The following is a 115343-nucleotide window of genomic DNA, read 5'->3' as shown; positions in this document are numbered from 1 at the left end:
AACGAATCTGCGAATGCCCGATCAGCTTGATGCCTTCCGCAAGCATCGGACAGCTATTCTGAATCTCGGGGGAGTGCTCCACCATGTAATGACGGGTCAACCCTCCGATCACAATCTCGCTTTCGCCGACTTCAATTCCGGTCATTCCCTGAACCCCGTTAATATCAATCAGAACCGGCGGCCTGGCCAGCCGCATATTCATCATCGGAATCAGGCTTTGGCCTCCCGCCAGAACTTTGGCGTCATAGCCGAACTCGTCCAGAAGCGACAGGGCTTCATCCAATGTTTCCGGTTTATAATAATCGAACGCCGCAGGTTTCATTCTGATAGGCTCCTCCCTTCCCTACACTTCCTTCGCAAGCTTATTGAAGAAGTCTTTCACAATCAACTTGCCGATCCCGGACAGAATGCGCTGGCCCACTCCTGCAATCAGACCGCCCACCTGGGCCGTTCCGTCATATTTGATAATCGTTACCGAATCGCTCTCGGCCTGAAGCTCAACGCGGGCGTCGCCTTCAATGAATCCGGCCGGACTGTTCGCCTTCATAACAAGGCGGTAATTCTCCGGCTCATCCTTGTCGAGAATTTTAATCTCCGCTTCATAACTGCCGCGCACCGCCGCAATTCCGATCGTAATATCGGCCTTGTACGTATCCGGCTCCGTCTCAGTAATCGAATTGCAGCCCGGTGTGGCCTTTTTCAGAACATCCGGATCGTTAAGAGCTTTCCACACCGCTTCTTTACCGGCCTTTACCTTTACTTGACCCTGAACCTCCATAGTATCCTCCAATTCCGCTGCCCAAGATTTGTTGATTAAACGGCTGCTTGTCCTATTAAACGCTTAATGGTTTCAGTTCCGCGATTACTTCGGCTACCGGCACGACATCCGCATATTTCTGCTGCATATCGAAAAGATTGATCGCATGGGAGGCAATGCCGCGGTCAAACACGCATTCCTCTGGCACAATGACTTTAAAATTGTAAGAGAACGCATCAATGACGGAAGCGCGCACACAGCCGCTTGTTGTACAACCTGTCACAATGACTGAATCGACATGGCGCGCCGTCAAATACGACATCAGCGGCGTTCCGAAGAACGCGCTCGGCTTCTTTTTGGAGATGACGATTTCGCCGTATTGCGGTTCAAGCTCCTTGACCACTTGCGCTCCCTTTGCGCCTTCAAGAAGCTCGGGGTGATCGAAAATGTTGCCCTTAATGGCAATCCGGTCATTCGGAGCGGACTTGCTCCCTTCAATAATGGTGAAGAACACTGGAATCCCGGCTTGCCTTGAAGCCGCCAGCAATTCCTTGATGCGTGCAATCGCTGCCCAACTGCTCTCGCCGCAGCTTGTCGGATATTTCTGAATGGATGCCTCGATACTCTCCGGCGAATCGCCTGTGAATCCGTATTGCACATCCACAATGACCAGGGCCGGACGGCTGCCGATCCCCATCGTGTGGCCAAGACCGGCCTGCGCATATACCCTCTTGTCGCGTTCATCCAGATAGTTGTCCCAGATTCTTGCCATGAGCAATCCCTCCTTATCCGTAGGTAATAACCCGGTCATGATCGACGGTCAGACGCACCAACACGTTCGGTTCCGCAAGCTCGATCTGCTTGCCGCTTAGTTCCTTCTCCGTCATACCCCGCGCGCCGCAGGATATTCGGGAGAGATAAATAACCCCCCCGCCTCCGACAATCGCATCATAGGATTCGCGGACTTTCGTCACGCCGTCTCCCACTCCGATTACGCTGTCCAGGATGTCGTCGCGCAGAAGCTGTACGGCGCTCCCCGCAAGAAACATGGAGACGAAATGCCCTTCCTGAATGGCGGTTTTGGCGATAAGAAACGCGCGGTCGGCCTGAGTTGGCGCTTCAGGTCCATGAGTAAGATGAATTAAAATTTTGGCCATGCCATTTCCCTCCTTGTCGGTTTCAATGATGATCAACCTTTTGCCGGAACCAGCTTCCAGACGATCTGCTCGGTCTCGGCCTTCTCCATAACTTCATAGACTTCCTTATGTGAACGGTAGCGGGCATCGGGAATTTTGCGCCGCAGCACGGTCGTTTCTACCACCGAATCGAACGGGAACGGATCGACGGCAACGCTGCCGTCCCCCTGCCCCTGAACCGTAATCATTTCGCCTTCAGACCCAAGCGTCCGGCGAACCGGACCAATGGTCCACTGCTCCTTCGTGTCCGGCGTAAGCATGGATACATACTGGGACAAACGATCCATTACCTGCACAAGCTCATAGTTCATCCACAGGTTATCTTCAAACAGGCTTCTTTGCTCCGCCCGGTTCCATAGGGCCATCTTCAGATCGACCCATTCCTTCTGCTGTTTGATCGTATTCTCGTTAATAAACGGAGCCAGTTCGCCTGGAATTTTGAATGTAAACGACGGATCATACCCGAACCGGTTGGTGTACAGACCGATCCAGTGCATGCCTACAAGCAGTCCGGCATACAGGTCCTCATCCCTGACTTGCTCATATCCCTTGCCGTAAAACTCGACATGCTGCAACAGATTGACGCTTAGAAAAGGAACGGGTTGTCCCGTTTCCGAATTGAACAGCACCTTCGTATCCGATTCAACCCAGCCGATATCATGCTTCTCTACGGCCAGACACATCGACTCAAAATGATCCGGACGCCGGAAACTCTCATTTCCCCAGCGGCGCGCAACCTGTCCGGCCTGAACGGAGTGATCGTATTGATTGACAATGTGCAGATGCCCATCATATTTTGTAATGAACATAAATGACTCTCCCTTTCAGCGGTTAATCGGCAAATATAAACGATGGATCAATGTCGAGCGGCTTCTCTCGCGTATAAAGGCGCTTGTACGTGTCCGTGATGTCCGGGAGCTTGGTACAAATACTGAAAATATGAGGGGCCAGATCCTTCTTGAAAGGCTCCCGGGTCAGGAATCTTTCGAGGGTTACCTGAAGATTCTGGATCATCTTCACCTCATCCTTGCGTCTGGCCTGAACCTGCTTCAGCGTTTCAAGCGACAGATCGCCGGTACGGAACCCTTTATAAATAACATCCGCCGCAATAATTGCAGTCCCCATCGCTAGTGTGCTGCCAACCGCTCCCCAGGGAGTGACGCAGTGGGCGGCATCGCCGATCAGCAGGCAGCCGTCTTTGGCCCAATCCTTGACATACCGCATTTTGCATAACAACAGAACAAAGGACTTGAAGTCTTCCATCGGCTCGACATAAGGTTTAAGAATGGGCAGGTCTTCGAGAATCCGGCTTTTGAAGGCTTCGATTCCTTCCTCCTTGATTTTCTGAAACTCGCCCCTTGTGAGCGAAATTCCGCATTGGATGAGTCCGCCCAGCTTGGGCAGGAAGAGATAATTGTAGTTTTTCTGGAAGTAGAAGTGGTATATGTTATAGTCCCATGACTCCGGTTTCTCAAAAGAGAACCACAGCAGGTCATTCACATAATAGTCGAGGTCCAGTTCGAAGCCGGCGAGTTTTTCCATCGTTGAGTTCCGTCCGTCCACAGCTACCGTAACCGCCGCGCGGATATCGAAATCTCCTTCCTCTGCCAGCTCCTCCGCGTTTGTAGAATCCCCTGCTGTTCTCACCGCATGAACGCCGATGATTTTGTCGCCGTCTTTAATCAGGTCTTTCACTTTCGTATTGAACAGCAGCTTAAAATTCGGGTAGCGCCGGGCCTTCTCCAAAAGGGCTGCAAGCATCGTCGGCTGGGTCAGTCTGGCACAGTAGCTTTCCTCGTCAATTAAGGTATCAAAGGAAAGCTGCATGATTTCCTTATGATCATGGAATACAACCACTTCATTGATCTTTACATGGTCTTGGCTTTCGATATAGTCAAGCAGGTTGAGCTGCTTCATCATCTGGACAAAACGCGGCTGGGTAATTTCTCCGCGATATTCCCTGTGAAAGTCTGCATTCTTCTCCAGTACGATCACGTTAATTCCCTGTTTAGCAAGCAACAAGCCGAGCAGCATTCCGGCAGGGCCGGCTCCAACGATGCATACGTCTGTCTTCACTTCGTTCTTGGGCGTCTCCATAGATGCGTCACCTCTCCCTTCCGTACCATCCGTTTAACTTTTTCGAAGTTCTCCTGCCACTTGCAGCGTGCCTGGCGGCTCTATGATGAGTTTAATGGAATCCCAAACATGCTCCTGCATCCGGGAACGGGCCAGCTTCGGGTTCCGGGCCATCAATGCATCCAGAATGCCCTCGTGCTGATGGAAAGTGCTGAAATGCCGGTCCTTATTGCGGCTCCATGCCATGACTTGAATCCAGTTAATCCCCACTCTTAAATGCTGCAGCGTATTTCTTAATGAGAGATTTCCGCTGGCCTCCACGATGAGATCATGGAACTGGTTATTTAGCTCAATCGCTTCATCGGAGCGTTCCGTCTCAAATGTCCGGTGCTGGCGTAGAATCTCCTCCATCTTGCCGAACATAAGCCTACTTCCCCGCTCGGCCGCCATCTCCGCAGCCAGGCCCTCAAGCTCGGCGCGAAGCTCGTAATAATCCTGAATTTCTTTAGTAGAGTATTCTTTGATACGGACGCCGTGATGGGGGACCAATTCAAGCACCTGCTCCTGTACAAGCATTCTCAGCGCTTCCCTGATCGGTGTGCTGCTGACACCAAGCATCTCCTTGAGCTGGCGCTCCCTGATCCATATGCCCGGTTCAAACTGGCCGCTCATTACGTAGTCAAACAATCTTTTATAGACGGCCATGGTTGTTGTTTCTTTAACTAGCCTGTCGGGCTGCTGCGTCATTTGTATTCACTCCTTGCCTGTCCGGGTTCGGTTTCCTGTCCCTAAAAAAACTATATTATATATAATATATATTGTTAAATATCAATTGCTTATGTTCCGATAAAGTTGATGAATGTTAGATATACCGGGACTCCGGCGGTTCAGCCCTTTTCGCCTCCTGCGGTCAAACCATCCACCAGAAAGCGTTGCATGATCATAAACAAGAGCGTGATCGGTATGGCGATCAGTACGCATCCAGCAGCGAACACCGTAAAGTCGTTTGAGAAATTCGTGGTGATCATATCGTACAGCCCGACAGCAAGCGTCTTCGTCTCGGTTGAGCTTAATACCAGTCTCGCGAAAATAAAATCCGTGAATGTGCCTGTAAAACTGAGGAGCGCCATATACACGATCATTGGCGTTGACAGCGGTGCGACGATCCGGAAAAAAACGCCCAGATGATTCGCTCCGTCGATCCGGGCAGCTTCAACCAGCCCTTTAGGAATCGTATCGAAGTAGCTTTTGGCAAACAGGAAGAACACCGGCGAGCCTGCTACATAGACGATGATGACAGCCAGATGCGTGTCCAGCAGGTTCATCATGTTCAGCAAAATGTAAACGGCGATCATGCTCATAAAAGAGGGAAACAGCCCGAGAACCAGCAAGGTGCTCATCAAGGTTTTACGGCCGCCAAAACGGAAGGTGGAGAATATATATCCGGTCAGCAAAATCAGAATCGTCATAAAAATCGTGCTGATTACTGAAATTTTGAGCGAATTCAAATACCAGAGCCCGAAATCATATTTGGCAAACAGTTCCTTGTAGTGAATAAAAGTTGCCTGCCGTGGAATAAGCGACTCACTGAATAGCGAGCCTCCGACGCGCAATGAGGACATGATGACCCATATGGCGGGATAGATGGAGATGACGCCAACGATGATCAGAAAGGAATAAACAGATGTGATGCTGACGATTTTTTTCGGTTTTACACCACCCATTTATTTAACCTCCTCTTCCTTGAACGCTTTCGTGTTGCGTATGCTCCAGACGGCAAAGAACGACAATATAATGAAGATAAAAATTCCAATAACCGAGGCAAAATTGTATTGGCCCTGATCAATGGTCAGTTTATAGATCCAGGTAATCAAAATATCGGTATGGCCGGCGAATCTGAAATCCGAGCTTCCGGGCTTTCCTCCCGTGAGCAGAAAGATCAGGTTGAAATTGTTAATGTTGCCGACGAACTGCATGACGAGCAGCGGCGCCATCGAGAACATAACAGCCGGATACGTAATTAGCCGAAGCTTTTGGAAGCCGCTTGCTCCATCGATATCGGCCGCTTCATACATATCGCTTGGAATGGTGGACAGGATTCCGATAATCATCAGCATCATCACCGGGAAGCTCAGCCAGAAGTTCACGATAACCAGCGTTACTTTCGCAATCGTCGGGTCGGAAAGCCAGGGCACGACGGGAAGTCCCAACATTTTCAAATATTGATTGATCGGACCGAACTGACCGTTAAAAATGTTCTTCAGAATCAAGGTAGAAACAAACGCCGGAATGGCGTAGGGCAGAATGAAAAGAGTCCGCCAGAATGATTTCAAACGCACCTCTTTGCGCTGCACCACAAGAGCAACGGCAAATCCGCCGATAAAACTGGTCAGCGTCGTAAGCAGCGCCCATACAAATGTCCATAGCGCCACAGAATATAAGGTATGGCTCCACGATTTGATCACGAAAATATCCTTAAAGGTCTTGAAGCCCTGCCAATCGATCAAATGTGCGGGCGGCTGATTGTTGATCGTGTAATTCGTAAAAGCCAGCAATATCATGAATATAATAGGCATAATGGTGAAAAACAGAATGCCGAGCATAGGGATGGAGATTGCGATCTGCGGGAACCGGTAATCGGCAACGTATTGCAGGCTTTGCTTGAACGTGTTCGTTGCTCCGCCTTCTTCTCTTACTTTTCCGGTACGGTACGCATCTTTAATGTTCAAAAAATACATCCAAACAAACACAATCAACAAAAATATGGTAATCAGACCCTCGACCAGAAGGAAGATGGAATGATCGCCCATAACTTGCTTGTATATTTTACCTACCTTTTCCAGATGCCTTTCTTTTTCGCCCAGAGTGACAATGCCCCAAATTGCATCCGGAAGCCGGGTAACCGCCGTATAGATTCCCAGACAGGAGAAGATCAGGAGTACAATCCCTTTCCCGTACTGACGGTTGTACAATTGGCCAAGACCCATGAGAAGAACAGACAAGACTGCCGCAACCTTACGATGTTCGACAACCTTGTGAGGCTGATATACCCCTTCCAGCGTCTTGCGGTGCTCGTACATGTAGCCAACTCCTTTAAAATCTGTAATGGATACCCCCGGCAAAATCTTGCCGGGGGGCTTTACTGCTGTCAAGCCTATCGGCAATCCGTGTTAGTTACTGACTTCCGGCAATGGCATCCTTCAAGCCTTGTACAGCTTTATCCATCGTTAATTTGGCATCGGCGCCGTCCCAAATTTGTTCAACTGCCGGTGAAACAATCGTATCGTTATACGCCAAATACTTCATTTCTGGAATATTAGGCATAAACACCGACTGCTTCAATTGGCGAATGAAACCAAGAGTAACCGGATCGTCTTTATACAGCTCTTCATTTTGCAGATTTTTGGCCAGTGGAAGGAACCCCGTCACTTCATTGATTTTCATCTGCATTTCTTCCGACATTAAGAAGTTGGCAAACAGCTTGGCAGCGTTAGGATATTGCGTATACGACCCTACGAAGAATCCGCCTACGCCGGTCAATACAGGCGGAACTTTACCGTCCGGCATTTTGGGCAGCGGCATAGACTCCACTTTAAAAGGGAGTTTTTGGAATCGGCCTGCGTTCCATGCACCATCTATAATTATGCCAATTTTCCCTTGCTCCCAGAGGCTCGTTTTAATATCGCCCGTCGTATCAGCAGCTTTTAGCGGCAAAATTTCTTTCAGAGACTTGAAGTATTCCAGCCCTTTTAATGCACCCTCGTTATTAAGCCCAATGTCGCTTGCGTCTGTACCGTCTTTGCCGAAAATATAACCGCCTTCGGCCGCCATGAATGGAAAAGCATTTCCATAACCGTTAGCTTCCATGAAGAAGCCGTATTTGTTATTCGGAATATCATTAAACGATTTGGCAAACGCGATAATGTCATCCCACGTGTCCAGCTTGGCATCCTTCACCAAATCTTTATTGACAAACATCGCAGGCAAGTAAGCATAGCTTGGGTATCCGTAAAGAATACCGTCCCAAGAGAACGATTTAATTGCTTCGTCAAGCATCATGTTTTTCGTATCTTCTTCAAAGTAATCGTTCGGCAGCACACTTCCCGATTTTACCGCGTCCCCTAATTCAAGGTGACCTAGAACAAAAACGTCGGCGCCTTTACCGGCTGGGCCGTCGGCTTTATATTTATTCATGACGGCGTCGTAACCGACATCTTGAAGCGTTACCGGGATGTTGTATTTTTTCTCGAATTCTTGTACCGCATATTCGGAGAAAGGAGTCTTGGGGTGCCAGAATACAAGCTTGGCGCCGGGCTCGGGGGTAAGCTCGTCCGTTGCCGCTTCCGCTGGAGCGCTGCTGGAATTTGGGGTTTCGGATGGTTGAGCGGAATTCGTGGAGTTTCCGCCGCAAGCGGCCAAAGCAAACATCAGCATGAGAGACAATACTACCAATCCCATTTTCTTCGTCATTCCCGATCACTACTCCTTATTGTTCAATTAAGTTCGAAGCATTTTCTAATTCCTTCGGCAATTTCATCAAGACAATCTTCAGCTTGAGGGTACAGTCCGAGCTTATCCAGAAAACCGTGATTCGTGCCGTTGTACTGGATCAGCCTGGTTTTGACTCCGCATCTTGACAGCTCTCTGGCATAGGCTTCAGCTTCCAATCTTAAATAATCGTATTCGGCTGTCAGGATCAGAGCTTCCGGCAGATCGTTTAGCTGTTCAGCTAATAATGGAGAGATATAGGGTATGGATGCTTCTAAATTTTTCGCGTATACCTGCCTAATGATTTCAAGGTTGTCCTTTATTTCCTGAATACCCGGCATTATATACTCGTGATGTCTGTTAATGATATACTCGTCAATGCTCCAGCTGAAATCGTCCGTGACGGCTTCGGCATTATTGACGACGGGATAAATCAATGCCTGATACTTGATCATTCCCGTCCCCGATTCCTTATCTTTCAGGGCGCAGGCGGCTGCTAGGTTTGCGCCGGCGCTGTCGCCCGCAACCGTAATTTGATTCCTGTTGATGCCAAGTTGTTCGGCACTCCGCCAGGTCCAATTCACCGCATCGAGACAATCGACAAATCCCGCCGGAAAAGGGTGCTCGGGTGCAAGCCTGTAATCCACGGAGATAACAACGGCGTCAGCCTTCTCCGATAAAGCTTTACAAACATTCTCCGCGCCATCCACCGTTCCGCCGATAAATGCCCCTCCATGAAAAAATACAACTACAGGCAGTTTCTCTCCGTTCCCGGGTCTATATATACGGATGGGGATAGTGCCGTTCGTTCCGTTAATGACAAGCTTGGAGGTTACAATTTCCGTATCCGTAATATCCTTGCTGCCCGAGACCTGCATGCCGGATCTCATCCGGAGGGCAATCTTTTCAAATGCCGTAAGATCCGCAGGCTCCGGCTGACCCTCATCGGCCGAATTTTTACTCTGACGCTGCTGCTGTTGTACACTTAACACTCTCGGATCAAGTTCGCCTGCGTTATCCGAATCCGGAATTTTTTTAACGACAAAGTCGTATCCGTCTTTAAATTGCTTGACTGTTTGTTCTTTGACAAGCGACAGCAGTTCCGCATACTCATTCTTCTTTTTTTGGTAATTCAAATTCCTTGCCCATCCCCCTTCTGCACTTGTGAAATTAAGTTTTGAAAAGTTAGTATAGTCGGATTATAAAATGCATTATATATAATGTTAAATATGAATCCCTTATTTCCATATAAACATTATGCATGTTATGTACAATTCCCTGACAAAAAGCTGTGATAAATGTCACTTTATATTACGCAATAACTATTTTATCAGGCTGAATTGTTAATAAACCGTGGACTAAATATTATATATGATATATATTGTTACATAGAATAAGGTTTCGAGGCTGTCGTGAAGGATTTGCAGGTTGTAACTCATATTACTAATATTTCCACATTGTGTTATCAGGGGGGAATTCTTGACCATGAACATCGTGCATCTGGAGACTTTCATCATCGTGTGTAAATACGGTAATTTTACAGAGGCGGCCAAGCATCTTTACGTTCCTCAACCAACCGTAACCAACCGCATCAATCAGTTGGAGGATGAGCTCGGTCAAGAGCTTTTTGCCAGAGGAAAGTCAGGAAAGCGAAATGTTCAGCTTACGCGTGCCGGAGAAAGATTCCTGCCTCATGCCCAATCCGTCATTGATACGCTCAAGATGGCCAAGCAGGAAATTACCCATACCACCTCGTTGTCGATCGGAAGCTCGGTTCCCCTCAGCCACCCTCTCATCTATAATGTCATTCAGGATCTTACCAATCTGAACGAGCATTTAAATATCCATTTGATCTTCCTGGAATCTTCCAGCATTTTGAAAGCACTGGTTGATAATGTAGTGGACGTCGCCTTTACAACCGATTTAATGATGAACACCTGCTATCAGAGCTATCCGCTTGGCTCTGAGGAGTTCAACCTGATCCTCCCCACTGAGCACCCGTTATCGAATCAGCCCTTGCTGGAGAACTTCACATGCATGAAAGAAGAGAATATCATCTTCTATGAACCCTACAAGAACAACATTGCGGATTTAACGGATCTGGATTTTAAAAAGAAGCTTTATTCCAACCAGGTCGAAGTGATCAAAAGCCTGATCCATGAACAGCACGGAGTCTGCTTTCTTCCCCCTATGATTCTTGAGAAGGAAATAAAAAATAACGAAATGGTCAGCATTCCGTTATCGGAGAATATTCAATTGAATAAAATCAACTACTATTTAACCTGCAATAAAGAGAATCTGTTGAAAAAAGGAATTCGTTTGAATCAGGACAACTGGACCTTCGAAGAGGTTGTCTAGCTGTCAAGATATACTTAACGAAAGGTATTATAAAAGACCATGTTTCTACAAAGTAGAAACATGGCCTTTTGTGTGGAAGCTTATAGCGCATGATCTAGAGATGTCTCTCCTTCGTCCATGTCCAATGCATCAGGGCGAGTCTCTTTGCCCAGAAGAAGTACACTGAGAGCACCGATGACAATAAAGCCGCAAAATATAGCAAAGATAATACCGAAGGTTACCTCTGCCGCTACAAGATACCCAAGCAGCAACGGCCCCAAAATCCCTCCTATGCGTCCAATAGCTGAAGCCATTCCAGTACCGGTTGAACGAATTTTAGACTCATATTGCTCCGGGGTATAGGCCCAAATGGTGCCTATTGCTCCTACATTGAAGAAGGAAAGGAGAATTCCACATATCATAAGCATAGCCAGCGAATCCGCATTGCCGAAGAAATAGCCGCAAATGGCTGCCATGATTAAATAGGTTATAATAACGAACTTGCGTCCCACTTTATCAATCAACCAGGCAGCACTTAGCAAGCCAGGTAATTGAGCCAGCGTCATAATAAGAACGTATCCAAAGCTTTTGACCAGAGCAAAGCCTTTCAGAACCATCACTGACGGCAGCCAGAGAAACATGCCATAGTAGGCGAAGAAGACACAGAACCATAAGAGCCAAAGCATTATCGTGGATTTGGCATATTTACTCGACCAGATGGCTTTCATATTTTCTTTAATGGAAGGCTTCTTTTTCCTTGGTTGCCGAAACGATGGTGAATCCGGAATTTCCCGCCTTAAATATACGGTATAGAGGGCTGGTAACGCGCAAATCAGCAAAGCCGATTGCCACCCAAATTTAGGTATTACAAAATAGGATATAACCGCCGCCAGAATCCATCCGGCAACCCAAAAGGTATCTAACAAAACGATCGTTCGACCGGAATGCTTCTCAGGAATACTTTCGGATACTAACGTGCTTGATACGGGAAGCTCTCCTCCTAGTCCCAGACCGATGAAAAAACGGAGAGTAAGAAATGCCGCGAATGTAGTTGTTAACGCGGAGAAGCCACTCGCCAGAGAAAACAATAACACAGTAGCCAATAATATCGGCTTACGTCCAACACGATCGGCAAATATTCCTGCTAACAGAGCGCCGACCATCATTCCTAGAGAGTTGACGCTCCCGATCCATCCTACTTGCTGGGGCAACAAATTCCAATCTTTCATTAGAGCCGCACCAATGAATGCGATAATGCCCACATCCATTGCATCAAAGAGCCAGCCAAGTCCTGCAACGAACAACAGTTTCTTTTTAGCCACCGGTTTGATTATGGTAGTGCCCATGTCATTCCTCCTCGTTGGTTAGGGACCCGATTCGTCTCGGTATACCTTCTTTTTCGCAACGATGAATGGCCATCGTATACTTATTTAAATTTTAAAATATATTATATATAATGTTAAATATCAATTACTTATCTCCAGATAAAGAATCTGAATGTCAACAACAAAAAAACATGTACACGTGGACCATAAGCTTTAAACTTCTGGTCTTGGTACATGTCTAACTTCGTTCAATCGGCTTGATCCGATTCTCCCGCTTGCTCGCTTGCTTCTTCTTGCCGGGAATTTAGCATTAAGCTGATCGTATCCCATACATGCTCGTGCATTCTGGTCTGGGCAAGCTGAGGGTCCCTGTTCACCAGCGCCTCCCAAATCCCGCGGTGCTGGTGGTCGGTAAGTGCATGGCGTTCTTTATTCCGGTTCCATGCCATCACCTGTATCCAGCTAATTCCCGCACGCAAATGATGCAGGGTGCTCTTTAGCGCAAGATTCCCGCCAGCCTCCACCACCAAATCATGAAACCGATTATTTAATTCCATGGCATCCGCGGTATTCCCGCGATGAGCCTGCTCAAGGTTCAGAAGATTCTCCATCTGCTTGAAATGCGAGCTGCTCCCCCGCTCGGCGGCAAGCCGGGCCGCCATTCCCTCCAGTTCGGCGCGAAGCTCATATAAATCCTTCAGCTCTTTCACTGACAGCTCCTTGACCCGAACACCGTGATGGGGAACAGATTCCAGAATACGTTCCTGCACCAGCATGCGCATCGCTTCACGAATCGGCGTGCTGCTTACACCCAGCATCTCCTTTAGCTCGCGTTCCCTGATCCATTCACCCGGCTGAAATCTCCCGCTCAGCACCAGATCATATAACCGTCTGTATACAGCCATGGTTGTCGTTTCTTTAATAAGCTTATTAGCTAAGTCCATAGAGTCTTCCCTCCAGGCGATAAGAACAGCTTTACCCGCCCTTATTCATAAGAGCGGGATCGGCTTCTGCGCGAATATTAGACAATCATTGAAACACTCTGCCTTTATCATAGCAGATTATGGTTTTTTCGTAAAAGCTCGGGATTCATCGGCCAAGTCTATCCTCCGATATAAGACATTTCAATCTTCTGTTTGCCGCTCGCTTCATTCGTATCCCGCCCCCGCTTCGCGCTGTACTGATTGTCCCGGTTATTCCAGACGGACGCTATCTTGCCCGCCAGTACATCGTCCGACAGACCGGACCGCAAAAGTTCCCGGAGGTCGGTTCCTTCAGTGGCAAAGAGACAAGTATACAAGGAGCCGCTCGCTGAAATTCTCGCTCTTGTGCATGTTCCGCAGAAGGCGTCCGAAACCGCCGAAATAATGCCGACTTCCTGCTCCGTTCCTTTATACCGGTAACGGGAAGCCACTTCTCCGAAGTATTGGCCGGGAACAGCCTCAAGCGGCATCACATGACGGTCAATCCTGTCAATGATCTCTTGCTTGGTTACGACCTTGTCAAGATTCCATCCGTTGGTGTTTCCCACGTCCATATATTCGATGAAGCGGATCGTATGTCCAGCGTCCTTGAAATACTTCGCCATCGGAACAATATCCTGATCGTTGGCGCCTTTTTGAACAACCATGTTGATCTTCACTTTCAACCCGGCCCGTGAAGCCGCTTCAATTCCCTGAAGAACCGGTTCGACTCCGACCCCTCTGCCGTTAATATGACCGAATCGCTCGTCCGATAACGAGTCGAGGCTTACCGATACGCGTTTCAGTCCCGCAGCCTGCAAGCTCGCGGCATATTTAGGGAGCAGCACGCCGTTTGTTGTCAGCGCGATGTCCTTAATACCCTGGATGGAAGTAAGCTTGTCCAATAACAGCGGAAGATCGGTTCGCAGCAGCGGTTCGCCTCCAGTGAGACGTATCTTGGTCACACCGAGAGCCGCAAATATATGCGCAAGCTTCGCTATTTCTTCAAAATTGAGCAATTCCTGTTTGGGAAGAAAGGGATAATCCGCGCCGAAAATTTCCTTCGGCATACAATATATACAACGAAAATTGCAACGATCCGTGACGGAAATTCTCAAATCTTTGAGCGGACGTTGAAGTAGGTCATCGATCATAGGTTCCTCCCGAATCTGCATATATAGATAAAGATCATATTGTGATTCTATACTATACAGCAATATGTATAACTTTTAAAATACCAATTGCTTATGGCTAAATAAAAATACTTAATGCTTATCAAGACTTTTCCGACAGACTAAAAGCTCTGTTTTGCAGAGCTTTGTATGTTCCCCATTCATTTCCCCGTCCAATTGCCGAACCTTCCCCCGTCTAAGGTCGAGATTGCAAAACCGTCTCCGGCCCGTTTTGCGGCGTGCGCGAAGACACTAGAATAAAGGCATAGACAACGGATATTACGAAGGGAAGAGATTAATTATGAAAAAGCTTTACCGTTCCGAAAGAGACAAGAAATTCAGCGGCTTGTGCGGGGGCTTGGCCCAGTGGCTGGGCATCGACTCCACGATTATTCGCTTGGTTGCCGTAATCGTCGCTTTGGGCAGCTTCGGGTCGTTCATTCTTTTTTATCTGATCGCCAGCCTGATTATTCCAAGCGAACCGACAGGAAGCTTCATGGACGGACACCACTATTACTAAGCTAGAGACTATGTAAAATGCTGAATACAACAAAAGGAGAGATACCGATGAGTATTTTGGAAAGAATTGCAACGTTGACGAAAGCCGCCATGCACGAAGGGTTGAACCGCCTGGAGAACCCGGTCATTATGACCGGACAATATTTGCGCGATCTGGATGACCGGATCGAGGAAGCCGAGCAGCGAAGCCGCGATTTGCAAGCTGCAGCCAAGCTCCTGGAGCGGCGGCTGAAAGAATACACGATGCTTGCTGAGCTTAGCGAAGGCGACGCCTTGAAGGCGCTGGAGCGAGGCGACGAAGAACAGGCCAAGCTGGCCATTGAGGCGAAGCTGGCGTACAAGGAGAACGAGCGGGAATGCGCCGCCGGGCTGGAAGAGACCCGGCAGGTTCTGGCGGGGCTCGGCTATGAGATTGCCGCCGCCAAGGAAGAGCGCGTCCGGCTGAAAGCCAAAAAAGCCGAGCTTGCCGAACGGGCCGAGCGTCTCCGCCAAGCGCCGGGAAGCCCCGCTTCCGCTCCGGCTCCACGCCGCAATGCCTTCTCCGGCCTGAATACGCATGCCGCCGCGCGGGGGTTCGAGCGGATGGAAGAGAAAATTCAGGAATGGGAAGCCAGACGGGATTTCCCGGTCCACGGTGCTTCTCCGGCGGGTGACGCCAGCAGCAATCCTGCGGATGCCCGGGTAAAAGATCAGGCAGCCGCCGAGCTGGAACGTCTTCGCGGACAGATTCAGAGCAGCGGGAAGTAAGATCATACAGTTATACAAACAGGCACTCTCCTTGCCGAGCGGGGAGAGTGCCTGTTTTTGTTGTAAGATTCTGTAACTAATCAGGTGATTTAGCGTCTACATAGGGAGGGATTTTTTACATGGAGGAATACGCCAATGAATAAGCTCGCAAGTCTGGTCTGTGCTTCAATTCTTACTTTAGCCGTAGTTTCGGAGGATACAACCTTTGCAGCCGGCGGAATTGAGGTTATCGTGAACAACGCGGCCGTTCAGGGAACATCCGCCTATTTGGCTGACGGAACGACGATGGTCCCTTTAAACGTTGTGCAGCACATTCCGGGGATATCGGTAAGCTGGAATAACGAGACCAAGACGGTAACGGTTATGAGCGGCAGTGAGGTGATCAGGTTGACCGCCGGCCAGAAAACGGCCTCTACCGGTTCCGGTACAGTGGCGCTCTCGACGCCGGCGATCCTGCAAAAAGGGCACATCATGGTTCCGCTGCGTTTTATCGCCGAAGTGTCGGGCGCTTACGTAATCTGGAATCCGGGTTCCCGCACGGTGTACGTGTCAAAAGCCGACAGCAGATTGAAAGAACGCCTTACGTCCGGCAATCTGACCGAAGCGCGCAGAGCGGCCCTTCAGCTGCCCTGTGTTAGCATGATTCGGGACCTTGAACCGACCCCGTCTTCTCTCGAAGGCCAGAGCTTTACCTATTATTTTCCGGAGGGTGAATATAGCCGGTTCCTGATCTGGAGCGGGGATGTCGTGTCATACTATGAAGCGGCAAACGCCCCGTACTGAACAGCCGTTTCGTTTACTTTCGAGCAATGCCCCACATCGGCGCCGTTTCTTACGGCTTTATCGTCCCGGACGGAACCGTGACGGAGCTTGGCAGCCAGGACGTCAGCATGAACGGGGAAGTTGTGGATATTCCGGGAGAGGAGTAAACCCGCTCTTTTTTCAGAGCCGGCCTCTGCTATACTTATAGAATAAGAAACTGATGAATCTATCAACAAGGAAAGACAGGAGCTAGCACTATGGATTTTGTCGCAATCGATTTTGAGACGGCAAATGCCGGCCGGGCCAGCGCATGCGCACTGGGACTGGTGGAAGTGAAGGCCGGGAAGATCGTGTCCGAGCAGGAATGGCTGATTAATCCCGAGCGGTCGTTCGACCGCAGAAATATCGCCATCCACGGAATAACGCCCGAAATGGTCGCCGGGCAGCCGACATTCCGCGAGCTGTGGCCCTACATTGAACCGCTTATTCATGGAAAAAATATTGTAGCGCATAACGCATCCTTCGATATGAGCGTACTCCGCTATGGACTGGATCAGTGCTCTCTGCCCTATCCATCCTTTCAATATTGGTGCACTTATTTGCTCGCAAAAAAAATGCTGGCCGGCCTTGGCTCTTACCGTCTCAATATACTTGCCGACTATTTCGGCATCCCGCTGCGGCATCATGACGCGCTGGAGGATGCCCGCACCTCGGCGGTCATCCTGCTGAAGCTATCGGAGCGGGCGGGGTATTCGGGCCTAACGGCGCTGGCGGAAGACTTAGGCTGCAAGATCGGGACGCTGTATACCGGAGGCTACACGCCGTTCTCGATTCCGGCACGCAAGCCGTCCGGCAAGAAGTCGAAAGCCGCCGGGAAAGGGCGCAGGATCAAGTCAGCGTCCGCCCCTACGGAATCCTTCCAGTCACTTCTCCAGCATAGCGAGACGGCAGCTTCCATGGAGTCGCAAGACAAAGAATAAGGAAGAGGAGGCCGCCCCTGTTCAGGACATGCCTCCCCCTCATTCACGGCCGGTCTTCGCCAATAACTCCCTTTCCACCCGTTATCTGGTATCGATCAGTGCTTTGCTCGAAGCCGTTCTTGCACTCGTTCTGCTGCTGATGCTGATCAGGCTTGCCCGCCATCCGCATTTTGCAGAAAGCTTGCCCGCTTGGGCATTAGTCCGCACGAGCAAGCCGGAGCTTCGACTTCTGGAAACTCAGGCGCTGATGAATCAGGTTCAGGCCGTTATGGCTCCTCAATTGAGGGAACAAGCCGTCATGCTCCATATCCTTACCCCGCTCAGCCATCTAACGGGAGATTTCCACTCTTCGGGAATCACTGCTGGTTAATTTGGTCGACAATGCGGTTAAGGCATCGCCCGCCTGGGCTGTTTACAAAATGTCCCGAACGGGTATGACGGAAGTCTGGATCCTTCACCGGTTGCCAAGGAAGCGGTGGGCTGAATGTTGATGTGGGTTCTTGTCCTTCATGCTCCCCGATCTCTCGGCCGTTTGCCGCTGCGTTCCCACTCCATATATATCTAGAGATTACAACCCGATCATAAACGGCCCGCTCAGCTTCTGCAGGTTATGGATCACGCTCATCGCTACTATGTAGCCCGTCTTCGGGTTAGCCGCCGAGGGCGTATTGCCTACCTCCAGCTGAAGCTCTCCGAATTTGCCGCGTGCCACGACCTGATGCCGGTTGGAGGTAATGCCTGGGTCCACGAACACTTTAACGGTGGTTCGGTCGAAGCCGATTCCGGCCAGACTGAGCGCCGCTGAGACGTTGACGCTTTCCGGGAACAGCTTCGCCGACTCCCTGGCCGGCCCCTCGAAGACGCACACCGGCTCCGTCAGTCCCTCCAGATTAAGCTTGTCCTCAACGAACGTGCCGATCCAGGCCTTCGGCGGTTTGCGCGTGATGAGCGAGACCTCGTCCATGTGACCGACGCTTGCGGCCGCGATCCGGTCCAGCCCGGCAATGGCGGCCGAAGGCACGACCAGCCGATGTCCGTTCTCCCGGGCCGTTATCAAGAGCCGGCCATAAAGATCTTCATCCGCCAATGCCCCTGCGCTGACCACCATGAAATCCGCAGTCCGCAGCACCCGTTCTCCATAAGCGGCTACAGCCGCATGTCCGGCGCATTCCACAACAAGATCAGGCACCTGCTCCATAAATTCGTTAAAGCTTGCGGTGAACAGCGGCTTGCCGCTTCTACCCGCAAGGCTGCTTTCGCAGGTTGGACCCTTGCGAACCAGCACAGCTGCCAGAGAAGCTTCTCCCGCTTCACCCCGCTGTATGAAGCCTGCCACGTCCGTTCCAATCGTTCCGTACCCGATAATTCCGACTCTCAAATCCGTTCCTCCTGTCTTCTAATCTTTCGGTATCCTGTACAAATAAAGACTTTATTTTCTTGCTATTCATCATAACAAAAAAACGGTATTTGGTATACCATATACCAAATATTTATGGTATACTTGTCTTACTATCACAGGGAGGGATGCTGACATGCCGGTAATTAAATATGATACCTCTGGAAAAACGATTGAAGTGGCTGAGAACGCCAATCTGCTGCGGACCTCGATTCGTTACGAAGGCTCGGTCCCCTACAAATGCGGCGGAGGTCTGTGCGGAACATGCCGGGTGAGGGTCGTCGACGGGCAGGAGCATCTCAGCAAAGTGATGAAAAAAGAAATCGACAGACTCGGCCAGGATAATATCGATCAGGGCTACCGGCTGGCATGTCAAACCTTCATTACCGGAGATGTAACGATCGCTTGGGGAGACAAGGACCTTGAACGTCTCGACAAGATCGCCAAACGCCGGATTAACGCAGCCAGCTCCTAAAGAGTTCCAGGAATAACCTTTCATCAATAAAAAAACAGAAGGTGCCTACCGCATACAGCGAAAGGCGCCTTTTGTCCGTTATTCCCTTCCTGTACAACCGTTTGGCCCTATATCTCTGCCCTGATCCGATCCGCCTGTTCCGAAGCTGGCCGGCAAACAGAATGCCTAAGGACAGACATAAAGCCCAAAGAATGAAAAAAACACAGAGGACTTCTCCTCTGCGCTTTTTTCAATAAATCCCGATCAAACCGGCTGCGCCTGGGCTTCCGTTTTGACAACCCGGCTGTCCTTATCGATATCGAGCTCGTAGATTTCCCTCTCGATTTCTTCGGTCGTTTCGAACTTGGGGAACACCTTCAGCGGAATGCTGTTGTCCGGAAAAACTTCACCAACCCCTTGAATAAGTATGCGGGTATTCTGACTTTTGATTTTGCAGATGGAGAACGTCGTCTTCTTCTTCCCGAAAAAGTAGTAATCGTAATTCGCCACCATTTCCAGATTCGGGTTGTCCGTTACCGTCCGGTAGCGTTCTGTCGTCGACAGCATCACATATTGGCTCATTTCCGGTTCCTCCGTTCCTCTTCTTTATTTAAGTCTTATCCGTTTATTCTCGATTGCCTTAAAAGTTCGGCTCTCTTTAAGAGCTCCCGGCCCGGGAACGGACAGCACTCTCCTGAGCAAGCTCAAGATCCTCGTGAACATAGATTTGGCAGGCCAGCCGGTAACCGTCCCGGATTTTGTCCCCAAGCATTTTGTTCTCTTTCCAGTTGGGCTCGGGCAGCGTCTCCCCGCCGCTCAGCACCTTCACCATGCAGCGTGTGCATTTCCCCATTCCGCAGCCGTAGGACAGACCGTCGAACTTCCTCGTTCCGGCGAGTACAACCAGATTGCTCCCCGGCGCTACCTCCTGCTGAAGCAGCCGGCCGTTCTGATGAAGCTTCACGATGGGCATAAGCGATCGTCCTCCCTATTCCCGCAGCCATGCCCCAGGAATGTCAGGAAGACAGGCTGCTGTGTTATTGATGGTTTAAAGCTTGCAGATAAGCTTGTTTGGCATTCTCCAGATGAATCCGAGTCAGGCGACCGGCCAATTCAGCCTCACCGTCACGGACCGCTTTGGCAATCTCCAGATGTTCTTCAGTTGCCTGACGTCCACGTCCCGGAAGTTCATATCCGAGCTCCACGAAAGCCCGGATATAATCGGACAAGCCGTCCAGCATCTGGGTAAGACGTGGACTCTGCGCCGCACGGAAGATCACATCGTTGATTTCAAAATGGAACTTCCAGCGCTCATCCGATCCATCCTGCTCGGCGAGCACAGTCTCCATCTTCTTGATAATCTCAGATAACTCGGCGTGTTCTTCAGGGCTTGCTTTCTCGGCGGCCAGATTCATCGCCAGTCCTTCCAGCGCCGATAGAATCATAAAGATCTCGACCACTTCCTCCGGCGTCAGCTTGGAAACAATTACGCCTTTACGAGGAAGCGTCTTGACGAAACCCTGGGATTCGAGCCGGAAGAGCGCTTCGCGAATCGGTGTCCGGCTGACATTCAGCTGATCGGCCAGCTCCCGTTCGATGATACGGTCGCCGGATTTGTATTGGCCCTGCACGATCGCCTGTTTGATATATTCATAAACTTTGTCACGGATCGGCGTGATTTCTGCACTGTTCCAAACGACTGGCATATGGTATACCCCCGAGTAGATTTTCCTATAATATTATAGATTACAGACTCGGTTTTCAACCCTGCTGCCAGACTCTTCCATTCTCCTCCTTCAGCGAAGCGGCTACTTCTTGATATCCGCATCGGTCAGCACTTCATAAGCAGAGCCGAGGTGCTCCTGCAGCGCGGCAAGCGCAGCCGTTCCGACTGCAGTGTCCTGTTCGCCATTGCCTCCGCTGATGCCGATGCCGCCAACCACTTCCCCGTTGACCACAACCGGAAAGCCGCCGACGAAGATGGCGAATTTGCCCGGCAGCATCACATGGATGCCGAAAGCCTCGCCTGTCGGACTTGCGGGACCGCCCGGCTGATTGAACAGATGCGTCGACCGCTTGTGGCCGGCTGCCGTGAACGCTTTGGCAATCGCGATTTCAGGACCTGTGATGCGTCCGCCGTTCATCCGCTCCAGCGCGACCACATACCCGCCGTCATCGACCACACAGATCGATTCAAGGGCATTGACCCGCTGGGAGGCTTCCTTCGCCGCCTCGATCATCACCCTGGCTTCCTCCAGTTCCAGCTTCAGTACCGATCTCATCGCACTATCCTCCGTCTATTTTTGGAATCATAATCTTCTGTTCAGAGCAGCATTTGTTGGCAGACGAATCCGGAATTACCGTTCCTTCGCTAATCCTACAGCGAACAGCAGAATTTGATAGGACGCGCCTGCTGGTATACCGTCTTCTCCCGAAGGTAGAAATCAAGCGCCGCCCTTCCCGCTTCGCGGTAAGTGCCGGTTCCCGACATTTTCAATCCGCCAAACGGCGCATTGACCGCATTGCCGGTTGTTGGCGCATTGACCTTCACCAGTCCGGAATCCATATGGTCGATAAAATATTGGATGCGCTCCGGACTTGCCGTACAGATCGATGCTGACAATCCGTATTGTACCCCGTTCGCCACCTTCAGCGCCTTGTTAAAGCACTTGACCTTGATGACGGAAATGACCGGTCCGAAAATTTCCTCCTGCGCGATCCGCATCTTGGGATTGACGCCGGTAAAGACTGCGGGGCGGACATAATAGCCCCTGTCATAATCCCCTCCCGTCAGGCGTTCTCCGCCTGCCGCCAGATCCGCTCCCTCGTCCTGGCCTACCCGGATATAGGACAGCACATTGTCGAGCTGGCTGCGGTTGGCGAGAGGCCCGATTTCAGAAGCGCTGTCGAAGCCGCTTCCTACCGTCATCGTGCGCGTCCGTTCTATCAGCTTCTCGACAAAAGCGTCGTGCACAGCTTCCATGACGATTACCCTGCTTGTCCCGGTACAGGCTTGACCGGTCAGCTCGAAGCCTCCTTTCACGGCCAGCTCAACCGCAAAATCGATGTCCGCGTCGTCAAGGACGATCAACGGATTTTTGCCCCCAAGCTCAAACTGGGTCCGGGTCGAAAGAGAGACCGTCCGCTGAATCTGCTCTCCCGCAGCGGTCGAGCCGGTGAACGTTACCGCCTTGACGGCCTGATGGGAGGTCAGCGGCTTGCCCGCCTGTGAGGCGGAGCCGGTTACGAGGTTGAAGACGCCGGGCGGAAACCCTGCCTCGTGAATTGCCTCTGCCAGCCGGTAGGCGACAAGCGGCGTATCGGATGCCGGTTTGAAGACGACCGTGTTGCCCGTCACCAGTGCCGGAGCGATTTTGCGGACCGGAATGGACAGCGGGAAATTCCAAGGCGTAATCACGGCGACAACGCCGAGCGGCTCCTTTTTCGTATAGACAAATGTCGCAGGATCGTCCGAGGGAAGTGTCGTGCCGGCAACGTTCATGCCCTCCGAGGCGTAATACCGCAACGTCTGTACGGATCGCTTCACCTCCGCCATGCTGTTTAAGAGCGTCTTGCCCTCTTCGCGTGTCAGTTCCGCCGCCAGCGTCTCCAGCCGGGCTTCCAGCAGGTCCGCGGCTTTGAACATCATCGCCGCCTTCCGGGAAGGCGGAACGTCCTTCCAGGTGCGGAAGGCGCGCTCTGCCGCAGCGACTGCACGCTCTACATCTTCAGGAACAGAGGCTTGAAAGCGTCCGACGACATCTTCCGTATCCGCCGGGTTAACACTGTCGAAGGTTTCACCGCCCAGCGATTCGGTCCATTCACCATTTACCAGATTCCTGTATGTTTCCACTGCCAACCTCGCTTTGACTGTCATGTCAGGCGCTCCTTTCTGTACCAATATCGGTTACAAGCGGTCATCCTGCCAAGTTACTTGCCGCAGAACTCACGGGAAATGCCGGCCAGATACATTCTGCGCATTTTTGTCGCTTCCTCAACGATTTCAATGCACCGCTGCTGCTCTTCCGCTGTTCTGGCGTATTCAAGCACAATCTGATATCCCCGTTCGCCATGAATTTCGTCGGATACGATGTGCAGATCGAAGAATTCAACCTCTTCATCCGTGAAACCATACTTCTCGCGAAGTGTCGGCGTTTGGCGACGGTAAATGGCGGGCACCTGAGATTCCAGGCCAACGACGAGCGCTGCCGTTGCGTACAGGAAATTCTCGCGGAACGCCATCCGGTAGCACCAGGACTGAAGGCCAATCGTTTCGGGCAGAAGGTTCTCCATCGCTTCGACCTTCTCCCGGGTAGTCCCGCAGGCTTCGCCGAAGCGGATCAGCAGATCGGTGTGCCGGTCTCCGCCAAGCTCTTCCTCCCACATGTTCTGAAGCAGAAAATCCTTGGCGTCCTCATGCGGACAGTTCGCATAAATATAAGCCAGATAATCGGCGAAAGGACCGACATAGGCATAATGCTGTTCAACCCATCTGGCAAAGATATCCTTGGTGAGTTCGCCGTTCGCCCACATGGTCGTAAAGGGAGCCTTGGCAACCGCGTTGCCTTCAATTGCCTGCTCCAGCGCATGCCGGAATTCCTCTTTGTTCAGAAAGCGGGGTTTGCTGATCGTTTGAGCCATTGAAATCTCTCCTCTCCATTTTTAAAGGGGGTTCACGCGAAACGGTTACGCAGCCTGATGGTTTAGTCTCAGGGCTGGCTGCCGACAAAATGCTTCTGTCATCTTGCCGACAGACCGGACGGGTTGTCCGGAAAATCCATGTCGGATTTCTTAACTTGTATTTGGTATATTGTATACCAAATTAGGTTATGCCGTTATTATTGCTTACATCCTTTAATGTTGTCAATCTAAAAATTGAAATTTTTAAGAATTTTTATGCAGCTGTCTTTATTGGTTACATCGAACTAACATACAGAAACACCATAGCCGTCAGCAGAAAGACGGCGGTAAACGGCGCATTCCAGTTTGAGATCCGCTGCGGTGTCTCCCCGGACAGTGAAGACATCAATCCGGCCGTAGCGTTATAGGGTCCCAGCATATAGGAGCAGGAAGCGCCAACAAGCATAGCCATCGCCGTCAGCTCCACCGGTACATGCAAAAGTGCCGGATTCAACGCGCCGGCAGTCAGCGCGGTTCCCACGACCGGATGCACACCCGCCATAGACAGAGCCAAGGGGATCATGGGAATCAGAGCCAGAAACAGATGCTCGCCAACCAAACCGCCAAGCAGGGAAATTCCGGCGTTAACCGTCAGACCGGCTCCTGTATTCTCAATCGCGGAAATCATGAATCCGGCGCATAACAGCACAAGAAACTGATCCTTCATGCGCAGCAGCTGCATAGGAAGAAGCTCCCGGATGTTGACAACAAACGTTCGTCCTTCCGAAATGAAAACCGCCCACATGAGTGCAAATGGGATCGTGAACAGCGTTACCAAGAGCAAAAATCCGAGCCCGGTGACGGCCTGAAGAAGCGGCAGCGAGAGCCCGAAGACAGCCATCGCCAGCAGAATCTGAAATGGATTTCTCCCCCGCTGCGGGCTTGAGAGATCCGGTGATGACGGATTCTCAGGGGTCTCAGCTGCAGCAACGATACTTGCAGCGGCTTCTGGGTCCTCAGTATCCGAACTCCAAGGCTGTTTAGGCCGGCTGTGAGCCGTCCGGAGCTCGCCGGCGGACACAGCCGGCCCGTCTCCCGCGCCGATGCCGCGCAGCCAGACATCGTTCTTCAGCCCGGATGCCCTTTGAATATCCGCGGAACGGAAGCCGGATGCCTTCACCGCCAGAACCGGTGCAGCCATACGCCGTCTGTGACGGCCAGCGATTGCGAGGCCCATCCCGCAATCCAGAACAAGGCCAAGCAGACTGAACGGAATGACGAGCGGAAGCATACGGCCCCAGCTCACTCCGGTCATCTCTACAACAACACCCACAATCGGAGCCACCGGCGTCCATAGGAAAGGCATACTGTAGCCATGCGTGATGGCGCGGCTCATAAATCTCTCCTTATGTTCAACGGGGTATAAATCGACCGACGGCCGGATTACCCGGTACACCATGGGCAGCGTGGCCAGACTCATGAACGCGCTCAGTACAAAGGACAGAAGCGATGTCACGATATAGAGCGGCCCTGTATGCCTAATATTGCTGCGTATGACAGTCTGAATACGGCGCGCATAGCCGCCAAGCTCAATCGGAAGCGAGACGATCGGAACGATTGTGAGCAGCGTGATGACATTCAGCATGCTGCCAAAGCCGCTTATCGCTTCCTGCCAGGCCGTTCCGTGCCGGGCATACATTACAACTCCGGCGCCCGTGAACAGCAGGCCAAGCAGACACGGTATGCCCTTGACGATGCCGAGCAGCAGTGCCGCGGCACCCAGACTGCATACGGAGAGCACAATCCCTGCCGCCCGGCCCGGCGCGAGCTCATTCCAGATATAGCCCGCTATCGCCCCAGCCATCAGCAGCCGGACCGCCTTCATCATGGCTCGATGAGCTCGCGGGCGGCGGCGGCCAGACGCGAAACCGCCGTCTCCACAATCTCCTCCCCGATTTCGGGGCTGCCTGCCGGGGCATTTCCGATACAGCCGTTTCGGGTCATTTCTTCATAATAATAGAAACCTTGAATGGGATTTCCCGGACGAAGCTTCCGCCAATCTCCCTCACTGATATCACCGGATGCAAGCTTATCTTGTCGCACGAGCCAGGGAGCCAAGTACAAGGCCTCGGACACTTCCCGCTCGCAGCTGTGGCCGTACAGCCTGGAATCGATCAGCCGGTCCATCACATCCTTGGCCGAAGCGGTCGTCTTGGCATACATGAACCGTACATCCAGCTCCGTGGACAGTATTCCGGCAGCGACCCCAAGTGTGGACTGGTTGCCGCCATGAGAGTTCAGTACGAGAAAATTCCGGATGCCATAATTCCGGAGCGAAGACACCATATCCCGGAGAATGGCGATTAGTGTTGCAGGCTCCAGACTGATCGTTCCCGGAAAATGCAAATGATGCGGAGACACCCCCATATTGATGACGGGAGTCATCAGAGCGAGCGGGTGCAGCGCCTCGGTCAGCCGCTTCCCCATCTCTTCGGCCAACACAGAATCACAGCTCTCTGCCATATGCGGGCCATGCTGTTCATGGGCTCCTAACGGAATAATGGCTATTTTTACCGTTTTTAGCGCCTCCTCTACTTCAGGCCACGTCATATGGGTTAATAAATAGGTAACCGGCATAAACGGCACTCCTTTCCATGTTCAAATTTCTATGGTATATTGTATACCAAATGGCGAAAAAAGAAGGAGCAGTTTCTTTTAGCCTTCCGAGCTCCGGACACTTGAGTCTCAAGACCGGTTAGGCAACCGGTTAACCTAACTTTCGAGTCTGGCTATTTGCCGAATTTATCCATACAATGAAAGCATGCATTCCGGTCTTTTTTTGCCGATACGATTATATAATAGAAGCTTTCTAAAACCTGTTAACAAGAAAGTAGCTGATCATCATGGTAACAAACAGTCATTATCTTGAAAAAAGAACGACAGCTTACTTGTCCAAAGCGCTGCTCAGGCACTTCTTGAAGGGCCCGGAATACGATGAGCTTGTCGTGGTCGGGATCGGAACCTGCCGCTATTCCGGAGATACGCTGGGGCCGCTGGTCGGAAGCCGGCTGGAGAAACGGTTCGGCAGCACTTCCGGCATTTCCATTTACGGCACTTTGGATAAGCCCGTACACTCTCTCAATCTCGCCAAGCTGGTGTCACGGATCAACAAGGAACATAAGCGCCCTTATATCATTGCCGTAGATTCCTGCCTGGGCCGGTATTACAAGGTAGGCACCATACAACTGGTGGAAGGAGCCCTGCAGCCCGGAGCAAGCCTGGACAAGCAGTTGCCCGAAATCGGAAATATTCATTTAAAGGGAATCGTCAATAACTTTGATCCCGATCTGAACCACAAGGTGCTGGAGCATACCAGCCTTACCTTCGTCGCCGACATGGCCGTGACCATTGCGGATGTAATCAGCAAGTCCGCTGAACAGCTGCTGCCTCGAATCGCTGCGCAGGCCGGCCGCCAGGCTGCGGATGCGAAAGCGAACAACCGCTTATCCTCCTGGATGTGATCCGGCCTCCGGGATCGTCCGGCTTCTTCTTCGGACGATCCCTGCCAGGATACTGGATGATCTATTCCACGATCGAAATCCTCTTTCCAAGCTACCAGAGCAGAACACCGGCCACTGTAGCGACAATTAATCCGACAACAACCGGAAGAAAGTTTTTGCGCGCCAGATCAATGGCCGATACGCCCGCAAATCCCGCAACGGCAACCAGTGACGACCAGGCGATTAGCGTGCCACCGCCCGCCCAGATGGCTCCCATCTGACCGATCGCCGCGAGCGTGGAAGGATCGGCATTCACATGCTCGGCAAGTGCTCCGGAGAGCGAGCCCGTAAGAGGCAGTCCCGAGAAGCCCGATCCGTCGAGACCCGTAAGGATGCCGATGAGCAGGATACTGAACGCGGTCAGGATGGCGCTGGAAGGAATATACTGCTGCATAGCAGATACCATATCGAACAGGAAAGCCGGAGGAGTCGCGCCTTCCCCAAGCGACAGAATGCCTCCCGAGAAATCCGCGCTGCCGAGCATGAAGAATCCGGCAATAGGAATAACCGGCCCCATCGCTTTAAAAGCGAATACGAAGCCTTCAACCAAGTGGTCAGCGATGCTGTCCAGCACCTTAACTTTGTGGAATGCCGTACTGCAGATAATGAGCAGCATCACGGCTACGCCGCCGATAAATGCCGCGCCGTCGCCGCCAATCAGCGCTCCGCCGCTACCTGAGAACTTGCTCACAACCATGACTGCCATGACGCCGAACATGGCAAGCGGGACAAGGACGGCGAACAGCTTGGACCATTTCATCATGGAAGGATCCAGCGTGTCGACTGCCGCCGCTGCTTCCGCATAGGCGGCGGACAGCTCCGAATCTTCCAATCTGACGGAACCTGAAGCGGAAGCATTCACGGAGAGAACCTTGGCTGCAGGCTCGTCCGATGTAATAGCGGCGGCTGGAACGCCCTGTGCCGGATACTGCGTTCTGCCGGCTTCTCCAAAGACCAGCGATGAATCTGCTGTTTCGAAAGATTTCTTCCTGATGGATTTTCGAATCATCAAATAGGACCCGCCAATGGCAATTACACCGGTAATGAGTGACAGCACTAACGCCTTGTCGGCGACCGAGGTGACGGCTACTCCCGCCGCTGTGGCGCTCATTTTGGGAGCAGTCTGCATCACATAATCGGAGGATAAGGCCATGCCTTGACCGGCAAGCGCCACGGCCATTGCCGCGCCCATTGGGGGGAGTCCGGCGCGAATCGCCGCCGGGAACAGCAGAGCACCGATAAGAGGAACAGCCGGTGTCGGCCAGAAGAACAGGGAAATGACGAAGGTGATGGCAGCGAGGAGAAAATAAGCCATATGACCGTTAACCATCCATTTCTGAATTGGCTGAAGCATGCGGCGGTCAGCGCCGATGTCCCGCATCGATCCAAGCAGCGCTACCATGAACGTGATGATCAGAAAGATGACGAACAGTTCTCTGGCCGCCGTCAAATTTGCGTTGAACACCGTCTTGAAACCGCTGATCGAGCTGCCCGTGTAAATCCAACCGATAAGGAAGGTACCGATCAGAGTCGGAATGACAACTCCCCGTTTAAACAGCATGACCAGAATGACACTCAAAGTCACCAAACCATACACGATATGCGACATTGTGATCATCAGCATCCCTCTTCTTCTGTGGATTTAACTTGCTTTCGAAAGGATTGTAACACAACTTTCATAGTTGATGAATAGTTTTTCGGTATTTTGTATACCAAAATCATTGATTTTTTTATTTCCTTAGCAAATCACGTCTCTTTTGCACGAGATTCCAACGAATTGGCGTTAAGTAAGTGTTATTTTATATTCCATGTTTTGTGATACTTATGGATTGCTTTGCTTTTTTCTTGCTTCCGAATGTCTGCACAACAAAACCGGACTCTGATCCAAGAGCCGATTCATGATCGGCTCCCGGCTTCCAAGTCCGGCTGCTAAGGATTCCACTGGATAACTTTTATCCGCGTGACTGGTTCAGCTGGAGATTCTCCCTGCTCCGAGGACTAATTCCTGCCAGGCGTTTGACCAGGCCTTTTGGCCGGCTTGATCTACAGCTTCATCCGGTATACGGCCTTATTCTCCAGCCCGCGGATCATCGGCGTCCACTCTTCGGTCTCCGGCGTCGTATCCAGCGCATCCTCCACCATCTGAAGCTTGGCGTCCATGGCGTCGATATGGTGCAGCGCTACCGCCTCGGCCGTCTGCGGCTGCACCGGGCTTCCCCATTCTCCAAGGTTGTGATGCGACAGCACCAGATGCTGAAGCGCCAGAACCTTCGCGGACTGCAGATCGATATTTGAGCGGATCGCCGCCTCTGTAATCCAGTTCGAGGCCATCGCGATATGACCGAGCAGCTTGCCCTGGACACTGTAGTCCGAGACGATGCCGAGCTCGGCGATCATTTCCTCCGGCTTGGCGATATCATGCAGAATAATGCCCGCCCTGAGCAGATCGGGGTTAAGAAAGGGCCTCTGTTTACATAGAAAATCGCCAATCTCCAGCATTCTCGTCATATGGTAGGCCAGCCCGGCAAAATAAGCATGATGGTGGGTCTTGGCCGCCGGATAATGCATCAGCTTCTCCTCCACCTTGCCCACACAATACGCAACGATCGTCCGAATTTCCGAATCACTTATGGCATTCATCGCCTGCTTGATCGCATGAATCAAATCGACCGGCCGGATGGGTGCGGAGCGGATAAATTCGGTCAGCGACACCCCATCCTCCTCCGTCGCAAGTCTCATTTTAATGATCTTGACCTGCAGCTTCTCCCGGTATAAATGGGCAATGCCCTGAATTTTAACCAGTCCCATTGGAAAAAATGTCTCTTTATCCGCAGTCGATACATCCCAGTACTTCGCGGACAGCTGACCGCTGGAATCGCACAGCACAATATCGAAATAATCCTTGGGAGGATTGCCGTTCGTCTGTTTGACCGTCAATTCCCGCAGCAGGTAAAAGCCGATGAATTCGTCCTGTGGCGCCAGTTGGTTGATTTGTTTCATGGTGAGCCTCCTACATAGTTAAGCATTCTTCTATTTTATCCACACTAACTTTGACATCGGCCGCTGCAATCCCTTCAAAAGTCAGCAAAAAGGAGCCGTTCCCGGTCCATTGGTATGGTCCCGGGAACAGCTCCTTTAAAACAGGGCCTATCGCCTGTTATTTGCCTGCGCTCTCCAGCGCGGCCTTGATCGCTTCCACCGCTTTGGCGGATATTGCCTTCTGGGCATCGTTCGCGCCGAATGCCGCAGCTCTGTAGCCGTACTTGTGCAAGCTGTCATACGAAGGCGTTTCGATTTCGCTCTTCACGGCCTTCTCGTCATTTGTGAGTTTATCGTTCGCTTTTACGTTGCCTTTGTCGTCCAGATAGTAGACAACCATCTTCACTGGAACATTGTACTTGACGGTTACCATAACATTCACGGATTTATCAGCGCTCACCCCGATGTAGGTGCCGTTGAAATAAGCCGCTTTGTAGGCTTCCGCAATTTCCGCTTTGCCGTAGGCACGGTCAACGGCTGCTTTCAGCGCATTGCTGCTGCTTGTAGCGCCGGAGACGGCATCAACCTCTTGAACGCCTTCTCTTGTGCCTGCCGCCAAAAACTCAGAGGTAAGCTGAGGAATGGCCTTAACTACTTCTTTATAAGCGGCTTCGCCGCGGTCAACCATGTTCATGCCCAGACGGTACAGAGCCAGGTCAACGATTTTGCCGTTGCGGAGCGTTACTTTGGCCTGGTTGGTGCCTTTGTCATAAGCGTCGCCGTAAGCGATATAGGTGCCGTCTTTATATGCTCCCTGCGTCTTGGATGCGTTCGCCAAGGCGTCAGCCAAAGCTGCTTTGGCCGCGGCGGAAAGGGCTTCCTGTCCTGCAATATCGGCGAATTGTACGCCTTTATCCAGCAGGCCGCTAGTCAATTGGGCAACAAGAGCTTTCTGCTCATCGGTCAGCTTGTCGGCGGCGATCAGCTTTTTGTCAGCGCCGAACAGGCTAACGGTAACGCCTGTAACCTTATCCGAAGCGATATCGACCAGCAGCAGCACTTTCGACTGATTGTCTACACCGGCAAATTTGCCGTCAAAATATTGACCCTTCGCCGGAACTTTCAGCGCTTTCTCGAACGCTCTTTCCACAGACTGGTTCCAGCCGTGGCTGCTTTCGGTCGCGCCGGAAATGCCGTCAACCTTCTCGTCGTAGTTGGCGATGTACGAACCGTTAGCCAGCAGCTTGGCGGTCATCGGAGCATTGGCTTCCACGACTTTGGCATAAGCCGTCGTTCCTCTGTCCAGCAGGTTGCTTCCCAGACGGTACAGCTTCACATCAACCAGTTTGCCGTTGCGGATGATAATGTCAGCTCTTTCCACGCCTACGCTTCTTGCCGTGCCGTAAGAGGAATAGAAACCGTCAATGTACTTGCTTGTATTATTGATGAGCGCGTTCTGCTCGGCGTCCCAGAAAGCATTGACTGCCGCTTTAAAATCCGCTTCCAGTCCGGCGGTAGGCTGTGCAGCCGTTCCCTTGGCCAGCAGAGCTGGAGTAATGGCTGCAACCGCTGCCGCCTGTTCCGGCGTAAACGCTTTTTCTTCAATGATGTCGCCTGCGCTGTTCAGCGGGTAGACCTTGACGCCGGTCAGTTTGGCAGAGTCATAAGTGGAGAATACGGCATATTTGCCTTCCGGATCGACACCCATGTGTTCGCCGGCAAAGTATACAACACCCTTCGGCTTCACTTGCAGCGCTCTTACAAACGCTCTGTCCACCGACAGCTTCCAGCCGTTGCTAGAACGCGAGGCGCCAGAGACCGCATCGACCTTGGCAGCGCTTTCTCTCGTCTTGCCCAGAAGTCTTTCTTTCATCAGCTCATAGGCAACCCACACGCCGCTGTAGTTGTTGCGGGCGTCTCTGTCAATCAGCTTGGGGCTCGTTCTGAGCAGCTCGATATCGGCGATCTTGCCGTTCTTGATTGTAACCTTAGCGCCCTCGGTGCCTTTGGAATAAGCGTTTCCATAAGCAACGTACACGCCGTCTTGATATACATTTGCACTGACGGTTGCCGGTTTAGCGCTTGCTTTCGGTTTGGCCGTCACTTTAGGAGCGGGCTTGGCCGTTGCGGCCGGTTTGGCTGTTGCTGCAGGCTTGGCGGCTGGCTTTGCGCTCGGCTTCACGGTTGCCTTTGGTTTGGCAGCCGGCTTTGGCGTTGCTTTCGGTTTGGACGTTTCCTTCGGTTTAGCGGTCGCTTTTGGTTTAGCCGTCGCTTTCGGCTTGGCTGTCGCCTTTGGTTTTGCAGTCGCTTTCGGTTTAGCGGCAGGCTTAGGCGTTGCGGCCGGTTTAGGCGTTTCTGTCGCCGGTTGTTCTTCAGAAGCCGCGGAAACGGCGTCGACCTTTAACTTTAATGCCGGCGCATCAATTGCGAAGGCGAAAGGCGATAACAGCATCACAGCGCTTACAGTTAATGAAATAAGTTTTTTCAATCCCGATTCTCCTTTACCAAATCCCCAGTATTATACAGCTATTTGTAAATCTGATGCTGGCACCGTTGTCTTTCTTATGGAAGCTCCTGGAGCTTTCATAAGAATGGCCTTTCCCCCTTCCCCGCTAGGCCTGAACCTTCTTTGTATGATCGATCGGCCATTTTCATAAAGTCCGGGAAAGGCAGTGAAAACTTTCACGTTAAATGGTGAATATTTTCACAAAACCAGATGTAACTTTTCCCAGCTCCTAATGGCTTGATCATAGCAGACCGTTGAAAACGTAATCTGTATGTAAAATCACACCCTATATAATAAAAATCACGAATCCCTTTTTTATGGAATTATATCTCAATTCCTTCTATTAATATGGCAGTTTTTTGATGTGAACACAAAGGAGCCGCCTTCTTCTGAACAATCCAATCATTGTCAAAAGAGGCGGCCCGTTTTAGCCGGCGTCATCCGGCGAATGTCTATTTGTTTCATGTCGCTTAGGCGCTCAGTTCTTTATACTTTTGGGAAAGCTCTTCAAACCACTGTTTGTCCTGCAGCGCCAGCGCGAAATCGATCAGCTCGGCAATTTCATTCTTATCGAGATCCGGGTTGTCGTTAAAGTTAACCTCTGCGACGGCGTCGACATCAACCAGGGATCCTTCGGAGAAATCGAACGAAAACTTCAGGTCGATCTCACTTTCCAAATACTCGTTGCGGAGAAAATACAGCACTTCACACATCAAGACCGGCCGAACCTGATTTTCAAAGATACAATCCATTACTTTAGCCCAATAATGACGGTTGGTCAGATGAAGCTTGTCATCTGTCAAGAGGCTCTTCTCCCCTTGAAAGTCATCAACAAATCTCAGCTCAAGCGGCTCCATCTTAAAAATGTTGGCAATTTGCTTCTTGGCGATACTCACGATATCCTTCGTTTCCAATCTGATCATCTCGTGTTCCCCCATCCGCATAATTTTTAATTCAGGCTTAGCGCTAATCTTTGAGCATTGGATCAATCAAATCTATTTATTGTTCATTTTTAGTTATATCGTCTTCGGGATGCCTTAAATTAATATTATATTAGCATCTTTTCGGGAAAAATGTTTCAAAACTATTCGTTCTGGTTAATGATTTTGATGCCTAAACGCATAAAATTCATTTAAAATTCAAATTTTCAGAAATTTTATGTAAATTTAATACATATTTGGCGTCGAAAAATGATATTCCCATCTTTGATTTAATAGATTTGGAGAGTTGAGCATAGCCAGAGTCATAACCAGGACCAGTCCGGTCCGGTCCTGTGCCTTCCTCATTGGCTATCTAGACAATAAAAACTCCGCTGCCCGAAATGGAGCAGCGGAGTTTCTATTGTTAAAGACATCCCCCCGGGAGATAATCATGCTGCTTTAGAAGGCTTCTCGCGCCCAGGGAGCGGAAGCCTCTGCAAAACAACAGCCGGTCCGGATGGCCGGGACAAGTGCTGCGGGAAGCCCGGCAGTCAGGTACGTTTGACGCACCGATAGCAGCGGCGATGCGAGCCGTCCGGCAGATTTTTAGACAGAAGCGTTAACGCCCTCTTCGCAAAAGAGCGGCACAAGCTGAATGCCATCCTCCGGCGTAATCCGCACCAGGCCCTTATCCGACAGGCGCAGCGTCGGAATGACCGCAAGCGCGAGCAGCGACAGCGTCATAAAGGCGTAGTTGAGGGTGCAGCCCGAATCGTACAACGCCTTGCTGATCGCGGCCGATTGGGCGGCGGCGACCTCAAACGGCTCGGCGGACATCAGACCGGCAATGGCGAGCGGGAACAGGGTCGTGCCGGAGCCGGAAATGACCGCAACTCCGCCCTGGGCGTCGGCGACGGCATTTACTGCCTGGGCCATCAGCTCGTCATCGCTGCCGATTACAAGCACATTATGGCTGTCATGAGCCACGGTCATGGCAATGGCCGCCGGCTCGTGGAAGCCGACTCCTTCCACTACGCCGACCGACTTATTTCCCGTTCCTTTATGGCGCTCCAGAACGGCGATTTTGCACAACCCGCCTCCTACCTGAAGTTTCCCGTCCGATACGGGCAGAGACAGAATGCGTTCCATCGTCTCTACATGATTTTCCAGCACTTTGATCACCCGGGTGGCGATGGTGCCGGACTCGACAGGCGCCTTAATAACGAAATCCGCCGCCACCGGGCGCTTCGGCAGATGTACAGAAGCCAGCACTTCCTGAGGATAGGCAAAGGAAGGCAGGGAAACCGTCATCGCCCCATTCTCTGCCACTACGGTCCCGGCGGCGATCGTCATGACGACGTTGACGTCGGCGAGATTGCCGTCCAGCAGAATAATGTCGGCGATCGAGCCGGGAGTGATGGAGCCGATGTCCCGGGCAACGCCAAAGCGTTCTGCGGTATTGATCGTTGCCATCTGGAAGGCGGTCACCGGCTTCACCCCCTGAGCAATGGCATGCCGGACCACAAAGTCCATATGCCCTTCATCGCGCAGCGATTCCGAGCTGCGGTCGTCCGTGACGAGCATCATCCGGCGCGGGTCGAGGCCATGCTCGGTATGCGCCGTTATCGTCTTGGCGACGTCATGCCATGCGGAGCCTCGGCGCATCTTGGCGTACATGCCCAGCCGTACGCGCTCGATCACGTCCTCGGCGGTCACGCACTCGTGATCGCCGGTTACGCCGGCTGCCGCGTACACGGGGAGCCGCCAGTCGCTCGCGGGCCAGGTGAAATGCCCGTCGACGTATTTTCCGGCGCGCAGGGTCGCTTGAATTTCCCCGATCATCTTATCGTCGCCGTAGACGACACCCGGGAAATTCATCACCTCGCCGAGGGCAATGACATCGTCTCCCCAGGTGAACGCCTCCGCCACTTCCTTCGGCCCGATTGCCGCTCCGGTCGTTTCAAATTCGGGACCTGCCGACGGAACGCAGGAAGCCACCTGCATATATGCGGCGAGCGGGGTCGTACGCATTTCATCCAGCATCAGCCTGATGCCCTTAAGACCGAATACATTCGCGATTTCATGGGCGTCGAAGAAGCCTCCGGTCGTTCCGAGCGGAAGAACCGCGCGCGCAAATTCGGTAACGGTCAGCTGCGTGCTCTCGATGTGGCAGTGACCGTCGAGCAGACCGGGAGCGATATATTTTCCCGCCGCATCAATAATCTTGGTGTTCTCCCCGATCATATGAGATACGTCCTTGCCGACATAGGCGATACGCCCTTCCTGAATGCCGACGGACATGCCTTCCAAAATTTCGCCGGAACATACGTTAACCAGCTTTCCCCCGGTAATGACCAGGGTAGCCGGCAATTCGCCGCGCGCCGTGGCGACAAGTGCGGGAACGCATTCGGCAAGAGGTTTTCTTGTAAAGGCCATATTTTTACGCTCCCTTCATTCATTAATTTTAAGAAAAAACGGCTCTGCCTTCCCATAGGGACCGGTGGCCGTTTTTCGAATTCCATCGGGACGGGTAACCGCCCGAACGCCTTGCATCCAATATTTCCTACGATTATCCTATTCCTGTTCGTAGACGTCAAGCGCCGCCTGAACGCCATTTCCGGCCGGAGGGGTGAAGCCGTGGCGGATCAGCGCAGCCTCCAGCGCGCCCAGCACTCTGAGCACATTGTTGCCGCGGCAGCTGAAGCCCATGGTGCCTATGCGCCAGATTTTTCCTTTAAGGGGACCAAAGGAGCTGGCGATTTCGATGCCGAAACGGTCCAGCAGCATGGAGCGCACCGATTCTCCGTCAATACCGTCCGGAATGGTCACGCAGGTGACCATCGGCATTTTGCAGCCGGGGTCTCCGTACAGCTCAAGTCCCATCGCCTCCAGACCGGCGACAAGCGCCCGTTCATGCAGACGGTGTCTGGCGAAGCGCGCCTCCAACCCTTCTTCCAATACGAGCCGCAGCCCTTCGCGCAGGGCGTACAGCATGGAAGTCATTTCAGTATGGTGATTAAGCCGCAGAGGGCTCCAATAGTCCTGAAGCATTCCAAGATCGAAATAATTGCTTCTCACTACGGTGATCTCGTCCGCCCCGTCATCGCCGGTACGAAGCCCCCGCTCCACGCGCTTGCGCTTCAGCAGCTTCTCTTCGGCACGCTTGTTGTACGTAATCGGAGCCATTCCCGACGGGACGGACAGGCATTTCTGCGTTCCGCCAATCACGGCGTCGAGCTGCCAGGCATCCGTCTCGACAGGCACCCCGCCGATGGTCGCTACGGCATCGACAATGAGCAGAGCGTCCATTTCGCGGCAGGCCTGCCCGATTCCCTCGAGCGGCTGCAGTCGTCCGGTCGACGTCTCGCCGTGAACCATCGCCACCACATCGGGCTTCACCCTGCGCATCTCGGCAATGATCTCTTCCTTATCGAATACCGTTCCCCACGGCTTCTCAATCGTATGCACCTCCGCGCCGCAGCGTTCGGCGATTTCATGCAGCAGATGCCCGAAGCGCCCGTAAATCGGGATCAGCACCCGGTCTCCCGGAGCAATCAGACTGACCATCGCCGCCTCGATTCCCGAGCGGGAGGTTCCATCTACCGGATAAGCCCATTGGTTGCTTGTAGCGAACAGCTCCCGCAGCATGCCCATCGTCTCATTCATAATATTCGTAAACTCGGGATCAAACTGGCCGAGCACCGGAAAAGACATGGCGCGCAGTACGCGCGGGTCCACTTCCACCGGTCCCGGAGTCATGATGCATCGCAGCGACGGCGACAAGTCCTCAAACCGCTTCATGTCCATCTCTCCTTCGTGTTATGCGGCGTTAAACCGTTATCGTTCAAATCCTCGTATCCTAGCTTGTATAATAGCGCGATCAGCACATCCAGCCCGGCCGCCAGCTCTTCAGGCGGTGTATATTCCTCCGGGGAATGGCTGATGCCGGCGCGGCTCGGCACAAAAATCATCGCCGTTCTAGTTAGGGGCGCAAAGAGCTGGGCGTCATGTCCCGCTCCGCTTACCATCGTCCGGTACGTCCTGCCCTGCCGGGTACAGATGGACTCAAGCTCCCCGCTGAGACCTCTGTCCATCGGCGCGGGAGAAGCGCTCAGCCGGGCCGTTATGTTCACGGTGACACCCCTGCGCTTCGCGATTTCTTCAAACGCGGACACAGCCGCTGCGCAGAACGCCTCCAGTTCATTCCCGTCGCTGTGGCGGATGTCCAGCGTAAACATCACTTCGCCAGGAATGACATTCGGCGTATTGGGATAGACCTCCAGCCTGCCGGTAGTAGCTACTAGCGGCTCTCCAGCCTCCGCGGCAGAGTGCTCAAGCTGCACGATCATCTCGGCCGCAGCAGCCAGTGCATCATGGCGAAGCCCCATCGGCGTAGTCCCGGCATGGTTGGCCGTCCCCTTGACCGACACGGCGAACCGCCGCTGTCCGGCAATCGCCGACACGACGCCGATCTGCGTCCCCGTCCGCTCAAGGACGATCCCCTGCTCGATATGCAGCTCGACATACGCGGCGATATCGTCTCTTGGAGCGGGAGACTTATCACCGGCCAAGCTGCTGCCTGTCATCGCTTCTCGCAGCGTCATCCCTTCGGCATCCCTGCAGTTCTCCGCTTCGCTGCCATCGTACAGGCCGGTCACGTTGCCCGAACCCCAAAAGGTCAGCGGAAACCGGCTGCCTTCCTCCTCGGCGAACGAGACGGCCTCCAGCGTCCGAAGCGGCGGGCCGTACACCCGGCTCAGGTAGCGCAGCGCCGTAAAAGCTGCCGCTACCCCGTAAGCCCCGTCGTATTTCCCTCCCCTTACGACGGTATCAATATGCGATCCGGTCAGGACGACTTTGCCGTCAGAGCCCGTACCGTCAAGCCTGCCATAGACGTTGCCGGCACTGTCGGAATAGGCCTTCAGGCCGCCTGCCTCTGCCCGGTTCAGCAGAAACTGCTGCGCCTGCTTCCATGCAGGCGTATACAGCAGCCGGGTGACTCCTTCTCCCGGGGCGCTGAACGCTGCGAGCTCCTCGAGCAGCTCGATCATTTCGGCGGCCGGAGATTGAATGAATGACTCGCTCATAAGACCGGCTGCCCTTCGCCGGTTTGAATCCACTCTCCGCCGTCAGGGGAAATGACGCCTTGCTTAAGGGTGTACACAATCTTGCCCCTGCAGAGAGTGGAGGTTACCCTGCAGGACAGATCCATGCCGGCATACGGGCTATGCCGGTGACGGTACAGCAAATCCGAAGCGGCAAGGGTATACGACATATCCGGGTTCAGCACCGCCAGATCGGCGTCCATCCCGAGAGCAATGGAGCCTTTGCGGCCGGACAATCCGAAGCGCTCTGCCGGAAATCTCGAGAGCAGGCGGGAAATCAGCGTAACCGGAAGCTTGCGCTTGTTCACCCCTTCGTGGAACATCAGCTCCAAACTGCTCTGCGCCCCGGAAATCCCGCCCCAGGCTTCAAAGAAGGACAGCCCGGGGGCAAGCTTCAGCTCGGGAGGACATGGCGAATGGTCGGATGCGATGAGATCGACCTTTCCTTCCTCCAGTGCCTTCCACAGCTTCTCCCGCTCTTCGGCGCTCCGCAGCGGAGGCGCACATTTGGCCACCGGTCCCATGCTTTCCATGTCGTCTTCTGTCAATATCAAATAATGCGGGCAGGTTTCCGCCGAGACATCCTGACCCCGCAATTTGGCTTCCTGAATCATCTCGAGCGCAGCGGCAGTGCTGATATGGACAAAATGCAGCCGGCATCCCGTCCGCTCCGCGTACAGCAGCGCCCGGGCTACGGCCTCAAGCTCCGCCTGTGCCGGCCGGGAAGCCGCAAAATCGCGCGCTCCCGTCCGTCCCTCGCGAACGGCTTCCGCCGCAAGGACCGCCGTCATCTCGTCGCTCTCCGCATGCAGTGCCAGAATGCCGCCGAGCGCGGCGATCTTTTTCATCCCCTGGTACAGGGTCTCGTCGTCCACCTCGCGAAAGCGTCCTTCGCCCTCGCCTCCAGGATTCGAGATAAAAGCCTTGAAACCGGTGACGCCTTCCGACCACAGCTCCTCCAGATTGTCCAGATTGCCCGGCACAAGTCCGCCCCACAGCGCGTAATCGACTGCGGAATGACCAGCGGCCATTTCGGCTTTCAGGCGGAGAGCGGGCAGGTTCACCGTCGGCGGATTGCCGTTCAGCGGCATATCGGCATATGTAGTACAGCCTCCAGCCGCGAGCGACGCCGATCCGGTTCGGAAGCCTTCCCAATGGCCAAACGACGGCTCGTTAAAATGGACATGCATGTCGATCATGCCGGGGAGTACATACTGACCTTCGGCATCAAGGACGGCCGTATCCGGTCCGGCTTCGATATCGGTTTCCAGTGCCGCGATTTTGCCGCCGGTTATGCCAATATCGAGCTTCACGACCTCCCCGGGGAGGACCGCCAGACCATTTTTTATTATCAATTCATAAGAATCGCTCATGTTCCGTTCCCTCCCGTCGTCGTCAATTTTTTCAAATGTTCTTTTGGCAAATAGTCCGGTATTCAGCTTCCGCGATAGGTGCTGTATCCTCCGGGAGCAAGCAGAAGCGGAACATGATAGTGGCCGCCTTCGCCGCCGATATGGAAACGGATCGGGATCAAATCGAGAAAACCGCTGGTGCCTTGATCCTTTTTCCGAAAATAATCTCCCGCGTGGAACAGAAGCTCATATTCGCCAGGCTTCATCTCCGCATCCTCCAGCAAAGGAGCAACCAGCCTTCCATCCTCATTCGTAACCGCTTCGCGGAGCAGAAGACTCTCTCCGTTCTCCAGCCGCCTTAGCTGCAAGAAGACCCCAGAGGCAGGAATCCCCTGTACCAGATCGAGCACGTGTGTGGTCAAACGTCCGCTCATGCCGCCACCTCCCTTTAACAATCGTGATTATGAACGTGCGATATATCATTGCGTGTCATGGTAGTTTTGGTGAAAATACTCATTAGTAAGCTGGGGATACACTGCCCAATTTTCAAGTTTCCCTTTAACTCTGAACGCCCCATTTGATAGTTGAATGATAATTAAGGATGCATGGTTGCTGCAGGCTTATTCACTTTCGTTTATTTCGTTAGCAGATCATCAAGGCGGAATCTCGTAATTTTGCCGATTTCAAACAACGCGCGGTTCCATTCCTCCTCAGCCGGAAGGTTAACACGCTCGCTGATGGATTGGATGATATCGTCTTTATTTTTGCCGCGGACGGCCAGAATGAATGGAAAATGAAACTTCTCGGTATACTTCTTGTTCAAATCGCTTAACAATTCGAATTCCTCCGGGGTTAGCCGGTCAAGCCCTGCGCCTTTCTGCTCCGCAGCCGACAGCGGCGTAACCTGAAGTCTGGTCGCAAGATCGGGGTGAGCCCGCAGCAACGACAGCGTCTTCTCTTGGCTCGCGCTTCGGACAGCTTCCGTCATCGCATCATGCAGTTCGCCAACCGATCCGAAAGGACGGGAAGTGTAAGCCGATTCGGCAACCCACGGTGAATGCTCAAAAATACCGCCAAGCGTCTCCACAAACTCTTCGTTGTTCATTCCGTTGATTTCTGAAAGCGTAAGAGGTGAAGCGGGGATTGCCATCGTTTATCCTACTCCTTTTTCAATTGCTTTGTTTACGGCCCGTATAATGCCGCCATATCCGGTGCACCGGCATAAATTGCCTGACAGCGCCTCTTTAATCTCTTCCGGGGACGGCTTCGGATTTTCCGCAAGCAGGGCGACCACCGAAACCACCATCCCTGGCGTACAATAACCGCATTGAAAACCGCCTTCCTCCAAAAAAGCCTGCTGCACCGGATGCAATCCGCCGCTGCTCAAGCCTTCAATCGTCGTGATCTCGGCTCCCTCGCATTGGTAGGCCATCGTCAGACAGGAATTGACCGGACGGCCGTCGAGCAGCACCATACAGGCGCCGCAGCGCCCAATCTCGCAGGAACGCTTCGTGCCGGTAAGCCCGAGCTCTTCGCGCAGCACTGTCAGAAGACGCCTCGAAGGCGGAACCTCGGCAGTCACCGGCTGACCGTTGATGCGGCAGGTAAGCTTGATCAGCTTCTCCCCGGCTTCGCCCGAACGGCCTGATTCAGCGGAATTCGGTTGGTTCAGCATCCCTGATGCAGCCTCGGCACCATCCGGCATACAGCGACTCTCTTCGTTATCCCGATCCGGCTCTGGAAGATGATCATTCCGTTTTCCCGGATTGGCTGCGTGTTTATCCAACATTCGCATTCACCGCCTTCTGTGGTATAAACGGAGTTTCCTGCAGAAATTCGGGCTCAATCGGCAGCCGGGTCACCCGCTTGCCTACCGCCTGGAAGATGGCAGAAGCGACTGCGGGAGCCAGATTCACCGAGCCGATTTCACCTACGCCGCGGGGGCCGTAAGTATCATGATCCGGCAAATCCTCGATCGCCTCCACCTGAACGCCGCTCATATCGGCAATCGTCGGAATAATGTACGTATCCAGATTCTTTGTAACATAGGAGCCCTCGTTCATCAAGGCATCCTCCGTTAGCGTGAAGCCGACAGCCATGCTGCTGCCGCCCTCGATTTGCCCCAAATACCCTTGCGGATTGGCAACCGGCCCGGCGGCAACCGCATGATACTGGTCAACGACCCGCGCACAGCCTGTCAGCAGATTAACCTCAACTTTAACCGCAATCGCCGAGTACGTATAGAGAAAATGGGCGCCCACCCGTTCAAGAGACGTTGTTGGATAATCGAACACGGTTTCGCACACAATAGGTTCATTCAGAGTACGGGCAAGATCAGTGTAGGATAGGATCAGCTTGCTTCCTTTCCACATTCCTCCGGGTCCCGCAGTCAGGCCGCTTACGCCGGAAGCCGATTCGGCCGCTTCCGCCAGCCGGGCGGTAAAATCGGGGTGCAGCCTGCGCAGCGCCATCCACATCATGCTGGTCGCTCTGGACGCCGTGCTTGAACCGCTGTCGGGCACGACATCGGTATCGCCGATAATGATCCTCAAATCATCGGCGCCAAATCCGTACTGCTCGATCAGCATCTGCTCCATCGTGGCGATTAGCCCTTGGCCGAACTCCTCGTAGCCGAATACGGCCTCGATTTTGCCGTCAAGCGCCAGGCAGAGCCTGCCCCCGGCCGGATCGGGAATCCCCTTGCCGAGCCCGGCTCCGTGCATGGCGATGGCCGCACCGACGCCGGTTACCGTCCAAGGGTCCCTGGCGTCCCGGCCCGGCCCGTTCTTTCTCTCCGCCATCAGCGAAGCGGCGGCCAGCGCCTCCCATACCTGCATGGCTCCGTGCGTCTGGACGATTGGCTGCCCCAGCGGTCCGGGATCGCCGTATCTCCTTAGATTCCGTAGACGCATTTCCCACGGATCGATGCCCGCAGCTTCAGCCAGCCGGTCGATCTGTCCTTCAACGGCGAAGATGGCCTGATTCCCGCCAAATCCGCGGAATTCGCCGGAAACGCCATTGTTTGTATAGACGCAGAAGCCTTCGACGTCCATATGTTCAATCAGGTAAGGACCCATCACATGCTCCGTAGCGAAATTCAGCACCTCGGTTCCAAGCGTGGCGTAGGCCCCGGTGTCCGAGACAATCCTTACCTGATGGGCCAGCAGCCGGCCGTCCTTGTCGCAGCCGGTCTTCATGGTGATCTTCATGGGGTGGCGCTTGAGCCCCGCCCGGACGGATTCGGCGCGGGAATTATGCAGCCGTACCGGCTTGCCCGTGCGAAGCGCCAGAAGAGCGCCGTATGGCTGAACGTTCAGCTCGTCTTTGCCTCCGAACGATCCCCCGATCGGACTCGATACGACGCGGATGCTCTCCTCCGGCATCTCCAGAATCCGGGACAACTGCTTGCGGTCCATCAGGCCGTGCTGCGTGGCCGAGTATACGGTCAGGCGGCCATAGTCTTCAGGAATAAAGAGTCCGCCTTCGGTTTCCATATACGTATGCATTTGACGGGGCGTAAAATATGTCTCCTCCGTCACATAGGCGCACTTCGCAAAAGCTTCGGACAGATTGCCTTTACGGTATTCGGTATGATGCAGCACATTGCCTTCGGGATGCAGCAGGACAGCATCCTCTTTCATGGCTTCCTCAGGGTCTGTAATAACAGGAAGCAGCTCGTAATCCACCTCGATCAGAGACAGCGCATATTCTGCAATTTCGTCGCTGTCTGCGGCTACCGCAGCGATCGCATCGCCGGTGTACCGGACCCGGTCTTCACAGAATACCGGCTGATGCGGAAGGGCGATGCCGAAGCCGTTCAAGCCGGGAACATCCTCATGCGTGATTACGGCATGCACGCCCGGTACGGCGGCCGCCTTCTCCGTGCGCAGAGCCAGAATCCGGGCATGAACCTGATGGCTGCGAAGAACTCTGCCGACCAGCATGCCTTCTGCGCTCATATCGGTTAAATACTGCAGTGTGCCGGTGACTTTTTCCATTCCGTCGGGCCGTGTTCTCCACCGGCCCCCGCTGGATTCTCTGCTTAGCAGCATTTTCCCTCTCCCCTTTCAATAGCTCCGGTAATCCTCGCCCTCTCTCCGTGTTACATGAATGTCCGCCTTTTATTTTCCAGCGTTTTCTTCCAAAGCCTTCCATAGCTCAGCAACAAGAAGATTGCCTGCTGTCTTTTTCTTATATTCCACCGTCACAAAAGGATCACCGTAAGTATCAAACTGCGAGAATACCGCCTCGTATACCGAAGCCAGCAGCTCCGGACCGATATCGGCCCCTTCCAGCAGCGCTTCAGCTCGGCTAAGCCGCTGCGGGCGGCCGCTTCCTCCTCCAGCCGCGATCTTCACGCCGCTGAGGCGCCCCTCACTGTCAATAAAACCCCCTATCGCCACTGTAACCAGCGATGGCGTGAACGCTTCCCTTCGGCCGACTTTGCGGAAGATCTCAATCCGCCTGTTTCCCGAAGGACCTGCTGGGGGCGCAAGCCATAGCCCCGTCAGGATTTCCTCTGGCGGAAGCGTTCCGCTCCACCGTTCGGCCAGCCAATCCTCCATCCGCCTGCGGCTCTGGAACTTGCCGTCAAAAACGGTCAGCTCCGCATCGCAGACAAGCAGCGCGGGAAGACAATCGCCGACGCCAGCTGCGATATTGCCGCCAATCGTCGCCAGATTGCGCACCGCCGGAGCGGCGATGCAGCGGACCGCCTCCTGAACGGCGGGCGCCGTTTGTCCCAGCGCGGCGTTTCGCCGGCACCGGGACAAGTCGGCAAGGGCGCCGATGGATAGCCTTCCGCCATCTTCATCAATATCCGAGAGGCCATTAATCCCTCGCAAATCGATCAGCGCCTTCGGCATGGCGACCGTTCCGGCTTCCCACTGCGTCCGCAGCAGAGTGCTTCCGGAGACATAGACGCCATCCGCGCCGAGCGTCCGTTTCAGCTCCCATGCCTCATGCAGGCTGCGGGGCCGATGAACAGCCGGCGTCCACAGCGGCTCGTCACGCAAAGCTTCCATAAGCTCCCCTCCCTTTTTAAAGTTATTCAGCTATCTCAAGACCGCCTCGCGGCGCTAGAACCGCTGCTCCCGAACGTAAGGAACACCCAGCGATTCCGGCGTGCCGGAAGGCTTGTTGCGATTGCGGTATCCCAAATACATCAGGACAAGAATCGTTACGATATACGGGATCATTTTCAGGAAATAAGGCGGAATGGCGCTGCCGAGCAGCTGCATGCGGAAACCGAGTGAATCCAGCGCTCCGAAGAAGTAGGCGCATAGCAGCGCTCTTACCGGATTCCACCGGGCAAAAATCACGAGACCAACCGCGATCCAGCCTCTGCCTGCCGTCAGCCCTTCATTCCAGGTCGGAGCGACGGTCAGGACCATATCCGCTCCCGCAAGGCCAATCAGCATGGCTCCGACGGTAACATACCCGTAACGGATCAGCCGGACGTGGACGCCCATGACATCCGCGGTGGCCGGACTGTCTCCGACCGCCCGCAGGTGCAGCCCGAAGGAGGTGCGGTGAATGAGCAGATGAAGCACAATAACAAGCGCGAAGCTTAACCAGGTCAAAACGTCCAAATTACCAAAAATAGGGCCAATCACCGGAATCGGATTCAAAAAGTCCAGATGCAGCCTCGGCAACTTGCCGGGCAGCGGGTTGCCGCTGATCGACTTGCCAAGATAAGCGCTAAAGCCGCTGCCGAACAGTGTCATTGCAAGACCAGACATCGTCTGGTTGGCCCGGAGCGTAATGCTCAGGAAGGCATGAACCAGACCCAGCAGCGCCGTTACTCCAACGGATGCGAGCAGCGCGAGTCCGAGATTTTCGGTGCGAATAAACACAATGCAGGTCGAGACCGCTCCCATCAGCATCAGACCCTCGGCTCCGAGCTGAATAATGCCGGCGCGTTCGTTTAATATGCCTCCAAGCGTCGCCAATAGCAGAGGCGTACCCGCGGTAATGGCGGCGATCAATAACTGTGTGACAAAATCCATTTCTTTCGACTCCTCCTTTGGGCTACGCTCCCCGGCGAATGCGGAAGCGGGCAACCATATCGCCGGCAATCAGGAAAAACAGGATCGCGCCCTGCAGCATTTCCGAAATGGACGATGGCAGACCGATGGTCTGAACGCTGAAGCCGCCGACGATCAATCCGCCGAACAGCACCGAAGTGACAACAAGCCCGAGCGGATTCAGCTTGGCGAGCCATGCCACGATAATGGCGGTATAGCCGTAGCCCGGCGAAATGCCCTGCATCAGTTTATGGCTAACTCCCGATACTTCGGCCATCCCCGCAAGACCGGCAAGTCCTCCGCTGATCAGCATAACGATGATAATATGGCGTGAAATGTGAATCCCGGCGTACCGGGCAGCGGTCGGGTTCGCTCCGATCAGACGAAGCTCGTAGCCCCAGCGCGTAAAACGGATCATCAAGTAATAAATGACAACCGCAACCAGCGCTAAAATTAAACCGATATGCAGCCGTGTCGATCCGAGTACAGGCAGCGATTGCGCGGCGGTGAACATCGGAGAGCCTGGCATGTTGAAGCCTTTAGGATCTTTCCACGGTCCGAATACGACATAATCAAGGGCCAGCAATGCCACATAGTTGAGCATGAGCGAGGTGATCAGCTCGTTCACCCCGAAATGCGTCTTCGGAATGGCTGTGAGCAGCCCCCAGAAAGCGCCGGCGGCAACGCCGAAGATCAGCATCAGCAGAATTGACCAAAAGCCGGGCAGATTCGGAAAATAAATGGTAACCGCAGTCGCAGCCATCGCGCCGACCGTCAACTGGCCCTCGGCTCCGATATTCCAAACCGATATCCGGTAGGCCACGGCGATACCGAGACCGCACAACAGCAGGGGAATGGCTTTAACGAGAGTTTCGGTGATGCCGAAGGAGGTTCCGAAGGCCCCCTTGAACATTTTCAAGTAGACGGTTACCGGATTCATACCGTTGGCATAGATAAAGACCGCGCACAGTAAAAGCGCCAGCGCCACCGATATGAACGGCGTCCACCACGGCGTGCGGATGCGGGACGGATCATATTCCAGCCGCCAGGGCAGCCGACCTCCGGAAGTTTTTTTTACAAGTCCCGGAAGCGCCCTTCCGCTTGCCTTTTCCTGGCTCATACCAAGCTCTCCTCTCTGCTGCGGATCCCCGCCATCATCAGGCCGATTCTTTCTCTCTCCGCCGTCTCGTGGGTTTCCTCGCCAATGATTGCTCCGTTATAAATGACCAATATCCGGTCCGACAGCTGCAGCAGCTCATCCAGATCCTCCGAGATCAGCAGCACGCCGCTCCCGGAAGCCCGAAGCTCCATAAGCAGCTCATGCACTCCCGCCGTCGCGCCGACATCAAGACCCTGCGTCGGATGAACGGCCACCATCAGCTTCGGCTGGTGGGTAACCTCCCGGGCGAACAACAGCTTCTGCTGGTTGCCCCCGGACAAATGCTGGACTGGCGTATCCAGCTCCGGCGTTCTCACATCGAATTTGTGCACCAGTTCTTGGGACCATATGCGGTTCTTGGCCGCCTTCAGGATGCCGAACTTCGAATGCTCTTCAGATCGGTACGACTTGAACAGCAGGTTGTCGACCGAACCCAAACGTCCCGCCAATCCGCTCTTCATGCGGTTCTCGGGTACGTGGGAAATACCGGCATCAATCGCTCCGCGAACCGAAGCGGTCTTGACCGGACTTCCGTCAAAGATAATCTCGCCTTCTCTCCAGGTACGAAGACCGGTCAGCACCTCGGCCAATTCCTTCTGGCCGTTGCCCGCTACTCCGGCTACCCCGACGATTTCTCCCTTTCTTACCGACAGGGACAAGCCATCCAGTGCCTTGCGGCCGTGATCGGCGTAGACGCTTAAGTTTCTTACGTCAAGCAGATCTTCTCCTTGTGTGGCTTCGCGCTCCTGCCGCTCGATCACGACTTCTCTGCCGACCATCAGGCGGGCAAGCTCGCGCTCGTCGGTATCCTTGGTGGCCAGCGTCGCGATCATTTTGCCTTTGCGCATAACGGAAATGCGGTCCGAGGACGCCATGACCTCCTTCATTTTATGCGTGGTCATGATTACGGTCTTTCCTTCCTGCTTCATCCGGCGCAGCGTGTTGAACAGCCCTTCTACCTCGCCGGGCGTAAGCACCGATGTCGGCTCATCCAGGATGATAATGTCAGCGCCGCGGTAAAGTGTCTTGACGATCTCCACCCGCTGCTGTTCTCCGACGGAAAGCTGCCATATAGGACGGTCCACCGGAAATTTCAGCCCGAAGCGTTCCGCCAGCTCCTCAATTTCTTTATGTTTGTTTTTAATCCAGTTTCTCCCGCGCCAGAAAGACGATTTTTCGCCAAGCACGATATTTTCCGCCGCCGTCAAGGTCTGCACCAGTCTGAAGTTCTGAAACACCATGCCTACTCCGAGCAAGCCCGCGTCTTTGGGAGAACGAATCTTGGCTGGTTTACCGTGAATCAGAATCTCTCCCTCATCCGCTCTGTACACGCCCGACAGCATGCTCATGACCGTGCTTTTTCCCGCCCCGTTCTCACCAAGCAGCGCGTGTATCTCGCCCGCGTTTGCCGAAAAATCGACTTGGTCGCTCGCGGTAACCGAACCAAAACGTTTGACAATTCCGCGCATTTCCACCGAATATTCCTGCATATGGAACGCCTCCTTCCTCATAGTTGTAGTACGGGTGGGGAAGGTTCTTTGATCAAGAGCCCGCCCCACCCATATGGTCTTCCTCTTATAAATGGACACCGCAATAATGGTTTAGCTTTAAACAGTTCAAAGCATGACTTATTTAGGAAGCGGTCCTACTACGCCTTGAGCCAGCCAATCCATACCCAGCACCTCTTCAAGCGTAAGACTCTTTCCTGCCGGTACTTTCTCATTGCCCTGGTTATCCTTGATTGGGCCCGTGAAGACATTCAGCTCGCCGCTGACGATCTTCGCTTTGGCATCCGCAACAAGCTTCTGAACATCCTCGGGAACCTTGTTGCCGAATGGAGCCAGATCCACCATGCCGTCAGCCATATCGCCGGAATACTGTTCATTTGTCCAGGTTCCGTCCATAACGGATTTAACCGTCTTCGTGTAGTATGGTCCCCAGTTCCATACCGGGTTCGTCAAATAGTTGTCCGGTGCGAACTTCTTCATATCGGAGTCGTTGCCGCCCGCAAAAGCTCCGCGTTCCGCGGCAGCCTGCAGAGTTGCAGGGGAATCCTGGTACGCAAGCAGCACGTCGGCGCCTTTATCCAGCAAGCTGATCGCCGCCTGGCGCTCGGTCGTCGGATCGTACCATGTGTTCGTCCATACGACGTCGACCTTGATGTCCGGATTTACACTTTGCGCGCCAAGCGTAAAAGCATTAAGGTTGTAGATAACCTCGCTGATCGGAAATGCGCCGACATAGCCAAGATGATTTTTCTTGGTCATTTTGCCTGCGGCAATACCCGTCAGATAGCTCGCCTGGTAGTTCTTGCCGAAGTAAGTGCCCATGTTGCCGGCTGTCTTGAAGCCGGAAGCATGGTCGAACTTGACGTTCGGGAATTTATTCGCTACGTTCAGCGTTTGGTCCATGTAACCAAAGCTTGTTGTGAAGACAATGTCATGACTTTGCGCGAGCTCGGTAATAATGCGCTCAGCGTCAGGTCCTTCAGGAACATTTTCAACAGTATCGGCTTTAATGCCAAGTTCTTGCTCCATGGCTTTGCGACCTTGATCATGCTGATAAGTATAACCGCCGTCGCCTGGAGGCCCGATGTATACGAATGCTACCTTCGGTTTCTCTCCGGACGGCTGCGCCGACGCGCCTGCAGAAGCTCCCGCCGTCGCCGTAGCTGCCGGCTCTGAGGACGCTCCCGCGTTACCTCCCGTATTGTTGCCGCCGCAGCCTGCAAGCACAATTGCAAGCACAAACAGCAGCATGAAGCTCAATTTGAATGCCCGACCCCTTTGTTTCATTGTTTTCCTCCTCACTAAAATGTCGTGTAGCATAGAGCTTACACAAATATGAACTGGCCGTTTCCGGCCGAAGCTCCTTCATTTTTAGCTCCGGTTAATTTCTACCTCTAACTATAAAGAGACCGGAGCCATGCGTAAATTTATATAACATACGTTTGTGCATAAAGATGAAAAGGAGGGATTATTTTGTGCAGGTTGCACTAACCCAAGCCTTGATATATTGAAAATTGTAAGGAATCATAACATTGCCGCGGTTTAGATGCCGGCTGAGTCCCGGTTTTGCCCGTTTATGAGCATCCACTGGCGGCGGATCTCCATGAAATCCCCTTCGGTATCGGCATCCATGAAAAAAGGGGACTCTCCCTCGATCACCGCGCCTTTATAGGCCGGGGAATGAAGGATGCTCGCCGCCCCGCGGTCGCCGTCAAGCTGCTGAAGCGCCGGGAACAGCGACTTGGAAAACAAGGCCGGCGGCATGACCGTCCCATCCCCCCGGCTGGCCACATAATCCAGATCCGGCGAACGCCGGAAGGTATCAATCAAGCGGCCGATCAGCCCCGCCGTAATGAACGGCTGGTCAGCCAGGGCCACCACCACCGCATCCGGTTCGGTCGGCAGCACGGCATTGAGGCCGCAGCGAAGAGAGAAGGACAGCCCCAAATGGGCAGTCAGGCAGGTTTCCGTCCGCCTGGTTCCCCGGACTCCACTCTCGGGCGGCAGCCATTCCAGTTTGTCATCGGCCCTTACGACCACAACCAGCGGCTTAAAGCCGCAGCGCTCCAGTTCACTGAGCGCGACGCTCCCGAGGGTCACGTCCTCCGACAACCTCAGAGAAACTTTGGGGGTGCCCATCCTGCTGCTCCGGCCCGCCGCCAGGTAAATTCCGGCTACTTTCAACGTCATCCGCTCCTTTCGGCTGTTTGCGCGAATCCGCTCTTCTCACCTGAATCATCTCTGCAACAATACTGACGGCTATCTCTTCCGGCCCTTCTCCGCGAATCGGCAGTCCGACGGGCGCGTGCAGAGTCTCCGGCGCACTTAGCCCCTCCAGCAGCAGGCCTATTCTTGCGGTGGAGCCAATAATCCCGATATAATGCGGCTCATGCTCAAGCACGCTTTCAAGGAACATACGGTCCCGCTGGAATTGATGGCTGCAGATCAGGACATAATCGCCGCTCCCGATCCGAAGCCGCTCCGCGGCCTCCCTTGGAGAACAGATGGCTGTTTCCTCAGCGGGGAGCCCATGCTTTACGCGGGCTTCCCGCCAGTCCGCAACCGCGATCCGAAATCCGGTTCGAAACGCCAGATCGGCGATTGGATGGCTGTCATGCCCGGGACCGAACAAAATCAGCCGAGGCTTGGGAACAAGCTTCGTTATAAATGAAGCTTCGCTATAGCCGCTCCCCGTTCGAACCTCCTGCTCTCCGGTAATCGGCTCCAGCGAGTAGGCATAGCCGGCGCCCTCGCGGGTACGCCGCAAAATCACACTTTGTCCCGACAACATCCGGTCATGGGCTTCAACCAGCAAATTTCGCAGGTCGCCTTTTACGGGCTCCAGCACGACTTTAATCTTTCCCCCGCAGCCCACCGCTTCTCCCCAGGAAAAATCACCAGGAGACAGCATATCATATTCTACGAATTCCGGCACCCCACATTTCCACACTTCCCCGGTCCGAAGCTGCAAATCGCTCTCCAGGCACCCGGGGCTGATACTTCCTATCGTTCCGCCATCATGAAACAGCATTGCCGCTCCGGGCTTTCGGTAGGAGTGGCCTTCCACAGAAATCAGCGTGGCCAGCACAGCGGGAAGGTCGTTTCTCTTAATGTGGGTTGCAATATCATAAGCGCTCATGAAACTCCCCCCTGTAGTCTTCGGCAGTCAGCCTTCGGCCGTCTTCCTTGATCGGATTCAGCCGCGCTCCAGCATTTTCCTGAACAGGAACGCCAGCTGCAGCCGCAGCAAATCATTTGTTTTCTTAAAATCGACATCCAGCAGCTCGCTCAGCTTCTCCATCCGGTAAGTGGCAGTATTACGGTGAATGAACAGCTTCTTGGCCGTTTCGTTGATGTGGCCGTCATTTTCGAGAAAAGCTTCCAATGTATGCAGCATTTCCCTTACGTAATCGGGCTCGCGGCCGAGCAGTCCGGCCAGGGTGCGGCTGCAGTATTTTTGCATCATTTCGGCAGGAACCTGCTGCAGTACCATGGCCAGCTCAAGCTGACGGTAGTGCGCAACCTGCTGTCCGGCGTTCCAGTATGCCGTCAAGCGCATGGCTTCCTTCACCTCGGCAAAAGCCTCCCGGATTTCCTCCGGCTTGCTCTTCCGGCAGCTGACCGCAGCCCGGGGATAACAACCCTCACTGATCTCCAGCTTGTCGAAGCAAGCCTCAATCATGCCGCTGAACCGTTCCGGCGCCAGCCTTTCCCCTGAATAGATCGACAGCAGACCTTCCTCCACAATAAGATGAAAAGCGTTCAACTTTCCAAGTTCAGGATGCTGTATATATTCTTCTTTTATGCGGGTTAGCTCATGCTGCCGCAGTTCGCCCGCTTCGGCTACGTCGCTAAGAACAAACTGAAAGGATCCTTGCAGCAGTCCGGGGTCCATAGCGTCAGCCGCCTTCGCCAGCTCGGCGCAGGACAGATCGCCCTTCAGACAGCGGCGAAGCTGCCTGCCGAATTCCCTGTGCAGATCCTGTTCAAAATAATCCTCCACGCCTGACCGGATGTGGTACGAAATTAGCTCGGCTCCCTGAACGAACAGGCTCTCTTCCATGGAAAGCATCAGGGGATCGATGGAACAAAAGACGAGATAGCCCGTGCATTCCTCTCCCTGAAGGAGCGGAAGTCGGTAACCCGCTTCCTCGCCGATGCGCACCTTGCGGTTCTTGTTCCCCCACGGCCATCCGCCCAGCAGCTCCCGTTCACTGTGAGCGGAGTTGTTGAAGAGCAGCTCCCCTCGGCTGCCGACGACGGCCAACGGGTGGCCGACACACTCGGAGACCGACTCCAGCAGCGAACGGCTGCGCACGGGGCGCAGGGCAAAGCGCATCAGCTTCCGCTGCTTCTCAAGAACCGCTTGCAGCACGCCTGTGCTGCGGGCGAGCTCCGCGCGGAACAGGCCGTTCATCTGATCCGAGAACGTAAACTGGAACGGCAGCTCGATGAGCGGAAAATTCAGTTCTTCCGCTTCGGCAATCAACGCTTCGGGGACCGTCTCCCAGAAACGCCCCAGCTTGATTCCAAGGCCCGAGGAGCCCCTCCGGTTGAGCTTGTGGAGCAGCGCCGACGCCTGCTCGGGATTATCTTTGATGAGGTAGGCCGTTGTTAACAGCATCTCCCCCTCTTTGATCCAGTCTGAAATGTCCGGGGCATCCATCACATTGATCGACTTGACGATTCTGTGAGTCCCTTTGGAACCGGCAATCAGCTTTGCTTCCGATAAAGGATATATCGATAACGCCTCTTCGACCGTAAGGTGCATGACGCCCCTCCTCCATTATATTAATAAAAGCAAAACTTTTATGTTTTTTGGTGTTACTTTATGTAACATTATAAAGAATATGCCTCCCTTTGAAAAGATAAAAGTTTAAAAACTCCGCCCCATGTTATGTAACTTTACATATATTTCATATTGCTTTTCTCCGCTGTCTCAGCCGGATAAAAAAGGGCCGTCCAACGCGAAAAATTGCCGCGGGACAGCCCTGTATATTAGTACTTTATTGAGTTCATTAGAACGGTATGATCAAACCAGCGCGGGCTTCCAAATTTGGTTCGCCCATGCCAGCAGCCGCAGATCCTGGCCGAAGCCTCCGATCACGGACAGTCCGAGCGGAAGGCCGCCGGGACCGGCAACCGGAAGCGTGATTTGCGGAAGACCGGCCAGGCCGGCAATGCAGCTGAGCGACATTGCTCCGCTTCGGTTAAACTCCAGCCGAGCCGCGTCGCCCCCGGACAGCGGCGCCGCGCCGGGGACCGTCGGAATGACAAGGGCCCCGTCCTCTCCAAGCAAATTACGCAGACGATTTACGACTTCCTTCTTGAAGGAGGCGGCAGCGTTTTGATCCTGTCCGGACAACTTTTCCGCGAGCGCAAAGCGGGCGGCGATATCCGGCCCGAACGCCGGTTGCACCTCTTGCACCCAGCTTCCGTGCGTCTCCCATATCTCATTGCCCTGAAGCTCCCGGAAGACATCCATCCAGGCCTTCAGCCCTTCCGGAGCGATTTCCGTTTCCTCGCTCCGTCCGGCGCCTGCCTGCAGCAGCTTCAAGGCACCGGACAGCGGTCCGGCGCTTTCCGGTTCCGCGAGCCTCCAGGCATCCTTGGCGACGAACAAGGTGCTCACACCGGGACGGGGTTCGTTGTCTGCCGATTTGTCCTTGACGGCAGCTGTCCCCGGCGCGTTCTCTCCTTCGCTGCCGGCTCCGAGCAGCACTTGACCGACCCGGAGCAGAAGTCCGGGACTCCCGGCCATCCAGCCGACCGTATCAAACTGCGGAGCAAGCGGAATTACGCCGCTCATGTCCACCGCACCGTGACTCGGCCGGAAGCCGTAAATGCCGCAGTACGAGGAAGGCACCCGCACCGAGCCGCCGGTATCCGTCCCGAGCGCGAAGTCGACGCTTCCTGCGGCGACGGCGACCGCTGAGCCGCTGGATGATCCGCCGGGAATTCTTCCCTCCCCGCGCGGATTCACCGGCGTGCCGTAATGCACATTTTCCCCGCCGAGGCTGTACATCAGTTCATCTGTGTGGGCAGCCCCCCTCAGAGCGGCCCCCGCCATCAGCAGGCGGCGTACCGCTCCGGCATGCTCCTCCGCCGCCGGATGGCTTCGCAGCCAGTCCGGATTGCCGGCCGACGAGGCATGGCCCTTGATTGCAAATACATCTTTAACCGCAAACGTCATTCCATCCAGAATTCCTCGCGCCAGCGGCTGGACCTCAAGTCCGGGATCGATAAAAGCTCCATACCGGTTGTCCAAGCTCATCCGCCCTTTCCTCCTTCCAATGTATCCGCAATGCCCCAAACTGCCGAACAAAATAAGCAGCATGACAGACGAAGCGGAATTTCTCCCCCTAATTCTTTAATAAAGGAGGTTCTGCAGGCGTAAGCTGGAAAATCTCCAGCTAAATCCGGCGTTTCAGCCAAAAATAAAGAAAAAGCGGGCATTAAACGGGAGATTTTCCCGTTCGTTGATAAAAATATCATTGTTTCGGACAAATAAAAGGGAGTTATTCCTGTCTATTCGTGATTTCCAGTGAACCATTGCCGGTAGATGTTTCTCAGTGAATTCCCGGCAACAAGTTCAATCCTCATCTTCGAATGAAGCCTAAACAGGTGAAATCCGGGCATTTTCGATGCGGGAGCGGGAGTGGACCCATCCTGCATCCGCTCCGGAGGCTTCCCGTTACCAGCCAATGGCCGCTCCGTCGCAGCGCGGATCGGTCCCGCCGCTGCGGTAGCCGTTCTCATCGATGCGGATGGCATGGGCATGCCCGGCCAGTCCGTCATAGTCCGCCACCTTCCGCACCTTGTGGCCGGCTGCCGCCAGCTCTTCGAGCACATCGTCCCCCACCCGGCTTTCCACGGTCAGCTCCTGGGTCGGCTCGCCCCATGTACGGCCCCAGACAAACCGCGGCTCGTCGACCGCCTGCTGGGGATTCATTCCGTAATGCAGCATCCGGGTCAGCAGCAGCGTCTGGGTCTGCGGCTGCCCCTCGCCGCCTTGGGTGCCGTATAGAATGGCGGGCTTGCCGTCCCGGCAGGCCATCGCCGGCATCAGCGTATGGAAGGTCCGCTTATGCGGCTCCAGCGTGTTGACCGCCGCCGGGTCCAGCGAAAAGAAGGAGCCCCGGTTCTGCAGCAGAATGCCGGTGCCGCCCGGAGCGGCCCCCGAGCCGAATTCGAAATACAGGCTCTGGATGAAGGAGACGGCATTGCCTTCCGCATCGACAACTGCCGCATAGGCGGTGTCCCGGCCGGTAGGCTCGCTGGACAGCGCGGCCGCACTGCGTAGAGAAATCGATGCCGCAAGCTGCGCCGCGTACGTCTTATCCAGCAGCCGATCCAGCGGAATCTCGCTGAATTCGGGATCGGTAAGAACCGCGTCGCGGTCGCGGAAGCTGGCCTTGATCGCTTCAACGAGCAGGTGATAATATTCATAAGAACCGTGCGGAATCCCGCTGAAATCATACTTCTCCAATATATTCAGCGCCATCAGCGCGGCGAAGCCTTGCGAATTCGGCGGAGCCTGATGAACGGTGTAGCCGTGATAATCCGTGCTGATCGGCTCACACCAGTTGCCCCGGTGGTCGGCAAAGTCTTCCCGGAGCAGATAGCCGCCGGCCTCCGCCAGTCCGTCGCAGATCGCCCCGGCGATTTCACCTTTATAAAAAGCGTCGCGGCCCCCGGAAGCCAGAATCGAAAGCGACCGGGCCAGATCCTTCTGCACGAATTTCTCTCCAGCCTGCGGAATCTTGCCGCCCGGCATATAGATGGCTGCCGCCTCGGGGGACAGCGCGGCGCCGGCAAGCACCGTATTGGCATGCTGATCGGGCGAGAGCGGAAAGCCCGAGGACGCGTATTCGATCGCCGGCTCCATCACCTCCGCGAGCGGCATGCGGCCGTACCGGCTCAGCACTGCGTCCCAGCTGTCCGCCATGCCGGGCACTGTAATCGCGCTGCGGGCGCCCCGCCGCGGAATCGCCGCTTCGCCGGCGAACCGGCCGCGATGAACTCCGTAGCCGGAGCGGCCGCTGCCGTTATAGGCCTGAACGCGCCCTTCATCAGCGCTGTAGGTCAGCCAGAACGCATCGCCGCCCAGGCCTGTCATATGCGGGTAGACAACCGCCAGCGCCGCGCTGACGGCCACCGCCGCGTCAAAGGCGTTCCCGCCCTTTTGCAGAACCCGCGCGCCCGCGGCCGATGCCAGATAATGCGGACTGACCACCATCGTTTTTGTACCGATTACCGGTCGCTTTGTCATAAGCTTCTCCCTCCCGTGAATTAATGTCATTTAACATTACACCGCCCGGCGAAGTCAACCGGAAGGCTCGCATTCCCAAGACGGCGCACCCGCGATTTGTGTATGATGCACAAAGTTCCGGCCGGAGGGCTTCGAAACGAAATATAATAGGGATGTACTTCTGAGGATTAGTATAGAATGGGGTTTTAAAGGGGGGAACGGTATGAGACCGGCTCAAAAAGATTATATAGAAATTATCATTTCAATGTGCAGAACGGGAATTCTCGGCTATGGCGGAGGCCCTTCGGTTATTCCGCTGATCCGCCATGATGCCGTTATCCGGTACAAATGGCTCAGTGACGAGGAGTTCGGGGAAACGCTGGCGCTGGCCAACGCGCTGCCGGGACCGATCGCCACTAAAATGGCCGCTTATTTAGGATACAAGCGCAGAGGAGCCTGGGGAGCGATTCTCGCCGTTACGTCGCATATTTTACCCAGTGTTCTTGCCATGATTCTGCTGCTGTCGGCCGTCAATTATCTTGCGGGCTCCAAGATCGTCAAGGGAATGATTGCCGCCGTTTCGCCCGTCATCGCCGTTATGCTCGGTGTTATGGCGTACGAATTTGCAAAAAAAGCCGTAAAGGGCCTCGGTATCGCCGCCGGCGTCGCCTTCATGCTGCTCGCCCTGCTGCTGCTTGAGGTGCTGCATGTCCATCCGGCCATCGTCATCGTGCTATTTCTCGCTTACGGCTCAGTACATTACCGGGCTGTGGCCGGCCGCCGCAAGCAAGGACGGAAGGAGGGAACGCCTTAAATGGAATGGATTCAACTGATCATCGGGTTCTTCATCGCCAATCTGCTCGGCTACGGCGGGGGCCCTTCCTCCATCCCGCTCATGTATGAAGAAATTGTCCCGCATTACCACTGGCTGTCTGACGGGGAATTCTCGAACATGCTGGCGCTGGGCAACGCACTTCCCGGACCGATCGCCACGAAGGTGGCGGCTTACGTCGGCTTCGAGATTTACGGCTGGATCGGAGTGATTGTCGCCCTGCTGGCCACGGTCCTGCCGTCGGCCGCAGCCCTGATCGTTCTGCTCCGAGTACTGCAAAAATACCGGCAGTCCAATGTCGTCAAAGGCATGACGCTGCTTGTTCAGCCGGTTATCGCCATCATGATGGTCGTCCTGACCTGGCAAATGGGAAAAGGGCCTGCCGCCTCCATTGGAATTTGGCAGACGCTGATTATTGCGGCCATTGCCTTCTGGGCGATGGAGCGCCGCAAAATCCACCCCGCTCTCGTTATCCTCGCCGCTTTTGTCTATGGCGGACTTGTCCTTGCGCACAGCATGTAATCCGGGCGCTTATATACGGGAGTAACTTTATTTTTAAGGCAAAAAGAAACGGCTGACGCCCCATTACGGGAGATCGCAGCCGTTTCTTTTTTTACGATTTCAAAATGTACTGCGATAGCACGGCCTGCACCTCGTAAATATTCACACTCTTGTTGAACGCCTTCTTGAGCGGAAGCGAGCTGCCAGATATAAAAAGGCACAGCTCCGCGTCCAGATCGAAATGCCCCGCCGTCTCTACGGAATAATGGCTGATGCTTTTGTAGGGGATGGAGTGATACGCCGTCTTTTTGCCGGTTACCCCCTGCTTGTCGACCAGAACCAGCCTTTTATCCGTAAAAATAAACATGTCGCGTATCAGCTTGTAGGCTCGCTCGATCTGCTCCCCGGGCGCGAGAATCTGGCCGTACTCTTTCCGGGCCGTCTGGAGATCCACCTGAGATGCATTGCCGAGCAGGCCGTCAAAAAATGCCACTTCTTTTCCCTCCTTCTGATTATCCTGTGATGACGGCAAGCCGCCTATTTCCATAGATATTGAAAAAACAGAAAGGTATTCCGGGTTAACCGCTTCGGGGAGTGTAAGGCAGAGGAGGAAAAATATGACTTGATATCAGCAGCCGGTTATTTTAAAATTAGTGTAACTTTGTTTATGAGGGAGGTGAGGAAAGATGAATTATGGAGGTCTGGGTAGCATGGTCAGCCGTTTGCCTATCGCAGCGGCGGGCATCGTTCATGCTTTTGGCGACAACGGGAGAAGTCTGCCCTTTTTTGCCAATATCATAGCGCCTGCCTACCCAGAAATGTCTTTCCTGCCTTCCGAACGTACAGCTTAAGCCTTAGGCTTACACGGACAAGGCCGCGGGGAACGTTTCCCTGCGGCCTTTTTGTGTTGTCCTTGCGCGTAAGAATGCAGGGGGCGTTTTCCAGAAATCATTACCCGCTCGCGGACCGTATGGCTCCCGAAGCCAAAAAGGAGAATCCCCATGATCATTCAATGTCAAAATGTTCAAAAATATCACGGCGCTCAAGAGGTACTGAGCGATATCACGCTGGCCGTCCGCCAAGGCGAGAAGGTCGGCCTCATCGGCCGCAACGGCTGCGGCAAAACGACCCTGCTGCGCCTGTTAAGCGGCGAGGACGCGCCCGACAGCGGGCAAATCGCCATCCGCAAAGGCTGCACCGTCGGGCTGCTGGCGCAAAACCAGGAGGGCGGCAGCGATACGGTGTATGCCGTCCTCCAGCGCAGCTTCGCCGAGCCGCTGGCTTGGCAGCGGCGGCTGCGGGAGCTTGAGCAGGAGATGGCCGCCATGAACGCAGGCGCCGAGGACCGCTGGAACGGGCTGCTGCGCGAGTACGGCTCGCTCCAGGAGAAATTCGAAGCCGCCGGAGGCTATGAAATCGAGGCCGAAATCCAGCGCGTCGCCTCCGGCCTTGGCATCGGAAGCGAGCTGCTCGGGCGGCCTTTCGCTTCCCTCTCCGGCGGAGAGAAGACCAAAGCGGGTCTTGCCGCCCTGCTCCTGCGGCGGCCGGACGTGCTGCTCCTCGATGAGCCGACGAATCATCTGGATATGGCTGCCATTGAGTGGCTCGAGCAGTTCCTGCGGGACTACGCCGGGACCGTGGTCGTCATCTCCCATGACCGTTATTTTCTTGACGCGGTCGTGACGAAGGTGATCGAGATCGAGGACGGCGAGGCCGTCGTCTATCATACGAATTACACCGGCTTCCAGAAAGAGAAGGAAGCCCGGCTGCTCCAGCAGTTCGCCGATTACCAGGAGCAGCAGAAAAAAATCAAAAAAGTGCAGGAAAGCATTAAACGGCTGATCGAATGGGGCAACAACGCCAATCCGCCCAATCCTTCTTTTCACCGCCGCGCGGCTTCGATGCAGAAAGCGCTGGACCGGATGGTCAAGATCAAGCGTCCCGTGCTGGAGCGTAAAAGCATGGATTTGCAGCTGGAGCAGCAGGACCGCTCGGGCAGCCGGGCGCTGATCCTTGACGGCGTGGGCAAAGCCTATGGCGAGCGCGTGCTGTTCTCGGGAGCCGAGGACGTGCTGCGCTACGGCGAGACCGCTGCGCTGATCGGCGGCAACGGCGCGGGCAAGAGCACGCTGCTGCGCATCATCCTGGGCCTGGAGCAGCCCGGCGCCGGAAGCTGCACGCTCGGCGCTCGGGTAACGGTCGGCTATCTGGCACAGGAAGCCGTCCCGGAGGACGCCGGGCTCTCGGTCCTTAAATATTTCCGCGAGGAGGCGGGGATGGAGGAAGGCGAAGCCCGCGGGCAGCTCGCAAGATTCCTGTTTTACGGAAGCGATGTGTTTAAGAGCATCGGAGGGCTGTCCGGCGGAGAATGGACGCGGCTGCGTTTCGCCATCCTCATGCACCGCCGGCCCAATCTGCTTATTCTCGATGAGCCGACCAATCATCTGGACATCGACTCGAGAGAAGCGCTCGAGGAGGCACTGGAGGAATTCCTGGGAACGGTGCTTGCGGTATCCCATGACCGCTATTTCATCAACCGCTGCTTCGGCAAAATCTGGACGATTGAGGATGGGAAATTCTCTGTATTTTCCGGCAGCTACGAGTATTACAAGGAAAAGCGGGCGGAGAAGGAGGCGCGGGAACGCCGTTCCTCCGATTCCGAGGAATACGAACCGCAAGCCTCGCCAGGGAAAGCCTCTTCCTCCTTGCCCGCAGGAAACGCAAGATCTCAGGAGCGGCCGCGGCCGGAACGCTCGCGTTCCGCGCAGCCGCGGGAAGCCTTGCGGGAAGCCCGCAGCACCGCTTATTGGGAGAAGGAAATTGCGGAAGCCGAGAATCGGCTGCGCGTAATCGACACGGCGATGCTGGACCCGGTGCTTGCCAGCGATGCCGCCCGTCTGTCCGTCCTGCACGGCGAAAGGGAGCAGGTGCAGCAAACGCTTGACGCCATGTATAAGGAATGGCTCGGCAGCATGCAGCAGTAACCGATAATCGGAGCCAGATGCAGAAAGGCCGCTTCTTCTTAACCGAAGAGGCGGCCTTATTTCATGAATTTGGGTATTGCTATCTATATAATCGGTCCTGAAATTACCGGGTAAAGCTCATAAACCAGCCGATGATCGAAATCCATAACGGGACGCTGAGCAGTAACCCCCACAAAAGTCCTGCCGAGAATCGGCCTTCCGTATGAACTTTGACACTTTCCTGCTTCAGCGGCAATCTCAAATTCTGTTGCTTTTCCATGCGATCCCCTCCTACCTAATCTTATCGTCACAAAAGAGGAAAAAATTTAGACCGCCGGACCTAAAATTTTTATGTCTCGGGTAAATTTATTATAGCCTAAAAGACTCAGCGGATATACTCTAAATGTAAGCCCTTTCAATAACTTATTTTAAACGATTCTGACCGTTTTTTAAACAAAAAAATTCATTTTTAATTATGTATTTTTTGTATCTGCTTTAGTCCAACATGATTGGCTTATCCGGGTGACGCAGATATTCAAACATCGTGCGAATCTGTTTCTCCGTGTTCCGTCCCACCGACAGTTCCGGCAGCTCCTCTTCCTTGAAAAAGCCGACGTCGCTCGTCTCAAGACCCCCTGCCGCCTCTCCGCCGACAATCTCGCACAGGATAAACAGCTTGTAAATATGATATGGGTCCGGCGGATGACCGTGGAATTTCTTGTCCAGCACGCCAAGCAGGCGCACCGCTCTTGCTGTGAACCCCGATTCTTCGCGGATCTCTTTGACTGCTACTTCGCTCGGCGAATAGCCGATGTCGGCCCAGCCTCCGGGCAGCGACCATTTGCCGTCTATTTTTTCACGAACCATCAGAATCCGGTCTTCCTTGAATACGACGCCCCGAATATCGACCTTTGGCGTGCTGTAGCCTTTGTCGCCCGCAAAGGATATTCTGATCTTCTCCCTGCTTTCAAACGTGTAGTTCGCCATAATATCCACACTCAGCTCACGGAGCATTTCATACCGCTCGATATCGTACACGTCCTTGGCATACTCCAGTCCCGTCTGGGCGATTGCCTGAATCTCCTTGGCCCAGGTCAGCCATTTTTCCTCCATAGCCATTCCCGCTCCTCTCCGGTTCTCGTCTAATCCGTTCCTGCACTTTACAGTTTTACCTAGAGTCTATCACGGCTTCGGCGCGTCAAACAACTTCGCTGCTGCATGCTACGCTTACGGCATTACCAAATTTTGATTGTGCGGGGTTTATTCCAGTATAATAAAGTCTATGGAGCGGCGAATCCGGTTCGGCGCATCCGTCACAAGCCGCTGGCTTGCGACCCGTAAATCCAGGAGGTACATAATGATGACTTACGCAGCTTATTTTGAATCCCGCCGGGATGAGCAGTTGAATGAACTGAGCGATTGGCTTAAGATCCCCAGCATTTCCGCGCTGTCCGAGCATAAGAAGGATGTTTTGACGGCAGCCCAGTGGCTTGCGGATACGCTGAAAAAAGCAGGGCTCGAACATATCGAGATCCATCCGACTGAAGGCCATCCCGTCGTCTATGCCGATTATCTGCATGCGCCGGGCAAGCCGACAGTGCTTGTCTACGGGCACTACGACGTTCAGCCGGTCGATCCGCTGAATCTTTGGACGACTCCGCCATTCGAGCCGAATATAAGGGACGGCAAGCTGTACGCCCGCGGCGCGACTGACGATAAAGGCCAGGTCTTCATGCATATCAAGGCGCTGGAAGCTATCCTGAAGGAAGAAGGCACGCTTCCTGTCAATATCAAACTGTGCATTGAAGGCGAGGAGGAAATCGGCAGCGTCCATCTCCCTCCCTTCCTCGAAGCTCATAAAGACTTGCTGGTGGCGGACGCCGTGCTCGTCTCCGACACCGCGCTTCTCGAACGCGGAAGACCGGCCATTTGCACCGGGCTCCGGGGTCTCTGCTCGATGGAAGTGGAGGTCACGACCGCTTCCACGGATTTGCACTCAGGCACTTACGGCGGCGCCGTTCCCAATGCGCTGCATGCGCTTGTCTCCCTGCTATCATCGCTGCATGACGATAAAGGCCGCATCGCGGTGGACGGCTTCTATGAAGGCGTCCCGGAGCTGTCCCAGGTGATGCGCGAAGAATTCGCCAAGCAGGGCATCGACGAAGAGAAAATCCGCGAGGGACTGGGCCTGTCCGCACTCTACGGCGAGGAGGGCTATACGTTCGTCGAACGCGTAGGAGCCCGGCCAACGCTGGAGCTTAACGGCGTATATGGCGGCTTCCAGGGCGAAGGCACCAAGACGGTTATCCCGAAACAGGCCCACGCCAAAATCACCTGCCGCCTCGTCGGCGACCAGAATCCCCAGCATATTCTGGACGCCATTGAAGCTCACCTGCAATCGCATATTCAGCCGGGCGCGAAGGTCCATGTGCGGCAGGTCGAGAAGGCATTCGCCTTCAATAGCGACCCGTCGAATGCCTTCCTTCAACTGGCAGCGGACGCTTATGGCAAAGTATACGGCACCCGCGCCCTGTTCACCAAGGATGGTGGCTCCATCCCGATTATGGAAAGCTTCTCCCGTATCCTGAAGGCGCCGGTCGTGCTGATGGGCTTCGGATTGAATGACGAGAACCTGCACGCGCCCGACGAGCACTTCAATCTGGAGAACTTCGATAAGGGCCTGCTGACGATCGTGGAATTTCTGAAATCTGCCGGAACGGCAGAACTGGCGGCAGAATAAAGCCAGGCCGTGTAGGACAAAAGGCTCTTCGCTGTAAGACAGCGAAGAGCCTTTTTTAATAAAGACGAACTTCTTTCCGCGATAAAAGGGGCGACCGCCCGGCGATCACTGCCCAATTCCAGAGTTCACCACGCTGCCCGAAATAACTAAAAAACCCTTGCTGGGCAAGGGTTTGGACATTTCAATTATGGAAAGGAATCTGGAGCGGGTGATGGGAATCGAACCCACGCTATCAGCTTGGAAGGCTGAAGTTCTACCATTGAACTACACCCGCTTATGTGGACCTTTACTATTCTAGCACTTCCGATTGAATAAGGCAATTCTTAATCAGGAAGGCATTCCAAAGGTGGCAGACTTCAGGAAAATATTCTCGAACTCCTGCGCCCTGACCGGTTTACTGAAGAAGTAGCCTTGGGCCTCATGGCAGCGCTGCTGGCGCAAAAATTGCAGCTGATCTTCGTTCTCGACACCCTCGGCCGTCACCTTCAGCTTCAAGTGGTGCGCCATGGAGGTGATCGTGGAGACTATGGCGGCGTTGTTGCTGTCCTCCATAACCTCGGAGACGAAGGAACGGTCGATTTTAAGCCGGTCAATCGGCATGTTCTTCAAATAGTGCAGCGAGCTGTAGCCTGTTCCGAAATCGTCGATGCTGATAAATACGCCAAGCTCTTTGAGCCGCTTCAGCTGTTCGAAGGCTTTTTCCTTGTCAAGTGTCATGCTTTCCGTAATTTCAAGGTCCACATAGCACGGGTCGAGACCGATACGCTTTAGAAACTCTCCGATCTTGCCTGCCAGGTTCGGCTGAAGAAACTGCCGCATGGACAAATTGACCGAGACGCAAATCGGGCGGTACCCCGCTGTTTGCCATTCCTTGTTCTGGCGGCATGCGGTGGTAAGCACCCACTCTCCGATCGGAACGATCAGACCGCTCTCCTCCGCAACGGGAATGAATTCCACCGGAGACACAAGTCCCCGCTTCGGATGCTGCCAGCGCAGCAGCGCCTCCATGCCGACCAGCTCCTTGGTGGACAACTGAACCTGCGGCTGGTATTCCAGGTAGAATTCGTCCCTCTCCAGCGCTCTCCTCAGATCATTCTCCATCTTTAGCCTTTCCGCAGCCTTCATCTGCATCAGAGGCACGTACCGGCGGATGTCCACGCCCTGCTCCTTGGCATTATGAACGGCGGCGTCCGCGTTCTGAATAAGCTGCTCCGCCGTCTCTCCGTCACCGGGATACACACTGATGCCGAGGCTGAGCGAAATATGGTATTCGCCCGACTCCAGGTCGACCGGCTTTTCGAACAGCTGCAGCAGCTCTCTGGAACGGAGAAGGCAGCTGTCCAGACCGACCCGGTCGGTCATCAAAAAAGCGAACTCGTCGCCCCCCATACTGAACAATTCCTCACCGTGCTGGCTTGCTTCCTTGATCCGCTGAGCTACCAGCTGCAATAGCCTGTCACCGGCATAATGGCCGAGCGAATCGTTAATATTTTTGAAATGATTGATATTCAGGACGACAAGCGCCGAAAAACCGCGAATAGCGGAGGTCCGGTGCGACTGGATCATTTCATCCACACACTGCAGCAGCCGGCGCCTGTTCGGCAGTCCCGTCAAATCGTCATGATACACCAAATAATTGATCTGGGCTTCGATCTCATGCTTCTCGTTAAACGGCTCCTCAATCGTCAGCCTGTATACGCCGGTAAGCAGCAAGTAATAGGCAACTGCGCTGCTCACTGTGCCAAGCATCAAAGCGATATTCATGCCCCCGCCCATGCTCATATAGAACGCCTGACCCAGCGTCAAAAATACGAGCGATCGGATAATAATCAGCAGGGAGGACGATTTCACCATACGCTTCGTATACACGATGATAGCGATCGCCAGCAGGAAAACGATCAGTACAAAGAAATTCAGGAGCTTCATCGCGAAATCCGCCTTGGCGGGACTGACAATCCCGGGCAGAAAATAGCAGCCGGCCGAGAATATAACAAGCGAAAGCGCAACCAAAATAATGGATTTACGCAGGACGCTGTTTTTGCCCGAGACAAGCATCGGAGTGTCCTCCTTGCCGAAAATCGCCAGAATGCCGATGCTGCTCGCCAGCCGGGAGAAAGTCAATAGCCAAAGCGAACGGTCCTCGCTTATAATGCTCTTGATAAACGGAACGCCGACAAACCCCAACGTGTGCAATAGGTCAAATACGCAAACTCCAAGAAAGAGCGCGGATGAGTAGAGCCTTCCTCTGGATAATTGATTGGAGAAAAGCAGCCAACCTTGGGCGAAAATGGCAAATCCAAAGACACTGGTACACCAACTGGCAACGAGATACAGTGCAGAAAGCGTATTTCGCTCAAACGTGCCTTTCAGCGTGATGTGCAAGCTTTGGATCAGCAGAAAAAGCGCTGCGCCGCAGACTGCTGCAAGTACCGTTTTTTTCTCTTCTCTATTCATAGGCCCCTCGCGTCTAATTATTCTCTTTAAGTTATGGAACTTTATATCCTCCTAATAAATATCGGCTGGATAGGGTTGTAAAGTTACAGCGTTATATCGACATTTTATGTGAAAAATACGTCACAATCCCTAATAAAACAGCAAAACTATGCACATTTACGAATTATTTGGAAATGTTTTGTCCATTTTCTTCAAGTATCTCATATATGATATGCACAAAAATAATCGTCCGTTTATGAGTTTTCTGGTCGCCTTATTATCCACCCAACTTATACATGTGATTTTAATCATTGAATATATCTAAAAATAATGATAAATTACATAAAAACAAATGAGATTGATTCTCAGTCTCCACCGGAGGGATTAAAATGATTGCTTCAGCTTGTTGTCAATTACTGCAACTGCAACCGGGTTCCGCCGGCGCTATTCAAGAGATTCAAGGAATGAACCCGATCCTGCGCCGCCGCCTGGCCGACCTGGGAGTTTCGGAAGGCTGCACCGTCTGTATTAAGGGTAAAGGTCCCTTGCTGGGTCCTGTCATGTTGGAATGTAATGGACAATTGCTGGCCATCCGCCGGAAAGAAGCCTCGAAAATCGTGGTGAACGTGTCATGAGTTCGATCGCACTTCTCGGAAATCCCAATACCGGTAAGACGTCCCTTTTTAATACACTGACTTCTTCTTATGAATATGTAGGGAACTGGGCAGGCGTTACGGTAGAGAAAAAAGTCGGCGACCTGAGAAACGGCGCAGGCACACTGATCGACCTTCCCGGCATTTACTCCCTTCACCCGCTGTCACGCGACGAAGGTGTTGCTACTCAATACCTCCTCGAGGAATCGCCGGAAGCGCTCGTCAACATCGTGGACGCTTCACAGCTTGAGCGGAATCTTCTGCTGACCGTTCAACTGCTGGAATACGGGAGGCCGACGGTCATCGGCTTGAACATGATTGATGTAGCCAAAGCCAGGGGCATAAAGGTTCATCCGGATGTTCTGCAAAGGCGGCTAGGCGTTTCTGTGCTGCCGCTGGTCGCAAGAACAGGCAAAGGCAGCTCCCAGGTTCTCAGCATGCTGGAGAAATCCGAGAATATCCCGGCTGTAAACTTCAAGCTGGATTACGGAATTATTGTCGAACAAGCTGTTGCCTCCATTGAACAGGAGCTTAGACACATTCCCGGTCTTCCCGATCATCGCTGGGTCGCCCTGCAGTTATTAGAGCAGAATCCGGTCATTATTCAATTCCTTAAGGATCGAACCGATACCACCCAATTGCTGGCTATCCGTGAAACCTGCCAAAACAAGCTGCAAGGCAATAAACTGGCACTTACCCTCCCGCAATGGATCCGCTCTATCCGAACCGATTACATCCGCTCGATTTGTAATGACGCTCTGGATACATCCGGCATTAAGCCCCATAATCTGACGGAACGGCTTGACACCATACTTACGAACCGTTTTCTCGGACTGCCTATATTCCTTGCGTTCATGTATGTGCTGTTCAAAACGACTTTTGAATGGGTTGGCGCTCCACTCTCGGATTTGCTGGACGGCCTGATTTCCGGACCGATCAGCAGCGGCGCAACCTCCTTTCTGGATACCGTCGGGGCTTCCGAATTCATTCACGCGTTAGTCGTTGACGGCATTATCGGCGGGGTCGGCGGGGTTATCGTCTTCGTACCGCAAATCTTCATTCTGTTCCTTATTATTTCCTTTGTGGAAGATTCCGGGTATATGGCACGCGTCAGCCTGGTTATGGACAGCATTATGGAGCGGATGGGACTTAACGGCAAGGCGTTTATTCCATTCATCATCGGCTTCGGCTGCAACGTGCCTGCCATCATGGCCGCGCGAAGCATCGAACAGCCCAAGGACCGGATGCTGACCACTCTGCTGCTCCCGCTCATGTCCTGCTCAGCGAGACTACCAGTATATCTGTTGTTCTCCGCCGTCTTTTTCCCGCAAAACCAGGCCGCCGTCATCATGACGATGTACGCTTTGGGCATTGTGTTCGCACTCTTGCTGTGCAAGATTTTCTCGAAATATTTGTTCAAGAACGAGGCCTCGGTATTCGTCATTGAGCTTCCTCCCTACCGTATGCCGATGCTTAAATCGCTGTCCCGGAGCACATGGGAGAAGGGCAAGGGCTTCCTGCGCAAAGCGGGATCGATTATCCTCGCCGGCTCCGTAATTATCTGGGTTATGTCTTATGCCGGTCCTGCCGGATTCAATGTGGAAATGGATAACAGCTTTCTCGCTAAATTTGGCGGTCTTGTGGCTCCTTTGCTTCAGCCGCTCGGCTTCGGGAACTGGCAGGCAGGCTCGACACTCGTTCCAGGCTTTCTGGCCAAAGAGGTTGTCGTTTCAACCATGAATATTATTTATCATGCACCGGATGCTACCGGTCTGGAAGCACAGATCGCCCAAACGTTTACGCCGCTTGCTTCCGTCAGCTTCATGGCCTTTATCCTGCTGTATACGCCTTGTCTGGCTACAGTCGGCGTAATCAAGAAAGAAACGGCTTCGTGGAAGTGGACCCTCTTCTCTATCGGTTATTCGCTTGCCCTTGCCTATGTTGTGAGTCTTGTAATCTATCAGGGCGGACGGCTCCTTGGATGGGCCTGATCCGATGTGTGGAGCTTAAATAGAGGAAAGCGAGGAACCTGTCATGATGAGCCTGTTAATTAACGTTCTGATCGCTGGTGCGATCTTCGGATATTCCGGATGGATTCTGTACCGCCATGTGCAAAAAGGGAAAAAGGGCGCCTGCGCCGGATGCGACAAAGGCAAGAGCTGCGAGGCCGCTTCTATGAATTCTCCTTTGTCCTGCTGCGGCCCAGAGAACAACAATGTCCCGCCTGCAGGAATGCAGCACAGCAGCCAAGCCGGATTGTAAGGGTTTGAGTTCCATCCCGCATTTATAAGTACTATTAAAACCAAACAGACCGGCCAAGGGGTTACCCTTGGCCGGTCTGTTTATTGTTATGGGAGCGGACGATCCGCGCTTCATGCAGCCCATGAATTATCTGCTCTTAGGGCCCCTCTGCTTACGAGAGGACCTGGAGGAATGAAGAACTCACTTGCTAAGATGTGAGGCCATTGATTAATGGAAGCGATATCACAAAGCTGGTGCCTTCATTGACCCGGCTTGTGACGGAAATTCGTCCCCCGTGGTTCTTTACGATCCGGTCACTGACCGAAAGTCCCAGCCCCGTGCCGTTCTCCTTGGTAGTAAAGAACTGGCTGAAAAGGCGGTTCATTGTGCAAGCATCCATACCTTTGCCGTTGTCGGAAATCAATATCCGCACTTCGCTGCCTTCCCGCCGCGCCCCCAGCTCGATTTTCCCAGTGGTCCCATCCAAACGGTCGGATATGGCTTCAAGGGCGTTTCGTATCATATTGATCAAAACCTGCTTCATCTGCTTCACATCGACGGACACGTACAGGTCACCGGGCAAGGATTGAAGATCGATCTGGCAGCCCTTCATCAAGACTTCACTTTCCGTCAATAGTATGACTTCCTTCAGCAGCGCTGATATGGAAGCGATTCTCGTCTGCGGAGAGGAAGGCTTGGACGAAGACAGAAATTCATGAATAATGTCATTGGCCCGGTCGATTTCGGCTAATATGATTTTGGCGTATTCCTCTTTCCCCAGCCCCTGCAGATGAGGGCGAAGCAGCTGGATAAACCCGCGGATGGCTGTCAACGGATTGCGGATTTCGTGGGCGATCGAGGCCGATAACTTCCCGAGCATGGCCAAATTATCATTTTGGTAAGCGGTTTGTTCTATTTTTTTATAATCGGAAACTTCCTTGATGGTAAACAAGTAGCTGCCGTTCATATCCGCTCCGTAGGAGGCGTTCACTTCCCAATACCGGCCGTATTCATCCATGAACTCACAGATCGATTTTCCTTTGTACACCGTCTCCCGATAGACTTTCAACAGTTGTCTCTTTTTGGTGCGGGACAAAGAAAGATGGGTTAATATATCGACGATGGTGCATCCCGACAGCTCATAGCGCTGAAGCTCAAGCATTCCGTATGCCCTTGCGTTTAGGAAGGTAAGGGAACCCTCTTCATCAAACAGCATAACGCCACTGTCCATATGCTCCAGAACATTCTCATATGTACTGTCCAGAAGCCCGGTTTGGATAGGCCGTGCCGGCAGAAGCCGACTATCCTGAATTTCGTGTAACACGATGTGAAGTTCCCCCTTCAACTGAAATTGACGAAGCAGGACTACAAAATTAACGGAGCAGTTCTGCGACATCAAGTTATGCTGTCTTTCAGTAGATGCTAGTGAAGCCGCAAGAACATTCGGCAATCGCTGTATTATTCAGTTATCCAAGCGTTTAACTATATTCCAATCATATCCAAGAAGAGTAGCCAAAGCAATCGGAGATACTGTCGAATGGCAAAAAAAAAGTAAAATGATACTTTAGTGCCCCTCTGGATACAGGTCAAAGGAAACAGGCCATACATTTATTCAAAAAAAGACCCCCGCAGGCCGCAGAGGTCTCTTACCGTAAAATCATCATAGGATGCGCATACCTCTATGCTTTTTGCTGAAGACGAAGGCGGCGCTGACTCATAACGGCCAGTCTCCTCTTCAGCTCCCTCTCCCACTTGACATCTTCAATCTGCTTGGCTACGGCCAGCAAATCAAGCGCCATATCTATCTGGCTGCGGATAACCGTCAAGGCGTCTTCGCTCTCCATATTAACAACATTTTCAAAAATCGATGCTTCATCTTCCATCACATAATCCTGAAAATCCACGTCGGTAACGCCATCGCCGTGCGCATATTCCGCCAGGATCTCATACTCATTCTCGACCTTGTAATGAACTTCCACCCGGTGGCATACCGGACAAAAGAGCAGGGGAACATTATGGACTTGCGTGCGATAATGCTTCAGTGTTCCCTTAGTACCTACCATACTCGCTCCACAGCAAAAACTCATGATTGTTCACCCTCCTATAGGTCAGTTCCATTGGTTTTCCTATTATTGTATTATACACGTTAGATGGCGATTCCTGCTGATTTAAGGATTATATTAAACTTTGCGCCTATTTTCAAACCTATTCAGGGAAAATAATGGCCAATTGTTGCAAAAAACCCCCTTGACCGGATTAACAATCCGGAAGGAGGCTTTAGTCAGTATTTCTCAAAGGACAAAAAGCGGAAGCTTTGCAGCTTACAGGTTCTTATCGCCCGGTTTCCAGTTCATTGGGCAGAGTCCGCCCGATTGCAGCGCCTGCAGCACGCGAAGGGTTTCATCCACGCTGCGGCCAACATCGTTGTGGTTAACAACTTGGTATTTCAGTTCGCCTTCCGGATCGATAATGAAAAGACCGCGAAGCGCGATGCCTTCTTCTTCGATCAGTACGCCGTAATCACTGGCAACCTTCTTCGTAATATCGGAAGCAAGCGGGAACTTCAGCTGACCCAGACCGCCCACTTCTTTCGAAGAGTTGATCCAAGCCTTGTGGCTGTGCACGGAGTCGATGCTTACGCCAAGAATTTCGGTATCCAGAGCCGCGAATTGATCAGCCGCGTCGCTCAAAGCCGTAATTTCCGTCGGGCATACGAATGTGAAGTCCAAAGGATAGAAGAAGAATACCAGCCATTTGCCGCGATAGTCGGACAAGCTCACTTTACCAAATTCTTTGCCGTCTCCCGATACAGTTTCCATTGTGAAATCCGGAGCCGCTTTACCTACCAAACGTTCTGCCATTGCGAAAATCCTCCTTTGATTATGTAAGAAAAACAATCGTCCATCCCTCCGAAAGCGAGGCGAAAAGGCGGTGTCTTTCTTGATTTTGATTAGATTTGGTTACGTTGTTGCTGTTACAAACCAAATGGTATCACCGCACAAAATCAAAGTCAAGATTACATTGATTATTTTTTTATAATTATTATAAATAAGCAAAATTATGTGACGTTTTCTTATTTGCGGATCGCTGCAACGATCAGGTCGCCCATTTCGCTCGTGCTGATCGCCTTGCTCTTGTCCACGGCGATATCGCTGGTACGGTGACCGGCATCCAGCACCTGTGCCACTGCAGCTTCGATTGCGGCTGCCGCGTCTTCATAGCCAAAGGTCAGGCGGAACATCAGAGCCAGCGAGAGAATCGTTGCAATCGGATTGGCCAGGCCTTGTCCGGCGATATCCGGCGCGGAACCGTGAACCGGCTCATACAGGCCATAGCTTCCTTCACCCAGCGAAGCGGAGGCGAGCATGCCGATGGAGCCTGTCAGCATTGCGGCTTCATCGCTCAGAATGTCGCCGAACATGTTCTCGGTCACGATGACGTCGAAGCTGGACGGGCGGCGCAGCAGCTGCATGGCGCAGTTGTCGACCAGCACATGCTCCAGTTCCACGTTCGGGTAATCGGCCGATACACGGATCACCACTTCACGCCACAGACGCGACGTTTCCAGCACGTTCGCTTTGTCTACGGAAGCCAGCTTGCCACGGCGCTTGGAGGCAATTTCAAAGGCCTGACGGGCGATACGTTCCACCTCAGCCACATTGTAGGCGCAGGTGTCAACGGCTTCTTCCCCCTGCTCGCTTGGACGACGGAACTTCTCTCCGAAATAGATGCCGCCGGTCAGTTCGCGCACGACGATCAGGTCCGTTCCTTCAAGCACTTCCGGCTTCAGCGTGGAGGCATCCTTCAGACAGTCGAAGACAACCGCAGGACGCAGATTCGAGAACAGGCCCAGCGCTTTACGGATACCCAGAAGCCCGGTTTCGGGACGCAGCTCTTTCGGATTGGTGTCCCATTTGGGGCCGCCGACAGCGCCCAGCAGCACGGCGTCCGCTCTCTTGCAGACCTCAAGCGTCTCCTCAGGCAGCGGAGTTCCCTTCTCATCGATGGCGATGCCGCCGAACAGTGCATGCTCGGTCTCGAATTTGTAGCCGAATACCTCTTCGGTTGCTTTCAATACTTTTTCCGCTTCCGCCACAACCTCGGGACCGATACCGTCCCCTGCGATTACGGCGATTTTTTTAACTTCGCTCATTCTTCGTCACTCCTCAAGTTGATCCGCTCCCACGCGGACATAGTTCTTCTGTATATTGTTGTAACATAATGAGATCAAAAGAACAAAGATATGGAATCTATTAATTGATAGGCTTCGCCTATAAGCAAATATGGAATCAGACGGAAAAACAATACTTTGGCAGGTTTAGCGTCAGGGTACGGCGGCAAGTGCTTCATAAAGGATTGAAGCGTCACCGCTTCATGGCATTGCCTTGGGTTTTTTATTATGGACGAATCGGTTAAGAGTCATGCAAGCCAGCTGCGGATCGCCCAAGGCATACAACTGATGAGGTTAAGCTGAGAACCACCACAAAAAGCCGCCAGCTTGCCGGAATGCTCCGGCCGCTTGCGGCTCTTTCTGCAGCTATTGCGCGATATCCGCGGTCACGCTGCCATTCGTCGTGGACAGCTTGACGGTGTAGTTCCCGCTTCCAAGCACAGCGGTACCTTGATCGCCGCTTTTTTCCTGCCAATTTACGCTTCCTTTCAGCGAACCGTTGCTCGTATCCGCTGCAATTGTCGCATCTGTCTTCTCAGGCATCGTCAGCGAGATGCTGCCGTTGCTGGAAGTGCAATCCCAATTTCCCGTAATGGGGGATTTAATGACGATTTTGCCGTTGCTGCTCTTGGCGTACACTTGGCCGGAAATCCCCTCAAGCGTAATGGAACCGTTGGAGCTGGTGATGTGCGCACCTCCGTCCACATTTTGCAGGTTTAGCGAGCCGTTGCTGGTGCTGGCCTTGACTCCTCCCTTTATGCCTTTCATTTCGATTCTGCCATTGGAGGTGTCGGCTTCAATTCCGCCCCCCAGATCCGAAACGTCCAGGGAACCGTCGCTTGTGTTGATCTTGACAGCGAGCGCCGCCGGAAGACTTACATTCAGATACGGACTGTTGCCGGTAAAACCGAAGTAAATCCCCGATAAAAGGCTCTTTTCCGCAGTCATTTCAAGCACTGCCGTATCTCCAACCGTTCTTACCTTCCAGTACTCTTGCATCGCCTGTTCGCTTTCGCTCTTGCTGCTGCCCGGGGACATCAGCTTGCCTTCATAAGTCAGAACGCTTCCTTCAGTCCCGTTTACCTTAACCTTGCCGTTTGGAATGGAAATGACAACTTTTTTAATATTAGACCCAATTTGTAGCGTTCCGTTAACCGAGCTTAAATGCGCCTTCCCCAATATAGTGTCCAGCGATCCTCCCGGAAGCGCCGATTGTCCTCCGCTCACGATCCCCAGCAGTACAATCAGGACGATAGCCCAGCCGCTTACCCGTGTCCTGGTCTCCGATCGATTGAGCAGACGTACCAGCATTTCCAGTCCCAGCAGGATGAGCAGCGCCGGCCATAAATACCCGATAGCCGCAAAGGTAAGCTTCCCGTATTGAATCAGCGCAATGATGATGCCAAGCGCAATGCAGCCAAGCGCCGCAGTCAGACTTCCGATTTTCCATCTTCCCATGCCCATAGTTCTCCGTTCTATGCTCTAGTATTTTTCTTTAGCATATGCAGCCCGTAACCGATTAGGCCAACCGCTACCAGGATCGTGCCGATATTTAAATCTGAAAGCAGCATCCACAAATCCGGGAATATTGTGATGAGCAGCAGAGCTGCCCCCGCAATGATGCAGGCGCCTCCAAGCAGCACCGGATTCACGTCATCCTTCGGATAATCGGGCATCGGCGGCATGGAAAGCGGCGGCCACGGCGCGCCGAAGTCTTCCGGTCCGTACATCAGCCGTTCTTGTTCAGCGGCCGCAAGCTTATTCCAGGTTGCTTTTTGAAGCGCGTCGAACAGCTGGTAAAACCACAGGGCGGCCAGCGCGAACGGGAAAACCTGCGGGATGGAAGGAATGCAAATGATGCAGGCAAACGCGCCGATCATAAACTGCATTCCCTGTTTTTTGAAGCCCAGGTACAAATGTCCGAGTCCCGGAACCATGGCCAGCATAAAGGTGAGCCAGCGTTTCTTCTTGATCATGTAATGTCCTCCTGATTAGGTGTATTGCCGACATTCCGCATGCAAAATATCGATTTATTTGTCTTCAACCGCTTAATGCGTTCTTTGGGCGCCGAACAGCTTGGTAACCGAGCTCGACATATGGCCGTTGATTTCGGTAAGCCCGTAGCCCAGCTGCTCAAACACGCCGAACTCCAGCAGTACAAAGGTTAGACAGGCGGCAAGGCCATAGTGAATCCATGAGGTCCGGAGCGCAAACCGTCTTCTGGAAGGACTGTCTTGCGTATTATTGCTGCGCCGCGCGTCCTCCAGCCGTTCGATTTCCGCCATCACCGGCGGGACAAGATCGGGCCCCCCGAAAGACAGCCTGAGCTCATCGTCGCCGTCCATCTCTTTCCATATCTGTTCCATCGCCCTTGCTTCCTCCAGCCACCGTGCGCAGCCGGAACATCCTTCGATATGACGCGTCAATTCCCGCTCCGCTTCGGGAGACAGAAGACCTTCGATATAATGGGGAAGCCATTCCGTCACTGCAGTACATTTCATTCCCATCTCTCCCCTTTTCTTCGCATGATCTGTCTGGCGCGGTACAGCTGGGACTCGACCGTTTTTACCGAGACGCCCTTCACTTCCGCAATTTCCTGATAGCTTTGCCTGTTAAAATAGTACAGCTGCACAACCGACCGGTACGGTTCCGCAAGACTGTTCACACTTTCGCCAAGCTCTTCGGAGGCCTCCTTGCGAAGCACGGCATGCTCCGGTGTCTGGTCGGTCACATAGTCATTCTCCGTGTAATCCGCCATGCTGCGGTGCTTCCACTCCCTGTCACTCGCTCTTTTGTAGTCGAGACAAGTGCGGTAGGCGATGCGGTACAACCAGGTAGAAAATGAGGATTGACCCCGGAAGGAGGGAAGCGCCTTGTAGGCTTTAATGAATACCTCCTGGGCCATGTCTTTGGCCGACTCGGGTTCTCCCGTTATTTTTACGCACACCCGGTATACCATGCCCTGATAACGCGTCACCAGATGCGCAAAAGCTTGACGCTCGCCGCTTAACACGGCCGATATCCATTCCGCCTCTTCCAGTTGTCTCCCCTCCCCCTCTATATTACGTTTGACGTCCGAACCTTCTTCCCCCCTGCAAAAATCGTTGATTTAATCATAACCTGATTTTGGGCAAACGTTCAGGTGAAATTTCACGCCGCGCAGGTGCGTCTGAGAATGATTAATCCGGCGGCTCAAAAAATCCGGGTTGTCTGTTCAAATTTAGACCCATCTGCTACGATTAGAAAAATGTATAACTTAATTCAGATAAGACTTGAGGTGGATAAGATGTACTTGGCGCCATTATTTGAAAACGATGTACCTGCAGCACTCTAACGCCCTTAGTGGAGTGAAGGTGCCTGCATCTCTCCGTTAAGGGCATTTTACCGGCCTATAATTATAAACGGAGGGTACAAACAACAAATGAAAAACACTTGGTTAGGTTCGATCTATTTGGCTTTAGCCGCCAGCATTTGGGGCGGAATGTACGTCGTCGTTAAAATAGTCGTAGCGGTCATACCGCCGCTTGAGCTGGTGTGGATGCGCTATTTGGTAGCTATAATCGCCCTTGCTGCGATCGGATGGATCAAACGGCAAAGCTGGCGAATCCATAAACGGGATATCTTTCTCATCATAGCTATTGGAATCATCGGCAACGCGATTTCGATTGTTACCCAGGAAACGGGCACCATGCTGTCCTCTGCACAAATGGGAGCGATTATCACTTCTTCGACACCGGCATTTATGGTTATTTTTGCCCGGCTGCTGCTTAAAGAACGGCTCACTGTACAAAAGGGGCTTTCCGTCTGCCTCGCGACCATCGGAGTTCTTCTCATCGTCGGCGTCGATCATGTGAATCTGACCGGCAAGCTTGGCGGCATTTCACTGCTTGTGGCCGCGCTAACCTGGGCGCTCATGTCGGTTCTGGTCAAGCGCGTGCCGAGTGATTATTCGCAGATTGTCGTGACGACTTATTCCATTCTGGTTGCCCTGATCGTATTGACCCCTTTTGTTTTGGGGCGGTTATCCGCCATCCCTGTCGCTCAATTGGGACATCCTGCGATCTGGGGAGGCATCTTGTATTTGGGGATTGTCTCAACGGCTGGGGGATTCCTGCTCTGGAACCGGGGATTGCAAATGCTTAACGCTTCAAGCGGGGGGCTGTTTTTCTTCTTTCAACCTGTAGTGGGGACATGGCTTGGCTGGCTTATTCTTGGCGAGAAGATAGGCGTTACGTTCTGGTTCGGGTCCGTCCTGATTCTTAGCGGGGTTGTATTGGTTCTTTACGAGAAAAAATAAGATTCCAAACATGGCAAGGCTGCTCTCCCGTCCATCAGGCGGTGTAAGAGCAGCCTTTTCGGTTATTTACGTTTCATTTTTGGTAACACCGTTTAAGCTGGGTACATAATCGGCCGCTTTGCTGTTATTCAGCATCTGGGGCTCTTCGGTGAAATGGGCCTTGTTTTGCTGATTGTCTTTCTTGTCTGCGCGGTTATCCGCACGGTCCTTCTTGGGATCGGCGCTGTTTTTGGGCATGACCTTCACCTCCATCTTCACACATCTAGTATGAGAAGGCGGATTGCCTTTTATCCCCTTCGTCATTCCTGGCGGCAGTGTCGATAAAAAAGGACTGCGAAAGACGTCGGAATCATCCGCGTCCTTATGCAGTCCTTCGGGTTTCGCCGTCTTCAGTCTAAGTAGGAAACGGCAGCTCCACTTGCTATAAATGGGCGTTTTCACGCCCCGTATACGTCTTGCGCTTCTCGATGAGCTTGTTCAGCGCATCCAGATAAGCCCGGGCACTGGCTTCCAGAATATCGGTGCTGAGTCCTCTTCCCGCCGCGGCTACAATGCCCTGCGACAGAATGACGTGCACTTCGCCCTGGGCGTCCTTGCCCTGGCTGACCGATTTAATGGAATAGTCGTCAAGCTTGACTTCCTCGCCCGTCGCCTGGTCGATCGCGTTATAAATCGCATCCACCGAACCGTTCCCTTCGGCTTCGGCGACAATCGGTTCCTGCGGCGGACCGCTTAGAACCAGCTTCGCCGTAGGCGTCGCTTCATTGCCGTATGTGACATACAGGGTGCGCAGGCTGTAGATTTCCGGCGTATCGAGCAGTCTGGCTTCCAGCAGCGCGAGGATATCCTCGTCGGATACTTCCTTTTTCTTGTCCGCCAGCTCCTTGAATTTGGAGAACGCTGCATTCAACTCGTCTTCCGGCAGATCATAGCCGAGATCGCTCAACTTGTCGCGGAAGGCGTGCCGCCCGGAATGCTTGCCGAGCACCAGCTTGCTTTCTTTCAAACCGATCGTTTCCGGCGTCATGATCTCGTACGTCGTCTTCTCCTTCAGCATGCCGTCCTGATGGATACCCGACTCATGAGCAAAAGCGTTCGCGCCAACGATCGCCTTGTTGCCCGGCACCACCATGCCGGTCAGCTTGCTGACCAGACGGCTCGTACGGGAGATTTCGGACAGGACAAGCGAGGTCTTCGCGCCGAAATATTCGCTGCGCGTTTCCAGCGCCATCGCCACTTCTTCAATGGCCGTATTGCCCGCCCGTTCGCCAATGCCGTTGATCGTGCCCTCGATTTGATCCGCCCCGTTCTGTATGGCCGCCAGCGTGTTCGCCGTTGCCATTCCCAGATCGTTATGGCAATGCGCGCTAAGCTGAACGCGATCTATATCGGGAACATTTTCCTTTAAATATTTGAAGATCGCCCCGTATTCCGCGGGGTTCAGATAACCGACCGTATCGGGAATGTTGATGACGTTCGCGCCTTCACGTACCGCCATGCCGACGACCTCGGCCATAAAGTCAAGCTCGGTCCGCCCCGCATCCTCCAGCGAGAACTCCAGCTTGGGGAAATACTTCTTCGCGTACCGGATAGCTGCCTGCGCAGTCTCCAACACCTGCCCTTTATCCATCCGAAGCTTGTGCTGTCGGTGAATCGGAGAAGTGGCGAGGAACAGATGAATGCAGGGGTCCTGAGCACCCTGAAGCGCCTCCCTGACGGCATCAATATCCGTCTCGCGGGAGCGGGAAAGACCGATGACCGTCACATTCTTTACCGCCCGGGCAACGGCATTGACCGCGGCCAAATCACCTGGCGACGCCGCGGGAAATCCCGCCTCCATCCGGTCAATACCCAACCTTTCCAGCTGATAGGCAATTTCCAGCTTCTCGCGAGTATTCAGATTCACGCCGGGGGACTGTTCTCCGTCACGCAGCGTTGTATCGAAAATATAAATTTTCCGCATGCCGGGCACCTCCTTTAAAGTAATCTTCAAACGCTCCAAATGCGGCCCGCTAGAAGCGGAGCCGCACCTGAAGACTTGCATGTATAAGCATTGTGCAAAATGCAGTATATGTGAATCCGGGTACTGATTATGTCTGTCTTATTTCTTGATCCAAGCCATCATTTCACGCAGTTGTCCGCCTACAACCTCGATCGGATGAGCGGCTTCGTTGCGGCGTGTAGCGGTCAGGAACGCGCGGCCGGATTGGTTCTCCAGAATGAAGTCGCGTGCGAATTTGCCTTGTTGGATGTCGCTCAGTACGGCCTTCATCGCTTTCTTCGTTTCTTCGGTTACGACACGCGGGCCGGTTACATAGTCGCCGTATTCCGCTGTGTTACTGATGGAATCGCGCATGGTAGCCATGCCGCCTTCATAGATCAGGTCAACGATCAGCTTCATTTCGTGCAGGCACTCGAAGTATGCCATTTCCGGAGCATAGCCGGCTTCAACCAGCGTTTCAAAGCCCGCTTTGATCAGAGCCGTTACACCGCCGCACAGTACAGCTTGCTCGCCGAACAGGTCGGTTTCGGTTTCTTCGCGGAAGGAAGTCTCGATTACCCCTGCGCGGGTACAGCCGATGCCCTTGGCATAAGCCAGACCGATTGCCTTCGCGTTGCCTGTAGCGTCCTGCTCGATTGCGATCAGACCGGGAACGCCAAAGCCTTCTTCATAAGTGCGGCGAACCATATGTCCAGGGGACTTCGGAGCAACCAGCAGTACATCCGAATCCTTCGGAGCGATAATTTGGCCAAAATGCACGTTGAAGCCGTGGGAGAACATGAGCGCCGCGCCTTGTTTCAGGTTCGGTTCGATTTCATTCTTATATACGGCCGCCTGTGTTTCGTCAGGCATCAGAATTTGCACCACATCCGCACGGGATACCGCTTCGGAGACCGGCAGAACTTCAAAACCGTCATTCTTCGCGGTTTGAAATGATTTGCCTTCGCGCAGGCCGATAATTACTTGAAGTCCGCTGTCACGCAGGTTCTGCGCCTGAGCGTGCCCTTGGCTTCCGTATCCGATAACCGCGATTGTTTTACCTTTTAATACGCTCAGATCCCCATCCTGCTCATAGTACGTTGTTACTGCCATTGTCAAAATCCTCCTTTAATTTGGAACCCATCTAAAAAGCGGGTGCTTCAGGAGAAGACCATGCCTCGTCGCTTTCCCCTCAAGCTCCCGCTCTTTAGCGGGCATGCCGTTCATAGATTATATTGTACTGCAAAAAAGCAGCAATTCGTTAAAGTTGTAAAATATACCTACTGTACATTTCCGCGGAGCATTGCCGTAACGCCCGTACGCGAAAGTTCCCTGATGCCGTAAGGCTTCAAGAGCTCGATCATGGCGTCGATCTTCTGCGTGTCCCCGACCACCTGCACAAGCAGGCTCGTGCTGCCGATATCGACAACGGAAGCGCGGAAAGTTTCGACTACACCCATAATCTCCGGCCGCTCGGAAGGGTCGGCTTTGACTTTGATCAACGCCAGCTCGCGGGCAACCATCGGCCTTACGCTGAGGTCGATTACTTTGATGACGTCGATCAGCTTGTAGAGCTGCTTCTCTATCTGTTCCAGCTGCTCCTCGTCTCCCAAGGTCACAATGACCATCCGGGACAGCCCCGCTTCCTCCGATTGACCGACGGTAATGCTCTCGATATTAAAGCCACGCCGTCCGAACAGCCCCGATACCCGCTGGAGTACCCCGGGCTGATCGTTAACGAGTACGGAAATCGTATTTCTTGCCACTGTTATTCATCCCCCATCAGCATTTGATCGATGGTCGAGCCCTGGGTTACCATCGGATAGACATTCTCGTCCTTCGATACGAGGAATTCCACCAATACCGGTCCCGGCGTTTCCAGAGCTTCCAGCCATGCCGACCTTGCTTCTTCCTTCGTGGTCGCCCGAAGCCCCTTAACCCCGTAAGCTTCAGCCAGCTTCACAAAATCCGGGCTTCCGGCCAGATCCGTATAGCTGTATCGCTTCTCATAAATGAGGTTCTGCCACTGGCGAACCATGCCGAGCACCTCGTTATTGATAACAACGATCTTGATCGGAATGTTGTGGATGGCGCAGATCGCCAGCTCCTGGGAACACATTTGCATGCCGCCGTCGCCGTTGATTGAAACTACAAGCCGTTCCGGGTTGGCCATTTGCGCGCCGATCGCCGACGGGAAACCGAAGCCCATCGTTCCAAGACCGCCGGAGGTCACCCAGGAACGCGGATGATTGAACTTGTAATACTGCGCCGCCCACATTTGATGCTGACCGACGTCTGTCGTTACAATCGCTTCCCCCTCCGTAGTGTCATTGATCATCTCGATGACCCACTGCGGCTTCAGCACTTTGCCGTCGTCGTTATAACGAAGCGGCTGATCCTGCATCCACTGGGCGATCTGCGCTCTCCAGGCGTCCGCGTTCGCAGCGCGTTCCACCTCGGGAAGCAGCAGTTCCAGCACCGTCTTGACATCGCCTACGATCGGGATGTCCGGGGATACGTTCTTCCCGATTTCGGCAGGGTCGATGTCGATATGGACAATCTTCGCTTTTGGCGCAAAGCCGTCAAGCTTGCCTGTTACGCGGTCGTCGAACCGGGCGCCGATATTGATCAGCAGATCGCAGTTCTGGATGGCGTGGTTCGCGGTATACGTACCGTGCATGCCCGGCATGCCCATCCACAGCTCATGGCCGCTCGGGAAAGCGCCCAGTCCAAGCAATGTGGTCGTGATCGGAATTTCCGTCTTCTTGACGAATTCGTACATCTCCTCATGCGCGCCGGAATAAATAACGCCCCCGCCGGCAATGATGATCGGCCGCTCGGCTTCCGAAATCGCACGCACCAGCTTGTCGAGCTGCAGCTTGTTCGGAACCGTGCGCGGATTGTATCCCCGCAGGTTCACGCTTGTCACAGGTGTGAACAGCGTCTTCGCCGCGGACACATCCTTGGGAATATCGATAAGTACCGGCCCCTTGCGGCCCGTCGATGCAATGTGGAAGGCTTCATGAATGATTCTTGGCAAATCCTCCACCTTGCGCACCAGATAGCTGTGTTTGGTGATCGGCATCGTGATGCCGGTAATGTCCGCTTCCTGGAAAGCGTCCGTACCGATCAGGCTGGAGAATACGTTGCCCGTGATCACCACCAGCGGAACGGAGTCCATGTAGGCCGTGGCAATGCCCGTGACCAGATTGGTCGCTCCAGGTCCGGAAGTCGCGATACACACGCCCGTCTTGCCGCTTGCTCTTGCATATCCGTCAGCCGCGTGAATCGCCCCTTGCTCATGGCGGGTCAGCACATGTTTGAAATCATTGAAGCCGTACAGTGCGTCATAGATGTACAAGACGGCTCCGCCGGGATATCCGAACACCGTATCCACGCCCTCAAGCACCAGACTGCGGAGCAAAATCTCCGATCCGGTAATCACTTCCGGCTTCATCCATTTCTTACGTAACTCTTCTGTTGACCGCGCTTCCGGTATTTGCGTCATCATTCAGTCATCCTCCTTACAAAATGTCAAACTTCCTATGCAAACGACGATCGCCATTATTCTTCGAATCAGCCGGCTTCACACAATCAAAAAAGCCTTTCATCTCCCACGTGCCGCAATAAGCACGTGAGGGACGAAAGGCTGTTCTTCCGTGGTACCACCCATATTTGCAATGCATCTCGCGATGCAATGCCTTGGCAGGTATGCAAAAACCCATCGATGTAGGCATAAGCCGATTTCTGCAACCTGAAGTCCGTAACGCGGACCACACGATTTCCCCTAATAATTCCGCCGAATTGATAAACGGACCTTTCAGGAAAACAGCTCCGAGGTGAGCTCGTATATAAGGGGTATTGGCGGTGGTTTCAGCAGTTCCACTCGCTCTCTGGTCAATAGAGCCCTTAAAACTTCGTCCTCTTCATTGCCGTTGAATATAGTCATTGAAATGTTTAGACACATTATATGATTCCTTACACGGTTAGTCAATCCCTTATTTTAATCTGCCCGATTTGTCCCTCTTTAGTCCCGGGCGGAACCCGCACCCCCCTGCCAATCATATGATGTACGACAATATGTGGAAGGGGGAAGCGCCGTGATCCGTTACCGCAGACCCAAACAGGATGACGCGATCATTCACCGGTTGATTGAGACCGAGCTTGTTCCATTGTCCCATCTGCCTGCAAAAATGCTGAATCAGGTCAAAAAAGAACTCCCTGACCGGCTTGGACGGGGAGTTACCCTTGTGGCGAGTCACGATTACGACAGCGACCCGCTGGGATTTGTCCACTTTATGCTGCACGGAGATCTGCTGTACATCGATATGCTGGCCATCGACTCGTCTTCGAAGCGGAAACGCTGGGGAAATATGCTTATGGACCGCGCGGAGCGGTTTGCACTATCACGCGGATGCCTGCGATCCAGGGTAGCTGTAGATATCGGGAATGCCGCCGGGCTTGCTTTTTATGAAAAGCTGGGCTACTCCGTGGTCGGATATTCGTCACAGGGCATGTGCTACGAGATGGAGAAACGTTTTTAAGCGATTGGCGTTTGCATAAAAAATTTTAGAATATACCGTAAGGATAAGGTCCGCCGCCGTAGCCGCCATAGCCGCCGGGGCCATAACCGCCGCCGGGGCCGTAACCCGGGCCATAGTAAGGCTTGCCGTGGTATCCGGGGTAGCCATAGCCGCCGTAAGCGTATGGAGCGGTTCCTACAGCGAGCAGGTCGAACAGCACCAGCGGAATCAGGGCTTTCGTTTGTACTTTTTTGCCATCGGACGGCTGCACAATCAGACGGTTACCCGAGATGCGAATCAGTTTGCCGGCAACCTTCGTTCCGTCTTTTTTCACCGCTACGATATTTTTACCCACCAGTTTCGCAACCTGCTTCTTGGTCACATGTTGTGTCATAATATCCCTCCTCTTGAATTTCTTAAGAACTGGGCACACAGACAAAAAGGGGCTCTGCGGCCATAAGATTGCTGTCTTCGAGAACATTGTATTCGCAGCAGCCGCTGCCCGCCTGTACCTCTGCCCAGGCCCCCGTCTGGATCGAAGCATGTACAAATAAAAAACCGCATTACCGACAAAAGCCGGGAATGCGGTCAGAGTGAAAAAACATTTGAGCTTATGAGCGTTCGCTAACGCTTGCTTGGATCGTAAGACTGTCCGAGTGCCGATGGAGCCGAGGATCGCCCGACGGCACTTACAAGAACAATAACGGTCAGCACATAAGGAATCATGTAAATGAATTCCTGAGGAATATTCTGGGACCATCCGAACATTTGAACATAGTTGCGAATCGCTTGCGAGAACCCGAAGAAGACGGCCGCGCCGAACGCGCCGAGCGGATTCCATTTGCCGAAGATCATTGCCGCGATTGCGATGAAGCCCTGGCCTGAAATTGTATTATGAGCAAAGGTTCCTGTCGTCGTCAGCGTGATCGTCGCTCCGCCCATGCCCGCCAGCATGCCGCTGAGCAGAACGCCGATATAACGCATCCGGTTGACGTTCACGCCAAGCGTATCCGCAGCGCTCGGATGCTCGCCCACCGACCGAAGGCGAAGACCGAACGGCGTCTTGAAGAGCAGGAAATAGACAACGATAACAAGAATAATCGCCAAATAAGTGGTCGGGTAGCTGCTGAATATTCCCGTGCCAAGGACCGGAATTTGGGATAGCCACGGAATCGGAGTCACGCTGAAGCCGTCAATCAACGGCGTTTCGCCCGCTCCTTCGAACAGAAGCTTTACCAGATAAAGCGTACTGCCTGCGGCAAGGAAATTGATCACCGTGCCACTGATCGTCTGATCCGCCTTGAACGTAATGGAGGCGACGGCATGAATAAGCGATCCGAGCATACCAACCGCCATGGCGCAGAGCAGGCCAATCCAAGGAGCCAGGTCGGTGTATCCCGCATCTTGGGCATAATATCCGCCAACAGCGGCGGCAAAGGCGCCGAACATCATGAGGCCCTCAAGCCCGATGTTCACCACGCCCGAGCGTTCGGAGAAGATGCCGCCCAGAGCGGCGAAAATGAGCGCTGTAGAGAATACAAGCGTCGTATTAAGCATTTGGCCTAGCAGCGTCAGCACATCCATCTATAACACCTTCTCTTTCTTGCGCTTGAAGTAGAAAGGCTTAAGCACCCAGCGCACAATACCCTGTGCCGCGATGAAGAATATGATCGATCCGATTACGATACGAATCAGCTCCGGCGGCACGTCCGCGTTGAAGCTCATGCCCGCCGATCCGTAAGTCAGCATGCCGTACAGAATCGCAGCCAGAATGACGCCAAGCGGATGTGTAAGCCCCAGCAGCGCCACAGCGATACCGTCAAAGCCGTAGCCCGGCGATGCCGCAAACACCGACTGGTAATGGAACACGCCAAGCACCTCTCCCGCTCCGGCGAGCCCCGCAAACACTCCCGCAATAAACATGGATTTCATTACGTTTCGCCCGACGTTCATCCCGGCATATTCGGCGGCATGGGGATTCAGCCCCACAGCCCGCATCTCAAAGCCCTGTTTTGTCTTCCACAAATAGATGTAAAAGAACAGCGCAGCCGCAAGCGCGATAATGGTTCCCCAGTGAATACGGGCATTATCGAAGAATGAGACCAGAAAGGTTATCGACAAGGAAGCCGGAATATCCTCCGAACGGTCCTGCCCCGGGATCAGCAAAAATGTCCGGACGATGTAATTGGCCAAATAAAGAGCGACCCAGTTCATCATGATGGTCGTTATAACTTCATTGATGCCTCGCTTGGCTTTCAGATATCCGGCAATGCCGGCCCACAGCCCGCCGAACAGCCCTGCTCCAATCACTGCGAGCGGAACGAGAAGGAACATAGGCAAACCGGCCCATTTGATGCCGATTAGAGATGCTGCCGTCATGCCGATCAGCACCTGTCCGTCCGCGCCGATATTAAACAGGCCGGAACGGAACGCGAAGGCTACTGAAAGACCGGTCAGCATAAGCGGCGTCATTTCCCGGATCGCTTCGCCGAAATCATACGGACTTCCAAAAACACGTTTGAACAAGGCCCCATAAGCCGCAATCGGGTCATAGCCCCCGATCAGCATAACGATTGCACCGACCAGCAGTCCAAGCAGAATCGCGACAAGCGGCACGATGTAGCTGTCTGTCGCAAATATTTTTTTGAACTTAAACACCCGCTTTACCTCCCTGCTTCAGGCTGCCCGCCATCATTAGTCCAAGCTCCTGATCATTCGTATCCTTCGGTAATACCTCACCGACGATATGCCCTTCATAAATCACAGCGATACGGTCGGATACATTCATGATTTCATCCAGCTCGAAGGAGACGAGCAGCACCGCTTTGCCCTGATCCCGCTGGGCGATCAGCTGCTTCTGCACAAATTCGATGGCGCCCACATCAAGGCCGCGAGTCGGCTGCGCTGCAATCAGCAGGGTCGGTTCCTTGTCTATTTCCCGCGCAATAATCGCTTTTTGCTGGTTGCCTCCCGACAGGGAACGGGCCGCGTTGTGTATCGATGGTGTACGCACGTCAAAAGCCTGAACGAGTTCCTCGGCATGCTTGTCGATCAATTCGTTATTCATAAAACCTTTCCGGTTATACGGGCTTTTGTAATAGGTTTCCAGCACCATATTCTCGCTTACGGTGAAGTCCAGCACGAGACCGTGCTTATGCCGGTCCTCCGGGATATGCGATACATTCATTTCCGATATTTTGCGCGGAGACAGGTTGGCGATTTCCTTACCCTCCACGGTAATGGAACCCGAATCGATCTTGCGGAGGCCGGTGATGGCCTGAACCAGCTCGCTCTGACCGTTTCCATCCACGCCGGCAATGCCCAGAATTTCTCCAGCCTTGACTTCAAAGTTCAGATTGTCGAGCACGGAGATACCTTCCTTGTTCTTACTGTTTACTCCGCTCAGCTTAAGAACCGTCTGTCCGACTTTCGGCTCCTGCTTGTCCACTTTAAACGTTACATCCCGACCGACCATTTTCTCCGCCAGCTCGTTCGGATTGGTCTCCGACGTTTTGACAGTGTCGATCACCTTCCCGCGGCGGATAATGGTCACCCGGTCCGATATCGACATGATTTCCTTAAGCTTGTGAGTGATCAGAATAATGGATTTGCCCTCGGCAACGAGGCGCTTCATAATTGCCATTAGTTCATTGATTTCCTGAGGGGTCAGAACGGCAGTAGGCTCGTCAAATATAAGAATATCCGCTCCGCGGTACAAGGTTTTCATAATTTCCACACGCTGCTGCATCCCGACGGAAATGTCGTGGATTCTGGCATGAGGATTCACTTGAAGACCGTACAGCTCCGACAGCTTTCGAACCTGCTCCGCTGCGGATTTATAGTCGATTTTAAGGCCTTTCCTCGGCTCCATGCCGAGAATGATATTTTCCGTTACTGTGAATGGTTCTACAAGCTTGAAATGCTGGTGGACCATGCCGATGCCAAGCTCGATCGCTTTATTGGGGCTGTCGATAACAACCGGTTTGCCGCCGATTTCAATACTGCCTTCGTCGGGCTGATACAGTCCGAATACGATATTCATTAATGTGGATTTGCCTGCCCCATTCTCGCCGAGCAGCGCATGAATCTCGCCTTTCTCCAGCGTCAGGCTGATAGAGTCATTGGCGACGATACCGGGAAAACGCTTCGTGATTTGCTTCAACTCTACGACAGGAGCCGCTGCACTCATGGAATCACCCTCATTACAGATTATAATTCTACAAAACCGCAATCGATCCTTGGCCCATAACTTGGGGGTCGTCCAGGGAACCCAAGCGGGAAGTTCAGAAAAATAGATAGAATTCCGACAGCGCGAATAGTTGCTATAGACATGGCTATACCGCCTCATGCGAAGCGGTAACTGTACGGACCCGAAGGAGCGAATCCCCAACAAGCGGACCACGCCTAACTAAGAAACAAGGCCAGCTATATAACCGGCCTTGATTCTGGTTCCGATCTTATTCAATTATAAATTAAATGTTACTCGCTAGGTACTGTAATCTTACCGTCGATGATTTGCTTTTTGTAATCATCGACTTTAGCCAGAATGTCGGCGCTCACGTTCGCTTTGGAAGTCTCCGGCAGACCTACGCCGTTGTCTTTCAGGCCAAGAACGGTAGTAGTGCCGCCCTTGAAGGTGCCGTCGATCACCTGCTTGGAAACAACTTTAACCGCTTCGTCAACGCGTTTCATCATGGAAGTCAGCGTTACGTCATCGCCAAAATCAAGCGACTGGTCTTTGTCCACCCCAATAACCCATACTTTCGAGCCGCCGGCTTTGTTGCGGGATTTCGCTTCGTTGAATACGCCGTTGCCCGTTGCACCCGCAGCCGGGAAGATAATATCGTTGCCTGCATTATACAATGTGGCAGCCAAGGATTTGCCTGTGTCCGGTTTGTCGAACGCGCCGGCATAAGTAACCGTTACTTTAGCATTCGGATTCACTGCAGCTACGCCTGCCTTGAAACCTACTTCAAAGCGTTTGATGACCGGGCTTTCCATACCGCCGATAAAGGCTACCTTGTTCGACTTTGTTGTCAGACCGGCTACAACGCCGACCAGGAACGAGCCCTCGTTCTCCGAAAACGTAACGGATTCAACGTTAGGAGCATCTACTACATTGTCAATGATGGCCAGCTTGGCGTCCGGATTCTCGAGTGCAACCTTTTTCACGGAATCGCCCATGCTAAAGCCAATGCCCCAGGTCAGAGCAAAACCGCCTTTAACAAATTGGTTCAGGTTCGGCTCATAGTCCGCATTGGATTTACTTTGGAGGTATTGAACTTTTACGCCATTTTCTTTCTCAAGAGCTTGCAGGGCTTCCCAAGCGGATTGGTTAAACGATTTGTCGTTTACGCCGCCAACGTCGGTAACCATACCGATTTTAATGTTGGAGTTGTCGGTAGTTGCTTCACCGGCGCCCGTGTTGGCTGCAGTATTGGTGCCTGCGTTAGTGCCTGTGTCTCCGGATGCATTATTGTTGTTGCTTCCGCAGCCGGCCAGAATGACCGTGAAAGCAAGCAGCATAACGAGAGACAGCTTGAAAACTTTTTTCATCGATTATTATCCCCCTTAAGAAATTGGATGTCTTCTATGTTCTCATTGGACATGCCATTGAAACAAATTATAACGGTTAAAAACGGTAAAATCCAGCAATTAATGACCCTTGGTTAATAAAAATTTGCATTTTCCTTCGGGAAACCGCTTTCCATAACATTCCAGTGTTATGTGCATGTTTTGTTGATGTTAACTTATCTCCAGAGTCGGCCAGCCTGCCTGAAACAAATATAAATATTATTGCACAATCAAGCAAATTCTATTATTATATATCCTTATCATTCCAAGGAAAGGAAGCCGATTATGATGAGTGAATCGTCCCAGCCGGCAGCTCCGGCTTCAAAATACTGCCGGGAATCGCGCGTCTTTAAAACAGGCCGTGTCTTCCCCAACGATGTTAACAATCACCAAACCCTGTTCGGCGGGAAGCTGATGAGCAACATAGATGAAGTCGCCTCGATCTCCGCGATGCGCCACTGCCGATGCAACGTCGTCACCGCCTCCACCGACTCAGTTGACTTTCTGTCCCCGATCCGGCCTACCGACTCCTTCTGCTTCGAATCCTTTGTCTCCTGGACCGGACGAACCAGCATCGAAGTATTCGTGAAGGTCATCGCCGAAAATTTATATTCAGGCGAGCGCACCGTTGCGGCCACTTCCTTTCTTACCTTTGTGGCTATCGGACCTGACGGAAGCCCTGCTCCCGTACCCAAAGTGATCCCCGAAACAGACGAGGAGAAGCTTGTCAGCGATTTGGCGGAGGAACGTTCGGAGCAGCGAAAGGTCAGACGCGCCGCCAGCAAGAAGCTCGCTGGTCAGCTAATTACAACGAAGTACTGGGAGTAGTCTGCTTCCGCTATCTCCTCAAAAGTTCGCGCAAAAAAGCACCGCTGCACGGGAACCCCGGGCAGCGGTGCTTCTTAACATATAGAGCCGTTCTTACGCGTTGATTTTCTCTTTGGCTACGGTAGCCAGCGAGTTGAACGCGTTCAGATCGTTAACAGCGAGATCGGCCAGCATTTTGCGGTTGATGTCCACTCCGGCCAGCTTCAGACCATGTACGAGCTTGTTGTAGGACAGGCCGTTCAGACGGGCTGCAGCGTTGATACGAACGATCCACAGTCTGCGGAAGTTGCGTTTTGTTTGACGACGGTCGCGGTATGCGTATACCAACGATTTCATTACTTGTTCTTTAGCAGTTTTGAAAATGCGGTGTTTCGAACCGAAGTAACCTTTTGCCAGTTTCAGTACCTTTTTATGTTTACGGCGTACGACGAAGCCGCCCTTAACTCTTGCCATATTAATAAACCTCCCAAAAATTGTGTTATAAAAACTATTTCAAGTTAGCCAGACCTTGCTTCAGGCGTCTTACGTCGCCAGGTGCCATTACAGGGTTGGTTCCCAGAACCCGCTTAGCGCGCTTGGACTTGTGGGACAACAGATGGTTTTTGTAAGCTTTGTAACGCTTTACTTTACCTGTTCCGGTAATTTTGAAGCGGCCTTTCAGGCTGCTGTGGGTTTTCATTTTAGGCATGGTGTTTCCTCCTTAATAATTATGCTGCTTGTTAAGATGATTTGGGTGCCAGAATCATAATCATGCTGCGGCCTTCAAGCTTGGGCTGGCGTTCCACAACGGAAATTTCGGCCACTTCCAATTTGACGCGCTCCAGAATTTTCTGGCCGATGTTCGCGTGGGTAATTTCGCGTCCGCGGAAGCGGACGGAGCATTTCACCTTGTCGCCCTCATTCAGAAACTTGACTACATTGCGGAACTTGGTCTGATAATCATGCTCCTCAATGTTCGCGCGGAACCAGACTTCCTTGATGTCCACGATCTTCTGGTTCTTGCGGGCTTCCTTCTCTTTCTTCTGCTGCTCATAACGGAACTTCCCGTAATCCATGATGCGGCATACCGGCGGTTTCGCTTGCGGCGCTACATTGACTAAATCCAGATTAAGATCTATTGCCATTTGCAACGCTTCGCGGATCGGTTTAATCCCGATTTGTTCTCCTTCCGCACCAACCAAACGGACTTCTTTCGCCCGAATCTCATCATTGATCATATGGTCCTTACTGATAATTCTCCACCTCCGGATCTGATTGGCTATAGATATAACAGCTTCTTCCCATTAAAAAACGGGCTGCCGGAATTTACCGACAACCCGTTTGATCAACGTTCATGAACGAACCGCATTCATAAAGCATTGAGATCAAAACCAGCCGGCTTAAAGCCGATCAGGTGAGAAGCCGGTGCTTCTGCTTATAATCTCCGACATATTTAGCACACTTGAATACTATACAATATTTAGCACAGTGATGTCAACCATTAATCTGGCGACTTTCAAATGCAGGCGCTAGCCCTGCTTGCTTTGAACTTCCTCCAGGCGAACGACGCGCGTATGCTTGGTATGGCTCCACTGCTTGTTGTTTTGCGTAAAGAACGCGTAGAACGTAATCGGATACCATGAAATCAGGTAAATCGGAAAGACCAGCATATAAGCATACACCTTCTTGAACGTTACCTTCTCGAGAATCATCGATATAAAGAAGGTGAAGATGTTAGCGCCGATAGCGGCATAGCTCAGCCACAAAGGCAAGTGGCCGTACAGGTTGGAGATATGCGGCCCGTCAAGCAGTGAGCTGTCGATCCACATGACCGCGGTCATCAGGAACGTAAGGAGCACAATGTATACGTTCGCGCCGTACAGGGCCAGGTCGAACTTGGTCAGGCTCCGCTCTTTGATGCTCTGCCACAGCAGAGGGAAGAAATAGCGGCGGGCGACGGTAAAGTGTCCTTGCATCCAGCGAAGCCTCTGTCTGGATGAGGCCTTGAACGTGAGCGGCTTCTCGTCAAACACCTTGGCATCGTAGTTGAATACGGGATATACGCCCTTCGACGCGCTGCGCATGGTGAACTCCAGGTCCTCAACAAGACTGGTGGCTCCCCAGCCCATTTCCTTGAGCAGGTTCGTTTCGAAGCACATGCCCGTTCCGCCCAGGAAGTTGGCCATTCCAAGATTGTGTCGGGACAACTGCCACAAACGGTTAATATACCAGTAGGAGATGCCGTAGGCTGCGGTGATCCAGGAGTCCTCGGGATTCTTGGTGTCGATGTAGCCCTGGATGACTTTGGCGCCGGCGCAAAGATCGTTGTTCATCTCCATCAGGAAGTCGGTGTGGGCCAGATTGTCCGCGTCGAACATCACGACGGCATCGTATTGGCGCGGCATTTCCCACAGGTTCGCCAGCATCCACTCGATGGCGTAGCCTTTGCCTCTCAGATTATTGTTGGTGCGGACGCAGGCATTCATGCCGTGCTCGCGGACTATTCGTGCCGTAGCGTCCGTACAGTTATCGCAAATGACGAATACGTCGTAAAGCTCTTTCGGATAATTCAGCTGCTTCAAATTTTCCATCAGCGCTCCGACCACTTCTTGTTCGTTATGCGCAGCGACGAGTACCGCAAATGATTTCTGCGGCTGGACAAGCTCTTTTTTCTTCTTTCTGCGCAGTCCGAAGAGCGAGAATCCAAACTGATAAATTGCGATCAACGCCAAGATCACTTGGAGCGTTACAAAAATTGCATCTGTCATGATCCTTTGATGCCCCCTTTTTTTGGTTCAGGTTCTTTTTGTCTTTGACCTTTTGAACTGTGGTTAATGACCCTTTTGCTGCAGGCTTGAACGCCTGGCGTACATCGCTTCGATGTCCAAGCGGTTATTCCCGGCGGGCTTATCCTTTTTTATATATGCCGTCGATATGGAATTTCTGCCCAGCGTCCCTGACTTTACAAAACGCTTGATTTTCTCTGTTACCATATAAACGTGGAAAGGCCGCTTGAATCATTGTACGGCTTAATGGCACTCTAAGTCAAAGCTGTCATTTTTCGCGCAAAACCGACCTTTTTCTTGAAATCGGTTTGTGCAAAAAAGTATGATGAGGGTAGTTGTACAGGCAAAAGCGGGTTATCCTAATCAAGGCCGGTCATCCGGCTGCCGTTACAAACGGAGGGACCACTATGAGACCTAAAATGTTAAAATTGCTTACTGCAGAGCAGCGCCTGTTTCACTGGATCAACGGGCGGCTGCACAACCGTCACTTGAATTTCTGGCTCTTTTATCTGACCCATCTGGGCGGAGCTACGGCCAGCATCGGAATCAGTCTTCTGGTATGGGGAATTGCCCCGCATACGCTGAAGCTGCCCGCCCAGCAGGCGCTGATCGCCCTGGCCGTCAGCCATCTTCCGGTCGCTGTCGCCAAAAGGCTGTATCCCCGGGTGCGTCCTTACCTGGCGCTGCCCGGAACGAATACGTTCCGCAATCCGCTCAAAGACCATTCGTTCCCGTCCGGGCATACGACGGCTATCTTCGCTTCCGTTGTGCCTTATATCGCAGCTTTTCCCGTTCTGGCTTTCATCCTGCTGCCGATTGCCCTTACTGTGGGATTCTCGCGGATTTATCTTGGACTCCATTATCCCTCCGATGTGGCGGCCGGCGCTTTGATCGGCACAGCCGTTGCCGCAGGAACGGTTACCTTGTGGAGTTAGGACCGCGTCAAGCCGGGCTGTGCACCGGGGCAGATATAGTCATTCTTACCACGCTTGCCTTGGATTGGTTTTTTTATACCCGGGAGGCAAAAATAGTCCGCCGGTATGAGCCTGGCACCGCGAACGCTTTTCCAAGAAGAAACGCCCGACGGCGTCTTTTTAAGACGCAGATGCGTTTCTCGTAGAAATATAAGTCAAAATGATAAGCGCCCGGCTTATACATTCTTATATTTTCAAAAAAACCGGGGCGAAACGCCCCGATTCATATCCTTTGGGAGACATCAAAAGAGGGTTCTGCCGGCATAAGCTGAAAGACCCTCTTTTTGTCATGGAAATGCGGTGTCCCGGCGGAGTTTATGGGTGTTCCATCAGCGCCTTGCCGGTTACAGTCTATATTTGTCCAAACGTGCGGCTTGATAACGTTCCAGCGCTTCCGTTCCAACAATCGCTTCGCAGCGGTGGATGTGAACGCCCTGGCCGACGAACTTGGTTTCATACTCGGTCATGACATGCTCTTCGTTAATGCCTCCCGCGTGGAGATCAAGCGAAATGTTCGTCATCTGCAGGCCGAAGTCGGCAAAGGAATTCAGGGAAAATTCGAACAGGCTGCGCGAATCTGTCTTCAAATGAATCTCTCCCAGCGAGCCAAGCAGCCCGCGATATTTGTGCAGGAACCGGGGATGCGTCAATCTGCGGCGGGCATGCTTCGACTTCGGCCACGGATCGCTGAAGTTCAAATAAATCCGTTGAAGCTCTCCCTCGGCGAACACTTCCTCCGCATATTCGATATTGGCCAGCGCAAGCTTTAGATTCGGCGGGGTCTCCACTCCCTCCGGCTCCCAAGCGATACGGGCTTTTTCCGCGCCGCGGCGGATCAGCTCATCGTACATATCGACGCCGATGAAATTGATCTCCGGGTACTTGCGGCTCATCTGGCTGATGAACTGGCCTTTCCCCATTCCGAACTCGACATAAATCGGGCGGTCGTTTCCAAAAAAATCGGACCATTGTCCTTTGTGGCTGCGAGCGTCGAGCACGACCAGATCGGTCTGCTGCTCCAGACTTTCGCGTATTCCTTTTCTTCCGCGTAAACGCATGTTTACTCCTTTCAATTTGAGCAAAATTTAGCCATGAAGAAACGCCTCGAATCGGTTACTGGGCATTTCGGTTCATTCCCTGTCAACTGCAATATTGTGCCTAACTTGCCGCCAAAAGTAAAGATGAAAAAAGCGAAAAAGAAAAAGGAATTTCCCGATCTCCCGCCTAAAGCGAAAGCATGAGGAAATTCCTTCTCTGTTGTATTTGGAATTGGGGTCCCTAATTTCAACAACTCATAGTCTATCTTGCTTCGGAGTTAAAATCAAATGTCTTCTCGAAAGCATTGCGAATTTTGCGCTGCGCTTCCGTCTTGATCTTCGGATTCCCTTTAAATTCCACGCCCGTAAGCGCAAGAGCCTCGTCGGGAGTCAGCTGGACATCGATCGGACCTCTGCTTTCAGGATGTACGGCTTGAGAATTCATGTTTGATCACCTCACGGTTAATATAATTGACCACGGCGACAAGAGATTAATGAATTCCTTCATTGATTCCGGCCTTCCGGCCGGGTAACGATGAAGCGTTTTTACACTTAGAATATAACATGGCGTGTAAGTATTTTCAAGCCAATTTCCTCGTTCTTCCGGCCTATTTTTGGCCTGCCTGCCAACCGGTTTTGACTGCGCTAACCATCGGCTTTTTTGCCCAATCGCCCGGGGACCCGGTCCGGTTACGTTCTACCCCGATTTTTGATACAATGAACTCGTGTAACATGATTACTTGCAATTAAAGGAGACATCCATGACTATACTTGAAGTCCCTTCTGCAGCCTTGCTGTGGGGAGATAAACGTTTTCATACCTGGAATTACGAAATGCGCGAGCAGTTTGGCGACAAAGTGTTCAAAGTTATGCTCGACGCCGGCTTTACCTGCCCCAACCGCGACGGCTCCATTGCCAAGGGAGGCTGCACGTTTTGCAGCGCAAGAGGCTCGGGAGATTTCGCCGGAAGCCGGCGTGACGATCTGGTGACCCAGTTCGGAAGCGTCCGCGACCGCCAGCATCTGAAGTGGCCGAACGCCAAGTATATCGGCTATTTCCAGGCCTATACCAACACTTACGCGCCGGTCGAGGAACTGCGGGAGTATTACGAGGTTATCCTTGAGCAGCCCGGAGTCGTCGGTTTGTCCATCGCCACCCGTCCCGACTGCCTGCCGGATGATGTTGTCGATTATCTGGCGGAATTGAACGAACGGACGTATCTGTGGGTGGAAATGGGATTGCAGACGATCCACGAGTCCACCTCGCGGCTCATTAACCGGGCGCATGATACAGAGTGCTATTACGAGGCTGTAGAGAAGCTGCGCAGCCGCGGCATCCGGGTCTGCACGCACATTATCCACGGCCTCCCGCAGGAAACCCACGAAATGATGCTCGAAACGGTGTCCGCCGTATCGCAGATGGATGTGCAGGGCATCAAAATCCATCTTCTGCATCTGATGCGTAAAACGCCGATGGTCAAGCAGTACGAGGCGGGGCTGCTGCGGTTCCTGGAGCAGGACGAATATGTGAAGCTTATCGCCGACTCGCTGGAAATGCTGCCGCCTGAAATGATTGTGCACCGCCTGACCGGTGACGCTCCTCGCGATCTGCTGATCGGGCCGATGTGGAGCCTCAAGAAATGGGAAGTGCTTAACGCAATCGACAATGAGCTGGTGCGCAGGGATACCTGGCAGGGTAAGTATTGGAGAAAGCGCTGATGGGCTTCCTATCCGTCCTGAGCTTCGCTCATAAAATGGTGCAAGAGCGCCTTTCCCCCGGCGATCGCGCCGTGGATGCCACGGTTGGAACCGGCGCGGACACGCTGTTCCTGACCAAGGCGGTTGGGCCAAGAGGCGAGGTCTACGGCTTTGATATCCAGCCCGAGTCTTTGAGGCTAGCCGAAGAGCGGCTGAGCCGCGCCAGAGAGGAAGAAAGGAACGCCCTCGCTCCTTCCACGCTTCTGCTAAAGAGCCATGCCGCGATGGCCGAAGAGTTACCCCCGTCATGGCGAGGCAGCGTCGGAGCCGTCATGTTCAACTTCGGCTATCTTCCCTCGGATGATGCGGACAAGAGTGTGATCACTCTGCCAGACAGCTCGGTTGCTGCGCTGGAAGCCTCCGTCGGGCTTCTCCGGCCGGGCGGGATCGTAACGGCGGTTCTGTACCCTGGACATCCCGGCGGAGAGCTGGAGGCGGAAGCAGTCATGGCCTGGGCGTCCTCCGTTCCGCAGCAGACGGCAAGCGCCATCGTGTACCGCCAGCTTCAGCGCAAGACGGCGCCCTATGTTATCGCGCTTGAGAAAAAGAAGGGACTGGATTCCCAAATTTGAATTGGAGAGGAAGATGAACCATGACTTTGCCGTACCCTTTAAAATTTCAACCGGAATTCAAAGAACGGGTCTGGGGCGGACGAGCCCTGGAGAAGTTCGGTCTTGACCTGCCCGAAGGCCATATCGGTGAAGGCTGGATGATTGCCGACCACCCGAACGGAACCTCTGCCGTCGTGAACGGCGAACTCGCGGGCAAAGGCCTGGACGAGATCCGCGAAGCTTACGGGCGTGAATGGTTCGGCAGCAAAGGCCATTCGGAAGCAAGCGGAAGATTCCCTCTCCTGATCAAGCTGCTGGACTGCAACGACAACCTGTCCGTTCAGGTTCATCCCACCGACGACTACGAGCGACTGCCCAAGGGCGAGCTAGGGAAGACTGAAATGTGGTACGTGCTTGAAGCCGAGCCTGGCGCCAAAATCATCTACGGCCTTAAGGAAGGCGTGAACCGCGAAAGTCTGCGGCAAGCACTGGAAGACGGCTCGGTCATGGAACTCCTTCAGGAGGTGCCGGTTTCGGCAGGGGATACGTTCTATATTCCGGCCGGAACGGTGCATGCCCTCTGCGCGGGCGTCGTCGTTGCGGAAATCCAGCAGAACTCCGACACTACATACCGGATCTACGACTACGACCGGCCCGGCCTGGACGGCAAGCCCCGCGAGCTGCATATCGAGGATTCGCTGAACGTCACCGCTTACGAAGGCGCGGGGGCGACTTCCATGAAGACGGACGGCGCGGTGCCCGGAGAATGGCTGCGTCTGGCGGTGTCGCCTTATTTTATCGTGGAAAAAGGCATTGTAAACGGCAGCTGGGGCCTTGAAACCAATCCGGAGAGCTTTACGGTGCTGGTTGTCTGCGAAGGAAGCGGGCACCTCTTATGGGAGGGCGGCTCCCAGCCGTATTCGGCGGGCGAATGCTATCTGCTCCCGGCCAATCTCGGCGCCTATACCATTGAAGGGCAGGCCACCCTGCTTCGCTCGTATTTGCCTTAAAATTGATTCGGCCTCATAGGCGGCGCTCCCGGTGTGCATATTGAAGCTTCTCCCGATCCGACCCCGCAGCTGCCGCTTGTTTAATAGGAGGAACAACCGGTGACAGAACATACCTTTACAATGACCGATCCTCTCGGCGTCCCGATCCACGTCTATGAATGGCTGCCCGAGGCCGAAAGCCCTATCCGGGGTATCGTTCAGATCTCGCACGGTATGTGCGAGACGGCAGCCAGATACGTCCGAGTGGCAGGCCGGTTGAACGCCGCGGGCTACGCAGTGTATGCGGGAGACCATAGGGGACATGGCAAGACAGCCGGAAGAATCGATCTGCTCGGCGATGCTGGATGCGACGGCTTCTACTGGATGCGCCGCAACCTTCTTCAGATTGGCGCCATCGCGTCAGGCAAGCATCCGGGACTCCCCATTTTTCTGCTCGGGCACAGCATGGGCTCGTTTCTTACCCAGAAGCTGATGTGCGAGCCGGGGAGCGAAAGATATGCGGGCTATATTTTGAGCGGGAGCAACGGCCCCCGCGGGATGCTTCGGCTCGGAGAGGCGCTGGCCAGGGCTCAGCTGGCGCTTAAGGGCGAACAGCATCGCAGCGTGCTGTTGAACAGCATCGTATTCGGCGGCAATAACCGCTCCTTCTCCCTTGTCCGCACAGCCTTCGATTGGCTGAGCAGCGACAATGCGGAGGTCGACAGCTTCATATCCGACCCGTTCTGCGGGGCGATCTGCACGACCCGGTTCTTCCGGGATTTCTTCAGGCTGCTGCAGGATATCCATTCCAAAGCCGTGCTGGGCTCGCTGTGCAAAGACAAGCCGGTCTATTTGTTCTCCGGCGAGAAGGACCCGGTCGGCTTGAACGGCAAGGGAATTCTTCGTCTGGCTGAGCTGTACCGGAGGCTGGGCGTGAGTGATCTGGAGGTGCGGCTGTACCCGGACGGCCGGCATGAAATGCTGAATGAGCGGAACCGCGGCGAGGTGATGGACGATCTGCTCGATTGGCTGATCCGCCACCTCCCCGCCGGACGAGGCCTCCTTCGAACGTAACAGAAATACCGCCATAAACGGTAAAGACAGGCCCCTCCGCACCCGAAGGCGGACCTGTCTTTTTTTGCGCGTGCTGCTATTTTCGTCCCACATACAAGCCGTGGTTGCTGATTCCCAGAATGGACGGCTCGGAGCAGGTTCTTAGGTGATAATTTACCCAGGAGTCGAACTGTTCCTTGTTGAACCGGTTAACGGTATCCTTCATGATTACGCCTATCCCGTCGGCTGCCGCATGGTCCAGCTTGCTTACTCCTTGTTCACCGAGCAATTGCTCGATTTCTTCAGGTGTATGGAAATACGCATCTGTCCAAAAGCAGTCCTCATCCGCCGAACTGATTCCGCCCTGCTCCAGAAATTTCGCCACCCACTGGTCGGTCAGATAGCCGGAGTTGCTCTTAACGAGGTAGGGGAGTATAAAAAACTTGTTGATATAGGCGACGGCCAAAACCCCTCCAGGCCTCAGCACCCTCAGACATTCGCTTATGCACTTGCGCTGATCCGTCTGATCTGTGAGATGATACATCGGCCCCAGACAAAAAACGGCGTCAAAGCTGCCCGGCTTAAACTTGGAGAGATCCGTCGCATCCGCCCGTTCGGCGATTATATTCGAATAGCCTCCACTTGTGATCTTGTCCTGGATGATCTCAACATGCTTAGGCGAAAGATCGGTCGAGACAACCGGAAGGCCTTTTTCCGCATAATAAAAAGAATAAATCCCCGTCCCGGCGCCAACGTCCAGTATTTGATGATCTTTCGATATGTACTTGTCCAGGACATGCACAGTCGTGATAAACTCAAGCCTCCCGGTATTGTCCCTAACCAGTCTGGAAGCCTCATCATAGCCGTCATAGTAACGAATTACCGATTCCAACCAACCGCCTCCCCCTGAAAAAAGCTAAAACGGGCATCTCCCTGCGCCGCCCCTTTACCCATCGCCAATCTTTTGCAAAAGCGGGCTACTTCGTTTTTTTACGTCTTACCCGGTTGTATTTTCTCCTGCGGATACGGATCACGCATACCTTGCTGGAAGTGTGATAGACCAGCTTTCCGGGTCCGGCCTGATTGAATTCCGTACGTGCGTCTTCGTCGGCAACAGCGCGAATCGGCTCGACCTTGTCGATAAATCTTCGGGTGCCTTCCTGATGATATTCAAGGACGGAAAACAAAACATACTGGTTGGGAAACAGCTGTCTCATTTCTAACCATTCCATCCCGTCTTCCCCTCCTTGTTCGGGTGGCTCATTTTCGCTTTCGGTGCATGCGCTGAGCTCTGCAATCTCGCTTAAAGTTGAAGACAGTTTACCACCTTTTGGACAACTTTACAGCTTTAAAAATAGATTATATCCAAGAACAGGTAACACAAGATATACTCCGCTTTATATCAAAGGGGGGATGAATGTGGACGATAAAAGAGAGGATCTGCGGCAAATTCTGGATTACTACAACGCGGGTATGGCAAGAAGCCGGAAGCAACGGCTAGGTCCGCCACGGAAGAACGGTGAGCTCGGGCCACCTGCTCCTCCACTTCTCCGCCTTGGCGTAATACGTGCTTTCCGTCACCAGAGTCTTGTTTGGCCTTACAATCAGCCGGAACAAGTCCTCCAGGCCGAAAGGCGCGTAAATCCGCCAGATACCGTCCGCCTCCTTACGAACGCCTAGCGAAGTGGCCGTCGTAGGCCAGCTATCGATCGCCGCCTCAAGAGAAACGTAAGGCGTAAGGCCAACGCCGAACCTTTCGGGATACCACAGGTGAACGCGGGCCTGATTCTTGATATCGACAGGAAAAGGAAGCTTAGCGAAAAGACGTTTCCCCCGCTCTACCACCTTGTTCTCCGCTTCATAGCTTAGGTCCGTGCTATCAAAATAGACGATATCAATATCCGAGATTCCGTACAGCGGCGGTCTGCCCGTAAGCTCGTTCCAGACCGTCTGCACCAGGCACCCCGCTCCGATATAGTACGGATGATGCGGAGCAAGGCTTCCCGCCCGTTCGAACAACTCCCCCAACCAACCGCTCTCTTCAAAAATGCCGGTCAGCCGGTCCCGAAGCTCCTGCGTTTCGATCATCGCTAAGCTATTCCTCCCCGTGAGATCTGCGGGCATGGACAACGTTATCTGCGCCTACCAACGGGTATTGCAATATTTTTTGCGGCCCTTTGGGGCCCATCCGCCGCAGACCGTTGTCCTGAAAACCCGCTGTCATGTAAAGCCGAAGCGCCGAGCTATTCTCTTCATTTACGCTCAGCACGACTTCATCCGTACCAGGGTACACGGTGCTGACGAACGAAGGCAGCAGTCTGAGCGCCGCCGTCGCGTAGCCTTTCCCCTGGCTGGCGTAATCAATGAGGAATGCGCGAAACAGCATCGCCCGGGAACCGCCCCTGTAAACATCGGCAATTCCGTCCCAGCCATGCAGCACAAAGAATCCCACGGCCGTATCTCCGTCCAGAATAACTGTTGGATGCCGGTTAACGTCCCGCAGGGCGGGTTCCAGCGTATCAGCGGGCATTCCCGTGAACTCCTCCTGCTCCTTCGGAAGGAAGAACGCAAGCAGGCTTTCCTTGAATTTATCTTCATACTCGGCCAGTCGAACCGAACCGCTCATCGGCATGAAGCCTCCTTTTGTTCCCTTAACTTGGCTTTGCAAGTGAATGGAAAGTGCTCTTAAGCCGCCCCCTCCGCCTACTGGAGAACCCGCTGAACGGGCAGATCATATACTCTCGGCTTCTGGCTCTCATCCTGCTGGTACAGCACAAGCAGCAAGGTACTTTCGCCGTCCTGCGGAGGCGTTCCAGTGTCCGGTGAGCCGGTACCTTCGGCGCCGCTTGCTCCCGCCCGCAGTCCGCTGCTGGAAGACAGCACCCGTGTCAGCGAGAACGGCAAAATCTCCAGCGCCGCGTATTTTTGCAGCTCCCGCTCGTTGATTCCCGCCGTCGGCATTTCCCCCGCCGGAGCTCCTGCAGCCAAATTCTCTGCCGTTTCGCCGGACACCGCAGCCAAGGTCCAAGGGTCGTCAAGAAGCTGAGGCCGCTCGGCGATCTCTCGGAGATAGCGTCCCCATTCGTTTTTGCCAAGGACCGGCTCCCACCACACCTTGCGCGGCTTGTACTTGTGGCCAAGGAAATAATCGAGCTTCATGAGGCCCGTGATGACCTCCATCTCCGGCGTGCCGCGCTCCAGCAGAAATTCGTTCAGCCGGGTGAACAGATCCTCCAGCTGATGCCCGATCTTTTGCCAGCCCCGCGCTTCCCAGTAATCGCCGAACTCCTGAAAGAAATCGAACGGAGACGCAAAAATATGGCGGAATAAATACTTGACGGTATGGTCGATCCGGTGGCTGTTCCAGTATTTTTCCAGCACATCCTCCAGCCGCTTCAACCGCACGATGTCCGAGAACGGCATCACATGGCTGCTCAAAATTTCATACGGCGCATGCTCCATGTAGACATAGTCATACTTGGCAGCCTGGGCGCGCAGTCCGGTGCCTCGCAGCATTTTGAGAAATCCGAGCTGAAGCTCCTCCGGCTCCATAGCGAACACGTCGTTGAACGTTTTGCGGAATGTCGCATAATCCTCCATCGGCAGCCCCGCGATCAGATCGAGATGCTGGTCGATATTGCCGCTCTCCTTGATTTTCAATACCGTGCGGGACAGCTTGGCAAAGTTCTGGCGCCGCTTGACCAGCTCGTTCGTCTCGTCATTTGTGGACTGCACGCCGATTTCGAAGCGGAAAATGCCGGGGGGCGCATGGTTCGCCAGAAAATCCAGCACCTCGGGGCGCATAATGTCAGCGGTAATCTCAAACTGGAAGACGCAGCCGCCGTGGTTGTCAATCAGGAACCGGAACATTTCCAGCGCGTACTCGCGGTTGATGTTGAAGGTGCGGTCGAGGAACTTGATCGTTTTGGCTCCATTTTTAATCAAATACAGCAGATCCGCTTTGACCCGCTCGATATCGTAATACCGGACACCCACCTCAATGCTGGACAGACAGAACTGGCAGTTGAACGGGCAGCCCCGGCTGGTTTCGAAATAGGTGATTCTTTTGCCCAAATCCTGAAGATCCTCCGGAAAACGATGCGGCGTAGGCAGCGTGTTCAAATCGCTCTTCGGACGCGGAGGGTTGACGATCACCTCTTCTCCCTTGCGGTAAGCCGCCCCGTACACAAAATGGAACTTTCGCCCGTCCCGCAGCTCCTGCAGCAGATGATGGAACGTCTCTTCCCCGTCGCCGCAGACGATGAAGTCAATGCCCGGCTCGCGGTTCATCCAGTATAGCGGCTCATATGACACTTCCGGGCCCCCGAGGACGATGGAGACATCCGGCATGATTTTCTTCAGGATGCCGATCAGCTTGACCGTCTCTTCGATGTTCCAGATGTAGCAGGAGAAGCCGATCACATCGGGCGCTTGCCCAAACAAATCCGAGGCGATGTTCATCACCGGGTCCTTGATCGTGTATTCCGACAGACGGATGTCGAACTCATGCTGACTGTAGGCTTTGAGCAGGCGGATGGCCAGCGAGGTGTGGATATACTTGGCGTTCAGTGTGGCCAGGACGACCTTCATGCTGCGATAACCCCTTTACATTTCATTGGAATACAGTTCGCTTTGAAAAAAATCCAGAAATTCCTTCCCGTACTTCCGGTATTTCACTTCCCCGACGCCCTTTACCTTCATCATTTCTTCTTCCGTCTGCGGACATACCACGCTCATCTCGCGCAGCGTCGCGTCGTTGAAAATAATATATGACGGCACATGCTCCCGGCCCGCCAGCTCGCGGCGGATCAGGCGCAGCTGCTCGAACACCGTCTCGTTGACCGCCGACGGCGAGAGGTCACGGCTGCGGCTGCGGTCCCTGCCGCCGGCGGAGGACCTGGCCGGCCGGGCGACGCGCTGCAGCACCTGCTGCTGCCCGCGCAGCACCTCGGCGGCCGGCTGCTGGAGCCGCACAACCGGGTACTGGCCTTCGGACAAGGCCAGATAGCCTTCGGAAATCAGCACATTGACGATTTCCGTAATTTCCTTCTCGGTGCGGCCGGACATGGCGCCGTGGGTCGGCAGCTTGTCGAAGCCGTACTGCAGCACCTTCTGGCTGCGGGAGCCCTTCAGCACGGACGACACCAGCGCCACGCCGAAGCGCTCGCGCATCCGGTGGATGCAGGAGAAGATCTTCTGCGCGTCGATCGTCATATCGACGAGCTCGCGCTCGTCCGTACAGGAGCTGCAAATGCCGCACGGCTTGTCCCCGTGGGCCTCGCCGAAGTAGTCCAGCATCGCGCTTCGCAGGCAGCGCGTCGTATAGCAGTAATCGATCATCTGCTGAAGCTTTCGGTAATCATTCTGCTTGCGATCGGAGTCCTGCGGATTCTGCTCGATCAGGAACTTCTGCGTCATGATATCCTGCGCGCTGAACAGCAGGATACACTGGCTCGGCTCGCCGTCACGGCCCGCGCGGCCCGCTTCCTGCACATAGGCCTCCATATTCTTCGGCATATTGTAATGGATGACATACCGCACATTCGACTTGTCGATCCCCATACCGAAGGCGTTGGTCGCGACCATGACGCGGATATCGTCGTACAGAAATGCCTCCTGACTCTCGGCCCGTTCCTCGTCGCTCATGCCGGCATGGTAGCGGCCGGCCGCGAATCCGGCATTCCGCAGACGCTGGTACAGATCGTCGACGTCCTTGCGGGTAGCCGCGTACACGATCCCCGGCTGGTGGGCGTGCGAAGCGGCATACTCCAGCACGTACTCCTTCTTGTTCTCGCCCCGCAGCACCGACATCGCCAGATTGTCGCGGCCAAGGCCCGTCACGAAGACGCCCGGATCGCGCAGCCGGAGCAGCCTCCGCATATCCTCCATAACCTCGGGCGTCGCCGTCGCCGTGAAGGCCGCCAGAATCGGCCGCTCGGGAAGCTCCTCCACAAACGGCGACACCGCCAGGTAGCTGGTGCGGAAATCATGGCCCCACTGCGAGACGCAGTGCGCCTCGTCCACCGCGACGCAGGAAATGGACAGTCCCGCCATCTCGAGGCGGAACCAATCCAGCTCCAGCCGCTCGGGCGCGACGTAGAGCAGCTTCAGCTCGCCCCGGCGGGCGGCGCGGATGCGGTCGTTCACCTCTTTGCCGGTTAGGGTGCTGTTGATATAAGCGGCGGAAATGCCCGCCGCCGTCAGCGCGTCGACCTGATCCTTCATTAGAGAGATCAGCGGCGACACGACGAGCGTCAGGCCCGGGAGCAGCAGCGCCGGCACCTGATAGCAGATCGATTTGCCGCCGCCGGTCGGCATAATGCCGAGCGTGTCGCGGCCCTCCAAGAGGCTCGCGACGATTTTTTTCTGGCCTTCCCGGAAATCGGGATAGCCGTAATATTTTTGCAGCATTTCCTGCGCATGTTCCATCGTAAGTTCCTGAGGATTCATAAAGATCAATGCTCCTTACAAAGCTTTCTTCCTTTAGTTTACCGGACTTTGCCGCGGAGGGGCAACCATGCGGAACAAGTGAAGCTTGTCTGTTTATTTTCGAACGGTCCAAAGTTAAGATGAGAGCAAGAGGTGACAAAGATGTCCAATTCCCTGCTGACAAAGAAAGCGTTGGCTCATAGTCTCAAAAAACGGATGGAACATACCCCGCTAAATAAAATCTCTGTAAAACAGCTGGTGGACGATTGCGGGCTGAACCGTCAGACGTTTTACTACCATTTTCACGATATTTTCGAGCTGCTGGGCTGGATCTACCAGAAAGAGGCTGTAGACGGGATTGCCGATTACAGGGGCTACAGCACATGGACGGAAGGATTCTATAAAATATTTCTCTATATTGTGAACAACCGCGCGTTCTGTCTCAATACGCTGGAATCGCTTGGGAGAAACCATCTGGACGCCTACCTTTACTCCGTTACGAATGATCTTATTATGGGCGTAATTAATGAATTGGCCGCCGGTATGCGGGTGGACGAGGATGAGAAGCAATTTATCGCCAATTTCTATACGCTGGCGTTTACCGGCCTGCTTATCCAATGGATGAGAGACGGCATGAAGGAAAGCCCGAAGCTCATTATTGAACGGCTGAGCGTACTCCTTGAAGGACATTTTATGACAGCTCTGCATAAATACGAGAAGCAGCCGTCTTAGCCTCCGGGCCGGGATGGCTATTTGAATTGCGAACCTCCGGGAATTCTGTCGCAAAACTCTACATTTCCGCTCAAGTGACCAATTTTTATACACTCGGCGGGGATTGACGATACCATTGCGCAGCGGGCATGGATTACATTGAACATGTGACCGGCGTGCAAGTTTCCACGCTTTTGCGGGCGGTGCACGGCAGCATTCAATATTCATGTGGAGGCGACTGTCTGTGATACAAGAATACGAAAACAAACAGGTTTATTTTGTCGGCGGAGGCATCGCGTCCTTGGCGGGCGCCGCTTTTCTCATCAGAGACTGCGGCTTCCCGGGAAGCGGCATTCATATTATCGAAGAAATGAGCATTCTGGGCGGCAGCAACGACGGCGCAGGCAGCGAGGAGCAGGGCTATGTCATCCGCGGCGGACGGATGCTGAATGACGAGACATACGAGAATTTGTGGGATCTCCTGATGTCGATTCCCTCACTGGACCATCCGGGAAAGTCGGTGCGTGAAGAGATCATTGCATTCGACAATGCGAATCCGACGCACTCCAATACCAGACTGGTGAACGCAAGCGGCGAAGTGGCCGACGTGCTGTCGATGGGCTTCGATATGGCCGACCGGCTCGCCATGGGCAAGCTGATCATTACGCCCGAGGAACAAATGGGCAAGGCGCGGATCAGCGACTGGTTCGGCCCGCATTTTTTCACGACGAATTTCTGGTACATGTGGGCGACGACGTTCGCGTTCCAACCCTGGCACAGCGCGGTCGAACTGAAGCGGTATATGATCCGGTTCATGCATGAATTCCCGAGAATCCAGACTCTGGAGGGTGTAACCCGCACCCCGTACAACCAGTACGATTCGATTATTTTGCCGATAAAAAAATATTTGGAGGATCATGGCGTCGATTTCACGCTGAGATGCACCGTGTCCGATCTGGATTTCAAGGAAGGCGACGACATTACTGTAACGGGCTTGCATGTCGTCCGTGACGGAGCCGAGGAGCATATTGCGGTCAAAGAGGAAGATCTGGTCATTATCACGAACGGATCGATGACGGAAAGCTCCAGCCTTGGCTCGATGACCTCCGCTCCACGCCTGAATGAAAAAGGAAGCTCCTGGAAGCTGTGGGAGCGCATCGCCGCTAAGAAGCCCGGGTTCGGCAATCCATCTTCCTTTGACGACCATATCGATGGCTCCAAATGGGAATCGTTCACGGTGACGTTCGGCGATACCGTCTTCTTCGATCTAATGGAACAATTCTCGCGCAACCGCCCGGGCACCGGCGCCCTGGTCACGTTCAAGGATTCGAGCTGGCTGATGTCGATCGTGCTCGCGTACCAGCCGCATTTCCGGAATCAGCCGGAGCATGTCCGGGTATTCTGGGGCTATGGCCTTTATCCAGACAAGGAAGGCGACTTCGTGAAGAAGAAAATGTCCGACTGTACCGGGGAAGAAATTATGACCGAGCTGCTCGGGCATCTGCATTTCGAGGCGCACAAGGAGGCCATTATGGCGACGGCGAACTGTATTCCGTGCATGATGCCGTTCATCACCGCCCAGTTCATGCCTAGAGCCATCGGCGACCGGCCGAAGGTCGTGCCGGACGGCTCCACCAACCTGGCGTTCATCGGCCAGTTCTGCGAAATTCCTGAAGACGTCGTGTTCACCGAGGAATATTCGGTCCGGGCGGCAAGAATCGCCGTCTACACGCTGCTTGGGGTGAACAAGCCGATTACTCCGATCAATCATTACCAGTACGATGTTAGAACGCTGCTTGCGAGCCTGGTCACTTCGTTCCGGTAAGAGTTTGGCTTCGGGAGCTTATCCACTCTTCAATGACAAAAAGGGGAGGCGCACGCCGCGTCTCCCCTTCAACTTATGTGCGTGTGCGGCCCTTTGGCGTTACACGCTGCAAGAACCGTCCGCGCAGCCGTCACCGCCGGATGCTTCAGCGGAGCCGCCGATCACCCGGAGCTTAGGCTCCTCCTTCTCCTCACTCCAGACCTGATCCAGCACCTCGGAGAATACCGGTCCCGGCTGGGCGCCGGAAATAGCATATTTATTGTTAAACACGAAGAATGGCACACCGGTAACGCCAAGCCGCTGCGCAGCTTCGATATCCGCCTTCACTTCTTCAGCGTATGCGTCCGAATTCAGTACGTTCGTCGCCTCTTCCTTGTCCAACCCGGCCTCCGCCGCAAGCGCCGCCAGCGTTTCACGGTCGCCCAAATTCAGCCCGTCCGTAAAATAACCCTTCATCAGACGCTCCGTCAAACCGGCTTCAAGCCCCTTGGTTTTGGCGAAATGCGCCAGACGGTGGCTGTCGTAGGTGTTGGCGTGGATCATGGTGTCAAACCGGAAGTCCAGACCCACGCCCATCGCCTGATCGGCAACCTGCGCGTTCATCGTCTTGGCCTGCTCCACGGTCATGCCGTATTTTGCAGCGAGCAATTCATGTATGCTCTTGCTCGTCGGACCTGCATCCGGGTCAAGCTGAAAGCTGCGGAATTCGACTTCTACCTTGTCCTGCTCCGGAAACTGGCTCAGCGCGTGTTCAAGCCGTCTTTTGCCTATATAACAGAAAGGACAGACATAGTCGGACCAAACTTCTATTTTCATGGGATAACCTCCGTTGACTGGTGATTTTTTAATACTCAATTACAATTATAAAGTATAAATCGGGAAATGCTATCTTTACTTATGGACAAAGCCGGGACAATCGATGAATCAGAAGGATGAATTCAGCGTGAGACTGCGGACTCGTTGGCGCTTCAAATCAAGGGAACGGCAATCAAGTTGGTTATGATTTAGTTCAGTGGTCTCGCAAAACAGCGAATCGACGTCTTAAAAACTACGATAACTACGATAGTGCAGGTTTTTTCGAGCAAAAGTCCGGGGTAACAGGAAAAACCTACTTTTGTACAGGAATATCAGGCTCCCCCGCCAGCAATGGAGCTTGAACGGGCAAAAAACTGTATTTTGGAAGGTATCCTATCCAGCAAAAGTTCCAAGTCCGGCAAAAGATGTACAATTTCAGGTTTTCTGCATCATTTGGTTCAGCGCGCCTCGCTGCAGCTCGTAACGATCTACCTGTTTGCCCATTGCTCCCGGTGTGCGCTTCTTCAAAGCTCATATGGATCATCTCCTCTAAAACTGGATCAGGACGGACACAATCGCTTGCCTATTTTTGACGAAAATTTTAACAAACTCACGAACTGTCATGAAAAATAATACCCGCCGCGTCATATCTGGGTTATTATAGATAAGTTATGACGGAATCGTTGTGATCAAGAATCTACGTTATGGATGGTGGAACATGTTCAAGAACAGAAAGACGGCGCTGCTTCTCGCCGCACTCGTCATTATTATCGCCGCAGCCGTTGGAGCATGGCTGTTCCTTGGCAGCAAGGGAGACAGCGAACCCAATTCTGCGCAGAGCGGCTCGCAGGTATCGGGAGACGGAGAAACGAAATCGCTCTCACAGCAGTTTTACATTTATGATACGGTAGTGAATATTAAGATTTTTGGCGATAAGGTATCCCAGAAAAATATGGACGATATCCAGCAGTTGCTGGAACGAATGGATATGGAATTCAGCCGTACCAAGGAAGGCGGCGAAATCTACAACGTCAACCTGGCTGCCGGCAAAGAGGCGGTAACTGTGTCGGATGAAACGCTGGATGCGGTAAAACAGTCGATCAAATACGCCCAGGAGATGAACGGGCTGTTCGATCCGACCATCGGGCCGCTCGTGGACCTGTGGAATATCGGCAACGGCGGAGACCATGTTCCCCCTCAAGCTGAAATCGACAAGGCCAAGAGCCTGACGAATTACAAGGATATCATCATCGACGAGAAAGCCAAGACGATCAAGCTTGCCAGAGAAGGAATGGTGCTTGATCTGGGCGGGATCGGCAAGGGCTATGCCGCGGACCGGATCGCCGAATATCTGAAGGAGCAGGGGCTGGACAGCGCGATGATCAATCTCGGCGGCAGCAGCATTATCGGCCTCGGAACCAAGCCCGGCGGCTCACAGTGGAACATCGGGCTGCAGGACCCTGACCAGAGCCGGGGAACCCAGCTTGGAACGATCAAGATCAGCAATGAAGTGATTGACGCGTCCGGCGTGTATGAACGGTTCTTCATGCAGGACGGTGTAAGATACCATCATATTCTCGATCCGCGGACGGGCTATCCCGGACAGCTCGGCCTCAAGAGCTTGACCATCATGAGCCCGAACGCCACCGACGCGGACGCCCTTTCTACCGGCGTATTCCTGATGGGCGTAGAGGACGGACTCAAGTACCTAGAGTCCCTGCCGGAGAAAGTCGAAGGCTTCTTCATTACCGAAGACAACAAAATTTACGCGACGCCCGGAATCCGGGAGCGGCTGGTGCTGACCGACCCGACCTACAGCTTCGGGAACTAACGGAAGCGTTAGGCGCGGCCCGGCGCATGAAGCGCCGGAAGATTCCCCGCCGTCTCGTTTGAACCGATAGAATGCCATAGGGTTGATGGGATGTTCAACCCTGGCAGAGAAAGGGATACCGGAATGAACGTTCCGGTATCCCTTTTTTTGTACGCCGTATGTCCGTCTGCCGCCTTCAATCCCCGGTTTGGTACCGGACTGTCATTTGTATAAACGGGCCGCTAGGCCGGTCCATCCGTTTAGATTCCTGCCGTGGCATTGGTATCGTAACCGCTCACCGGCTTGACCTTGCCGAACGCTCCTGTCATTTCATGTGGAATGAATCACCGAAAACAACTCGAGGTTATAGCTTAATAAACCAAGTCTAGTACCTATCCGCTACGGCGCCCAGAACGGCCCCCCGGATATAGGGTTGACCGTTCAGGCTTTGCAGCCCTCTTGTGGTTCCGGTGACGACAACGCCCAAGATACGGACATCGCTGGTGCCCGGTTCGGGTTTATCTTTTTTCAGATAAGTATAGATGCGCTTGTATTCACTGTAATATTTGCCTTTCTGTTGAAGGCCTACCTTTACGCTTCCTATAAAGTCAGCCGGGTCGGGATTTTCGGAGTGGGGTCTGACTCCAAAACCGTACACTCCGTAAGTCGAAATAAGCGGCTGCGGATATACGATCACGCCGTCCCCATTTTTCTCAGGCTCAAGACCGAAATCCTTCCAGTCATCATACGTATCGACCCAATACCATACAGGCCGCACGCCCGCAGGCAGCATCGCCTTCACCTCGGCAAACGAATAATTCTTGTCAAAAGACAGCGCCATTTCCACCAGCTTGCCGGATTCCATCTGCGAAAGTGACGGAATATCATTCAATATTTTGCCGTTGTAATCGGCACCCGGTACATAAAACAGCATCTCCCTTTGGCCGTTATCGGGATTATATCTGCGGTTATATTCATACCCCTGCGCTTTCAGCGCCGGATCATCCCCCTCCAGACTGGTGGTTCCCCCATGTACCCCGGTAGTAAACGGGAATCCTGTCACATGGTAATTGATCCATTTTTCACGCCACGGAATGGGTATCCCTTCTACTATTTTGTAAGTATCCAGTTCAAGTACTCCGGAAAGAAATCCTCTCCGGTCCTTGTGTCCGGGTTCAAGGTACTCATTCGGGCTGCTGATTGACATATAGCCGTATTCATCGAACATCGTTTCAGAGGACTCATGATCGATCAGATGGGCTGCGCCGATAAAAATGACGACCAACGTAATGAGACTTACAGCCAGGGATATCAAAATATTGCGGATTAACGTTCTCCGTCTGACCTTTTTGATCGCTGCTGCAAGCTCTTGATTCTCTTGTCCTTCCCAGGGATCGGTCATTTATGCCTCACCTCCGTAATAATGTTGGAACTGCTGCCTTGCACGGTACAACGAAGCTTTTACCTTTCCCTCACTGATGCCCAGAAGGGACGCTATCTCCCGATAGGACAGCTCCATTTCGTATTTCATCAATATCAGTTGTCTGTGCAGTGGATTCAGCATCCCGAGAACGCGTTCGATCTGCTCTTGCTGCTCCCGCCTAAGCAGAGACTCTTCCGGCAGTTCAACCTCCGAAGCCTCATAGTCCCCGGGTTCTTCGTCATAGTGAAACCGCCTCTGCCTTCGGCACAGATCATAATAGCGGTTGATCGCAACCTTATACAGCCAAGCGCTGAACTTGCGTTCGTCGATCGCTTCAAGGTACAGTAGCGCTTTGTAGACTGTATCCTGCACAATGTCTTCCGCATCAGCGGCGCCAGCGCCCAAACGGATTAAATAACGGCGGATTTCCGCCATTTTAGGTTGAAGCAGCTGCTCCAGGTGCCCGGGCCCCATCCTGCACCCCCTTTCGCTGATATAACGATGCAGCAGCCGGAATGTTGTCGCTGTCCGAAATTTTTTGGCAAAAATTATATGTACAGCAACGCGGCTATCATGTTTGAAGCGGCACTAGCCGGATTTTCTCCCTTTAAAATGAAAACCTATAGTAGTACTGTCTATTTAAGCGGAAAAACTCCAGCTAAATTATCCAATGTGGGCCTGTTGAGAGCCTTTTTGGAGAAATAGCTGGAGTTTTTCCATGTATTTCACTAATTCGTAAGAATAGAGGAAGATAAGACGGAGCTTTTCCCTTTAGTTTGAAAGCCCGCCCTTAAACGATCGGCAGACCAGCAAACTCTTCATAATTCCGGAAAATATGGGTCGGCATATGACCGGCAATGGGTTCTCTTCCTCTCGGATTGTACCACCACATTTTCCATCCGGCATCCAGCGCGCCGACCACATCGTTATGCCAGGTATCGCCGACATACATGCTATTGCCCGCTTCCGTCTCAGTCTTCCGGTTGACATAAGCGAAAATTTCCGGGTCCGGCTTGGCAATGCCGACAGCATCCGAAATAAAGAGCCGATCCGCAGGAATGAGCTTGTCCACACCGAGTCCGCGGATTTTGCTCATCTGATGATCTACCGGCCCGTTGGTAATGATGCCAACCACATGCCCTTCCGATATGAGCCGTTTCAGCTGCGGGAGAACGCCTTCAATCATCTCGATGTTGTACTGGCGGCTGATATAGCCTTCCTGTACCAGCTCCGCCTGCTCCCGGGTGAGTGGAATTCCGAGTTCATTAAACGCAATTTCCATCCGCCGCACCCGCGTCTCCTTCAGCGTGAACTCCCCTTGCAGATACTTCGGCCATAACTGGTCGCTGTGATACCTTACCCGGTCAAATAAATGAAGTACATCCAGCACGCTCTCGTCCGGCTTAATCACTTCTCTCACCGCGTTTCGGAACGGGACAAGATGATCATATAACGTATCGTCCAAATCAAAAAAAATCGCCCTTTTACCGCTGCTCTCCATTTCAACGCCCCTTAGCTTCCGCTATTGATTAGGACAGGATGTAACCGCTGTCCCCGGATATTATAGTCAGAAAAAAAGATTGTAGCTGTAAAATTCGTCATCCCTGATGTAGCCTTGCTTCTCATACAGCCGCTGGGCGGTAAAATTATCGGTCCAGGTCGTCAGCGTCAGCCCCTTCGTACCGGTCTCCAGCGCGTACGCGCGGGCCGTCTCCATCAGCAGCGCACCGGCGCCGCCTTCCCTGGCCTCAGCCGAGACGTACAAATCGTTCAGAATCCACAACCGCTGCATTGTAACCGACGAAAAAGAGGGGTACAGCTGCGTAAAACCGACCGCGCGTCCGGCGCCGCCTTCCCCCGCTTCAACCGCCAGAAAAATAACCGACTCCTGCGCTTTAAGCCGTTCTTCCAGAAACGCCCGCGCGCTCTCCCGGTCCGATTCCTGTCTGTAAAAAATCCGATACTCGTCGAACAGAGGGATCATTTGTTCCAAATCCTCAAGTCCCGCCCGCACCGCAGCATACCGTTTCACTTTCATCGCTCCTTTTTGGTCAAAGCCTTTATACCGTCATTGTAAAATCGGCCTCAGCGCTTTGCCATGGAGAAATTGCCGCATTATTTGGACTTATCCCGGCCGCCGGCCGGCCGCCGCCTGGACGCTCGTAAGGTCGATCCAGTACCGGCAGTACCGGTTATCCACCTCGGCCAGCCGTCCTCCGTTGTGCTCGATAACGCTACGGGAGCCTTGATTGTCTTCGTCGCAGGTAAGCAGCGCCCGTTTGATGCCAAGCTCCGACGCTTTGCCCAGCAGTCCGGCCAGCAGGGCTGTC

114 protein-coding genes and 1 tRNA gene (2 of these 115 running past the window's edge) are annotated in these 115343 nt (G+C 53.5%); 27 read left to right on the top strand and 88 right to left on the bottom strand.

Going from position 1 to position 115343, the window contains the following annotated elements:
• The 11 genes from PSAB_RS07145 to PSAB_RS07095 form a co-directional block, all read right to left on the bottom strand.
• Positions 1-322, bottom strand: partial view of an FAD binding domain-containing protein gene (locus tag PSAB_RS07145; RefSeq protein ID WP_025333895.1) — the 5' end (the start) only. 551 nt of this gene lie to the left of the window's left edge; only the first 322 of its 873 coding nucleotides appear in the window; its start codon is at positions 320-322; its stop codon lies off the left edge, out of view.
• Between the two features lie 21 nt (positions 323-343).
• Positions 344-778 (bottom strand): SRPBCC family protein, encoded by a 435-nt coding sequence (locus PSAB_RS07140; RefSeq protein WP_025333894.1) that lies wholly within the window; start codon positions 776-778, stop codon positions 344-346.
• 55 nt (positions 779-833) lie between these two features.
• Complete coding sequence (locus tag PSAB_RS07135; RefSeq protein WP_025333893.1) at positions 834-1529, bottom strand: isochorismatase family protein; 696 nt, start codon at positions 1527-1529, stop codon at positions 834-836.
• 13 nt (positions 1530-1542) lie between these two features.
• On the bottom strand, positions 1543-1914 hold the full coding sequence (locus PSAB_RS07130) for a DsrE family protein (RefSeq protein WP_025333892.1): 372 nt from the start codon (positions 1912-1914) through the stop codon (positions 1543-1545).
• A gap of 32 nt (positions 1915-1946) precedes the next feature.
• Entirely contained in the window at positions 1947-2762 is an 816-nt protein-coding gene (locus tag PSAB_RS07125) for a DUF3891 family protein (RefSeq protein WP_025333891.1), read from the bottom strand.
• Between the two features lie 22 nt (positions 2763-2784).
• On the bottom strand, positions 2785-4050 hold the full coding sequence (locus PSAB_RS07120) for an FAD-dependent monooxygenase (RefSeq protein ID WP_025333890.1): 1266 nt from the start codon (positions 4048-4050) through the stop codon (positions 2785-2787).
• Positions 4051-4083: 33 nt separating this feature from the next.
• Complete coding sequence (locus PSAB_RS07115) at positions 4084-4776, bottom strand: GntR family transcriptional regulator (RefSeq protein ID WP_025333889.1); 693 nt, start codon at positions 4774-4776, stop codon at positions 4084-4086.
• 140 nt (positions 4777-4916) lie between these two features.
• The gene (locus PSAB_RS07110) at positions 4917-5753 is read right to left on the bottom strand and encodes a sugar ABC transporter permease (protein WP_025333888.1); all 837 of its coding nucleotides are present in this window, start codon (positions 5751-5753) and stop codon (positions 4917-4919) included.
• Positions 5754-7109: a carbohydrate ABC transporter permease gene (locus tag PSAB_RS07105; protein WP_025333887.1), complete on the bottom strand. Its 1356-nt coding sequence runs from the start codon at positions 7107-7109 to the stop codon at positions 5754-5756.
• Between the two features lie 94 nt (positions 7110-7203).
• On the bottom strand, positions 7204-8457 hold the full coding sequence (locus PSAB_RS07100; protein WP_226991812.1) for a sugar ABC transporter substrate-binding protein: 1254 nt from the start codon (positions 8455-8457) through the stop codon (positions 7204-7206).
• A gap of 65 nt (positions 8458-8522) precedes the next feature.
• Complete coding sequence (locus PSAB_RS07095; RefSeq protein WP_025333885.1) at positions 8523-9653, bottom strand: alpha/beta hydrolase; 1131 nt, start codon at positions 9651-9653, stop codon at positions 8523-8525.
• Positions 9654-10002: 349 nt separating this feature from the next.
• Here PSAB_RS07095 and PSAB_RS24510 point away from each other — a divergent pair, with 349 nt between their 5' ends.
• On the top strand, positions 10003-10875 hold the full coding sequence (locus PSAB_RS24510) for a LysR family transcriptional regulator (RefSeq protein WP_025333884.1): 873 nt from the start codon (positions 10003-10005) through the stop codon (positions 10873-10875).
• A gap of 80 nt (positions 10876-10955) precedes the next feature.
• On the opposite strand, the gene PSAB_RS07085 is transcribed toward PSAB_RS24510, so the two are convergent.
• The 3 genes from PSAB_RS07085 to moaA all read right to left on the bottom strand — a co-directional run bounded on the left by PSAB_RS07085 (position 10956) and on the right by moaA (position 14295).
• Positions 10956-12200, bottom strand: coding sequence for an MFS transporter (locus PSAB_RS07085; RefSeq protein ID WP_025333883.1), 1245 nt, complete (start codon positions 12198-12200; stop codon positions 10956-10958).
• 227 nt (positions 12201-12427) lie between these two features.
• The gene (locus PSAB_RS07080) at positions 12428-13123 is read right to left on the bottom strand and encodes a GntR family transcriptional regulator (RefSeq protein ID WP_025333882.1); all 696 of its coding nucleotides are present in this window, start codon (positions 13121-13123) and stop codon (positions 12428-12430) included.
• Between the two features lie 158 nt (positions 13124-13281).
• A complete protein-coding gene (moaA, locus tag PSAB_RS07075; protein WP_038595643.1) occupies positions 13282-14295 on the bottom strand; it encodes a GTP 3',8-cyclase MoaA in 1014 nt (337 codons plus the stop codon).
• Between the two features lie 319 nt (positions 14296-14614).
• Here moaA and PSAB_RS07070 point away from each other — a divergent pair, with 319 nt between their 5' ends.
• From PSAB_RS07070 to PSAB_RS07050, 5 genes are all read left to right on the top strand, one after another.
• Complete coding sequence (locus PSAB_RS07070; protein WP_025333880.1) at positions 14615-14833, top strand: PspC domain-containing protein; 219 nt, start codon at positions 14615-14617, stop codon at positions 14831-14833.
• A gap of 47 nt (positions 14834-14880) precedes the next feature.
• Positions 14881-15579: a PspA/IM30 family protein gene (locus tag PSAB_RS07065; protein WP_025333879.1), complete on the top strand. Its 699-nt coding sequence runs from the start codon at positions 14881-14883 to the stop codon at positions 15577-15579.
• Between the two features lie 135 nt (positions 15580-15714).
• Positions 15715-16362 carry a copper amine oxidase N-terminal domain-containing protein gene (locus PSAB_RS07060; protein WP_025333878.1) on the top strand — a complete coding sequence of 216 codons (648 nt, stop codon included), beginning with the start codon at positions 15715-15717 and terminating at the stop codon, positions 16360-16362.
• Between the two features lie 236 nt (positions 16363-16598).
• Positions 16599-17321, top strand: coding sequence for a 3'-5' exonuclease (locus tag PSAB_RS07055; RefSeq protein ID WP_025333877.1), 723 nt, complete (start codon positions 16599-16601; stop codon positions 17319-17321).
• Between the two features lie 28 nt (positions 17322-17349).
• Complete coding sequence (locus tag PSAB_RS07050; protein ID WP_025333876.1) at positions 17350-17691, top strand: hypothetical protein; 342 nt, start codon at positions 17350-17352, stop codon at positions 17689-17691.
• Positions 17692-17889: 198 nt separating this feature from the next.
• Here the strand turns inward: PSAB_RS07050 and PSAB_RS07045 are convergent, their stop codons facing one another.
• The gene (locus tag PSAB_RS07045; RefSeq protein ID WP_025333875.1) at positions 17890-18699 is read right to left on the bottom strand and encodes an aspartate dehydrogenase; all 810 of its coding nucleotides are present in this window, start codon (positions 18697-18699) and stop codon (positions 17890-17892) included.
• Positions 18700-18853: 154 nt separating this feature from the next.
• On the opposite strand from PSAB_RS07045, the gene PSAB_RS07040 reads away from it, so the two are divergent.
• Positions 18854-19192: a 2Fe-2S iron-sulfur cluster-binding protein gene (locus PSAB_RS07040; RefSeq protein ID WP_025333874.1), complete on the top strand. Its 339-nt coding sequence runs from the start codon at positions 18854-18856 to the stop codon at positions 19190-19192.
• Positions 19193-19435: 243 nt separating this feature from the next.
• Here the strand turns inward: PSAB_RS07040 and PSAB_RS07035 are convergent, their stop codons facing one another.
• The 8 genes from PSAB_RS07035 to PSAB_RS06995 form a co-directional block, all read right to left on the bottom strand.
• Entirely contained in the window at positions 19436-19753 is a 318-nt protein-coding gene (locus PSAB_RS07035) for a hypothetical protein (protein WP_025333873.1), read from the bottom strand.
• A gap of 76 nt (positions 19754-19829) precedes the next feature.
• A complete protein-coding gene (locus PSAB_RS07030) occupies positions 19830-20144 on the bottom strand; it encodes a 2Fe-2S iron-sulfur cluster-binding protein (protein ID WP_025333872.1) in 315 nt (104 codons plus the stop codon).
• Between the two features lie 64 nt (positions 20145-20208).
• Positions 20209-20877 (bottom strand): GntR family transcriptional regulator, encoded by a 669-nt coding sequence (locus PSAB_RS07025; RefSeq protein WP_025333871.1) that lies wholly within the window; start codon positions 20875-20877, stop codon positions 20209-20211.
• 102 nt (positions 20878-20979) lie between these two features.
• Positions 20980-21453 (bottom strand): GlcG/HbpS family heme-binding protein, encoded by a 474-nt coding sequence (locus PSAB_RS07020; RefSeq protein ID WP_025333870.1) that lies wholly within the window; start codon positions 21451-21453, stop codon positions 20980-20982.
• 95 nt (positions 21454-21548) lie between these two features.
• Positions 21549-23048 (bottom strand): aldehyde dehydrogenase family protein, encoded by a 1500-nt coding sequence (locus tag PSAB_RS07015; RefSeq protein WP_025333869.1) that lies wholly within the window; start codon positions 23046-23048, stop codon positions 21549-21551.
• 53 nt (positions 23049-23101) lie between these two features.
• Positions 23102-23812 (bottom strand): iron-containing redox enzyme family protein, encoded by a 711-nt coding sequence (locus PSAB_RS07010; protein ID WP_025333868.1) that lies wholly within the window; start codon positions 23810-23812, stop codon positions 23102-23104.
• A 274-nt stretch (positions 23813-24086) separates the two neighbouring features.
• On the bottom strand, positions 24087-25679 hold the full coding sequence (locus tag PSAB_RS24505; RefSeq protein WP_025333867.1) for a hypothetical protein: 1593 nt from the start codon (positions 25677-25679) through the stop codon (positions 24087-24089).
• Positions 25676-26428, bottom strand: a complete 753-nt coding sequence (locus PSAB_RS06995; RefSeq protein WP_025333866.1) for a creatininase family protein — start codon at positions 26426-26428, stop codon at positions 25676-25678. Before PSAB_RS06995 ends, PSAB_RS24505 begins: the two co-directional genes overlap by 4 nt.
• A 266-nt stretch (positions 26429-26694) precedes the next feature.
• Between PSAB_RS06995 and yyaC the strand changes: the two genes are divergently transcribed.
• Positions 26695-27312: a spore protease YyaC gene (yyaC, locus tag PSAB_RS06990; protein ID WP_025333865.1), complete on the top strand. Its 618-nt coding sequence runs from the start codon at positions 26695-26697 to the stop codon at positions 27310-27312.
• 91 nt (positions 27313-27403) lie between these two features.
• On the opposite strand, the gene PSAB_RS06985 is transcribed toward yyaC, so the two are convergent.
• The 23 genes from PSAB_RS06985 to ggt all read right to left on the bottom strand — a co-directional run bounded on the left by PSAB_RS06985 (position 27404) and on the right by ggt (position 57178).
• The gene (locus PSAB_RS06985) at positions 27404-28975 is read right to left on the bottom strand and encodes a hypothetical protein (RefSeq protein WP_025333864.1); all 1572 of its coding nucleotides are present in this window, start codon (positions 28973-28975) and stop codon (positions 27404-27406) included.
• A 419-nt stretch (positions 28976-29394) separates the two neighbouring features.
• Positions 29395-30351 carry a 3'-5' exoribonuclease YhaM family protein gene (locus tag PSAB_RS06980; RefSeq protein ID WP_025333863.1) on the bottom strand — a complete coding sequence of 319 codons (957 nt, stop codon included), beginning with the start codon at positions 30349-30351 and terminating at the stop codon, positions 29395-29397.
• A 157-nt stretch (positions 30352-30508) separates the two neighbouring features.
• Positions 30509-32818 carry an FMN-binding protein gene (locus PSAB_RS06975; protein WP_025333862.1) on the bottom strand — a complete coding sequence of 770 codons (2310 nt, stop codon included), beginning with the start codon at positions 32816-32818 and terminating at the stop codon, positions 30509-30511.
• A 488-nt stretch (positions 32819-33306) separates the two neighbouring features.
• The gene (locus tag PSAB_RS06970) at positions 33307-33759 is read right to left on the bottom strand and encodes an IDEAL domain-containing protein (RefSeq protein WP_025333861.1); all 453 of its coding nucleotides are present in this window, start codon (positions 33757-33759) and stop codon (positions 33307-33309) included.
• A gap of 603 nt (positions 33760-34362) precedes the next feature.
• A complete protein-coding gene (locus PSAB_RS06965) occupies positions 34363-36192 on the bottom strand; it encodes an adenine deaminase (RefSeq protein ID WP_025333860.1) in 1830 nt (609 codons plus the stop codon).
• Positions 36193-36330: 138 nt separating this feature from the next.
• Positions 36331-37557 carry a pyridoxal-phosphate-dependent aminotransferase family protein gene (locus PSAB_RS06960; RefSeq protein ID WP_025333859.1) on the bottom strand — a complete coding sequence of 409 codons (1227 nt, stop codon included), beginning with the start codon at positions 37555-37557 and terminating at the stop codon, positions 36331-36333.
• On the bottom strand, positions 37554-38843 hold the full coding sequence (locus tag PSAB_RS06955; protein ID WP_025333858.1) for a M20 family metallo-hydrolase: 1290 nt from the start codon (positions 38841-38843) through the stop codon (positions 37554-37556). The genes PSAB_RS06960 and PSAB_RS06955 overlap by 4 nt, the downstream gene beginning before the upstream one ends.
• Positions 38840-40234, bottom strand: a complete 1395-nt coding sequence (locus tag PSAB_RS06950) for an allantoinase (RefSeq protein WP_025333857.1) — start codon at positions 40232-40234, stop codon at positions 38840-38842. Before PSAB_RS06950 ends, PSAB_RS06955 begins: the two co-directional genes overlap by 4 nt.
• Before the next feature lie 62 nt (positions 40235-40296).
• Positions 40297-40647: a hydroxyisourate hydrolase gene (gene uraH, locus PSAB_RS06945; protein WP_025333856.1), complete on the bottom strand. Its 351-nt coding sequence runs from the start codon at positions 40645-40647 to the stop codon at positions 40297-40299.
• A 200-nt stretch (positions 40648-40847) separates the two neighbouring features.
• Complete coding sequence (uraD, locus tag PSAB_RS06940; RefSeq protein WP_025333855.1) at positions 40848-41363, bottom strand: 2-oxo-4-hydroxy-4-carboxy-5-ureidoimidazoline decarboxylase; 516 nt, start codon at positions 41361-41363, stop codon at positions 40848-40850.
• Between the two features lie 3 nt (positions 41364-41366).
• A complete protein-coding gene (locus PSAB_RS06935; protein WP_084266636.1) occupies positions 41367-41888 on the bottom strand; it encodes a (2Fe-2S)-binding protein in 522 nt (173 codons plus the stop codon).
• Between the two features lie 103 nt (positions 41889-41991).
• Positions 41992-44265: a xanthine dehydrogenase subunit D gene (gene pucD / locus PSAB_RS06930; RefSeq protein WP_025333853.1), complete on the bottom strand. Its 2274-nt coding sequence runs from the start codon at positions 44263-44265 to the stop codon at positions 41992-41994.
• Between the two features lie 69 nt (positions 44266-44334).
• Complete coding sequence (locus PSAB_RS06925) at positions 44335-45237, bottom strand: FAD binding domain-containing protein (protein WP_025333852.1); 903 nt, start codon at positions 45235-45237, stop codon at positions 44335-44337.
• Positions 45238-45291: 54 nt separating this feature from the next.
• The gene (locus PSAB_RS06920; protein ID WP_025333851.1) at positions 45292-46221 is read right to left on the bottom strand and encodes an ABC transporter permease; all 930 of its coding nucleotides are present in this window, start codon (positions 46219-46221) and stop codon (positions 45292-45294) included.
• A gap of 22 nt (positions 46222-46243) precedes the next feature.
• Positions 46244-47359 carry an ABC transporter permease gene (locus PSAB_RS06915; RefSeq protein WP_025333850.1) on the bottom strand — a complete coding sequence of 372 codons (1116 nt, stop codon included), beginning with the start codon at positions 47357-47359 and terminating at the stop codon, positions 46244-46246.
• Entirely contained in the window at positions 47356-48888 is a 1533-nt protein-coding gene (locus PSAB_RS06910; protein ID WP_025333849.1) for an ABC transporter ATP-binding protein, read from the bottom strand. Before PSAB_RS06910 ends, PSAB_RS06915 begins: the two co-directional genes overlap by 4 nt.
• 138 nt (positions 48889-49026) lie before the next feature.
• Entirely contained in the window at positions 49027-50193 is a 1167-nt protein-coding gene (locus PSAB_RS06905; protein WP_025333848.1) for a BMP family ABC transporter substrate-binding protein, read from the bottom strand.
• Between the two features lie 255 nt (positions 50194-50448).
• The gene (locus PSAB_RS06900) at positions 50449-51045 is read right to left on the bottom strand and encodes an NTP transferase domain-containing protein (protein ID WP_158442575.1); all 597 of its coding nucleotides are present in this window, start codon (positions 51043-51045) and stop codon (positions 50449-50451) included.
• The gene (locus PSAB_RS06895) at positions 50978-52045 is read right to left on the bottom strand and encodes an XdhC family protein (protein ID WP_025333846.1); all 1068 of its coding nucleotides are present in this window, start codon (positions 52043-52045) and stop codon (positions 50978-50980) included. Before PSAB_RS06895 ends, PSAB_RS06900 begins: the two co-directional genes overlap by 68 nt.
• 57 nt (positions 52046-52102) lie before the next feature.
• A complete protein-coding gene (locus PSAB_RS06890; RefSeq protein ID WP_025333845.1) occupies positions 52103-53677 on the bottom strand; it encodes a PucR family transcriptional regulator in 1575 nt (524 codons plus the stop codon).
• A gap of 261 nt (positions 53678-53938) precedes the next feature.
• Positions 53939-55180, bottom strand: coding sequence for an amidase (locus tag PSAB_RS06885; protein WP_084266455.1), 1242 nt, complete (start codon positions 55178-55180; stop codon positions 53939-53941).
• Complete coding sequence (locus tag PSAB_RS25405) at positions 55177-55413, bottom strand: hypothetical protein (protein ID WP_144240490.1); 237 nt, start codon at positions 55411-55413, stop codon at positions 55177-55179. Before PSAB_RS25405 ends, PSAB_RS06885 begins: the two co-directional genes overlap by 4 nt.
• Before the next feature lie 187 nt (positions 55414-55600).
• Positions 55601-57178 carry a gamma-glutamyltransferase gene (gene ggt / locus PSAB_RS06880; protein ID WP_025333843.1) on the bottom strand — a complete coding sequence of 526 codons (1578 nt, stop codon included), beginning with the start codon at positions 57176-57178 and terminating at the stop codon, positions 55601-55603.
• A 202-nt stretch (positions 57179-57380) separates the two neighbouring features.
• Here ggt and PSAB_RS06875 point away from each other — a divergent pair, with 202 nt between their 5' ends.
• The gene (locus PSAB_RS06875) at positions 57381-57971 is read left to right on the top strand and encodes a chromate efflux transporter ChrB (protein WP_025333842.1); all 591 of its coding nucleotides are present in this window, start codon (positions 57381-57383) and stop codon (positions 57969-57971) included.
• A complete protein-coding gene (locus PSAB_RS06870; RefSeq protein WP_025333841.1) occupies positions 57972-58511 on the top strand; it encodes a chromate efflux transporter ChrA in 540 nt (179 codons plus the stop codon). It abuts the gene before it with no gap.
• Positions 58512-58602: 91 nt separating this feature from the next.
• Here the strand turns inward: PSAB_RS06870 and PSAB_RS06865 are convergent, their stop codons facing one another.
• Complete coding sequence (locus tag PSAB_RS06865) at positions 58603-58983, bottom strand: PH domain-containing protein (protein WP_025333840.1); 381 nt, start codon at positions 58981-58983, stop codon at positions 58603-58605.
• Between the two features lie 193 nt (positions 58984-59176).
• Between PSAB_RS06865 and PSAB_RS25900 the strand changes: the two genes are divergently transcribed.
• Together PSAB_RS25900 and abc-f are read left to right on the top strand one after the other, a co-directional pair.
• The gene (locus PSAB_RS25900) at positions 59177-59341 is read left to right on the top strand and encodes an RAxF-45 family protein (protein WP_158442574.1); all 165 of its coding nucleotides are present in this window, start codon (positions 59177-59179) and stop codon (positions 59339-59341) included.
• A gap of 150 nt (positions 59342-59491) precedes the next feature.
• Positions 59492-61474 (top strand): ribosomal protection-like ABC-F family protein, encoded by a 1983-nt coding sequence (abc-f, locus tag PSAB_RS06860; protein WP_025333839.1) that lies wholly within the window; start codon positions 59492-59494, stop codon positions 61472-61474.
• 103 nt (positions 61475-61577) lie between these two features.
• Here abc-f and PSAB_RS25745 read toward each other — a convergent pair whose 3' ends face one another.
• The gene (locus PSAB_RS25745; protein ID WP_158442573.1) at positions 61578-61733 is read right to left on the bottom strand and encodes a hypothetical protein; all 156 of its coding nucleotides are present in this window, start codon (positions 61731-61733) and stop codon (positions 61578-61580) included.
• A gap of 215 nt (positions 61734-61948) precedes the next feature.
• Positions 61949-62566, bottom strand: coding sequence for an NUDIX hydrolase (locus PSAB_RS06855; RefSeq protein ID WP_025333838.1), 618 nt, complete (start codon positions 62564-62566; stop codon positions 61949-61951).
• A 247-nt stretch (positions 62567-62813) separates the two neighbouring features.
• Between PSAB_RS06855 and PSAB_RS06850 the strand changes: the two genes are divergently transcribed.
• Positions 62814-64193 (top strand): dipeptidase, encoded by a 1380-nt coding sequence (locus tag PSAB_RS06850; RefSeq protein WP_025333837.1) that lies wholly within the window; start codon positions 62814-62816, stop codon positions 64191-64193.
• A 200-nt stretch (positions 64194-64393) separates the two neighbouring features.
• On the opposite strand, the gene PSAB_RS06845 is transcribed toward PSAB_RS06850, so the two are convergent.
• Together PSAB_RS06845 and PSAB_RS06840 are read right to left on the bottom strand one after the other, a co-directional pair.
• A tRNA-Gly gene (locus PSAB_RS06845) sits at positions 64394-64467 on the bottom strand.
• Between the two features lie 53 nt (positions 64468-64520).
• On the bottom strand, positions 64521-66647 hold the full coding sequence (locus PSAB_RS06840; protein WP_025333836.1) for a bifunctional diguanylate cyclase/phosphodiesterase: 2127 nt from the start codon (positions 66645-66647) through the stop codon (positions 64521-64523).
• 368 nt (positions 66648-67015) lie between these two features.
• On the opposite strand from PSAB_RS06840, the gene PSAB_RS06835 reads away from it, so the two are divergent.
• The 3 genes from PSAB_RS06835 to PSAB_RS25015 are packed head-to-tail and all read left to right on the top strand — an operon-like array spanning position 67016 to position 69541.
• Complete coding sequence (locus tag PSAB_RS06835; protein WP_025333835.1) at positions 67016-67261, top strand: FeoA family protein; 246 nt, start codon at positions 67016-67018, stop codon at positions 67259-67261.
• Complete coding sequence (gene feoB, locus PSAB_RS06830) at positions 67258-69270, top strand: ferrous iron transport protein B (protein ID WP_025333834.1); 2013 nt, start codon at positions 67258-67260, stop codon at positions 69268-69270. The genes PSAB_RS06835 and feoB overlap by 4 nt, the downstream gene beginning before the upstream one ends.
• A gap of 43 nt (positions 69271-69313) precedes the next feature.
• A complete protein-coding gene (locus PSAB_RS25015) occupies positions 69314-69541 on the top strand; it encodes a FeoB-associated Cys-rich membrane protein (RefSeq protein ID WP_338045077.1) in 228 nt (75 codons plus the stop codon).
• A gap of 187 nt (positions 69542-69728) precedes the next feature.
• Here the strand turns inward: PSAB_RS25015 and PSAB_RS06820 are convergent, their stop codons facing one another.
• From PSAB_RS06820 to PSAB_RS06785, 8 genes are all read right to left on the bottom strand, one after another.
• Entirely contained in the window at positions 69729-70844 is a 1116-nt protein-coding gene (locus PSAB_RS06820) for an ATP-binding protein (RefSeq protein WP_025333832.1), read from the bottom strand.
• Positions 70845-71199: 355 nt separating this feature from the next.
• Positions 71200-71607 (bottom strand): hypothetical protein, encoded by a 408-nt coding sequence (locus PSAB_RS06815; RefSeq protein WP_025333831.1) that lies wholly within the window; start codon positions 71605-71607, stop codon positions 71200-71202.
• A 234-nt stretch (positions 71608-71841) separates the two neighbouring features.
• The gene (locus PSAB_RS06810) at positions 71842-72381 is read right to left on the bottom strand and encodes a peroxiredoxin (RefSeq protein WP_025333830.1); all 540 of its coding nucleotides are present in this window, start codon (positions 72379-72381) and stop codon (positions 71842-71844) included.
• Between the two features lie 212 nt (positions 72382-72593).
• Positions 72594-73673, bottom strand: a complete 1080-nt coding sequence (gene leuB, locus PSAB_RS06805; RefSeq protein ID WP_025333829.1) for a 3-isopropylmalate dehydrogenase — start codon at positions 73671-73673, stop codon at positions 72594-72596.
• Between the two features lie 384 nt (positions 73674-74057).
• Complete coding sequence (locus PSAB_RS06800) at positions 74058-75149, bottom strand: DUF4097 family beta strand repeat-containing protein (protein WP_025333828.1); 1092 nt, start codon at positions 75147-75149, stop codon at positions 74058-74060.
• 17 nt (positions 75150-75166) lie between these two features.
• A complete protein-coding gene (locus tag PSAB_RS24500; protein ID WP_025333827.1) occupies positions 75167-75667 on the bottom strand; it encodes a hypothetical protein in 501 nt (166 codons plus the stop codon).
• Positions 75668-75739: 72 nt separating this feature from the next.
• Complete coding sequence (locus tag PSAB_RS06790) at positions 75740-76192, bottom strand: zf-HC2 domain-containing protein (RefSeq protein WP_025333826.1); 453 nt, start codon at positions 76190-76192, stop codon at positions 75740-75742.
• Positions 76189-76713, bottom strand: a complete 525-nt coding sequence (locus tag PSAB_RS06785) for an RNA polymerase sigma factor (RefSeq protein ID WP_226991810.1) — start codon at positions 76711-76713, stop codon at positions 76189-76191. The genes PSAB_RS06790 and PSAB_RS06785 overlap by 4 nt, the downstream gene beginning before the upstream one ends.
• A 399-nt stretch (positions 76714-77112) precedes the next feature.
• On the opposite strand from PSAB_RS06785, the gene PSAB_RS06780 reads away from it, so the two are divergent.
• Positions 77113-77988 (top strand): DMT family transporter, encoded by an 876-nt coding sequence (locus PSAB_RS06780; protein ID WP_025333824.1) that lies wholly within the window; start codon positions 77113-77115, stop codon positions 77986-77988.
• A 66-nt stretch (positions 77989-78054) separates the two neighbouring features.
• Here PSAB_RS06780 and PSAB_RS25895 read toward each other — a convergent pair whose 3' ends face one another.
• From PSAB_RS25895 to ilvB, 5 genes are all read right to left on the bottom strand, one after another.
• On the bottom strand, positions 78055-78225 hold the full coding sequence (locus PSAB_RS25895) for a hypothetical protein (RefSeq protein ID WP_193373915.1): 171 nt from the start codon (positions 78223-78225) through the stop codon (positions 78055-78057).
• A 184-nt stretch (positions 78226-78409) separates the two neighbouring features.
• Positions 78410-79951 carry a 2-isopropylmalate synthase gene (locus PSAB_RS06775; RefSeq protein WP_025333823.1) on the bottom strand — a complete coding sequence of 514 codons (1542 nt, stop codon included), beginning with the start codon at positions 79949-79951 and terminating at the stop codon, positions 78410-78412.
• Between the two features lie 138 nt (positions 79952-80089).
• Positions 80090-81082, bottom strand: a complete 993-nt coding sequence (gene ilvC, locus PSAB_RS06770) for a ketol-acid reductoisomerase (RefSeq protein ID WP_025333822.1) — start codon at positions 81080-81082, stop codon at positions 80090-80092.
• A gap of 167 nt (positions 81083-81249) precedes the next feature.
• Positions 81250-81735: an acetolactate synthase small subunit gene (ilvN, locus tag PSAB_RS06765; protein ID WP_038595629.1), complete on the bottom strand. Its 486-nt coding sequence runs from the start codon at positions 81733-81735 to the stop codon at positions 81250-81252.
• A gap of 2 nt (positions 81736-81737) precedes the next feature.
• Positions 81738-83480 (bottom strand): biosynthetic-type acetolactate synthase large subunit, encoded by a 1743-nt coding sequence (gene ilvB / locus PSAB_RS06760; protein WP_025333820.1) that lies wholly within the window; start codon positions 83478-83480, stop codon positions 81738-81740.
• 589 nt (positions 83481-84069) lie between these two features.
• On the opposite strand from ilvB, the gene PSAB_RS06755 reads away from it, so the two are divergent.
• Positions 84070-84513 carry a GNAT family N-acetyltransferase gene (locus PSAB_RS06755; RefSeq protein ID WP_025333819.1) on the top strand — a complete coding sequence of 148 codons (444 nt, stop codon included), beginning with the start codon at positions 84070-84072 and terminating at the stop codon, positions 84511-84513.
• Positions 84514-84538: 25 nt separating this feature from the next.
• Here PSAB_RS06755 and PSAB_RS06750 read toward each other — a convergent pair whose 3' ends face one another.
• From PSAB_RS06750 to PSAB_RS06730, 5 genes are all read right to left on the bottom strand, one after another.
• Positions 84539-84886, bottom strand: coding sequence for a hypothetical protein (locus tag PSAB_RS06750; RefSeq protein ID WP_025333818.1), 348 nt, complete (start codon positions 84884-84886; stop codon positions 84539-84541).
• A gap of 230 nt (positions 84887-85116) precedes the next feature.
• Entirely contained in the window at positions 85117-86076 is a 960-nt protein-coding gene (locus PSAB_RS06745) for an ABC transporter permease (RefSeq protein WP_025333817.1), read from the bottom strand.
• Entirely contained in the window at positions 86077-87150 is a 1074-nt protein-coding gene (locus PSAB_RS06740; RefSeq protein ID WP_025333816.1) for an ABC transporter permease, read from the bottom strand.
• Entirely contained in the window at positions 87143-88681 is a 1539-nt protein-coding gene (locus tag PSAB_RS06735) for an ABC transporter ATP-binding protein (RefSeq protein WP_025333815.1), read from the bottom strand. Before PSAB_RS06735 ends, PSAB_RS06740 begins: the two co-directional genes overlap by 8 nt.
• A 290-nt stretch (positions 88682-88971) precedes the next feature.
• Positions 88972-90048: a BMP family lipoprotein gene (locus PSAB_RS06730; protein ID WP_025333814.1), complete on the bottom strand. Its 1077-nt coding sequence runs from the start codon at positions 90046-90048 to the stop codon at positions 88972-88974.
• A gap of 303 nt (positions 90049-90351) precedes the next feature.
• Between PSAB_RS06730 and PSAB_RS06725 the strand changes: the two genes are divergently transcribed.
• The gene (locus PSAB_RS06725; RefSeq protein WP_420835624.1) at positions 90352-90894 is read left to right on the top strand and encodes an acyl-CoA thioesterase; all 543 of its coding nucleotides are present in this window, start codon (positions 90352-90354) and stop codon (positions 90892-90894) included.
• Between the two features lie 93 nt (positions 90895-90987).
• Here PSAB_RS06725 and rplT read toward each other — a convergent pair whose 3' ends face one another.
• From rplT to PSAB_RS06705, 4 genes are all read right to left on the bottom strand, one after another.
• Positions 90988-91347, bottom strand: coding sequence for a 50S ribosomal protein L20 (gene rplT / locus PSAB_RS06720; RefSeq protein ID WP_025333812.1), 360 nt, complete (start codon positions 91345-91347; stop codon positions 90988-90990).
• Between the two features lie 34 nt (positions 91348-91381).
• Positions 91382-91582, bottom strand: a complete 201-nt coding sequence (gene rpmI / locus PSAB_RS06715) for a 50S ribosomal protein L35 (RefSeq protein ID WP_025333811.1) — start codon at positions 91580-91582, stop codon at positions 91382-91384.
• A 31-nt stretch (positions 91583-91613) separates the two neighbouring features.
• Positions 91614-92111: a translation initiation factor IF-3 gene (gene infC / locus PSAB_RS06710; RefSeq protein ID WP_025333810.1), complete on the bottom strand. Its 498-nt coding sequence runs from the start codon at positions 92109-92111 to the stop codon at positions 91614-91616.
• 291 nt (positions 92112-92402) lie between these two features.
• Positions 92403-93641, bottom strand: coding sequence for a glycosyltransferase family 2 protein (locus PSAB_RS06705; RefSeq protein ID WP_025333809.1), 1239 nt, complete (start codon positions 93639-93641; stop codon positions 92403-92405).
• Between the two features lie 425 nt (positions 93642-94066).
• Between PSAB_RS06705 and PSAB_RS06700 the strand changes: the two genes are divergently transcribed.
• The gene (locus PSAB_RS06700) at positions 94067-94594 is read left to right on the top strand and encodes a phosphatase PAP2 family protein (RefSeq protein WP_025333808.1); all 528 of its coding nucleotides are present in this window, start codon (positions 94067-94069) and stop codon (positions 94592-94594) included.
• Positions 94595-94977: 383 nt separating this feature from the next.
• On the opposite strand, the gene trmB is transcribed toward PSAB_RS06700, so the two are convergent.
• Both trmB and PSAB_RS06690 read right to left on the bottom strand, forming a co-directional pair.
• Positions 94978-95691, bottom strand: coding sequence for a tRNA (guanosine(46)-N7)-methyltransferase TrmB (gene trmB, locus PSAB_RS06695; protein WP_025333807.1), 714 nt, complete (start codon positions 95689-95691; stop codon positions 94978-94980).
• A 241-nt stretch (positions 95692-95932) separates the two neighbouring features.
• A complete protein-coding gene (locus PSAB_RS06690; RefSeq protein WP_025333806.1) occupies positions 95933-96115 on the bottom strand; it encodes a hypothetical protein in 183 nt (60 codons plus the stop codon).
• A gap of 316 nt (positions 96116-96431) precedes the next feature.
• Here PSAB_RS06690 and mnmL point away from each other — a divergent pair, with 316 nt between their 5' ends.
• The 4 genes from mnmL (at position 96432) to PSAB_RS06670 (ending at position 100041) form a co-directional block, all read left to right on the top strand.
• Positions 96432-97388 (top strand): tRNA modification radical SAM protein MnmL/YtqA, encoded by a 957-nt coding sequence (gene mnmL, locus PSAB_RS06685; protein ID WP_025333805.1) that lies wholly within the window; start codon positions 96432-96434, stop codon positions 97386-97388.
• Positions 97388-97999 carry a tRNA 5-(aminomethyl)-2-thiouridylate-methyltransferase MnmM gene (gene mnmM, locus PSAB_RS06680; protein ID WP_025333804.1) on the top strand — a complete coding sequence of 204 codons (612 nt, stop codon included), beginning with the start codon at positions 97388-97390 and terminating at the stop codon, positions 97997-97999. Before mnmL ends, mnmM begins: the two co-directional genes overlap by 1 nt.
• A gap of 20 nt (positions 98000-98019) precedes the next feature.
• On the top strand, positions 98020-98988 hold the full coding sequence (locus tag PSAB_RS06675) for a type I phosphomannose isomerase catalytic subunit (RefSeq protein WP_025333803.1): 969 nt from the start codon (positions 98020-98022) through the stop codon (positions 98986-98988).
• Between the two features lie 99 nt (positions 98989-99087).
• Positions 99088-100041, top strand: a complete 954-nt coding sequence (locus tag PSAB_RS06670) for an alpha/beta fold hydrolase (RefSeq protein ID WP_025333802.1) — start codon at positions 99088-99090, stop codon at positions 100039-100041.
• A 76-nt stretch (positions 100042-100117) separates the two neighbouring features.
• On the opposite strand, the gene PSAB_RS06665 is transcribed toward PSAB_RS06670, so the two are convergent.
• From PSAB_RS06665 to recQ, 6 genes are all read right to left on the bottom strand, one after another.
• The gene (locus tag PSAB_RS06665; protein ID WP_025333801.1) at positions 100118-100912 is read right to left on the bottom strand and encodes a class I SAM-dependent methyltransferase; all 795 of its coding nucleotides are present in this window, start codon (positions 100910-100912) and stop codon (positions 100118-100120) included.
• Between the two features lie 85 nt (positions 100913-100997).
• Complete coding sequence (locus tag PSAB_RS06660; RefSeq protein ID WP_025333800.1) at positions 100998-101252, bottom strand: hypothetical protein; 255 nt, start codon at positions 101250-101252, stop codon at positions 100998-101000.
• A 265-nt stretch (positions 101253-101517) separates the two neighbouring features.
• Entirely contained in the window at positions 101518-102108 is a 591-nt protein-coding gene (locus PSAB_RS06655; RefSeq protein WP_025333799.1) for a nucleotidyltransferase family protein, read from the bottom strand.
• A gap of 7 nt (positions 102109-102115) precedes the next feature.
• The gene (locus PSAB_RS06650) at positions 102116-102646 is read right to left on the bottom strand and encodes a GNAT family N-acetyltransferase (protein WP_051529731.1); all 531 of its coding nucleotides are present in this window, start codon (positions 102644-102646) and stop codon (positions 102116-102118) included.
• A gap of 77 nt (positions 102647-102723) precedes the next feature.
• Positions 102724-104610 carry a B12-binding domain-containing radical SAM protein gene (locus PSAB_RS06645; protein WP_025333797.1) on the bottom strand — a complete coding sequence of 629 codons (1887 nt, stop codon included), beginning with the start codon at positions 104608-104610 and terminating at the stop codon, positions 102724-102726.
• Between the two features lie 15 nt (positions 104611-104625).
• Positions 104626-106470 carry a DNA helicase RecQ gene (recQ, locus tag PSAB_RS06640; RefSeq protein WP_025333796.1) on the bottom strand — a complete coding sequence of 615 codons (1845 nt, stop codon included), beginning with the start codon at positions 106468-106470 and terminating at the stop codon, positions 104626-104628.
• A gap of 141 nt (positions 106471-106611) precedes the next feature.
• On the opposite strand from recQ, the gene PSAB_RS06635 reads away from it, so the two are divergent.
• A complete protein-coding gene (locus PSAB_RS06635) occupies positions 106612-107181 on the top strand; it encodes a TetR-like C-terminal domain-containing protein (RefSeq protein WP_025333795.1) in 570 nt (189 codons plus the stop codon).
• Positions 107182-107404: 223 nt separating this feature from the next.
• Entirely contained in the window at positions 107405-108985 is a 1581-nt protein-coding gene (locus PSAB_RS06630; RefSeq protein WP_025333794.1) for an oleate hydratase, read from the top strand.
• Positions 108986-109084: 99 nt separating this feature from the next.
• On the opposite strand, the gene PSAB_RS06625 is transcribed toward PSAB_RS06630, so the two are convergent.
• Together PSAB_RS06625 and PSAB_RS06620 are read right to left on the bottom strand one after the other, a co-directional pair.
• Positions 109085-109801 carry a DsbA family oxidoreductase gene (locus tag PSAB_RS06625; protein ID WP_025333793.1) on the bottom strand — a complete coding sequence of 239 codons (717 nt, stop codon included), beginning with the start codon at positions 109799-109801 and terminating at the stop codon, positions 109085-109087.
• Positions 109802-110093: 292 nt separating this feature from the next.
• The gene (locus tag PSAB_RS06620) at positions 110094-110315 is read right to left on the bottom strand and encodes a hypothetical protein (protein WP_025333792.1); all 222 of its coding nucleotides are present in this window, start codon (positions 110313-110315) and stop codon (positions 110094-110096) included.
• A gap of 183 nt (positions 110316-110498) precedes the next feature.
• Between PSAB_RS06620 and PSAB_RS06615 the strand changes: the two genes are divergently transcribed.
• Positions 110499-111611, top strand: a complete 1113-nt coding sequence (locus PSAB_RS06615) for an FAD:protein FMN transferase (protein ID WP_025333791.1) — start codon at positions 110499-110501, stop codon at positions 111609-111611.
• Between the two features lie 364 nt (positions 111612-111975).
• Here the strand turns inward: PSAB_RS06615 and PSAB_RS06610 are convergent, their stop codons facing one another.
• The 5 genes from PSAB_RS06610 to PSAB_RS06590 form a co-directional block, all read right to left on the bottom strand.
• Complete coding sequence (locus tag PSAB_RS06610) at positions 111976-112992, bottom strand: anti-sigma factor (protein ID WP_025333790.1); 1017 nt, start codon at positions 112990-112992, stop codon at positions 111976-111978.
• Positions 112993-113487, bottom strand: a complete 495-nt coding sequence (locus PSAB_RS06605; RefSeq protein WP_025333789.1) for an RNA polymerase sigma factor — start codon at positions 113485-113487, stop codon at positions 112993-112995. It lies immediately after the preceding gene.
• A gap of 316 nt (positions 113488-113803) precedes the next feature.
• A complete protein-coding gene (locus PSAB_RS06600) occupies positions 113804-114514 on the bottom strand; it encodes an HAD family hydrolase (RefSeq protein ID WP_025333788.1) in 711 nt (236 codons plus the stop codon).
• 66 nt (positions 114515-114580) lie between these two features.
• Entirely contained in the window at positions 114581-115045 is a 465-nt protein-coding gene (locus PSAB_RS06595) for a GNAT family N-acetyltransferase (RefSeq protein WP_025333787.1), read from the bottom strand.
• A gap of 93 nt (positions 115046-115138) precedes the next feature.
• Positions 115139-115343 carry the end of a GNAT family N-acetyltransferase gene (locus PSAB_RS06590; protein WP_025333786.1) on the bottom strand. Its footprint extends 332 nt past the window's final position, so only the last 205 of its 537 coding nucleotides appear in the window; its start codon lies beyond the right edge, outside the window; it ends in the stop codon at positions 115139-115141.

The sequence above is a fragment of the Paenibacillus sabinae T27 genome (genome assembly GCF_000612505.1).
Lineage (GTDB): Bacteria > Bacillota > Bacilli > Paenibacillales > Paenibacillaceae > Paenibacillus_AQ > Paenibacillus_AQ sabinae.
The sequence above is the reverse complement of the archived record's forward strand: the minus strand, read 5'-3'. Positions and strand labels throughout refer to the sequence as shown.

Bases quoted from the DNA above. Each gene is read 5' to 3' on its own strand.
- PSAB_RS07140 (WP_025333894.1), bottom strand. From the start codon at position 778: ATGGAGGTTCAGGGTCAAGTAAAGGTAAAGGCCGGTAAAGAAGCGGTG.
- PSAB_RS07135 (WP_025333893.1), bottom strand. From the start codon at position 1,529: ATGGCAAGAATCTGGGACAACTATCTGGATGAACGCGACAAGAGGGTA.
- PSAB_RS07130 (WP_025333892.1), bottom strand. From the start codon at position 1,914: ATGGCCAAAATTTTAATTCATCTTACTCATGGACCTGAAGCGCCAACT.
- PSAB_RS07125 (WP_025333891.1), bottom strand. From the start codon at position 2,762: ATGTTCATTACAAAATATGATGGGCATCTGCACATTGTCAATCAATAC.
- PSAB_RS07120 (WP_025333890.1), bottom strand. From the start codon at position 4,050: ATGGAGACGCCCAAGAACGAAGTGAAGACAGACGTATGCATCGTTGGA.
- PSAB_RS07115 (WP_025333889.1), bottom strand. From the start codon at position 4,776: ATGACGCAGCAGCCCGACAGGCTAGTTAAAGAAACAACAACCATGGCC.
- PSAB_RS07110 (WP_025333888.1), bottom strand. From the start codon at position 5,753: ATGGGTGGTGTAAAACCGAAAAAAATCGTCAGCATCACATCTGTTTAT.
- PSAB_RS07105 (WP_025333887.1), bottom strand. From the start codon at position 7,109: ATGTACGAGCACCGCAAGACGCTGGAAGGGGTATATCAGCCTCACAAG.
- PSAB_RS07100 (WP_226991812.1), bottom strand. From the start codon at position 8,457: ATGTTTGCTTTGGCCGCTTGCGGCGGAAACTCCACGAATTCCGCTCAA.
- PSAB_RS24510 (WP_025333884.1), top strand. From the start codon at position 10,003: ATGAACATCGTGCATCTGGAGACTTTCATCATCGTGTGTAAATACGGT.
- PSAB_RS07085 (WP_025333883.1), bottom strand. From the start codon at position 12,200: ATGGGCACTACCATAATCAAACCGGTGGCTAAAAAGAAACTGTTGTTC.
- PSAB_RS07080 (WP_025333882.1), bottom strand. From the start codon at position 13,123: ATGGACTTAGCTAATAAGCTTATTAAAGAAACGACAACCATGGCTGTA.
- moaA (WP_038595643.1), bottom strand. From the start codon at position 14,295: ATGATCGATGACCTACTTCAACGTCCGCTCAAAGATTTGAGAATTTCC.
- PSAB_RS07070 (WP_025333880.1), top strand. From the start codon at position 14,615: ATGAAAAAGCTTTACCGTTCCGAAAGAGACAAGAAATTCAGCGGCTTG.
- PSAB_RS07065 (WP_025333879.1), top strand. From the start codon at position 14,881: ATGAGTATTTTGGAAAGAATTGCAACGTTGACGAAAGCCGCCATGCAC.
- PSAB_RS07060 (WP_025333878.1), top strand. From the start codon at position 15,715: ATGAATAAGCTCGCAAGTCTGGTCTGTGCTTCAATTCTTACTTTAGCC.
- PSAB_RS07055 (WP_025333877.1), top strand. From the start codon at position 16,599: ATGGATTTTGTCGCAATCGATTTTGAGACGGCAAATGCCGGCCGGGCC.
- PSAB_RS07050 (WP_025333876.1), top strand. From the start codon at position 17,350: ATGCCTCCCCCTCATTCACGGCCGGTCTTCGCCAATAACTCCCTTTCC.
- PSAB_RS07040 (WP_025333874.1), top strand. From the start codon at position 18,854: ATGCCGGTAATTAAATATGATACCTCTGGAAAAACGATTGAAGTGGCT.
- PSAB_RS07035 (WP_025333873.1), bottom strand. From the start codon at position 19,753: ATGAGCCAATATGTGATGCTGTCGACGACAGAACGCTACCGGACGGTA.
- PSAB_RS07030 (WP_025333872.1), bottom strand. From the start codon at position 20,144: ATGCCCATCGTGAAGCTTCATCAGAACGGCCGGCTGCTTCAGCAGGAG.
- PSAB_RS07025 (WP_025333871.1), bottom strand. From the start codon at position 20,877: ATGCCAGTCGTTTGGAACAGTGCAGAAATCACGCCGATCCGTGACAAA.
- PSAB_RS07020 (WP_025333870.1), bottom strand. From the start codon at position 21,453: ATGAGATCGGTACTGAAGCTGGAACTGGAGGAAGCCAGGGTGATGATC.
- PSAB_RS07015 (WP_025333869.1), bottom strand. From the start codon at position 23,048: ATGACAGTCAAAGCGAGGTTGGCAGTGGAAACATACAGGAATCTGGTA.
- PSAB_RS07010 (WP_025333868.1), bottom strand. From the start codon at position 23,812: ATGGCTCAAACGATCAGCAAACCCCGCTTTCTGAACAAAGAGGAATTC.
- PSAB_RS24505 (WP_025333867.1), bottom strand. From the start codon at position 25,679: ATGATGAAGGCGGTCCGGCTGCTGATGGCTGGGGCGATAGCGGGCTAT.
- PSAB_RS06995 (WP_025333866.1), bottom strand. From the start codon at position 26,428: ATGCCGGTTACCTATTTATTAACCCATATGACGTGGCCTGAAGTAGAG.
- yyaC (WP_025333865.1), top strand. From the start codon at position 26,695: ATGGTAACAAACAGTCATTATCTTGAAAAAAGAACGACAGCTTACTTG.
- PSAB_RS06985 (WP_025333864.1), bottom strand. From the start codon at position 28,975: ATGCTGATGATCACAATGTCGCATATCGTGTATGGTTTGGTGACTTTG.
- PSAB_RS06980 (WP_025333863.1), bottom strand. From the start codon at position 30,351: ATGAAACAAATCAACCAACTGGCGCCACAGGACGAATTCATCGGCTTT.
- PSAB_RS06970 (WP_025333861.1), bottom strand. From the start codon at position 33,759: ATGATCAGATTGGAAACGAAGGATATCGTGAGTATCGCCAAGAAGCAA.
- PSAB_RS06965 (WP_025333860.1), bottom strand. From the start codon at position 36,192: ATGGCCTTTACAAGAAAACCTCTTGCCGAATGCGTTCCCGCACTTGTC.
- PSAB_RS06960 (WP_025333859.1), bottom strand. From the start codon at position 37,557: ATGAAGCGGTTTGAGGACTTGTCGCCGTCGCTGCGATGCATCATGACT.
- PSAB_RS06955 (WP_025333858.1), bottom strand. From the start codon at position 38,843: ATGAGCGAGTCATTCATTCAATCTCCGGCCGCCGAAATGATCGAGCTG.
- PSAB_RS06950 (WP_025333857.1), bottom strand. From the start codon at position 40,234: ATGAGCGATTCTTATGAATTGATAATAAAAAATGGTCTGGCGGTCCTC.
- uraH (WP_025333856.1), bottom strand. From the start codon at position 40,647: ATGAGCGGACGTTTGACCACACACGTGCTCGATCTGGTACAGGGGATT.
- uraD (WP_025333855.1), bottom strand. From the start codon at position 41,363: ATGGCAATCCCCGCTTCACCTCTTACGCTTTCAGAAATCAACGGAATG.
- PSAB_RS06935 (WP_084266636.1), bottom strand. From the start codon at position 41,888: ATGCTGAACCAACCGAATTCCGCTGAATCAGGCCGTTCGGGCGAAGCC.
- pucD (WP_025333853.1), bottom strand. From the start codon at position 44,265: ATGCTGCTAAGCAGAGAATCCAGCGGGGGCCGGTGGAGAACACGGCCC.
- PSAB_RS06925 (WP_025333852.1), bottom strand. From the start codon at position 45,237: ATGGAAGCTTTGCGTGACGAGCCGCTGTGGACGCCGGCTGTTCATCGG.
- PSAB_RS06920 (WP_025333851.1), bottom strand. From the start codon at position 46,221: ATGGATTTTGTCACACAGTTATTGATCGCCGCCATTACCGCGGGTACG.
- PSAB_RS06915 (WP_025333850.1), bottom strand. From the start codon at position 47,359: ATGAGCCAGGAAAAGGCAAGCGGAAGGGCGCTTCCGGGACTTGTAAAA.
- PSAB_RS06910 (WP_025333849.1), bottom strand. From the start codon at position 48,888: ATGCAGGAATATTCGGTGGAAATGCGCGGAATTGTCAAACGTTTTGGT.
- PSAB_RS06905 (WP_025333848.1), bottom strand. From the start codon at position 50,193: ATGAAACAAAGGGGTCGGGCATTCAAATTGAGCTTCATGCTGCTGTTT.
- PSAB_RS06900 (WP_158442575.1), bottom strand. From the start codon at position 51,045: ATGGGCACCCCCAAAGTTTCTCTGAGGTTGTCGGAGGACGTGACCCTC.
- PSAB_RS06895 (WP_025333846.1), bottom strand. From the start codon at position 52,045: ATGAGCGCTTATGATATTGCAACCCACATTAAGAGAAACGACCTTCCC.
- PSAB_RS06890 (WP_025333845.1), bottom strand. From the start codon at position 53,677: ATGCACCTTACGGTCGAAGAGGCGTTATCGATATATCCTTTATCGGAA.
- PSAB_RS06885 (WP_084266455.1), bottom strand. From the start codon at position 55,180: ATGAGCTTGGACAACCGGTATGGAGCTTTTATCGATCCCGGACTTGAG.
- ggt (WP_025333843.1), bottom strand. From the start codon at position 57,178: ATGACAAAGCGACCGGTAATCGGTACAAAAACGATGGTGGTCAGTCCG.
- PSAB_RS06875 (WP_025333842.1), top strand. From the start codon at position 57,381: ATGAGACCGGCTCAAAAAGATTATATAGAAATTATCATTTCAATGTGC.
- PSAB_RS06870 (WP_025333841.1), top strand. From the start codon at position 57,972: ATGGAATGGATTCAACTGATCATCGGGTTCTTCATCGCCAATCTGCTC.
- PSAB_RS25900 (WP_158442574.1), top strand. From the start codon at position 59,177: ATGAATTATGGAGGTCTGGGTAGCATGGTCAGCCGTTTGCCTATCGCA.
- abc-f (WP_025333839.1), top strand. From the start codon at position 59,492: ATGATCATTCAATGTCAAAATGTTCAAAAATATCACGGCGCTCAAGAG.
- PSAB_RS25745 (WP_158442573.1), bottom strand. From the start codon at position 61,733: ATGGAAAAGCAACAGAATTTGAGATTGCCGCTGAAGCAGGAAAGTGTC.
- PSAB_RS06855 (WP_025333838.1), bottom strand. From the start codon at position 62,566: ATGGAGGAAAAATGGCTGACCTGGGCCAAGGAGATTCAGGCAATCGCC.
- PSAB_RS06850 (WP_025333837.1), top strand. From the start codon at position 62,814: ATGACTTACGCAGCTTATTTTGAATCCCGCCGGGATGAGCAGTTGAAT.
- PSAB_RS06840 (WP_025333836.1), bottom strand. From the start codon at position 66,647: ATGAATAGAGAAGAGAAAAAAACGGTACTTGCAGCAGTCTGCGGCGCA.
- PSAB_RS06835 (WP_025333835.1), top strand. From the start codon at position 67,016: ATGATTGCTTCAGCTTGTTGTCAATTACTGCAACTGCAACCGGGTTCC.
- feoB (WP_025333834.1), top strand. From the start codon at position 67,258: ATGAGTTCGATCGCACTTCTCGGAAATCCCAATACCGGTAAGACGTCC.
- PSAB_RS25015 (WP_338045077.1), top strand. From the start codon at position 69,314: ATGATGAGCCTGTTAATTAACGTTCTGATCGCTGGTGCGATCTTCGGA.
- PSAB_RS06815 (WP_025333831.1), bottom strand. From the start codon at position 71,607: ATGAGTTTTTGCTGTGGAGCGAGTATGGTAGGTACTAAGGGAACACTG.
- PSAB_RS06810 (WP_025333830.1), bottom strand. From the start codon at position 72,381: ATGGCAGAACGTTTGGTAGGTAAAGCGGCTCCGGATTTCACAATGGAA.
- leuB (WP_025333829.1), bottom strand. From the start codon at position 73,673: ATGAGCGAAGTTAAAAAAATCGCCGTAATCGCAGGGGACGGTATCGGT.
- PSAB_RS06800 (WP_025333828.1), bottom strand. From the start codon at position 75,149: ATGGGAAGATGGAAAATCGGAAGTCTGACTGCGGCGCTTGGCTGCATT.
- PSAB_RS24500 (WP_025333827.1), bottom strand. From the start codon at position 75,667: ATGATCAAGAAGAAACGCTGGCTCACCTTTATGCTGGCCATGGTTCCG.
- PSAB_RS06790 (WP_025333826.1), bottom strand. From the start codon at position 76,192: ATGAAATGTACTGCAGTGACGGAATGGCTTCCCCATTATATCGAAGGT.
- PSAB_RS06780 (WP_025333824.1), top strand. From the start codon at position 77,113: ATGAAAAACACTTGGTTAGGTTCGATCTATTTGGCTTTAGCCGCCAGC.
- PSAB_RS25895 (WP_193373915.1), bottom strand. From the start codon at position 78,225: ATGCCCAAAAACAGCGCCGATCCCAAGAAGGACCGTGCGGATAACCGC.
- PSAB_RS06775 (WP_025333823.1), bottom strand. From the start codon at position 79,951: ATGCGGAAAATTTATATTTTCGATACAACGCTGCGTGACGGAGAACAG.
- ilvC (WP_025333822.1), bottom strand. From the start codon at position 81,082: ATGGCAGTAACAACGTACTATGAGCAGGATGGGGATCTGAGCGTATTA.
- ilvB (WP_025333820.1), bottom strand. From the start codon at position 83,480: ATGATGACGCAAATACCGGAAGCGCGGTCAACAGAAGAGTTACGTAAG.
- PSAB_RS06750 (WP_025333818.1), bottom strand. From the start codon at position 84,886: ATGACACAACATGTGACCAAGAAGCAGGTTGCGAAACTGGTGGGTAAA.
- PSAB_RS06745 (WP_025333817.1), bottom strand. From the start codon at position 86,076: ATGGATGTGCTGACGCTGCTAGGCCAAATGCTTAATACGACGCTTGTA.
- PSAB_RS06735 (WP_025333815.1), bottom strand. From the start codon at position 88,681: ATGAGTGCAGCGGCTCCTGTCGTAGAGTTGAAGCAAATCACGAAGCGT.
- PSAB_RS06730 (WP_025333814.1), bottom strand. From the start codon at position 90,048: ATGAAAAAAGTTTTCAAGCTGTCTCTCGTTATGCTGCTTGCTTTCACG.
- PSAB_RS06725 (WP_420835624.1), top strand. From the start codon at position 90,352: ATGATGAGTGAATCGTCCCAGCCGGCAGCTCCGGCTTCAAAATACTGC.
- rplT (WP_025333812.1), bottom strand. From the start codon at position 91,347: ATGGCAAGAGTTAAGGGCGGCTTCGTCGTACGCCGTAAACATAAAAAG.
- rpmI (WP_025333811.1), bottom strand. From the start codon at position 91,582: ATGCCTAAAATGAAAACCCACAGCAGCCTGAAAGGCCGCTTCAAAATT.
- infC (WP_025333810.1), bottom strand. From the start codon at position 92,111: ATGATCAATGATGAGATTCGGGCGAAAGAAGTCCGTTTGGTTGGTGCG.
- PSAB_RS06705 (WP_025333809.1), bottom strand. From the start codon at position 93,641: ATGACAGATGCAATTTTTGTAACGCTCCAAGTGATCTTGGCGTTGATC.
- PSAB_RS06700 (WP_025333808.1), top strand. From the start codon at position 94,067: ATGAGACCTAAAATGTTAAAATTGCTTACTGCAGAGCAGCGCCTGTTT.
- trmB (WP_025333807.1), bottom strand. From the start codon at position 95,691: ATGCGTTTACGCGGAAGAAAAGGAATACGCGAAAGTCTGGAGCAGCAG.
- PSAB_RS06690 (WP_025333806.1), bottom strand. From the start codon at position 96,115: ATGAATTCTCAAGCCGTACATCCTGAAAGCAGAGGTCCGATCGATGTC.
- mnmL (WP_025333805.1), top strand. From the start codon at position 96,432: ATGACTATACTTGAAGTCCCTTCTGCAGCCTTGCTGTGGGGAGATAAA.
- mnmM (WP_025333804.1), top strand. From the start codon at position 97,388: ATGGGCTTCCTATCCGTCCTGAGCTTCGCTCATAAAATGGTGCAAGAG.
- PSAB_RS06675 (WP_025333803.1), top strand. From the start codon at position 98,020: ATGACTTTGCCGTACCCTTTAAAATTTCAACCGGAATTCAAAGAACGG.
- PSAB_RS06660 (WP_025333800.1), bottom strand. From the start codon at position 101,252: ATGGAATGGTTAGAAATGAGACAGCTGTTTCCCAACCAGTATGTTTTG.
- PSAB_RS06655 (WP_025333799.1), bottom strand. From the start codon at position 102,108: ATGATCGAAACGCAGGAGCTTCGGGACCGGCTGACCGGCATTTTTGAA.
- PSAB_RS06650 (WP_051529731.1), bottom strand. From the start codon at position 102,646: ATGAGCGGTTCGGTTCGACTGGCCGAGTATGAAGATAAATTCAAGGAA.
- PSAB_RS06645 (WP_025333797.1), bottom strand. From the start codon at position 104,610: ATGAAGGTCGTCCTGGCCACACTGAACGCCAAGTATATCCACACCTCG.
- recQ (WP_025333796.1), bottom strand. From the start codon at position 106,470: ATGAATCCTCAGGAACTTACGATGGAACATGCGCAGGAAATGCTGCAA.
- PSAB_RS06635 (WP_025333795.1), top strand. From the start codon at position 106,612: ATGTCCAATTCCCTGCTGACAAAGAAAGCGTTGGCTCATAGTCTCAAA.
- PSAB_RS06625 (WP_025333793.1), bottom strand. From the start codon at position 109,801: ATGAAAATAGAAGTTTGGTCCGACTATGTCTGTCCTTTCTGTTATATA.
- PSAB_RS06620 (WP_025333792.1), bottom strand. From the start codon at position 110,315: ATGAGCTTTGAAGAAGCGCACACCGGGAGCAATGGGCAAACAGGTAGA.
- PSAB_RS06615 (WP_025333791.1), top strand. From the start codon at position 110,499: ATGTTCAAGAACAGAAAGACGGCGCTGCTTCTCGCCGCACTCGTCATT.
- PSAB_RS06610 (WP_025333790.1), bottom strand. From the start codon at position 112,992: ATGACCGATCCCTGGGAAGGACAAGAGAATCAAGAGCTTGCAGCAGCG.
- PSAB_RS06605 (WP_025333789.1), bottom strand. From the start codon at position 113,487: ATGGGGCCCGGGCACCTGGAGCAGCTGCTTCAACCTAAAATGGCGGAA.
- PSAB_RS06600 (WP_025333788.1), bottom strand. From the start codon at position 114,514: ATGGAGAGCAGCGGTAAAAGGGCGATTTTTTTTGATTTGGACGATACG.